This is a genomic window from Cupriavidus sp. PB-02 (assembly GCF_058252315.1).
This window is the reverse complement of record NZ_CM177695.1, coordinates 1-114068: the sequence shown is the minus strand read 5'-3', so window position 1 is coordinate 114068 and position 114068 is coordinate 1. Positions and strand designations below refer to the sequence as shown.

Annotated in this window: 102 protein-coding genes and 1 pseudogene (1 of these 103 running past the window's edge); 49 read left to right on the top strand and 54 right to left on the bottom strand. The window is 68.3% G+C overall.

The window, feature by feature from the left end; genetic code table 11:
• The 3 genes in view from AC10V3_RS21215 to AC10V3_RS21205 are tightly spaced (at most 36 nt apart) and all read right to left on the bottom strand, a layout consistent with a single transcriptional unit that may run on beyond the window.
• Positions 1-46, bottom strand: the start of a protein-coding gene (locus AC10V3_RS21215) for an acetate--CoA ligase family protein (RefSeq protein WP_022537347.1). 2048 nt of this gene lie to the left of the window's left edge; 46 of the gene's 2094 nt are visible here — the first part of the coding sequence; its start codon is at positions 44-46; its stop codon lies off the left edge, out of view.
• Positions 47-50: 4 nt separating this feature from the next.
• A complete protein-coding gene (locus AC10V3_RS21210; protein ID WP_022537346.1) occupies positions 51-845 on the bottom strand; it encodes an enoyl-CoA hydratase/isomerase family protein in 795 nt (264 codons plus the stop codon).
• Between the two features lie 36 nt (positions 846-881).
• Positions 882-1877 (bottom strand): tripartite tricarboxylate transporter substrate binding protein, encoded by a 996-nt coding sequence (locus AC10V3_RS21205; protein ID WP_022537345.1) that lies wholly within the window; start codon positions 1875-1877, stop codon positions 882-884.
• 545 nt (positions 1878-2422) lie between these two features.
• Between AC10V3_RS21205 and AC10V3_RS21200 the strand changes: the two genes are divergently transcribed.
• Positions 2423-3724 (top strand): sensor histidine kinase, encoded by a 1302-nt coding sequence (locus tag AC10V3_RS21200; RefSeq protein ID WP_022537344.1) that lies wholly within the window; start codon positions 2423-2425, stop codon positions 3722-3724.
• Between the two features lie 239 nt (positions 3725-3963).
• Here AC10V3_RS21200 and AC10V3_RS21195 read toward each other — a convergent pair whose 3' ends face one another.
• The gene (locus tag AC10V3_RS21195; RefSeq protein WP_051369934.1) at positions 3964-5223 is read right to left on the bottom strand and encodes an MFS transporter; all 1260 of its coding nucleotides are present in this window, start codon (positions 5221-5223) and stop codon (positions 3964-3966) included.
• Between the two features lie 198 nt (positions 5224-5421).
• Between AC10V3_RS21195 and AC10V3_RS21190 the strand changes: the two genes are divergently transcribed.
• On the top strand, positions 5422-6309 hold the full coding sequence (locus AC10V3_RS21190; protein ID WP_022537342.1) for a LysR family transcriptional regulator: 888 nt from the start codon (positions 5422-5424) through the stop codon (positions 6307-6309).
• A gap of 44 nt (positions 6310-6353) precedes the next feature.
• Here the strand turns inward: AC10V3_RS21190 and AC10V3_RS21185 are convergent, their stop codons facing one another.
• From AC10V3_RS21185 to AC10V3_RS21175, 3 genes are all read right to left on the bottom strand, one after another.
• On the bottom strand, positions 6354-7064 hold the full coding sequence (locus AC10V3_RS21185; protein ID WP_022537341.1) for an SDR family NAD(P)-dependent oxidoreductase: 711 nt from the start codon (positions 7062-7064) through the stop codon (positions 6354-6356).
• Between the two features lie 261 nt (positions 7065-7325).
• Complete coding sequence (locus AC10V3_RS21180; protein ID WP_022537340.1) at positions 7326-8075, bottom strand: creatininase family protein; 750 nt, start codon at positions 8073-8075, stop codon at positions 7326-7328.
• A gap of 44 nt (positions 8076-8119) precedes the next feature.
• The gene (locus AC10V3_RS21175; protein ID WP_022537339.1) at positions 8120-9406 is read right to left on the bottom strand and encodes an MFS transporter; all 1287 of its coding nucleotides are present in this window, start codon (positions 9404-9406) and stop codon (positions 8120-8122) included.
• A 187-nt stretch (positions 9407-9593) separates the two neighbouring features.
• Between AC10V3_RS21175 and AC10V3_RS21170 the strand changes: the two genes are divergently transcribed.
• The 3 genes from AC10V3_RS21170 to AC10V3_RS21160 all read left to right on the top strand — a co-directional run bounded on the left by AC10V3_RS21170 (position 9594) and on the right by AC10V3_RS21160 (position 11836).
• Complete coding sequence (locus AC10V3_RS21170) at positions 9594-10523, top strand: LysR family transcriptional regulator (RefSeq protein ID WP_022537338.1); 930 nt, start codon at positions 9594-9596, stop codon at positions 10521-10523.
• Between the two features lie 488 nt (positions 10524-11011).
• Positions 11012-11494: a ferric iron uptake transcriptional regulator gene (gene fur, locus AC10V3_RS21165; protein WP_041681656.1), complete on the top strand. Its 483-nt coding sequence runs from the start codon at positions 11012-11014 to the stop codon at positions 11492-11494.
• Positions 11495-11557: 63 nt separating this feature from the next.
• On the top strand, positions 11558-11836 hold the full coding sequence (locus AC10V3_RS21160) for a hypothetical protein (RefSeq protein ID WP_022537336.1): 279 nt from the start codon (positions 11558-11560) through the stop codon (positions 11834-11836).
• Between the two features lie 58 nt (positions 11837-11894).
• Here AC10V3_RS21160 and AC10V3_RS21155 read toward each other — a convergent pair whose 3' ends face one another.
• Positions 11895-12818, bottom strand: a complete 924-nt coding sequence (locus tag AC10V3_RS21155) for a DMT family transporter (protein ID WP_022537335.1) — start codon at positions 12816-12818, stop codon at positions 11895-11897.
• 539 nt (positions 12819-13357) lie between these two features.
• Here AC10V3_RS21155 and AC10V3_RS21150 point away from each other — a divergent pair.
• Entirely contained in the window at positions 13358-13681 is a 324-nt protein-coding gene (locus tag AC10V3_RS21150) for a PadR family transcriptional regulator (protein ID WP_022537334.1), read from the top strand.
• A 239-nt stretch (positions 13682-13920) separates the two neighbouring features.
• Here the strand turns inward: AC10V3_RS21150 and AC10V3_RS21145 are convergent, their stop codons facing one another.
• Positions 13921-17154 carry a bifunctional diguanylate cyclase/phosphodiesterase gene (locus AC10V3_RS21145; protein ID WP_022537333.1) on the bottom strand — a complete coding sequence of 1078 codons (3234 nt, stop codon included), beginning with the start codon at positions 17152-17154 and terminating at the stop codon, positions 13921-13923.
• A 466-nt stretch (positions 17155-17620) separates the two neighbouring features.
• On the opposite strand from AC10V3_RS21145, the gene AC10V3_RS21140 reads away from it, so the two are divergent.
• A complete protein-coding gene (locus AC10V3_RS21140; protein ID WP_022537332.1) occupies positions 17621-19612 on the top strand; it encodes a sensor domain-containing diguanylate cyclase in 1992 nt (663 codons plus the stop codon).
• Between the two features lie 19 nt (positions 19613-19631).
• Here the strand turns inward: AC10V3_RS21140 and AC10V3_RS21135 are convergent, their stop codons facing one another.
• Complete coding sequence (locus AC10V3_RS21135) at positions 19632-20018, bottom strand: hypothetical protein (RefSeq protein ID WP_022537331.1); 387 nt, start codon at positions 20016-20018, stop codon at positions 19632-19634.
• 395 nt (positions 20019-20413) lie between these two features.
• Here AC10V3_RS21135 and AC10V3_RS21130 point away from each other — a divergent pair, with 395 nt between their 5' ends.
• The 3 genes from AC10V3_RS21130 (at position 20414) to AC10V3_RS21120 (ending at position 23317) form a co-directional block, all read left to right on the top strand.
• On the top strand, positions 20414-20764 hold the full coding sequence (locus AC10V3_RS21130; protein ID WP_022537330.1) for a four-helix bundle copper-binding protein: 351 nt from the start codon (positions 20414-20416) through the stop codon (positions 20762-20764).
• Positions 20765-21022: 258 nt separating this feature from the next.
• Positions 21023-22429 carry a class II fumarate hydratase gene (gene fumC, locus AC10V3_RS21125; RefSeq protein ID WP_022537329.1) on the top strand — a complete coding sequence of 469 codons (1407 nt, stop codon included), beginning with the start codon at positions 21023-21025 and terminating at the stop codon, positions 22427-22429.
• Between the two features lie 123 nt (positions 22430-22552).
• Complete coding sequence (locus tag AC10V3_RS21120; RefSeq protein ID WP_022537328.1) at positions 22553-23317, top strand: SDR family oxidoreductase; 765 nt, start codon at positions 22553-22555, stop codon at positions 23315-23317.
• Between the two features lie 15 nt (positions 23318-23332).
• Here the strand turns inward: AC10V3_RS21120 and AC10V3_RS21115 are convergent, their stop codons facing one another.
• On the bottom strand, positions 23333-23749 hold the full coding sequence (locus tag AC10V3_RS21115; RefSeq protein ID WP_349605187.1) for a hypothetical protein: 417 nt from the start codon (positions 23747-23749) through the stop codon (positions 23333-23335).
• A 414-nt stretch (positions 23750-24163) separates the two neighbouring features.
• On the opposite strand from AC10V3_RS21115, the gene AC10V3_RS21110 reads away from it, so the two are divergent.
• The 3 genes from AC10V3_RS21110 (at position 24164) to AC10V3_RS21100 (ending at position 27105) form a co-directional block, all read left to right on the top strand.
• The gene (locus AC10V3_RS21110; protein WP_022537326.1) at positions 24164-25477 is read left to right on the top strand and encodes an MFS family transporter; all 1314 of its coding nucleotides are present in this window, start codon (positions 24164-24166) and stop codon (positions 25475-25477) included.
• Positions 25478-25594: 117 nt separating this feature from the next.
• Positions 25595-26530: a LysR family transcriptional regulator gene (locus tag AC10V3_RS21105; protein ID WP_041681892.1), complete on the top strand. Its 936-nt coding sequence runs from the start codon at positions 25595-25597 to the stop codon at positions 26528-26530.
• 101 nt (positions 26531-26631) lie between these two features.
• Entirely contained in the window at positions 26632-27105 is a 474-nt protein-coding gene (locus AC10V3_RS21100) for an aminoacyl-tRNA deacylase (protein ID WP_022537324.1), read from the top strand.
• Between the two features lie 109 nt (positions 27106-27214).
• Here AC10V3_RS21100 and csgH read toward each other — a convergent pair whose 3' ends face one another.
• From csgH to AC10V3_RS21085, 3 genes are read right to left on the bottom strand one after another with little or no spacing between them, the layout of a single operon-like run.
• Positions 27215-27529: a curli-like amyloid fiber formation chaperone CsgH gene (csgH, locus tag AC10V3_RS21095; RefSeq protein ID WP_022537323.1), complete on the bottom strand. Its 315-nt coding sequence runs from the start codon at positions 27527-27529 to the stop codon at positions 27215-27217.
• Between the two features lie 30 nt (positions 27530-27559).
• Positions 27560-28339 carry an ethanolamine ammonia-lyase subunit EutC gene (eutC, locus tag AC10V3_RS21090; RefSeq protein WP_041681891.1) on the bottom strand — a complete coding sequence of 260 codons (780 nt, stop codon included), beginning with the start codon at positions 28337-28339 and terminating at the stop codon, positions 27560-27562.
• 48 nt (positions 28340-28387) lie between these two features.
• The gene (locus tag AC10V3_RS21085; RefSeq protein WP_022537321.1) at positions 28388-29770 is read right to left on the bottom strand and encodes an ethanolamine ammonia-lyase subunit EutB; all 1383 of its coding nucleotides are present in this window, start codon (positions 29768-29770) and stop codon (positions 28388-28390) included.
• Positions 29771-30173: 403 nt separating this feature from the next.
• Here AC10V3_RS21085 and AC10V3_RS21080 point away from each other — a divergent pair, with 403 nt between their 5' ends.
• Positions 30174-31211, top strand: coding sequence for an AI-2E family transporter (locus AC10V3_RS21080; protein WP_022537320.1), 1038 nt, complete (start codon positions 30174-30176; stop codon positions 31209-31211).
• 63 nt (positions 31212-31274) lie between these two features.
• On the opposite strand, the gene AC10V3_RS21075 is transcribed toward AC10V3_RS21080, so the two are convergent.
• The gene (locus AC10V3_RS21075) at positions 31275-31949 is read right to left on the bottom strand and encodes a FadR/GntR family transcriptional regulator (RefSeq protein ID WP_051369933.1); all 675 of its coding nucleotides are present in this window, start codon (positions 31947-31949) and stop codon (positions 31275-31277) included.
• 170 nt (positions 31950-32119) lie between these two features.
• Here AC10V3_RS21075 and AC10V3_RS21070 point away from each other — a divergent pair, with 170 nt between their 5' ends.
• The 4 genes from AC10V3_RS21070 to AC10V3_RS21055 all read left to right on the top strand — a co-directional run bounded on the left by AC10V3_RS21070 (position 32120) and on the right by AC10V3_RS21055 (position 36875).
• Positions 32120-32902, top strand: a complete 783-nt coding sequence (locus AC10V3_RS21070) for a (Fe-S)-binding protein (protein ID WP_022537318.1) — start codon at positions 32120-32122, stop codon at positions 32900-32902.
• On the top strand, positions 32899-33606 hold the full coding sequence (locus AC10V3_RS21065) for a LutC/YkgG family protein (RefSeq protein ID WP_022537317.1): 708 nt from the start codon (positions 32899-32901) through the stop codon (positions 33604-33606). The genes AC10V3_RS21070 and AC10V3_RS21065 overlap by 4 nt, the downstream gene beginning before the upstream one ends.
• Complete coding sequence (locus AC10V3_RS21060) at positions 33603-35048, top strand: LutB/LldF family L-lactate oxidation iron-sulfur protein (protein WP_022537316.1); 1446 nt, start codon at positions 33603-33605, stop codon at positions 35046-35048. Before AC10V3_RS21065 ends, AC10V3_RS21060 begins: the two co-directional genes overlap by 4 nt.
• Before the next feature lie 126 nt (positions 35049-35174).
• Positions 35175-36875: a lactate permease LctP family transporter gene (locus AC10V3_RS21055; RefSeq protein ID WP_022537315.1), complete on the top strand. Its 1701-nt coding sequence runs from the start codon at positions 35175-35177 to the stop codon at positions 36873-36875.
• A 79-nt stretch (positions 36876-36954) separates the two neighbouring features.
• Here the strand turns inward: AC10V3_RS21055 and AC10V3_RS21050 are convergent, their stop codons facing one another.
• From AC10V3_RS21050 to AC10V3_RS21040, 3 genes are all read right to left on the bottom strand, one after another.
• Positions 36955-38076, bottom strand: a complete 1122-nt coding sequence (locus tag AC10V3_RS21050; protein WP_022537314.1) for a CaiB/BaiF CoA transferase family protein — start codon at positions 38074-38076, stop codon at positions 36955-36957.
• Between the two features lie 17 nt (positions 38077-38093).
• Positions 38094-39068: a Bug family tripartite tricarboxylate transporter substrate binding protein gene (locus AC10V3_RS21045; RefSeq protein ID WP_022537313.1), complete on the bottom strand. Its 975-nt coding sequence runs from the start codon at positions 39066-39068 to the stop codon at positions 38094-38096.
• 174 nt (positions 39069-39242) lie between these two features.
• A complete protein-coding gene (locus tag AC10V3_RS21040; RefSeq protein WP_454752609.1) occupies positions 39243-41042 on the bottom strand; it encodes an acyl-CoA dehydrogenase family protein in 1800 nt (599 codons plus the stop codon).
• Positions 41043-41163: 121 nt separating this feature from the next.
• Here AC10V3_RS21040 and AC10V3_RS21035 point away from each other — a divergent pair, with 121 nt between their 5' ends.
• The 4 genes from AC10V3_RS21035 to AC10V3_RS21020 all read left to right on the top strand — a co-directional run bounded on the left by AC10V3_RS21035 (position 41164) and on the right by AC10V3_RS21020 (position 45044).
• The gene (locus AC10V3_RS21035; protein ID WP_022537311.1) at positions 41164-42099 is read left to right on the top strand and encodes a LysR family transcriptional regulator; all 936 of its coding nucleotides are present in this window, start codon (positions 41164-41166) and stop codon (positions 42097-42099) included.
• 413 nt (positions 42100-42512) lie between these two features.
• Entirely contained in the window at positions 42513-42827 is a 315-nt protein-coding gene (locus AC10V3_RS21030; protein ID WP_041681655.1) for a FeoA family protein, read from the top strand.
• 14 nt (positions 42828-42841) lie between these two features.
• Positions 42842-44701, top strand: coding sequence for a ferrous iron transport protein B (gene feoB, locus AC10V3_RS21025; protein ID WP_490923990.1), 1860 nt, complete (start codon positions 42842-42844; stop codon positions 44699-44701).
• Between the two features lie 25 nt (positions 44702-44726).
• Positions 44727-45044: a DUF6587 family protein gene (locus AC10V3_RS21020; RefSeq protein ID WP_022537308.1), complete on the top strand. Its 318-nt coding sequence runs from the start codon at positions 44727-44729 to the stop codon at positions 45042-45044.
• A 431-nt stretch (positions 45045-45475) separates the two neighbouring features.
• Here AC10V3_RS21020 and AC10V3_RS21015 read toward each other — a convergent pair whose 3' ends face one another.
• Positions 45476-46783 (bottom strand): hypothetical protein, encoded by a 1308-nt coding sequence (locus AC10V3_RS21015; protein ID WP_041681654.1) that lies wholly within the window; start codon positions 46781-46783, stop codon positions 45476-45478.
• Between the two features lie 409 nt (positions 46784-47192).
• Between AC10V3_RS21015 and AC10V3_RS21010 the strand changes: the two are divergent.
• Together AC10V3_RS21010 and AC10V3_RS21005 are read left to right on the top strand one after the other, a co-directional pair.
• Positions 47193-47915: pseudogene (locus tag AC10V3_RS21010) on the top strand (hydroxymethylglutaryl-CoA lyase-like TIM-barrel protein); the annotation flags it as partial.
• Positions 47916-48304: 389 nt separating this feature from the next.
• Positions 48305-48952, top strand: coding sequence for an OmpW/AlkL family protein (locus tag AC10V3_RS21005; RefSeq protein WP_022537304.1), 648 nt, complete (start codon positions 48305-48307; stop codon positions 48950-48952).
• A 79-nt stretch (positions 48953-49031) separates the two neighbouring features.
• On the opposite strand, the gene AC10V3_RS21000 is transcribed toward AC10V3_RS21005, so the two are convergent.
• Entirely contained in the window at positions 49032-50510 is a 1479-nt protein-coding gene (locus AC10V3_RS21000; RefSeq protein ID WP_022537303.1) for an AMP nucleosidase, read from the bottom strand.
• 195 nt (positions 50511-50705) lie between these two features.
• Here AC10V3_RS21000 and AC10V3_RS20995 point away from each other — a divergent pair, with 195 nt between their 5' ends.
• Positions 50706-51095 (top strand): GNAT family N-acetyltransferase, encoded by a 390-nt coding sequence (locus AC10V3_RS20995; protein WP_022537302.1) that lies wholly within the window; start codon positions 50706-50708, stop codon positions 51093-51095.
• A gap of 42 nt (positions 51096-51137) precedes the next feature.
• On the opposite strand, the gene AC10V3_RS20990 is transcribed toward AC10V3_RS20995, so the two are convergent.
• From AC10V3_RS20990 to AC10V3_RS20970, 5 genes are all read right to left on the bottom strand, one after another.
• Complete coding sequence (locus AC10V3_RS20990) at positions 51138-51899, bottom strand: NADPH-dependent F420 reductase (RefSeq protein ID WP_490923989.1); 762 nt, start codon at positions 51897-51899, stop codon at positions 51138-51140.
• 192 nt (positions 51900-52091) lie between these two features.
• Positions 52092-53138 carry an MBL fold metallo-hydrolase gene (locus AC10V3_RS20985; RefSeq protein WP_022537300.1) on the bottom strand — a complete coding sequence of 349 codons (1047 nt, stop codon included), beginning with the start codon at positions 53136-53138 and terminating at the stop codon, positions 52092-52094.
• 207 nt (positions 53139-53345) lie between these two features.
• Positions 53346-54314 carry a Bug family tripartite tricarboxylate transporter substrate binding protein gene (locus AC10V3_RS20980; protein ID WP_022537299.1) on the bottom strand — a complete coding sequence of 323 codons (969 nt, stop codon included), beginning with the start codon at positions 54312-54314 and terminating at the stop codon, positions 53346-53348.
• A 43-nt stretch (positions 54315-54357) separates the two neighbouring features.
• On the bottom strand, positions 54358-54699 hold the full coding sequence (locus AC10V3_RS20975) for an AtuA-related protein (protein WP_022537298.1): 342 nt from the start codon (positions 54697-54699) through the stop codon (positions 54358-54360).
• Positions 54700-54712: 13 nt separating this feature from the next.
• The gene (locus AC10V3_RS20970; protein ID WP_022537297.1) at positions 54713-56074 is read right to left on the bottom strand and encodes an acyclic terpene utilization AtuA family protein; all 1362 of its coding nucleotides are present in this window, start codon (positions 56072-56074) and stop codon (positions 54713-54715) included.
• Positions 56075-56188: 114 nt separating this feature from the next.
• Between AC10V3_RS20970 and AC10V3_RS20965 the strand changes: the two genes are divergently transcribed.
• Positions 56189-57094 carry a LysR family transcriptional regulator gene (locus AC10V3_RS20965; RefSeq protein ID WP_022537296.1) on the top strand — a complete coding sequence of 302 codons (906 nt, stop codon included), beginning with the start codon at positions 56189-56191 and terminating at the stop codon, positions 57092-57094.
• 125 nt (positions 57095-57219) lie between these two features.
• On the opposite strand, the gene AC10V3_RS20960 is transcribed toward AC10V3_RS20965, so the two are convergent.
• The 8 genes from AC10V3_RS20960 to AC10V3_RS20925 form a co-directional block, all read right to left on the bottom strand.
• A complete protein-coding gene (locus tag AC10V3_RS20960; RefSeq protein ID WP_454752608.1) occupies positions 57220-58032 on the bottom strand; it encodes an SDR family oxidoreductase in 813 nt (270 codons plus the stop codon).
• Positions 58033-58102: 70 nt separating this feature from the next.
• Entirely contained in the window at positions 58103-59239 is a 1137-nt protein-coding gene (locus AC10V3_RS20955; protein WP_022537294.1) for an ABC transporter substrate-binding protein, read from the bottom strand.
• A gap of 263 nt (positions 59240-59502) precedes the next feature.
• A complete protein-coding gene (locus AC10V3_RS20950; RefSeq protein ID WP_022537293.1) occupies positions 59503-60015 on the bottom strand; it encodes a hypothetical protein in 513 nt (170 codons plus the stop codon).
• 228 nt (positions 60016-60243) lie between these two features.
• Positions 60244-61683: an acetate kinase gene (locus tag AC10V3_RS20945; RefSeq protein WP_022537292.1), complete on the bottom strand. Its 1440-nt coding sequence runs from the start codon at positions 61681-61683 to the stop codon at positions 60244-60246.
• Between the two features lie 75 nt (positions 61684-61758).
• Positions 61759-62676 (bottom strand): hypothetical protein, encoded by a 918-nt coding sequence (locus tag AC10V3_RS20940; protein ID WP_041681652.1) that lies wholly within the window; start codon positions 62674-62676, stop codon positions 61759-61761.
• Between the two features lie 10 nt (positions 62677-62686).
• Positions 62687-63385 carry a C39 family peptidase gene (locus tag AC10V3_RS20935; RefSeq protein WP_041681651.1) on the bottom strand — a complete coding sequence of 233 codons (699 nt, stop codon included), beginning with the start codon at positions 63383-63385 and terminating at the stop codon, positions 62687-62689.
• On the bottom strand, positions 63385-63819 hold the full coding sequence (locus AC10V3_RS20930; RefSeq protein WP_022537289.1) for a hypothetical protein: 435 nt from the start codon (positions 63817-63819) through the stop codon (positions 63385-63387). The genes AC10V3_RS20935 and AC10V3_RS20930 overlap by 1 nt, the downstream gene beginning before the upstream one ends.
• Positions 63820-64005: 186 nt before the next feature.
• The gene (locus AC10V3_RS20925; RefSeq protein ID WP_022537288.1) at positions 64006-65544 is read right to left on the bottom strand and encodes a hypothetical protein; all 1539 of its coding nucleotides are present in this window, start codon (positions 65542-65544) and stop codon (positions 64006-64008) included.
• A 707-nt stretch (positions 65545-66251) separates the two neighbouring features.
• Here AC10V3_RS20925 and AC10V3_RS20920 point away from each other — a divergent pair.
• From AC10V3_RS20920 to AC10V3_RS20905, 4 genes are all read left to right on the top strand, one after another.
• Entirely contained in the window at positions 66252-67034 is a 783-nt protein-coding gene (locus tag AC10V3_RS20920) for a GntR family transcriptional regulator (protein WP_022537286.1), read from the top strand.
• Between the two features lie 100 nt (positions 67035-67134).
• A complete protein-coding gene (locus AC10V3_RS20915; RefSeq protein WP_022537285.1) occupies positions 67135-68187 on the top strand; it encodes a tripartite tricarboxylate transporter substrate binding protein in 1053 nt (350 codons plus the stop codon).
• Entirely contained in the window at positions 68184-69497 is a 1314-nt protein-coding gene (locus tag AC10V3_RS20910; RefSeq protein ID WP_022537284.1) for a 3-isopropylmalate dehydratase large subunit, read from the top strand. Before AC10V3_RS20915 ends, AC10V3_RS20910 begins: the two co-directional genes overlap by 4 nt.
• Before the next feature lie 51 nt (positions 69498-69548).
• Entirely contained in the window at positions 69549-70067 is a 519-nt protein-coding gene (locus AC10V3_RS20905) for a LeuD/DmdB family oxidoreductase small subunit (protein ID WP_022537283.1), read from the top strand.
• A 36-nt stretch (positions 70068-70103) separates the two neighbouring features.
• Here AC10V3_RS20905 and AC10V3_RS20900 read toward each other — a convergent pair whose 3' ends face one another.
• A complete protein-coding gene (locus AC10V3_RS20900; protein WP_041681889.1) occupies positions 70104-70799 on the bottom strand; it encodes a phosphoribosyltransferase in 696 nt (231 codons plus the stop codon).
• 329 nt (positions 70800-71128) lie between these two features.
• On the opposite strand from AC10V3_RS20900, the gene AC10V3_RS20895 reads away from it, so the two are divergent.
• Positions 71129-71323 carry a hypothetical protein gene (locus AC10V3_RS20895; protein WP_022537281.1) on the top strand — a complete coding sequence of 65 codons (195 nt, stop codon included), beginning with the start codon at positions 71129-71131 and terminating at the stop codon, positions 71321-71323.
• On the opposite strand, the gene AC10V3_RS20890 is transcribed toward AC10V3_RS20895, so the two are convergent.
• Positions 71302-72234: a LysR family transcriptional regulator gene (locus AC10V3_RS20890; RefSeq protein WP_022537280.1), complete on the bottom strand. Its 933-nt coding sequence runs from the start codon at positions 72232-72234 to the stop codon at positions 71302-71304. The two genes, AC10V3_RS20895 and AC10V3_RS20890, sit on opposite strands and share 22 nt — an antisense overlap.
• A 174-nt stretch (positions 72235-72408) precedes the next feature.
• Here AC10V3_RS20890 and AC10V3_RS20885 point away from each other — a divergent pair, with 174 nt between their 5' ends.
• Both AC10V3_RS20885 and AC10V3_RS20880 read left to right on the top strand, forming a co-directional pair.
• On the top strand, positions 72409-72867 hold the full coding sequence (locus AC10V3_RS20885; RefSeq protein WP_490923986.1) for a nucleoside deaminase: 459 nt from the start codon (positions 72409-72411) through the stop codon (positions 72865-72867).
• Complete coding sequence (locus AC10V3_RS20880) at positions 72860-74092, top strand: cyanate transporter (RefSeq protein ID WP_022537278.1); 1233 nt, start codon at positions 72860-72862, stop codon at positions 74090-74092. The genes AC10V3_RS20885 and AC10V3_RS20880 overlap by 8 nt, the downstream gene beginning before the upstream one ends.
• 18 nt (positions 74093-74110) lie before the next feature.
• Here the strand turns inward: AC10V3_RS20880 and cynS are convergent, their stop codons facing one another.
• Positions 74111-74554, bottom strand: a complete 444-nt coding sequence (gene cynS, locus AC10V3_RS20875; protein WP_022537277.1) for a cyanase — start codon at positions 74552-74554, stop codon at positions 74111-74113.
• A gap of 78 nt (positions 74555-74632) precedes the next feature.
• Complete coding sequence (locus AC10V3_RS20870) at positions 74633-74770, bottom strand: hypothetical protein (RefSeq protein ID WP_349605179.1); 138 nt, start codon at positions 74768-74770, stop codon at positions 74633-74635.
• A gap of 509 nt (positions 74771-75279) precedes the next feature.
• On the opposite strand from AC10V3_RS20870, the gene AC10V3_RS20865 reads away from it, so the two are divergent.
• The 4 genes from AC10V3_RS20865 to AC10V3_RS20850 all read left to right on the top strand — a co-directional run bounded on the left by AC10V3_RS20865 (position 75280) and on the right by AC10V3_RS20850 (position 78574).
• Positions 75280-75402: a hypothetical protein gene (locus AC10V3_RS20865; protein ID WP_022537275.1), complete on the top strand. Its 123-nt coding sequence runs from the start codon at positions 75280-75282 to the stop codon at positions 75400-75402.
• A gap of 61 nt (positions 75403-75463) precedes the next feature.
• Positions 75464-75781 (top strand): YXWGXW repeat-containing protein, encoded by a 318-nt coding sequence (locus AC10V3_RS20860; RefSeq protein ID WP_022537274.1) that lies wholly within the window; start codon positions 75464-75466, stop codon positions 75779-75781.
• 747 nt (positions 75782-76528) lie between these two features.
• The gene (locus AC10V3_RS20855; protein ID WP_022537273.1) at positions 76529-77509 is read left to right on the top strand and encodes a response regulator transcription factor; all 981 of its coding nucleotides are present in this window, start codon (positions 76529-76531) and stop codon (positions 77507-77509) included.
• 117 nt (positions 77510-77626) lie between these two features.
• Positions 77627-78574, top strand: a complete 948-nt coding sequence (locus tag AC10V3_RS20850; RefSeq protein ID WP_022537272.1) for a glycosyltransferase family 2 protein — start codon at positions 77627-77629, stop codon at positions 78572-78574.
• Positions 78575-78712: 138 nt separating this feature from the next.
• On the opposite strand, the gene AC10V3_RS20845 is transcribed toward AC10V3_RS20850, so the two are convergent.
• Genes AC10V3_RS20845 through AC10V3_RS20825 form a run of 5 tightly spaced genes read right to left on the bottom strand, consistent with a single transcriptional unit; the run spans position 78713 to position 83374 of the window.
• The gene (locus tag AC10V3_RS20845; protein ID WP_490923985.1) at positions 78713-79738 is read right to left on the bottom strand and encodes a GNAT family N-acetyltransferase; all 1026 of its coding nucleotides are present in this window, start codon (positions 79736-79738) and stop codon (positions 78713-78715) included.
• Positions 79735-80769 (bottom strand): hypothetical protein, encoded by a 1035-nt coding sequence (locus AC10V3_RS20840; protein WP_022537270.1) that lies wholly within the window; start codon positions 80767-80769, stop codon positions 79735-79737. The genes AC10V3_RS20845 and AC10V3_RS20840 overlap by 4 nt, the downstream gene beginning before the upstream one ends.
• A 49-nt stretch (positions 80770-80818) precedes the next feature.
• The gene (locus tag AC10V3_RS20835; protein WP_022537269.1) at positions 80819-81511 is read right to left on the bottom strand and encodes a phosphatase PAP2 family protein; all 693 of its coding nucleotides are present in this window, start codon (positions 81509-81511) and stop codon (positions 80819-80821) included.
• Entirely contained in the window at positions 81508-82731 is a 1224-nt protein-coding gene (locus AC10V3_RS20830) for a DegT/DnrJ/EryC1/StrS family aminotransferase (RefSeq protein ID WP_022537268.1), read from the bottom strand. The genes AC10V3_RS20835 and AC10V3_RS20830 overlap by 4 nt, the downstream gene beginning before the upstream one ends.
• Positions 82732-82780: 49 nt before the next feature.
• Complete coding sequence (locus AC10V3_RS20825) at positions 82781-83374, bottom strand: sugar transferase (RefSeq protein WP_022537267.1); 594 nt, start codon at positions 83372-83374, stop codon at positions 82781-82783.
• 444 nt (positions 83375-83818) lie between these two features.
• On the opposite strand from AC10V3_RS20825, the gene AC10V3_RS20820 reads away from it, so the two are divergent.
• From AC10V3_RS20820 to AC10V3_RS20790, 7 genes are all read left to right on the top strand, one after another.
• On the top strand, positions 83819-85909 hold the full coding sequence (locus AC10V3_RS20820) for a polysaccharide biosynthesis protein (protein ID WP_022537266.1): 2091 nt from the start codon (positions 83819-83821) through the stop codon (positions 85907-85909).
• A 188-nt stretch (positions 85910-86097) separates the two neighbouring features.
• Positions 86098-86337: an acyl carrier protein gene (locus AC10V3_RS20815; RefSeq protein ID WP_022537265.1), complete on the top strand. Its 240-nt coding sequence runs from the start codon at positions 86098-86100 to the stop codon at positions 86335-86337.
• A gap of 8 nt (positions 86338-86345) precedes the next feature.
• Positions 86346-87092, top strand: coding sequence for an SDR family NAD(P)-dependent oxidoreductase (locus tag AC10V3_RS20810; protein ID WP_022537264.1), 747 nt, complete (start codon positions 86346-86348; stop codon positions 87090-87092).
• Positions 87089-88480: an AMP-binding protein gene (locus AC10V3_RS20805; RefSeq protein WP_022537263.1), complete on the top strand. Its 1392-nt coding sequence runs from the start codon at positions 87089-87091 to the stop codon at positions 88478-88480. The genes AC10V3_RS20810 and AC10V3_RS20805 overlap by 4 nt, the downstream gene beginning before the upstream one ends.
• A gap of 46 nt (positions 88481-88526) precedes the next feature.
• Positions 88527-89660, top strand: coding sequence for a LuxE/PaaK family acyltransferase (locus AC10V3_RS20800; RefSeq protein WP_022537262.1), 1134 nt, complete (start codon positions 88527-88529; stop codon positions 89658-89660).
• The gene (locus tag AC10V3_RS20795; protein WP_022537261.1) at positions 89657-90895 is read left to right on the top strand and encodes an acyl-CoA reductase; all 1239 of its coding nucleotides are present in this window, start codon (positions 89657-89659) and stop codon (positions 90893-90895) included. The genes AC10V3_RS20800 and AC10V3_RS20795 overlap by 4 nt, the downstream gene beginning before the upstream one ends.
• Before the next feature lie 34 nt (positions 90896-90929).
• Entirely contained in the window at positions 90930-91598 is a 669-nt protein-coding gene (locus tag AC10V3_RS20790) for an acetyltransferase (protein WP_022537260.1), read from the top strand.
• Positions 91599-91677: 79 nt separating this feature from the next.
• Here AC10V3_RS20790 and AC10V3_RS20785 read toward each other — a convergent pair whose 3' ends face one another.
• Entirely contained in the window at positions 91678-91812 is a 135-nt protein-coding gene (locus AC10V3_RS20785) for a hypothetical protein (protein ID WP_349605176.1), read from the bottom strand.
• 303 nt (positions 91813-92115) lie between these two features.
• Here AC10V3_RS20785 and AC10V3_RS20780 point away from each other — a divergent pair, with 303 nt between their 5' ends.
• The 3 genes from AC10V3_RS20780 to AC10V3_RS20770 are packed head-to-tail and all read left to right on the top strand — an operon-like array spanning position 92116 to position 96033.
• The gene (locus AC10V3_RS20780; protein WP_490923982.1) at positions 92116-93300 is read left to right on the top strand and encodes a polysaccharide biosynthesis/export family protein; all 1185 of its coding nucleotides are present in this window, start codon (positions 92116-92118) and stop codon (positions 93298-93300) included.
• Between the two features lie 37 nt (positions 93301-93337).
• Positions 93338-93802, top strand: coding sequence for a low molecular weight protein-tyrosine-phosphatase (locus AC10V3_RS20775; RefSeq protein WP_022537257.1), 465 nt, complete (start codon positions 93338-93340; stop codon positions 93800-93802).
• Entirely contained in the window at positions 93799-96033 is a 2235-nt protein-coding gene (locus tag AC10V3_RS20770) for a polysaccharide biosynthesis tyrosine autokinase (protein ID WP_490923981.1), read from the top strand. Before AC10V3_RS20775 ends, AC10V3_RS20770 begins: the two co-directional genes overlap by 4 nt.
• Positions 96034-96485: 452 nt before the next feature.
• On the opposite strand, the gene AC10V3_RS20765 is transcribed toward AC10V3_RS20770, so the two are convergent.
• The 8 genes from AC10V3_RS20765 to AC10V3_RS20730 form a co-directional block, all read right to left on the bottom strand.
• On the bottom strand, positions 96486-97511 hold the full coding sequence (locus AC10V3_RS20765; RefSeq protein WP_490923980.1) for an IS110 family RNA-guided transposase: 1026 nt from the start codon (positions 97509-97511) through the stop codon (positions 96486-96488).
• A 482-nt stretch (positions 97512-97993) separates the two neighbouring features.
• Positions 97994-100429, bottom strand: coding sequence for a polysaccharide biosynthesis tyrosine autokinase (locus AC10V3_RS20760; protein WP_022537254.1), 2436 nt, complete (start codon positions 100427-100429; stop codon positions 97994-97996).
• A 107-nt stretch (positions 100430-100536) separates the two neighbouring features.
• Positions 100537-101259 carry a Crp/Fnr family transcriptional regulator gene (locus tag AC10V3_RS20755; RefSeq protein WP_022537253.1) on the bottom strand — a complete coding sequence of 241 codons (723 nt, stop codon included), beginning with the start codon at positions 101257-101259 and terminating at the stop codon, positions 100537-100539.
• A 357-nt stretch (positions 101260-101616) separates the two neighbouring features.
• A complete protein-coding gene (locus tag AC10V3_RS20750) occupies positions 101617-103896 on the bottom strand; it encodes a glycoside hydrolase family 2 protein (protein WP_490923979.1) in 2280 nt (759 codons plus the stop codon).
• On the bottom strand, positions 103893-104876 hold the full coding sequence (locus AC10V3_RS20745) for a DUF1839 family protein (protein WP_490923978.1): 984 nt from the start codon (positions 104874-104876) through the stop codon (positions 103893-103895). The genes AC10V3_RS20750 and AC10V3_RS20745 overlap by 4 nt, the downstream gene beginning before the upstream one ends.
• Positions 104877-105627: 751 nt before the next feature.
• A complete protein-coding gene (locus AC10V3_RS20740; protein WP_022537250.1) occupies positions 105628-105906 on the bottom strand; it encodes a hypothetical protein in 279 nt (92 codons plus the stop codon).
• Positions 105907-106173: 267 nt separating this feature from the next.
• Positions 106174-106653, bottom strand: a complete 480-nt coding sequence (locus AC10V3_RS20735; protein ID WP_022537249.1) for a response regulator transcription factor — start codon at positions 106651-106653, stop codon at positions 106174-106176.
• Between the two features lie 409 nt (positions 106654-107062).
• Complete coding sequence (locus AC10V3_RS20730) at positions 107063-107872, bottom strand: helix-turn-helix transcriptional regulator (RefSeq protein WP_022537248.1); 810 nt, start codon at positions 107870-107872, stop codon at positions 107063-107065.
• Positions 107873-108558: 686 nt separating this feature from the next.
• Between AC10V3_RS20730 and AC10V3_RS20725 the strand changes: the two genes are divergently transcribed.
• Positions 108559-110223, top strand: a complete 1665-nt coding sequence (locus AC10V3_RS20725; RefSeq protein WP_490923977.1) for a phage integrase family protein — start codon at positions 108559-108561, stop codon at positions 110221-110223.
• 266 nt (positions 110224-110489) lie between these two features.
• On the opposite strand, the gene AC10V3_RS20720 is transcribed toward AC10V3_RS20725, so the two are convergent.
• Entirely contained in the window at positions 110490-111506 is a 1017-nt protein-coding gene (locus tag AC10V3_RS20720; RefSeq protein WP_022537246.1) for a ParB/RepB/Spo0J family partition protein, read from the bottom strand.
• Positions 111507-111508: 2 nt separating this feature from the next.
• Complete coding sequence (locus tag AC10V3_RS20715) at positions 111509-112168, bottom strand: AAA family ATPase (RefSeq protein WP_022537245.1); 660 nt, start codon at positions 112166-112168, stop codon at positions 111509-111511.
• Positions 112169-112548: 380 nt separating this feature from the next.
• On the opposite strand from AC10V3_RS20715, the gene AC10V3_RS20710 reads away from it, so the two are divergent.
• Positions 112549-112752: a cold-shock protein gene (locus AC10V3_RS20710; RefSeq protein ID WP_006159056.1), complete on the top strand. Its 204-nt coding sequence runs from the start codon at positions 112549-112551 to the stop codon at positions 112750-112752.
• Positions 112753-112973: 221 nt separating this feature from the next.
• On the opposite strand, the gene AC10V3_RS20705 is transcribed toward AC10V3_RS20710, so the two are convergent.
• Positions 112974-114068 carry a replication protein RepA gene (locus tag AC10V3_RS20705; protein WP_022537244.1) on the bottom strand — a complete coding sequence of 365 codons (1095 nt, stop codon included), beginning with the start codon at positions 114066-114068 and terminating at the stop codon, positions 112974-112976.

The following is a 114068-nucleotide window of genomic DNA, read 5'->3' as shown; positions in this document are numbered from 1 at the left end:
TCACGGCGACGCTGCGCGGCGCGACTAGACGTTGGATGGCGTTCATGATCTCAGCCCTTGCTGGCGGTCTTGTTCAGGAAGGCCAGCACGGATTCGCGATGCTCGGTGCTGGTGTAGCAGATGCCCTGGGCCTGGCTGCCCTGCGCGAACACCTGGTCGGCGGGCAGCTCGAAAGACTGGTTCATGATGCTCTTGCCCAGCGCGATCGCGGTGGCCGAGCCCTGGCTCAGTTCGGCGGCCCAGGACAGCGCGTCGTCGATCAGGGCTTCGGGCTGGCTCAGGCGATCGGCGATGCCAAGCACCCTGGCTTCCTGCGCCTCCACCTTGCGGCCGGTGAAGACGAGTTCCTTTGCGGCCGACAAGCCCACGCGGCGCGGCAGGAAATACATGCCTCCGCCGTCAGGGATCAGGCCCCGGTTGATGTAGGACCAGGAGAACGACGCCGATTCGGAGGCGATCACGAAGTCGCAGCACAGCGCGGTATCGGCACCGAGCCCGGCCGCTGCGCCGTTGACCGCGGCGATGGTGGGCTTGGGCATGGTGTGGAGCAGCTTCACGGTATGGTGGACCCGCTGCTGGCGGCTCCACCCATTGAAGCCCACTTGGCCCGGGGGTGCCTCCATGCGGCGCTGCATGCCGGCCACGTCGCCGCCCGCGCAGAAGCCCTTGCCGTTGCCGGTGATCACCAGCGCGCGGATGGCCTTGTCGGCAGCTACATGTTCCAGCGCGTGGATAAACTCCGAACGCATGTCGTCGCTCATCGCGTTGCGCTTGTCGGGGCGGTTGAAGGCGAGCAGCGCGATGCCCGAGACGACGTTCAGTTCAATCAGTGAATAGCTGTTCATGGTTCGTATCCAGTCTGTCTGTTGCGGTGGCCGCGCTTAGTCGGCGGTGATGTTGGCTTCCTTGATGACCTTGCTCCAGCGCTGGCTTTCGGCCTTGACGTAGCGGCCGAACTCATCCGGCGAGCCGGCGCTGACGGCCAGCCCTTCTTGCTCCGCGCGCTTGCGGAAGGCATCGGTCTGCACGGCCTTCTTCGCCGCGGCGTTCAGGCGCGCGATCACGGGTGCAGGGGTGCCGGCGGGTACGAACAGGCCGTACCAGCTGTCGGCGGCGTAGCTCGGCACGCCGCTCTCGGCGATGGTCGGAACCTTGCTCAGGGCGGGTGCCTGCGAGCGCTGCGCGGTCGTGACCGCGACGGCACGCAACTTGCCGCTCTCCAGGTGCGGTGCCACCGCGGCGGCCGTCGCAAACATCATGTCGACCTGCCCGCCGAGCAGGTCGGTGATGGCCGGGCCGGCGCCGCGATAGGGGATGTGGTTGAGCTCGACCTTGGCCATCTTCTTGAACAACTCGCCCGCCAGGTGTGCCGAGGTGCCGGCACCTTGCGAGGCGTAGTTGAGCTTGCCCGGTTTGGCCTTGGCCGTGGCGATCAGGTCCTGCACGGTCTTGATGGGGCTGTCCGGGCGCACCACCAGCACGTTGGGCGAGCGGCCGACCAGCATGACCGGCGCGAATGCCTTGTCCGTGTCGAAGGGCAGTTTCTTGTGCAGGCTCGGATTGACGGCGTGGGCCATCGTCGCCATCACCAGCGTGTAGCCGTCTGGCGCGCTCTTGGCGACTGTGTCGGTGCCGATGATGGTGCTGCCGCCGGGCTTGTTGTCGACGATGACCGGCTGGCCGAGGTCCTCGCCCATGGTGATGCCCATGGCGCGCGAGAGGAGGTCGGTGCCGCCGCCTGGGGCGAAGGGCACGACCAGGCGGATCGGCTTTTCCGGGAAGGCTGCCAGGGCGGTCAGCGGTGCCGTGGCGGCGAGAACGAAGGGGATGGTCGCCTTCGCCAGGCGGCGAAGAAATCTGGTGCGGATCCGGTGCATGTTGTTGTCTCCAGTAACGACTCTGTGCGCTGCGGTTATCAGGCTGCCTGTTCCGGGCGCGTTTGATTGTTGAAGACAGATTAGTGCTTGCATGGGGATTCCACAGCCCCTCAATTCCACTGTATGGAATTATGGAAGGGGGGGCAGGCTTGATGAACATGTTGTTGTTCGACGGCTCTCGAGGCTGGTGACATGTTGGCCCAGCAGAGTTTGCGCGCTCTGCCTAGCAATTTTTTCCATTCCACGCGACAGCACTCCCACCGGTCTTGCGTTCGCTCGGGGTTCCGGAAGTGCAGGCGTGAGCGGCTACACCGCAGCCCCCGCATTCACCTTCATCTTTGTACCACCATGTATGCCCAGCACATCCAGATACACGGCAATACAAGACCCCACCCTAGCCCGCTGCTCCAGATACAAAACCGCCAGCCAGCGACACATCCCCCCTCCCACCGCCTCCTAGAATCCCTCTCACCTACCCAGGCAGCGCGGACTGCATCGGCGTATTTGCGCCGGTACTGCTCAGTCAAATGCAAAGAGAGCGACGAATGAATAAGCACGGATGGCGCTGGTCCCGCACCATGGGGGCACGCCTGTTCCTGATCCTGCTTGCCGGCCTGACCATCGCACATGGCCTGTCGTTCGGCGTGCTGTTTTCCGAACGCTACGAGAGCGCGAACCGGGTGATGCTGGGCACGCTGGAAACCGACGTGGCCACGTCGATTGCCATCCTGGACCGCCTGCCGGCTGCTGAACGCCCGCAGTGGCTGCCGCGCCTGAACCGCAGCAACTACCAGTACCTCCTCGGTCCCGGCGCACCTGGCGTGCCAGAGATGCATGAGCACGGCCAGGACATCGCCGCGCGCATCGCCGAGGCGAGCGGTGGCCGCTTTCCGGTCAGGGTGGAGTCGATTCCCGGCGACAGCAAGCGGCTGCAGGCGCATCTGACGCTGAGCGACGGCAACCCGCTGACCATCGACGTGCATCCGCGCATGACGCCGATCGCGCAATGGTTGCCGTATGTGCTGGTGACCCAGTTGCTGCTGCTGATCCTGTGCTGCTGGTTCGCGGTCAGGCTGTCAATCCGCCCGCTGGTGGCGCTGGCCGACGCGGCCGATGCGCTCGACCCGAACGCAAAGACTCCGCCGCTCGACGAGAAAGGCCCCACCGAGCTCGCCCGTGCCGCGCACGCGTTCAATGCCATGCAGCAACGCATCGCCCGCTTCGTCGAAGAGCGCGTCCAGATCCTGGCGGCCATCTCCCACGATTTGCAGACGCCGATCACACGCATGAAGCTGCGTGCCGAGATGGCCGAGGACTCGGAGGAAAAGCGCAAGCTGGCGCATGACCTCGGCGAGATCGAACGGCTGGTGCACGAAGGCCTGGCGTATGCGCGCAGCGCGCATGGCGGCGGCGAGAAGCCATCGCGCATCGATCTCGGTTCGTTCGTAGAGAGCCTCGCCTACGACTACCAGGACACCGACAGGACGGTCAGCATCCTCGAGAACATCGGCGGGGCCATCGAGACTCGCCCGCACGCGCTGCGCCGGATCCTGACCAATCTGATCGACAACGCCATCAAGTTCGGCGGCGCGGCGGAACTGAAACTGCGCCGCGAGCGTGGCGCCGTGCTGATCGAAGTCCTCGATCGCGGTAGCGGCATTCCTGACGCGATGCTCGATGCCGTGCTGGAGCCGTTCGTGCGCCTGGAACACTCCCGCAGCCGCGAGACCGGCGGTACGGGCCTGGGCCTGGCGATTGCCAACCAGCTAGCGATGGCCATCGGCGGCTCGCTCAAGCTGCGCAACCGCGAAGGCGGCGGGCTGGTGGCCTGCGTCACGCTTGGTTAAGCCCACACGTCACGGGCCGGGTGTGGCGGTGCCTGGCGCGCGAGTCCCTCATGCACCGCCCGCCACTGTTGAGGTTGTTCCATGAAACGCATCCTGATTGTCGCCGGCATGCTCATTGCCGGCATCGCCGGAGAACTCCGCGCCGCCACCGTGTGCCGCTGGGTCCCGTCATCGTCTTGCCGGGTGGAGCCGCGACGCGAACCTCCGTCGCACGGGGACCGTTGAAACGGTCTGGAGCTTCAGCGCCCCTTGGCCCATCGGTCCAGCGCGGCACAGCCCAGCAACAGGGCGCTGGTCACGAAAAACACCGAACGAATGCCCACATGCACGCCAATCTGCCCGCCGATCAGCGGCCCGGCCACCTGCCCGGCGTACTGCGCGGACTGCAGGTAGCCCAGCATCCTGCCCGACTCATGCTCGGCCACGGCCTGGCGCACGAGCTTGGCGATGGCGGGCAGCAAGCCGGCGAGCGTCATGCCCATCAGGCCGCGCAGAATGGCCAGCGTCCACCAGTTGGTAACGAAAGCCTGCGGAATCATCACCAGCGCGGTGGCAACCAGGCAGCCGATAATCACTTGCCATGCGCCGATCCGGTCGGCCAGCGCGCCCAGGCGCGCAGCCGTCAGCATGCTGCCGAAGGCCGAACAGGCCATGACGATGCCGGCAACCGTCGCCAGGCGCTCGTGTGGCACGCCGAGCTGCGCGATGTACACGGTGATGATCGGTTCGATCGACATATTGGCCAGCAGCACCATGGTGGCCGTCACCAGCAGGGCCGCGATGGCCACGCGCGGCATCTTGCGATGGGTGCCGGCCGCGCCGGGCTTCGGGCTCGCCAGGGGTTGCCTGGCCAGGCCAGAGAAGTCTTCCCGGACGAAGGCGATGGTCAGGATGGCCGCAACGGCGATCATCCCGGCGGCTGCCGCGAAGGCGCCGCGGATGCCGATCAGGTTGGGCAGCAGGCCGCCGACGAGCGGGCCGATCAGGTTGCCGGCCAGGGCCCCGGTGGAGAGTACGCCGAGTGCCCAGCCCGATCGCTCTGGCGGCGCCTGGGTGCCGATCATCACGATCGAGGCCGAGGCATAGCCACCGATCAGCCCGGCGGCGAAACGTAGTGCTACCAGCTCGTAGACGTTGTGGGCCATGCCGATCATCGACATCACCACGGCCATGCCGATGGCGGCGCGGATCAGCATCGGCTTGCGGCCGAAGCGGTCGGCCATGCGGCCCCACAGCGGCGCGGTCAATGCGGTGCCAAGGAAGGTCACGCCAAAGGCCACGCCGGACCATTGCACGATCTCGTTGGAAGACGTGACGCCAAGCTGCTCGACGTAGAGCGGCAGGAACGGCAGCAACATGCTCAGGCTTACCAGCGTGGTGAATGAACCGAACACGCAGATGACGAGATTGCGACGCCAGTACGAGGCATTGCGGACCGCATAACTGTCGTCCGTAGCGGGCGACGACGGCATCGGGAGAACGGCTGGGCACTTGCTCATGGCATACCACTCGGGGACAACAGACGGGTTGATCGGAATGCTAGCAACGCAGGCGGCGACGCATACGCGGTTTATCGAGATAGCGGTATCACCGCAGCAGATTGCTGCCTGTTTTCGCGTGTGCCGGGCGTGTGCAGGGCATGCGGCCGTGGCGTACACTCCGTGCAGGCGAACAGAGCGGCAGGCAAGGAGCCGGACATGGATGTAGCGGACCTGAAGTTCTTTGAAGCCGTCGCGCGCCTGGGCAGCATGAACAAGGCGGCGACGTCACTGCATACGGTGCAGTCCAATGTGACGGCGCGCATCCGGGCGCTCGAGCAGGAGATCGGCGTGCCGCTGTTCCAGCGCCATGCGCGCGGGGTCAGCCTGACCCCGGCCGGGGAACGCATGCTGCCCTATGCGGCACGCATCGCCAAGCTGGTGTCAGACGCGCGCCAGGCCGCGCTCGATGACGGCCCGCCGTGCGGCCCGGTGGTGCTGGGCACGCTGGAAACCACGGCCGCCATGCGCCTGGCACCGCTGCTCAGCGGCTTTGCCCGCCAGTATCCGCAAGTCCGGTTGTCGCTGGTCACGGGGACCAGTTGCAGCCTGACTGCCGATGTGGTCGAAGGACGGCTCGATGCGGCGTTCGTGGCCGGTCCGCTCGATCACCCGGATCTCGATGCCGAGGCGATCTTCCATGAAGAGCTGGTGCTGGTGACGCCGCGGACCATGCGCTCGCTTGGCGCGCTGAAGTCGGCCGAGTACCTGAAGACCATCGTGTTCCGCCTGGGCTGCTCGTACCGGCAGCGCCTGGAGACGCTGCTGGGCGAGATGGGCATACGGACTGCCACACCGCTTGAGTTCGGCTCGCTCGACACCATCATTGCGTGCGTGGCCGGCGGCATCGGCATTACGCTGCTGCCACGCAGCGTGGTAGCAGCCGCGGCACAGCAGGGCATGGTTTCGATCCATGAGATCGCGCCGGAGCAGGCGCATGTCGAGACGCTGTTCATCCGGCGCCGCGACGCTTACCTGTCGAGCGCCATGCTGGCGTTCGTGACCGCGGCGCGGGCCCGCTTCGGCGCGCTGATGGAGGCTGCCTGAGGCGGCGCACGGAGTACGCCGCCCCATCTCTCGCTTCCCGCCGCTTAGTGGCCGGCGCTCTGGCCGCCGTCCACGTGCAGGATTTCCCCGGTCACGAACGATGCCGATTCCAGGTACAGCACCGCGTCGGCGATGTCGCGCATTTCGCCCATATGGCCCACAGGATGCAGGGCGCCGAGCGCGGCATGGGTCTCGGGCGGATGCATCGGCGACTTGATTACGCCGGGCGAGACGGCGTTCACGCGGATACCGGTCTTGGCGTACTCGATGGCCAGCGACTTGGTCGCGGCGTTCAGGCCGCCCTTGGTCAGCGAGGCCAGCACCGACGGCACGCCGCTGATCGCATGGTCGACCAGGCTGGTGGTGATGCTGACCACATGGCCGCTGCGCTGCTTTTCCATCTCGGCGATGGCGAGCTGCGTGATGAAGTAGAAGCCCGACAGGTTCACGCCCGTGACCGCGGCGTAGTCCGCCGCCGTATAGGTGGTAAAGGGCTTGGCGACGAAGATGCCGGCGTTGTTGACCAGCGTATCGATGCGGCCGAAATTTTCCAGCGCCGCGCTGATCACGCGCTGCGCGGTTTCCGGCTCGGCGATGTCGCCCTGCACCGTCACGATATCGCGATCATCGGACGGCTTGACGTTGCGGGCCGTGGCCACGACGCGGTAGCCGCGTTCGCGATAGGCCTTGACCAGTTCTGCACCGATGCCTTGGGATGCGCCGGTAATCACGGCGACTTTCTGGGAAGCACTCATTTCACACCTCTAGGTAGTTTGTTGGATCTGGCTTGTTGGCCAATCGGATCGACGGGACCGATGGATCCAAATCTAGGGCATGCGCCCGTGCTGAAAAATATGGGTCGCGCACAAACACTTGTACGCGCGGGGAACAAGTCGAAATGGCTCGGCACAGCCAGCGTACGAGGGTGGAACAAGAGTTATTACATCAAGGTAAAAGGGGGCCGGATGCCGCGCGACGCCCCCGTCGCATCGACATCCGGCGCGACAGTGGCGAACTCAGTCGGGCTGCGGCTCGCTGCCGAATGCCTCCAGTTCGTGCACCAGGCTTTGCGCGGCCAGTTCCACCAGCGCGCGGCCTTTTTCAGGTGTGGCCAGGCCCGGATTCGAGCCGATGCGTCCGTCCGGATAGCGCGCGCGGAAGTCGAGCGCTTCGCGGATCGGGCCGCTAGGTGCGATTGGCGGCGCGTAGTCGGCCGACTTGATGGCGTCCGGAAACGCCCACTGCGTGATCGCGATCTCCGACGGCGTGGCGTGCGCGCCGTGGCCGGTGGGGAACTGGTCGCGCGCCAGTTCGCCCACGCCTTCCAGGTCCCACCAGTTGCAGAGCTTGAGCGCGACGCCGGCCCGGCGCGCGGCGAAGCTCGATTCGGCGTAGATCTCGGAGAACGCCGCCTCGATCGACGCGACATTGCCGCCATGGCCGTTGAGGAACAGGATCTTCTCGAAGCCGTGCCCGGCCAGCGAACGGACCCAGTCGGAGATGGCGGCGATAAACGTCGACGGACGCAGCGAGATGGTGCCGGCAAAGGCCAGGTGATGCTGGGCCATGCCGATATTGAAGGTCGGCGCGACCAGGATGTCCGCGCTCTTCTCCGCCTCGCGGGCGATGATCTCCGGACACAGCCAGTCGGTGCCGAGCAAACCCGTGGGCCCGTGCTGCTCGTTGGAGCCGATCGGCACGACGATGACGCGGCTGCGTTGCAGGAACTGTTCGACTTCAGCCCAGGTGGACAGGTGTAAAAGCATGAGGGACTCCTTTGCTCGGTTTGGCTTGCAGGCTGGCGGCGCAACTAGCGGCGTGCTGGCAGCTTGTTGGTGAGAATGATCAGCGCGGCGATCAGCGGCAATGCGGCCAGGACCAGCATGCCGGCATGCAAGGTACCCGTGGCTGTCTTGGCCCAGCCGATGATGGCGGGCCCCCAGAAGCCACCGGACAGGCCGATGGTGTTGATCAGCGCAATGCCGCCGGCGGCGGCCGGGCCCTTGATGTACTCGGCGGGCATGGCCCAGAACACCGTGTAGGTCATCCACAGCGACGTCGTGCCGAGCGTGAGCAGCACCAGCGTCAGCCCCAGGTGGCCATCGGCAAGGGTCGAGCCGGCCAGCAACAGGGCGCCGCACAGCGCGGGCACCGAGGCGTGGTAGCGGCGCTCGCCCTTGCGGTCCGAGCGGCGGCCCATGTAGTACATGCCGAAGGCGGCGCCGATATAGGGCACGGCGGCGTACCAGCCGAGCTGCACGGTGTCGGTGACGCCTTGCGCCTTGATCAGGCTCGGCAGCCAGAAGCTGATGGCGTAGATGGCGGCGATGACGCAGAAGTAGGCTAGCGCCAGCACATAAACCTTGGGATCCTTGGCCACGGCCTTGAACGAGTGCTTGTGCGCCGCGCCGACGCCGAGTTCGGCTTCGAGCATGCGCCGCTCCTGGTCCGTCAGCCACTTCGCATCGGCCGGGCGGTCCGGCACCAGCGACAGCGCGAGGACGCCGAGCAGCACGCAGGGCAGCCCTTCGACCAGGAACATCCATTGCCAGCCGGCCATGCCGGCGGTGCCGGCCAGTTGCGTCATCAGCCACGCCGACGCAGGAGCGCCGACGATGCCGCCGATCGGGCCCGCCAGAAAGACAATGGCGATGGCGCGCGCCATGCGCTGCGGCCCGTACCAGCACGACAGGTAGTAGATCATGCCCGGCGCGAAGCCCGCCTCGAAGATGCCGAGCAGGAAGCGCATGGCGTAGAAGGTCGGCACATCGCGCACGAACAGCATGCAGGCCGACGTGATGCCCCACAGCACCATGATGCGGCTGAAGGTCTTGCGCGCGCCGACGCGCGGCAGCATCAGGTTGCTCGGAATCTCGAACAGCACATAGCCGATAAAGAAGATCCCCGCGCCGACGCCGTAGGCCGCGTCGGAGAAGCCGAGGTCGCTTTGCATCTGCAGCTTGGCAAAGCCGATATTGACCCGGTCCAGGTAGGCAAAGAGGTAGCAGACCAGGAGGAACGGCAGCAGCCGCAGGTTGATCTTGTTGTAAAGGGCCGAAGTGTCGTCGACGGCGCCTGCATTCGAAATCACTAACATGCCTGTCTCCAAAAGCGTTGTGTGATCTTTTTTTCAGCGAGCTGGAGGGATTATTGGCAGTGCAGGGCTTGCGACCAACAGCAACTAAATTCACACTTCGTTGTTCCGTGAGCAACACAACTGCGGCCGTGCCGGTCGGGGTACGGTTGCGCTCTCTTCCACACAGCGGTTCAGGCAGATTCCAGGCATGCGTGAGATCAATCAGCAGCGGTTGCGTTACTTCCGTGAGGTGATGGCGCACGGGACCATCCGCGGGGCGGCGGAGAGCCTCAATACCTCGCCTTCGGTGATCACCCGGCAGATCAGGCTGCTGGAGGAAGAGCTGGGCACGACGCTGTTCGAACGCCAGGCGCGCGGCGTCAGGCCGACCGAAGCGGCCGGGCACCTGCTGGAGTTCTGGCGCGGCTACCGGTCGCACCAGGAAAAGCTCGAAGACCAGTTGCACGCGCTCAAGGGATTGCAGCAAGGCAACGTCCGGCTGGTCCTGAGCGAGGGGTATGTCGATGCGCTGGTCAACGAGGTCATCGCGCCGTTCTGCACGCAGTTCCCGCTGGTCGATATCCGGCTCGAGATCCTGCCGGTCGACGATGTGCTCAATGAAGTGGCGGAAAGCCGCGCCCATATCGGCCTGGCGTTCAACCCGCCGCTGCACCCGCGCATCGAATACCGGGCCAGTTCCCCGCAGCCGATCGTGCTGCTGGCGCGGCACGATCATCCGCTGGCATTGCGCGGCGGCGAGGCCGGCATCGAAGACCTGCTCGCCTATCCGCTCGCGCTGATGCCGGAGTCCTATGGCATCGGCCATGCAGCCAAGATGCTGGAATTCGCCGAGAACATCACGATCCGGCCCACGCTGGTCACCAACTCGCTGTCGGCGCTGAAGCAGCTGGTCGCCTACGACAACTTCATCACGCTGGTCGGCGAATTCGCGGCGTACCGCGAGATCAGCGCCGGCAGCCTGGTGGCCGTGCCGATCCGGCACCCGCTGTTCCGGGGCACCCAGGCGCGCTTGCTGGTGAAGGCGGGACGGCCGTTGCCTGCGGCGGCGCTGGAGGTGCTTGAACATATCTCGCAGCGCATGTCGATGTTCGCCGCGTCGCCTCGACAATCAACGTGACGGTTCTAGTAGAAAATTTCTCTTGTAATGAGATCGATTCCCATTTACCATTCGATCACTGCCTGACGCACGGTGCTTCACCAGCCAGCCAGGCAGTCCGGCCAGATCCATGGCCGCCGCGGTACGCGGCACCGCCGGGGCGCTGGCAGGGACAAGAGAATTTCCGGATGCCGCAGCGCGGCGTTCGACACCGACTTTTGTGGGGACCGCTCCGTCACGCGGAGCGTTTGGCAGTAGCCAGTCTTCGGAAGATCGGGAAAGCAACCAGACCCCGCTTTCCCGATCGCGTCTTCCGCAGGCAAGCCAAGCCGCCTTTTTATTCCGCGCGCCGTGCAGGCACGGCGCGCCGCCAGGGACGACGGGCGCAACTGCTTTGCCGGCCCTGGCGCTTCCAGCCTGAAATCCCGCCAAGCCACAGACGCCGTCCCGCGCGCGGCGCCAGGCAGGGCGCCGCCCTGCCCCGGCGGGGCAACAGCCGGAGCAAGCCCATGTCATCCGCCATGCCATTCGAGAGGCCCGACCCGATCCACCTGAAGCGCGCCGGCCTGAAGGCCACCTCGCCGCGCATGCGGATCCTTGAAGTGTTTCGCACCAGCGCCCGGCGCCACCTGAGCGCGGAAGACGTCTATCGCATCCTGCTGACGCAGGACGAGGACGCGGGGCTGTCGACGGTGTACCGCGTGCTCAACCAACTGGTGCAGGCCGACATCCTGCTGCGCCACAGCTTCGAGTCCGACCACGCCGTATTCGAACTCAACGAAGGCGGCCACCATGACCACCTGATCTGCGTCGCCTGCGGCCGCGTGGAAGAATTCCGCGACGAAAGCATCGAGCAGCGCCAGCGCCAGGTGGCGGCCGACAACGCCTTTGTCTTGCGCGAGCACATGCTGGTGCTTTACGGCATTTGCCCTGCATGCCGTGCCAGTGCCACCGAAGACGAACGCATGCCGGCCTTGCCAGCCGGGGCCTGAGCGCCCTGCGCAAGCGCTCCGGCGAGACCGCCGCCGCATACCGCGCACCTGACGGAGCCATCCATGGCGCGCCTGACCAAGCCGCTGTCCGAACTCAAACGCCTGCTCAGCCTGTGCCTGCGGCAGGAACCCGGCTGCCACGACTGCCAGCTGCGCGCCGTATGCGTGCACCGGCCGGACCATACCGGCTGCAACTGGAGCGCCGAAGTCGATTTCCCCGAACGCACGGAGGCCGATGCCGTGCGTCACCTGCGCCAGGCGCGGCGTGTGGTGATGATGGTGCGCGAGCAGTACAACGTGGCCGCCGGGGCGGCGGTGGGATCGCGGGCGGCGCACACATAGACATCCTGGCGACGCCTTGCGGCGAGAAACGGAAAATCAGTATGGGCAGTTCAGTGCATCAACGACCAGGCACCGCCTGTCCCTGCGCCGTCGCCTTAGCCCCCGCCACCGGCCGCAACACCAGCCACACTGCCACCCCGATCAGCACACCGCCCACCGCATACGCCCACGACAGCGCCTCGCCCAGGAACAGCGCGCCCCAGACGATGCCGAATGGCGGGATCAGGAAGGTGACGGTCAGCGAGCGCACCGGGCCGAGATCGGCAATCAGCCGGTAGTAGAGGATGTAGGCGAGCGCCGTGCACACGACGCCCAGCCCGAGCATGGCCGCCCACACGCCGGCGCCGGCTGCGGGCAGCGTGTTATGGCGCCAGAGCGCCGCAACGCAGAACGGCAGCAGGAACAGCGTCGCACCCACCATGCTGCCGGCGGCCACCAGGCGGCTGTCGAGCCCGCCGCGCTCGGTGATCCAGCGCCGGGCCAGGAAGCCGGCCAGGCCGTAGCAGGCGGTGGCCACCAGGCACGCCAGCGCGCCCAGCAGCACGTCCAGCGAGAATGCCACCGGCCCGGTGCGCGTCAGCACCGCTACCCCGGCCACGCCCAGCAGCACGCCCAGCGCCTTGGCGCGCGTGAGCCGTTCGGAGAAGGCCACCGCGCCGATCAACACGCCCATCAGCGGTGTCATGGCGTTGAACACCGCCGAATAGCCCGCCGGCAGCCACAGCGCCGCGATCGCGTACATCACGAACGGGATGCCGGAATTGACCACCCCCAGCACCAGCACCGCGCGCCATTTGCCGCGCATGTCCCAGCGCAGCCGCAGCAGCGGCAGGCAGGCGGCCAGCGTGACGGCGCCGATCAGGACCCGTACGAAGGCCGTCGGCATCGGTCCCAGCACCGGCGCGCCGATGCGGATAAACAGGAAACTGGCGCCCCAGATGGCAGCCAGGGCAAGCAGTCGGGCGAGATCGGCGAGTTTCATGGCGGTGAAAGTAGCGCTGGACAGGCCAGGGCGGTGAGGGGGTTGGCGCGATTTGACCCCTGTCCGGGGCGTGCCGCAAGCTGGTTTCGGACCTGTGCCTCGGCCGGTTATTGCACCGGCATCGCCAGCTGAGCAGGTTTTTTTATTCGCCGTTGACTGATCTACAACGGTGTTAGGCGACGTTTTCAGCACAATGTCACACAAAAACAACTCGATTTCTACAAAGTGCCTGCACTCATACCCCCCGCAGGAGGGGGAGTTGATACGGATACGTGACAAGCCGCATTCGATTAAATTAAACTCTGGTCTGCGCCAGAGTTAATTGACCCCTCCGACGCATTCCCGACAAGCCGCCAGGACTCTGGCGGCTTCTTTTTTTGTACGGCCGGTAAAATGCGTACCTTCCGGCGCCGCCCGTTACCGCTGCGCCGTGGCGAACCTTCCGCCCACGTGCTCCCAGTCGCACAACGTCTGCAATCCCAAACATCCGAAACGCCACCCGCGTCAACCATCGCCGCGGCTGCCGCGTTGCCAGCCACATGAAACGACAGTTCCTTGGCCTGCTAGCCCGCGTCTACGTCCTCCAATTCGCCCTCGAAGTCCCGGCCACAGTGGCGATGCTCGCCGACATGCTGCTGGAGTACGGCTTCCAGGTCGATATCGGCACCGTGCGCCCGTTGCTGCGCGCGCTGCAGATGGAAGGCTACCTGGAAAGCGTGCTCCGCGACGGCATCGGCCGCGTCTACCAGCTGACCGAGCGCGGCCGAGAAGAACTGCAGTCCAGCCGCCAGCGCATCGACGACCTGTACCGCCGCCTGCACGCCGACGGGCCGGACACAGCCGAAGCGCCGCGCGAGGTCTGAACCCGACCAGGGCGACAAGGACAACGGCAATGACAGCACGCAACCGTACCCGTTTCTGCGGAGCCCGCCCGCGCCATCCGTTGCGCGGATTCGCCCCGCTGACCCCTCCTCAGCCCTCCCTTCGTAGCACTTGCGCCGTTCGGCCGGAATGCGGTCGCGGTTGGCGCTGGCCGAGTCAAAGTCGTTCCTGATCGGGCCCTTCCAGTAGCCGGCAAGTTGCTGGCAGATCGCCCGGGGGCTTACGGCTCGCGCAACTCGGCGCCGTTCACCGGCACCGGCACCGGGATCCGCTCGTCAAACCCGGCTTCCAGCAGTTCCCTCAGCGCCTGCGGTGGCACCGCCTGGCAGAACAGGAACCCCTGCGCCCCATCGCACCCCTGCTCCCGCAGGAAGGCAAACTGCGCCGCGGTTTCCACGCCTTCGGCGATCACCTTGAGGTGCAGCTGGTGGCCCAGCGCGATGATCGCCGCTGCCACCGCCTGGTCGTGGCCGGGCGCGTCGACGTCGTCGACAAAGGACTTGTCGATCTTCAGCCGGCTGATCGGCAGCCGCGTCAGGTAGTTCAGCCCGGAGTAGCCGGTGCCGAAGTCGTCGATCGACAGCCCCACGCCCAGCTCGCGCAGGCGGCGGAAGGTCTCGATGGTGGTCTCGCCGCCGTCGACCAGGATGCCTTCGGTGACCTCGATCACCAGCCCCTGCGGCGGCAGGCCGGCCTCCCGCAGGCAGCGCGCCACGGTGTCGGGGAAGTTGGCCTGGCGCAGCTGCAGCGGCGAGATATTGACCGCCACCTCGATGTCGCGGCCGAGCGCCTGGCGCAGGGCCTGGATCTCGCGGCAGGCAGTGGCCAGGGTCCATTCGCCAAGCGGCGCGACCAGGCCGCTCTGCTCCGCGATGGGGATGAACTCTGACGGCTGCATCGGGCCCCGTTCCGGGGTGTCCCAGGCAATCAGCGCTTCCACGCCCGTGATCGCAAGCGTGGCGGTATCGACGATGGGCTGGTAGCGCAGGCGGAACTCATTGCCGGCCAGCGCGCGGCGCAGCAGCCCTTCGATGGTGAAGCGCGCCAGCGAGGCCTCGGCCATTTCGCTGGCAAAGCGGCGCAGCTGCGCGCGCCCGCCCTGCTTGGCGGCGTAGACGGCCGCATCGGCGCACTTGAGCAGCTCGGTCAGGGTATCGCCGTCGTCCGGGAACACCGCCATGCCGATCGACGCCGTCCCGCGCAAGCGCTGGCCGCCGGCCTGCAGTTCTTCATTGATGCGCGCCTGGATCTTGGCGGCGATCAGCTCGGCTTCGCTGTCATGGCGCAGGCCGCCCAGCACCACGCCGAATTCATCGCCGCCCATGCGCGCCACCAGGTCGCCCTGGCGCACCGCACCCTTGAGGCGGTCGGCCATGGTGCGCAGCACGTCGTCGCCGACCGGATGCCCCAGCGAATCGTTGATGTGCTTGAAGTGGTCCAGGTCGAGCAGCAGCAGCGCCACGCGCTCGCCGTGGCGGCGCGCGTGCAGCAGCAGCGGCTGTGCGCGCTCGTTCAGTTCTGCGCGATTGGGCAGGCCGGTGAGGGGGTCGTGCAGCGCGAGATGGCGGATGTATTCGTCCACGCGGCGGCGTTCGGTCAGGTCGTAGGCGATGGCCTGGTAGCCCGCCGACGGCGCGGGCGGCACGGTCGCGTCCTCCGTGGGCAACGCGGCCGGATCCGCAGGCGCCGGCAACGCGGCCACCGTCATCTGCACCGGCATGCGCGAGCCGCCCTTGCGCACCCAGGTCCACTCGCGTTCGTCGCGCAGGCCCAGCCGCGCCTTGGCCACCAGCGCGGGCAGGCCGCCGGGGACCGGCTCGCCCAGTTCGTGCGCGAGGGCTCGCGCATGGGCTGCCAGTTCGTCGGCTACGTGTAGCCCGGTCATGCGCATGCGGCCCACCAGCTCGGCCGCGGTGTACCAGAGCATGCGCTCGCCCGCGGGGTTGATGCCGGTGATCAGGCCGTCTTCGTCGAACGTGATTACGCAGAACGCGGCATGCTCGAGCAGCCCGGTGTAGCGCGCTGCCTGCAACGCGCGGTCTTGCTGTGCCTGGCGCTCGGGCTGCAGGTCCGTGACCGCCCACAGCCGGTGCGCGGCGCCGCCTTCGGCGCCCGGCAGCCGGGCCGCGCCGGCGCGCAGCGCGAAGCGGCCGCCGTCGTCGCGCACGCCGGTCAGTTCGCGGTGCGCGGCGGGCAACGCCGCCGCGCCACTGGGGACCACGCCGGCGGCGCCGGGTACGAGGGTGTCGAGGCTGCGCCCGGCAAGCGCGCCGGGAGCGGTGCCGAACAGTTGCCCGGCGCGCTCGCTGGCACGCACCACCACGCCCTGCGCATCGGTCAGGATAAAACCGTCCGCGGCTTGCGCCATGCAGGCCTGCAGCATCGCGCTGTCGTCCTCCCAGGCATGGACGGCCTGCGCTTCGCGTTGCCGCGCGGTGCGGCGCTGGCGGGCCAGCGCGTAAGTGAGCCAGGCCAGCAGCACGGTGACCAGCGAGCCCGCAGCCAGCGTCAGGCGGGCCTGCCGCTGGCCGTACCCGGCTTCGAAGGCGGGGCGGGTGGCGCCGCGCAGCGTCCAGGTGCCGCCGCCGTACTGGATCAAGCGTTCGCCGCGCAGCCACGGGGCGCTGCCGTCGTCGCGGCGCTCGCCCTCGGTCGGTTCGCCGGACAGCAGCGCACCGGGCACGCCGGGGCTGCCTTCATGCAGCGACAGCTCCAGTTCGGCAGCCGCCGGCCCACTGACCGCGCGCATCAGGTCGCCCAGGCGCAGCGACACGTAGACATAGCCCACCACCGCCTGGCGCCGCTGCGCCACCGTGCTGACCGCCACGCCGCCGCCATAGACCGGCAGGAATACCAGGGCGCCGTGCTGCTGTACCGAGGCTTCGGATTCGCGGATCAGTTCGAGCCGGCGCGTGAGCCGCGGTTCGCCGCTGTCGCGGGCGGCCTCCAGCGCGGCGCGCCGGGTCGGCTCGGAAAGCATGTCGAAGCCCACGGCGCGGGCGTTCCTGCCCGCCAGCGGTTCGATATAGAGGATCGGCGCATACAGGTCGCGCGGACCGGGGGGATGGATCTCGTAGCTGGCCAGTCCGTCGGCGCGCGCGGCCTGCACCAGCCGCACGGAATGCTGCGGCGTCGTCAGCGGGGCGTAGCCGATCGCCTGGGTGCCGGCGGGCAGTTCGTCGAGCTGGGCGGTATAGAGGTAGTTGCGCCACTGCGCACGCGAGGTGGCGGGATTGGCCGTGATCAGGCCGGCCACGCCGCGCAGCAGGCGTTCGTTGTCCAGCATGCGCTCGCGCAGCGCGCTGCCGGCCTGCCCCAGCAGCACGTCGAAACGCTGCTGCGCCAGCTGGTGCTCCAGCTGCTGCGCCTGGCGCCATGCTCCCGCCGTCAGCAACGCACCGCCGGCCGCGACCAGCAGCGACAGCAAGGCAGGGGAAAGCGCAGTCAGTCTCATGGTCGATCGGTTACGGCGTGCGCGGAGGTCGCGCCTGCCGCGAGTTTGCACGCGGGCCTGGGGCTCGATAGTGCGGGCCGGGTAGTGCGCGCCGCCGCGCGCATGCCTGAGCCGCGCATCACCACGTGCCTGCGCCGCATGCCCCGTATTCACGCGGCACTATACCGTGGCCCGCCTTGCCAGCACACCCCCCACCCGGCTAGCTGGACACCGGCCGCCTTGCACGCCCTTGACACCGCTCGGGGGATCACAACACCAGGGGGCTACTGTCAAACCCGCCTTGTCAAACCCGGTTTGCCCGCCTGCCCCGTCGCGGCGCGGTATGGTAGGGTTGCATCGGAGGCGCCCCCCCGAGACGCGCGTCTGCAGTCACCGACTGGCCGCTGCATCGCACCGCCCCCCACCGCGCCCGCCCGGGCCACGCCATACCGGTTTGCGCTCAACCTGCGCCCACCCTCGCGCCCACATGCCTGTCTACACGCCCACGCTGAAAGCGCGCATTGCGATCATTACCACCGTGCTCGCCGCGGTGTTCGGCACCGGCATTATCCTGGCCGCCCTGTACGATGCGCACCGCGACCTGCATGCTGCACTGCAGGACCAGCAGGATTCCGTCGTCAAGCTGACCGCCGACCAGCTCGACACCGCCATGCACGACCGCATCATGCTGTTGTCGCACCAGGCCGACCAGCTCGGCGGTATCCTCGCGCAAGCGCACGGGACCCAGGCCGCCGCGGTACGGCAGCGCGCCCTGGATACGCTGGCGGCGGCGATCCCCGTGCCTGCCGCGTTCAACGCGCTGCTGGTCGCCGACACGCAAGGCAACATCGTCAGCAGCACTGGCCCGCCCACGGAGGTGAGCGACCGCGGCTACTTCCGCGAGGCCGCGCGCACGCTGGCGCCGGTGGTCTCAGCGCCGATCCGCTCGCGCACCACCGGCCAGCTCGGGGTGATTGTGACCGTGCCGGTGCTGTCGCCGCAGAAGACCTTCACCGGCCTGGTGGGCGGGTGGCTGGACATGTCCAGCAGCAATTTCCTGGTCGAGATCCTGCACAACCGGCTGGGCACCACCGGCTACTACTGCCTCGTGTCAGCCGGGCGCGAGCCGGTCTATATCCGCCACCCAGACCCGGCGCAGGCGCGCCAGCCGGCGCTGCCCGTGAACGACACCTGCGGCGAGGACGACAGCCCTGCGCCGCTGGAATTCCTCACGCCGGCGCGGCCGGTGATCGCGCGCTACCTGATGTCGACCACGGGCTGGGAACTGGTGGCGCTGCTGCCCGCGCGCGAAGCCTACGCGCCGCTGCACCAGATGCAGCAGCGCTTCCTCGGCCTGGCCGGGCTGGCCATGGCCGCGGTGGCCGTGCTGATCTGGCTGGCGATACGCCGCCAGCTGGCACCGCTCACGCGGCTGCACAAGGTGGTACTGGCCAGCGCCAACGACCTGTCGGCGTTCGAGCGGCTGCCCACGCGCCAGCAGCGCGACGAGATCGGCGACCTGTCGCGCGCCTTCATCAAGCTGATGCGCGACGTACGCGACCGCCGCCAGGCGCTGGACCGCAGCGAGAGGCGCCTGCGCGCGGTGACCGACACGCTGCCGTCGCTGCTGGCCTTTATCGATACCGAGGAGCGCTATGTCTTCAACAACGTGGCCTACGAGCATGTCTTTGGCCTGAAGCTCGAGGAGCTGCGCGGCAAGCCGATGCGCGAGGTGCTGGGCGAGGTCCGCTACGCGCGCGCGCAGCCGTTCCTGGAACGCGCGCTGGCGGGCGCGGCCGTGATCTTCGAGTCCGAGGACAACGATCCCGAATACCACTGCATGGAAACCAGCTTCCGGCCGGAATGGAGCGCGGACGGCAGCGAGGTGGTGGGCGTGCACATCCACGTGCAGGACATCACCCAGCGCAAACTGGAGACGCAGCGCCTGGCGCGCATGTCCCGCACCGATCACCTGACGCAGCTGATGAACCGCAGCGCGTTCGAAGGCCAGCTGCAGGCGGCCATGGCGCGCAGCCGCGAGCACGGCACGCTGATGGCGCTGCTGTACCTCGACATGGACCGCTTCAAGGCCGTCAACGACATCCACGGGCATGCCGCGGGCGACCTGCTGCTGCAGGCGTTTGCGCAACGTGTGCGCGCCTGCGTGCGCGAGGCCGACTCCGTCGCCCGGTTGGGGGGCGACGAGTTCGCAGTGGTGCTGGAGGCGATCGTGCAGCCCGGCGTGGCCCGCCGCGTGGCCGAGGCCATCCTGCAGACGATGGACGAGCCATTCCACTTCGACGGTGCGACAGCCGACGTCGACGTGAGCATTGGCGTGGCCCTCTACAACGGCGGGCCGGTGCAGGACCGCGAACTGATGCGCCTGGCGGACGTGCTGCTGTACCGCGCCAAGGGCGCGGGCCGCGGCCGCTTCGAGATCGGCCCGCCGGAACTGGCCGGCGAGCTCAACCCGCACTAAGCAGTGCCCCAGTTAGCCCTCAGTGGATGGTGCCACCCGGCTTGCCCGGCGCCGGGCCTGAACCTGCCTCGCCCGCCCCTTCCGGCTCGAACGGCACGTGGCGTCCGTCGCTGGACTGGTAGCCGAGCTGCGCATCCGCGCCCAGCATCTTCTCCCACGCGATCATGGCCTGGGCCACCGCGTCGGGCGCGCCCTTGAACACCACCACGTCGTTGCCGCAGTTGGGGCATTCGCCGCCGAACACGGCATCGATGCCGGGCAAGCCCGGCACGTCGAGCGCGTCGAAGGTGCCGAACGCGGTCTTGCAATGCCCGCAGACCAGCTGCGCGGGGCGCAAGGCCTCGATCTTTGCGCGTGCCTGTGCCGCACGCTCCTCGGGAGTACCCCGTCGTTTCGCCTCGCCCATGATTGCCTTCCCTCCCCGTTGCTGCCGGTGTCTGTGTATGCGTCGGCCCGGCCAGTGCGGCCGTGCCGAGCGGATGCCTGTTAGATGCGATGGCAGGGGTGGTGGTGCCCGGCCATTGCGTTGGGTGACGTCCGCGCGGCACGCGGCCCGCCTTCCCGAACGCTTCGCGCTGGCCGCATTGTAACCAGCGCGGCGCTGCAATTACCGGGCCGACAGGATCCTTTCTCGCCTGCTATTGTGGATAACGATGCCCCGAGCGGGCGCGGATGCGCCGCGCCCGGCACCGCGGGCATGCCAGGCCGCACCGCCCGTGCCTGCGCCGTCCCGGCGCGGGCATGCCGCCGCCGGTGCCGGTTTTCACGGTTCCAGCCACCTACCCCCAAGGAGGACGCTTCATGATCCGACCCACCGTGCAGGAAAACGCCGCCCGCTACGCCGACTGCATCGCCGCCTGCAATGCCGCCGCCGCCGCCGCGCTCAAGTGCGCGGCCGCCTGCCTGGAAGAACAGGACGTGCGCAAGATGGCGCGCTGCATCGCGCTGGACATGGATTGCGCCGGCATCGCCCAGCTGGCCGCGTCCTACATGCTGCGCAACAGCGAGTTCGCGCCGCTGGTCTGCGAGGATTGCGCAGAGGTCTGCAAGTGGTGCAAGGAGGAATGCGAGCGCCATGACGCCGAGCATTGCCAGGATTGCGCGCGCGCCTGCGCGGTCTGCATGGAGCAGTGCCTGAAGGCGACCGCGTAGCGCCGCCGCTCAGGCCGGGGCCTGCGCTGCGGGCCCAGCCTGCGCATCCGGCGCGCGTCTGCGCCAGCATCGCTTCGGAGGCGATGCGCATGCGGCCGGAAGGTGATTCGAAGGCAAGGCGGAGGATCCGGCCGGTGCCCGCGCACTGGCCGCGGTGAAGCAGTATCCTAATAGACTGCCCGCACGACCCGGCCCTGGCGCCGGTTCCTGCATCGACGTCGCACAAGCCGCCGCGCTTCCTTGCCAAGGAGTCTGTCCATGTCCGACCCGTCCCCCTCCAACACCCGCATCGAGAAAGACAGCCTTGGCGATGTGCCGGTGCCCGCCGACCACCTGTGGGGCGCGCAGACCGAGCGCTCGCGCCAGAACTTCCGCATCGGCGATGAAAAGATGCCGCCGGCGCTGATCGAGGCCTTTGCCATCCTCAAGCTGTGTGCGGCGCGCGCCAACCGCGAGCTGGGCGTGCTCAAGCCCGAGCTGGCGCAGGCGATCGAACAGGCCGCCGCCGAGGTCATCGAAGGCCGCTGGCCGCAGGAGTTCCCGCTGTCGGTCTGGCAGACGGGCTCCGGCACGCAGACCAACATGAACCTGAACGAGGTCATCGCGAATCGCGCCATTCAATTGCTGGGCGGCGAGGTCGGCAGCAAGAAGCCGGTGCATCCCAACGACCACGTCAACGCCAGCCAGTCCTCCAACGACAGCTTCCCGACCGCGATGCACATCGCCGCCGCGCGCGCGATCCAGCAACAGCTGCTGCCGGCGCTGGAACAGCTGCAGCAGACCTTCGCGCGCAAGGTGGAAGCCTTTGCCGATATCGTCAAGGTCGGCCGCACCCACCTGCAGGACGCGGTGCCGCTGACGCTGGGGCAGGAATTCTCGGGCTACATGACGCAGGTGGCCGATGCGCAGTCGCGCCTGCAGCAGGCCATGTTGCGCGCGATGCCGGTGGCACAGGGCGGCACCGCGGTCGGCACCGGCCTGAACGCGCCGCACGGCTTTGCCGCGGCGTTTGCGCGCGCGCTGGCCGACTACACCGGGCTGCCGTTCGAGCCCGCGCCCAACCGCTATGCCCTGCAGGCTTCGCACGACGCGCTGGCCGACCTGTCGGGAGCGCTCAACACCACGGCCTCGTCGTTCCTGAAGATCGCACGCGACTTCATGCTGCTGGGATCCGGCCCGCGCGCGGGCTTTGCCGAGCTGGTGCTGCCCGCCAACGAGCCGGGCTCGTCGATCATGCCGGGCAAGGTCAACCCGACCCAGGCCGAGGCGCTGGCGATGGTGTGCTGCCGTGTGATCGGCAACCACACCACGGTGACGCTCGCCAACGGGCTGGGCACGCTGGAACTGAATGCCTACAAGCCGGTGATCATCTACAGCCTGCTGCAGTCGGTGTCACTGCTGGCGGGCGCAGCCTCGAGCTTTGCCGAGCATATGGTGGAAGGCGTGGAGGCCGACCGCGAGCGTATCGCCGAGCTGCTGGAGCGCTCGCTGATGCCGGTGACCGCGCTCAATCCGCATATCGGCTACGACAAGGCCGCGGAGATCGCCAAGCTGGCGGTCAAGCGCAACCTGTCGCTGCGCGAGGCGGCGATCGCCTCGGGGCATGTGACCGAGGAACAGTTCGAGCAGTGGATCGACCTGAAGGGGATGACACGGGAAGTGTAGGTTGCGGCATGCGCGGGCGGCGATTGTTAATGAATACTGTCTAATCCGTTCAAACGCCGCCCATTTATCCAAGGGCAACCACCGTCCATGATAGTGGCCATACCTTCTGACAAGGAGCCTGACATGGCCGCTACCCAATCCCACGCAAAAGCTTCCACCCAACGCCGCGCCGCCCTGGTGACCGGCGCCTCCCGCGGCATCGGCCGCGCCATCGCGCTGCGGCTGGCCGCCGACGGCTTCGACGTCGCCATCGGCTATGCCGGCAGCGCCGCGCGGGCCGAAGAGACCGTGGCCGCGGCGCGCGCGGCCGGCGTCAATGCCATCGCCGTCCAGGGCGACGTGGCGCAGGCGCCAGACGTGGCGCGCCTGTTCGACGCCGCGCAGCAGGCCTTCGGCCGGCTCGACGTGGTGGTCAACAGTGCCGGCATCATGCCGCTGGCCCCGGTCGCGCCCGGCAGCCTCGAAGCCTTCGACCAGACTATCGCCACCAACCTGCGCGGCGCCTTCCTGGTGCTGGGTGAAGCCGCGGCGCGCCTGGGCGAAGGCGGGCGCATCGTCGCGCTGTCGACCAGCGTGATCGCGCGCTCGTTCCCGGGCTACGGGGCGTATATCGCCGCCAAGGCGGGCGTGGAAGGACTGGTGCGGGTACTGGCCAACGAGCTGCGCGGGCGCGGCATCACCGTCAACGCGGTGGCTCCGGGGCCGGTGGCCACCGAGCTGTTCCTCGAGGGCAAGTCGGAAGAGCAGGTGGCGCAGCTTTCGAAGGTGGCGCCGCTGGAGCGGCTGGGCACGCCCGAGGACATTGCCGCGGCAGTGTCGTTCCTGGCTGGTCCGGACGGTGGCTGGGTCAATGCGCAGGTACTGCGCGCCAATGGCGGCTTTGCCTGAGATCGCGAGGTCAGCCTAGCCCGGGGGCGGGCTTGAAAAGTCGCAGCGCTGGCGCGCCAGCGACTCCCTCGAATACCCATGGCGCACCCGAAGCTGGTGCTCCACGGCGTCGGCCTGGTCAAGGCAGGCGAATACCAGGTCGTCCTTCACGCGCTGCGACACGCCCTTCAGGCGCGGGGCCTCGTACGCGACCTGGCGCGCGCGGCAGCGCAGGAACAGCAGCGTTTCCTGCGTGGCGGCGACCAGTTGGTCGTGTTCGATCCGCTTGCATTCGACCAGGTCCTGGGCAAGGGCGCTGGCGCCGGCAAAGAGCAATGGCAGGCACGGCCATCGGCGCAACAAGCGGTGCATGGCAAACGGGGGCGCGGTAGGCCAGTTGAGGGTACGGATCGCATCATTGCCCAGACCCGCGCACAGTGCAAGCCACAGCACGCGCAATGACCTGTTGCATCACTCGTTGCATCCCCCGTTACAGCCCCGGCTCGGCCCGGCGCGCGGGCCGCAGGCCGGATACAGTTTCCAGCCAGATGGACAATCGCCCGCCAGCCCTGATGCCACCGTGGCACCGGTCCGGGCTTGCTGCGCCGCAACATATCCAAGGGGTGGGCAGGCCTGTACGATCACGCTACGCTTTGCCGGCAAATGCGCCGCAGTGCGCGCCAGTTCACGCCCCAGACCGACGGGCTCCCCGCTCGGCCTTCCCCGTGTTCCCCTTGCCGCCCCACCGCTCAGGTGGCCATGCGGCGGCCTGTCCAATGGCCATCCTTCCGGCGTGCGCCGCCAGCTACTGCGAAGCGGGACCTGACCCGCGGTTGCCCCGCACCGCCCTGACTGCAAGACAACAACATGACCGATCTCACCGCTAACCCCGCCCAGACGGCCGGCCCGAGCCCCGATGAAGTGCGCAAGCGCGTCTACGCCATCGTCGCCGCCTCCTCGGGCAACCTGGTCGAATGGTTCGACTTCTACGTCTATGCCTTCTGCGCGATCTATTTCGCGCCGTCGTTCTTCCCCAAGTCCGATCCCACCGCGCAGCTGCTGAACACCGCGGGCGTGTTTGCAGCCGGCTTCCTGATGCGGCCCATCGGCGGCTGGCTGTTCGGCACCATCGCCGACCGCCACGGGCGCAAGAACTCGATGCTGATCTCGGTGATCATGATGTGCGCGGGCTCGCTGCTGATCGCCTGCCTGCCCACCTATCACAGCATTGGCAACTGGGCGCCGGCGCTGCTGCTGCTCGCGCGCCTGATCCAGGGCTTGTCGGTCGGCGGTGAATACGGCACCACCGCCACTTATATGAGCGAGGTGGCGCTGCGCGGCCGGCGCGGCTTCTTCTCGTCGTTCCAGTATGTGACGCTGATCGGCGGCCAGTTGCTGGCGGTGCTGGTGGTGGTGATCCTGCAGCAGCTGCTGGACGAGTCCGAACTCAAGACGTGGGGCTGGCGCATCCCGTTCGTGGTCGGCGCGATCACCGCGGTAGTGGCGCTGTTCCTGCGCCGCACGCTGCATGAGACCTCGTCGGCGGCCAGCCGTGGCAGCAAGGAGGCCGGCAGCGTGGCCGAGCTGTTCCGCAACCACAAGGCGGCCTTCTTCACGGTGCTGGGCTATACCGCGGGTGGTTCGCTGATTTTCTACACCTTCACCACGTACATGCAGAAGTACCTGGTCAACACCGCCGGCATGTCGATCAAAACCGCCAGCTATGTGATGACGGCGTGCCTGTTCCTGTACATGTGCATGCAGCCGGTGTTCGGTGCACTGTCCGATCGTATCGGCCGGCGCAACAACATGCTGATGTTCGGCGCGCTGGGCACGCTTTGCACGGTGCCGATCCTGACCGCGCTGGGCACGGTCAGCAGCCCGGAACTGGCCTTCGTGCTGATCGCCGTGGCGCTGGCCATCGTCAGCTTCTACACCTCGATCAGCGGCATCGTGAAGGCGGAGATGTTCCCGCCCGAGGTGCGCGCGCTGGGCGTGGGCCTGGCCTACGCGATCGCCAACGCGATCTTCGGCGGCTCGGCCGAGTATGTGGCGCTGGGCATGAAGACGCTCGGCCACGAGACCGCGTTCTACTGGTACGTGACCGCGATGATGGTGATCGCCTTCTTCGTCAGCCTGCGCCTGCCGCGCCAGGCGAAGTACCTGCACCACGAGCACTGAGCCAGGTGCGGCGCAATGCTGCGCAACGCCGGCGCCGGACCCTCACGCCGGCATGGCAATATACGGGGCGGCAACCGCCAGGCGCCGCCGCCCGCCCTGTATCCCATCACCCAAGCCATGGATCTCAACGCCCTGCGCCTGTTCGTCGATATCGTCGACGCGGGCAACCTGAGCGCGGCCGCGCGCAAGCTCAAGATGACGCGCGCCAATGTCAGCTACCGGCTGAAGGCGCTCGAAGAAGAGCTTGGCGTGCAGCTGCTGCGGCGGACCACCCGCCATGTCGAGCCGACCCCGATCGGCGCCGGGCTGTACGAGCACGGCCGCAATATCCTGGGTGAAGTGGCGGCGGCCAATGCGCTGATCAGCAATATGGGCAAGAGCCTGCAGGGCCATGTGAGGCTCTCGGTGCCCACAGGGCTGGGGCATACGCTGCTGTCGCCGCTGCTGGTGCTGTTCAAGCAGCGCTATCCCGACATCACGCTTGACGTCATGTTCGACAACCGCGTGCACAACCTGGTGTCCGAGGATGTAGACGTGGCGCTGCGCATTATCTCCACACCGCCCGATTCGGTGATCGCCACGGAAATTGGCGAAGTCGACTGGATCGTGTGCGCGTCGCCGGGGTATCTCGCCGCGCATCCCGCGCCGAAGGCACTCACCGGGCTGCAAGGACATGCGATCGTCTGCGCGTCGCCGGAGGGCCAGAAGCTCAAGGCATCGGGCACGCGGCTGGATGGCGATGAAGGCCATGACGCGAAAGAAGCCCGCGAGCAGGTAGTGCTCGAACCGACGCTCACCTCGGAAAACTTTGCCTTCCTGAAGGAATCGGTGCTGGCAGACCTGGGGATCGGCATTCTCCCGATCTATGCGATCGGCGCCGAACTGGAAAGTGGCGCACTGGTGTCGCTGCTGTCCGACTACCGCATCAGCGTGTTCGGCAGCCGGCTCTATATGCTGACCATGCCCAACCGCTACCAGACGCTGGCCACGCGCTACCTGCTCAACTTCCTCAAGACCGAGCTGCAGGCGGTGTGGCCGCGGCTGCACCGGTAGCCAGGGCGTTGCCGTGTCGCCACGTTGGGCGTGCTGACAGGCACTATATTAAGAGCACAAGGATAATCGTAGACGCATCCGACTGAATCTGAGGAGCTACCATGGCCCTGGCTAGCACGCTCGCAAACTGCCTGAGCAGCAAGAATACCCAGTACGACATCATTCGCCATCCCTACACCCTCAGCAGCATGGCCACTGCCGAGGCTGCGCACGTTCCCGGAGACCGACTGGCCAAGACGCTGTTGCTCGAGGATGACCGCGGCTATGTCGCCGCCGTGATCCCGTCGAGCCACCACCTGCAGATGGCCGCCATCTGCGAACAGACCGGACGCAACCTGGTACTGGCACACGAGGACGAGATCCGCGAGATCTTCAAGGACTGCGACCTCGGCGCGATCCCGCCGGTGGCAATGGCCTACGGCATGCAGACCTATGTGGACGACAGCCTGATGAAGCAGCCCGAAGTCTATTTCGAGGGCGGCGACCACCAGGAACTGGTCCACATGAGCGGGGAGCAATTCTCGCAGCTGATGTCGGATGCCAGTCACGGGCAGTTCTCGCGCCGCATGATGTAGCGATAGCGGCGCACTGTCGCCACGGACCACTGTCCGCGTGCGGCACGCGGCCACCATGGCGGGCTGAGCGCCCGCGTGGTGGCCGTTTTTCATTCTGCCGACAGGCTTGCTATTTGCGCCCGCTGCAGTCGAGCTTGTACCGGCCCAGCACGGCCATGCCCTGCCGCAGCACCAGTCCGACTTCACACTCGCTGCCGGGCGGTTGCGAGACCGTCAGCGACGACACGCGCGTGGGCTGCCCGGGCACCACGTGCAGCGTGCCGGCCTGCGCCAGCGATGACGCCGCATTGCCGCTGCGCGCGCGCAGCTTGAGCTCGTACTGCAGGTCCGCCTCCTGCGCCGAAGCGACATAAGGCACGACCTGCGCCATGCCGTTGGCCGACTGGATATCCAGCCATACCTGCAAATTCATGTCGGCTTGCATGGTTGCTCCCTTGGCAGAGGCGTTGCCCCGTCAGCGGTCCGGCAGCGCCGGCGCGCTGTCGTCCTTCAGATCCACGCCCGAACGCCCCAGCGCCGCCGCGCCGCGCAGCAGGAAGGCGAGCCGGTCGGCCGCCTGCGCGTACGCGAGGCCTTCCGGCCGCACATTGGAAATGCAGTTGCGCTCGGCATCGGTGCGGCCCACGCGCGGCGCATAGGTCAGGTAGATGCCGAGACTGTCCGGCGAACTCAGCCCCGGCCGTTCGCCGATCAGCATCACCACCTGGCGCGCGCCGAGCAATTCGCCGATCTCGTCGCCCAGTGCCACGCGCGACTGCTCGGCAACCACCACCGGTCCGATGCGCCACGAAGGCGGCAGGCGCTGGCGCGTGGCGTCGAGCAGCGGCAGCGCGTGTGTCTGCGTGGCAAGTGCGGAGAGGCCGTCGGCGATGACGAAGACTACGTCAGGGGCTTCGGCCGCCTGCAACGCGGCCAGCCTGTCGCGGCTGGCATCGTCAAGGCGCCGGCCCAGGTCCGGGCGCCGCAGGTAGTGCGTGCGGTCCGGCGCCGCGCTGTGCACGGCGACATGCTGCAGCCTGGTGGTGTCCAGCGCCGCGGTGACCGCGCCCACGTCCAGCGGCAGGTGCACCGCATCGCGCGCCTGCGCATGCGCCAGGCCGAAGGCCAGCACGGCATCGGTGGTCTGGCTGTGGCCGGTGCGGCCCAGCGCGACGCGCGCGCGCGTGAACTGGCGCAGGCGCTGCCATGGGTCGGTATCCGAGGTGGCGGTGGTGGCGGGCGTGTGCCCGGACATGGCGTCGCGGGAAGGAGGATGGCGTTTGGCCGGCATGGCGCTGGATATTCAGAGACTGTGCGCCATCTGCAGCAGCGGCTGGCGGGCGGCGGGCTCGAGCAGCCGGCCGCTGGCATCGGCAATGCCCATGCGCTGCAGCCACACCTCGAACTCCGGTGCGGGGCGCAGCCCCAGCACCTCGCGCAGGTACAGCGCATCGTGGAACGAGGTGCTCTGGTAGTTCAGCATGATGTCGTCCGCACCTGGCACCCCCATGATGAAGTTGATGCCGGCCACGCCGAACAGCGTCAGCAGCGTATCCATATCGTCCTGGTCGGCCTCGGCATGGTTGGTGTAGCAGACGTCGCAGCCCATCGGCACGCCCATCAGCTTGCCGCAGAAGTGGTCCTCCAGTCCGGCGCGGATGATCTGCTTGCCGTCGTACAGGTACTCAGGCCCGATAAAGCCGACCACCGTATTGACCAGCAGCGGCGAGAACGCGCGCGCCACCGCGTAGGCGCGCGCCTCCATGGTCTGCTGGTCGACGCCATGGTGCGCGTTGGCCGACAGGGCGCTGCCCTGGCCGGTTTCGAAGTACATCAGGTTGTCGCCCACGGTGCCACGCGCCAGCGCCTGCGCGGCATCGTGCGCCTGCGCCAGCAGCGACAGGCTGATGCCGAAGGCCGCATTGGCACGCTCGCTGCCGGCCACCGACTGGAACACCAGGTCCACCGGCGCGCCCTGGTCCAGCGCGCGCAGCGTGTTGGTGACATGGGTCAGCACGCAGGACTGCGTGGGGATGTCATAGCGGCTGCGCAGCTCGTCGATCATGCGCAGCAGCGAGACGATGGCGCCGAGGTTGTCCGAGGCCGGATTGACGCCGATGGTGGCATCGCCGCAGCCATACAGCAGCCCGTCGATGATCGACGCGGCGATGCCCTTGGGATCGTCGGTCGGGTGGTTGGGCTGCAGCCGCACCGACAATCGGCCAGGCAACCCGACGGTGCTGCGAAAGCGCGTCACCACCTGGCACTTGCGCGCCACCGCCACCAGGTCCTGGTTGCGCATCAGCTTGCTGACCGCCGCGGCCATCTCCGGGGTGATGCCCGGCGCCACGCGCGCCAGCGTTGCGCTGTCGGTCTCGTGCAGCAGCAGCCAGTTGCGCAGGTCGCCCACGGTGCTGGCGCCGATCGCCGCAAAGGCCGTGGCATCGTGGCGGTCCATGATCAGCCGCGTGATCTCGTCGTCCTCGTACGGCACCAGCGCCTCATTGAGGAACTGCGCGAGCGGCACCTCGGCCAGCGCCAAGCGGGCGGCCATCCGCTCCTGTTCGCTCTCGGCGGCGATGCCGGCCAGCGCGTCGCCGGAACGCGCCGGGCTGGCCTTGGCCAGCAGCGTGCGCAGGTCGGCAAAGACATGGCGATGGGTGCCGATGGTGTGGGTGTAGGCCATGCGTCGGGTTCCGTGCTGGGACTGCGACTTGAAGGGCTTGGTGGGGCCGGGCCTTGCGGGTGCCGGTCTTCCAAATATAGTCACTCTTTGCGCACGTGGCCCGCTTGGGGTCGGCGGCGCGCCGGTGGCGACGCTTGACGGTCAGCAAATCCCGTGCCTGTGGCGCAAGACAGACGGCGTCGAGCGAACAGCGGTCGCATTTCTATGCTATGTCGTGCAGCGGGCATCGCTGATGTTGCTTCTGTTCGAAGCACTTCAATGATGGCCACTTCCAGCGATAAGCTCCCCACCGGCAATGGAGCGCCTGACAGCCCTCATAATAAGCGTCGGGTTCAACCATAGCCCGCCAGCCATAACCGCCACACGCGGCGAAGCGACTTAAACACCCAGCCGGAGACCTTAAATGAAAGACCCCGACCCGCCCACCGTCCCGCGCCTGCTGCCAGCCGCGTGGTACAGCGTCGGCGCCGTCGCCTACCTGCTGACCGCCCTGGCGCTCTGGACCGTGCTCCAGGCCAACCTGGTGGCCGCGCTGCTCTCCGGCCTGCTGCTGTATTCGTTGGTCGACGTCCTCGCACCGCGGCTGATGCGGTTGCACCAGCGGCACGACGCGCTCGCGGTGTTGATATTGTCGGCGTTGATCCTGCTCGGGCTGTCGCTGGCGGGCTGGCTGCTGGTGCGCTTTGTCAGCGGTGAGGGCAATACGCTGGACGGGCTGCTGAACCATGTGGCGGATATCATCGACCAGTCGCGCGGTCGCTTGCCGCCCTGGGTGAGCGATGCGCTGCCCAATGGCGTGGACGAGCTGGCCAACACGCTGATCGAGACGCTGCGTGCGCATGCCGCCATGGCCCAGAAGCTCGGGGCCGAGGTACTGCGCACCTTGGTGCATATCCTGATCGGACTGGTGATCGGTGCAATGGTGGCGCTGTACCGAGCGGTGGCGCGTCCCAACCGCCGGCCGCTGGCGACGGCGCTGGTGGCGCGGGCACGTACGCTGCAGCAGGCGTTCTCTCAGTTTATCTTTGCGCAGATCCAGATCTCGACGATCAACACGGTGCTGACCTCGATCTACCTGCTGCTGGTGCTGCCGCTGTTTGACGTGCACCTGCCGCTGACGAAGACGCTGGTGGTGATCACCTTTATTGCCGGCCTGCTGCCGGTGCTGGGGAACCTGATCTCGAATACCGCCATCGTGGTGGCGTCGCTGTCGGTGTCGCTGCCGATCGCGGTGGGATCGCTGGTGTTCCTGGTGGTGATCCACAAGCTGGAGTACTTCCTGAACGCGCGCATCATCGGCGCGCGCATCCAGGCGGCAGCGTGGGAGCTGTTGATAGTGATGCTGCTGATGGAGACGCTGTTCGGCATCCCGGGCGTGATTGCCGGGCCGATTTTCTATGCCTACCTGAAGCGGGAACTGGCGGGCGCCGGATTGGTGTAAATGCCGCGCCCGGCACGCCAGGCTCGTGGTTGGACCACTATCGGCTCGGAACTCTCTGGCGACCTAGGCGCCGTCGTCCTGCTCGACCCGGCTGCGTACGAAATCGATGTGCGTCTGCATCGCCGTGCGCGCCTCTTCCGGCCGGCGCGCGCAGATGGCGTCGCACAGGGTGCGGTGCTGCAATAGCAGCAGGTCCGAAGCGCTGTCGTCCTGTTCGCGCAGGCCGGTGCCGTTGATGGTGATGTGTTCGCGCAGCATGCCGATCACGCTGGTATGCAGGTGCAGGAACATGGTGTTGTGCGACGCCAGCGCGATGGCGTCGTGCAGGCGGGCGTCGGCATTGGCTTCGGCCTCTTTGTGGTCGGCGGCGCGCGCGCGTTCGAGCTCGGCCATCAGCGCGCGGATGCGCTTGACGTCGGCCGCGTCGGCGCGCAGCGCGGCGAAGTAGGCGGTGGCACCTTCCAGCACCCGGCGGAATTCCAGGATGTCATCGCGCAGCGCAGGGTGGTCGGCCACCAGTTGCCCCCAGGGCGAGGCAATCCCGGCACGCAGCTGGTCGGTGGCGTAGACGCCGGCGCCGCGCCGGCTCTGCAGCAGGCCCCGCGCGGCCAGGCGCTGGATGGCCTCGCGCACGGTGTTGCGGGCCACGTCGTATTGCCCGGCGAGCACGCGCTCCGCCGGCAGCCGCGTGCCGGGCGGCCAGGTGCCATCAAGCAGCGCGGTTTCCATCTGGCGCATGACCGACTCCACGCGCCCGCGCGTTGCGCCGTGCCTCTGTGCCGCTGCCGTCATGCCGTCGCCCCTCGCTCCCGTGCCTTCCCGCGGACTGGTCCAACCAATTTGAACTGCCGCCCGGAAGCGGGAATTATGCGCCGAAACGTGCGACCCCAGCACGTCCGGAGCGAGACATGAAGGATCGTCAGTACCCCACCGGCCCTGCGCCCACGCAGTGCTACCTGTTTGCCACTTGCCTGGTCGACCTGTTCGTCCCCCAGGCCGGGCTCGACGCCGTGCGGCTGCTCGAGCGCGAAGGCCTCACCGTTCACTTCCCGCGCGCGCAGAGTTGTTGCGGCCAGCCGGCCTACAGCAGCGGTAATCCCGAGGCGGCCCGTGCCGTGGCGCGCGCGCAGCTCGACCTGTTCAGCCAGCCATGGCCGGTGATCGTGCCGTCCGGCTCGTGCGCGGGGATGATGCGGCACCACTGGCCGCAACTGTTCGCCGATGATCCGGTGGCCGGGCCCAAGGCGCGCGCGCTGGCCGAGCGCATCTACGAGCTCAGCGAGTTCCTGCTGCACGTGCTGAAGGTGGACTTCGGCGACGCACTGCCCGCGGGCCAGGCGCAGGAGCGCATTGTGCTGCATACCTCGTGCGGCGCCCGTCGAGAAATGGGTACGCGCGGGCACGGCGTGGCGTTGGTCGATGCACTGCCGGGCGTGACGCGCGTGGAGCATGAACGCGAGTCGGAGTGCTGCGGCTTTGGCGGCACTTTCTCGCTCAAGCACGCCGATATCTCCGGCGCCATGGTGCGCGACAAGGTCGCCTCCGCCTGCGCCACCGGCTGCGATTGGCTGGTGTCGGCGGACTGCGGCTGCCTGCTCAATATCGGCCACACCGCGGCGCATGACGGCGCGCCGCTGCAGGTGGAACACCTGGCGAGCTTCCTGTGGCGCCGTACCGGAGGTGAAGCATGAACCCGCTCAGTGCCCGCGAGCGCATGCTCGGCCGGCTGCGCGCCGCCGCGCCCGCCCCGTCGCCCTCCACCGCTGAACTCGACAGCCGTATCGACAGCCATTTCGAGGCGCGCCGCCGGGGCCCCGCGGATATCGATGCCCGGGTGACCGCGATGCGCCTGGCGCTCGAAGCCTCGCACGCAGAAGTCTGGTGCGCGGGGGAGGATGCATGGCCGGCGCTGCTGGCTGCTGCGCTTTCCGACGCAGGCGTCCGGCGCCTGCTGCTCGATCCATCCAGCCGCGCCGGCGCGGCGCTGGCAGGCGCGTTGCCGGCGCAAATCGAGGCCATTGGTTACGACCGCCCCATCGAGCAGTGGAAGGCCGAGTTGTTCGACACCGTCGACGCCGGCTTTACCGTGGCCCGTTCCGGCATCGCCGCAACCGGCACGCTGATCGTCGCGCCGGATGCGGGTTCGCCGCGCACGGTGTCGCTGGTGCCGCCGCTGCATATCGCGCTGGTGCGGGCTTCCACGCTGCATGAAGACCTGCACATGGCCGCGCGCGCCGAACGCTGGCGCGACGGCATGCCGACCAACCTGGTGATGATCTCGGGCCCGTCCAAGACCTCGGACATCCAGCAGACGCTGGCCTACGGCGCGCACGGGCCGCGCCGTCTGTGGGTCGTCATCGTGATGGACACCGAAGCGACGGAGGGCCGGGCATGAGCCAGAGCACGCTGCATTTCATTCCCGCGCAGGACTTCAAGGCGCGCGCGCGCGAGGCGCTGGACGATCCCAAGCTGCGCCAGAGCTTTCGCGGGGCGATGGATTTCCTGCAGGGCAAGCGCCTGGCGCAATTCCCCGATGCCGACGAACTGGAACGCCTGCGCGACCTTGGCGAAGCGGTGCGCCAGCACGCGCTGGCCAACCTGCCCGACCTGCTGACGCAGCTCGAGGCCAGGCTCATGGCCGCCGGCGTGCAGGTGCACTGGGCCGAGACCGCCGACGAAGCGAACCGGATCATCCACGGCATCGCCGCCGCGAAGCAGGCGAAGCGCGTGATCAAGGGCAAGTCGATGGCCAGCGAGGAGATCGAGCTGAACCATTACCTGGCCGAGCGCGGCGTGGACTGCATCGAATCCGATATGGGCGAGTACATCGTGCAGCTCGCGGGCGAAAAGCCTTCGCATATCGTGATGCCGGCGATCCACAAGACCAAGGGCGATATCGCCACCTTGTTCGAGCAGCACATCCCCGACACGCCCTATACGGAGGACGTCGACACGCTGATCCAGACCGGCCGGCGCGCGTTGCGGCAAGCCTTTGTCGAAGCCGACATCGGCCTGTCCGGCGTGAACTTCGCAGCGGCGGATACCGGCACGCTGTGGCTGGTGGAGAACGAAGGCAACGGCCGCCTCTCCACCACCGTGCCTGACGTGCATATCGCCATCATGGGCATGGAAAAGGTGGTGGCCAAGCTCGAGCACATCGTGCCGCTGTCCAGCCTGCTGACGCGCTCCGCCACCGGGCAGGCCATCACCACCTACTTCAACCTGATCTCTGGCCCGCGTCGCGAGGGCGAGCGCGACGGCCCGCGCGAGGTGCACCTGGTGCTGCTCGATAACGGCCGCACCCAGGCCTATGCCGACGCGCAGCTGCGCGCGACGCTGCAATGCATCCGCTGCGGCGCGTGCATGAACCACTGCCCGGTCTATACGCGCATTGGCGGGCACGCCTATGGCACGACTTATCCGGGCCCGATCGGCAAGATCATCTCGCCGCACCTGCTGGGGCTGGAGGCCACCGCCGACCTGCCGACCGCGTCGAGCCTGTGCGGCGCCTGCGGCGAGGTGTGCCCGGTGCGCATCCCGATCCCGCAATTGCTGGTGCGACTGCGCACGGAATCCAATCGCGATCCGGAAGAGCAGGTTGCCAATCCGCTGCGCGGACAAGGCGCGAAGTACAGCCGCGGCGAACACCTGGTGTGGCGCTTCTGGAGCGGGGCGTATTCGCATCCCACCACCTACCGTTTGTTCCGCTGGGCGGCTACGCGGCTGCGTGCGCTGGCGCCGGCCAAGCAGATGGGGTGGACGCAGCACCGGACGCCGCTGCAACCGGCGGCGCGAAGTCTGGCGGATCTGCTGAAGGAACGAGGACAGCCGGAGTAGGCGGCGGTTTTCTCCCTCTCCCGCTCGCGGGAGAGGGCAGCCAACCATCGGGCAGCGAAAAGCCCGATGCGTCGGCCACGACAACAAAACATCCCCTGAAACACCACTGAAGTAGGAGACTGAGCAGTGCAACCCTGGACCCAACTCTATACGCCGCTGGGCAGCCTGTGGCTGTCGGCGCTGGCGGCGGCCATCCCTATCCTGTTCTTCTTCATGGCGCTGGCGGTCTGGCGCATGAAAGGCCATATGGCCGCGGCGCTGACACTGCTGCTGGCGCTTGGCGTGGCGATCTTCGCCTATGGCATGCCGGCGCAGCAGGCGTTCGCTGCGGCGGGTTTCGGCTTTGCCTACGGGCTGTGGCCGATCGCCTGGATCATCGTGACCGCGGTGTTCCTATACAAGATCGTGGTCAAGACCGGCCAGTTCGACGTTATCCGCGCCTCGGTGCTGTCCATCACCGACGACCAGCGCCTGCAGATGCTGTTGATCGGCTTTGCCTTCGGCGCTTTCCTGGAAGGCGCGGCGGGCTTTGGCGCCCCAGTGGCGATCACCGCGGCGCTGCTGGTCGGTCTGGGCTTCAACCCGCTGTATGCCGCGGGCCTGTGCCTGATCGCCAATACCGCGCCGGTTGCGTTCGGCGCGATGGGCATCCCCATCATCGTGGCCGGACAGGTCACTGGGCTGGACCCCTTCCATATCGGTGCCATGGCCGGCCGCCAGCTGCCGCTGCTGTCGCTGCTGGTGCCGTTCTGGCTGGTGTTCATGATGGACGGCGCCAAGGGCGTGCGCGAGACGTGGCCGGCGGCGCTGGTCTGCGGCGGCAGCTTTGCCGTGACGCAGTACTTCACGTCAAACCATATCGGGCCCGAGCTGCCGGATATCACCTCGGCGCTGGTCAGCCTGGTGTCGCTGGCCGCGTTCCTGAAGGTGTGGCAGCCGCGCAGCGCGTCGCAACGCGCGGGCGGCGCCGTCGGGGGCGGCACCATGGCGCTGTCGGGCTTCGGCGGCGGCTTTGGCGGTGCGCCGGTGAGCCGCAAGGCCTCGCCCTACACCATGGCGCAAACACTGCGTGCGTGGGCGCCGTTCGGCATCCTGACCGCGATTGTCACGGTGTGGAGCCTGCAACCGTTCAAGGCGCTGTTTGCCGCCAATGGCGCGCTGGCCGGCACGGTGCTGAAGTTCAAGGTCCCGGGCCTGGACCAGATGGTGATCAAGGCTGCGCCGATCGTCGCCACGCCCAAGGCGTATGACGCGGTGCTGAAGCTCGACCTGCTGTCCGCCGTGGGCACTGCGATCCTGCTGACCGCGCTGATTTCGGCGGTGCTGCTGCGCATGAAGCCGCGCGATCTGGTGGCGACGTTCGGCCAGACGCTGGTGGAACTGGCGCGCCCGGTGCTGTCGATCGGCCTGGTGCTGGGCTTTGCCTTTGTTGCCAACTACTCGGGGATGTCGTCGACGCTGGCGCTGCTGCTCGCCGGCACGGGTGCGGCGTTCCCGTTCTTCTCACCATTCCTGGGCTGGCTGGGCGTGTTCCTGACCGGTTCGGATACGTCGTCCAATGCGCTGTTCTGCTCGCTGCAGAACACTACTGCGCACCAGATCGGCGTGTCCGATACGCTGATGGTGGCGGCCAACACCACCGGCGGCGTGACCGCCAAGATGATCTCGCCGCAATCGATCGCGGTGGCCTGCGCGGCGACCGGGCTGGTGGGCAAGGAATCGGAGTTGTTCCGATTTACCGTGAAGCACAGCCTGCTGTTTGCAGTGATCATCGGCATCATCACGATGGTGCAGGCGTATCTGTTGCCGGGGATGATTCCCGGTTGATGGGGCGGTGCCCTGATGGCAAGAAAGGCGGCCAGTGGGCCACCTTTCTGCATTTGGACAGGACCGAGGGCGCTGGTGCCTAGTCGAGGAACTCGTTCCCTTCGCTCAGCGGCGCGTGCCGATATGTTGCCGGCGTCCGGCTCAGCTTGACCGGCGCCCCCAGCCCCTTGTAGCCGCCCGGCATCTCCACCACCATCTCGCGGTGCATCGTATGCGGATGCTGCAGGGCGTCGGCCACGGACAACACCGGCGCACAAGGCACCCCTGCCGCCACCAGCGTGTCGGCCAGCACCTTGCCATCGAGCTCGCGCAGCTTCGCTTCCAGCTCCGCCTTCAGCGCCACGCGATTCACCGAGCGCGCGCCGGCGGTGGCATAGCGCTCATCCTCGGCGAGGGCAGGCAGCTGCAGGTGCTCGCAAAGAATCCGGAACTGCCGGTCATTGCCGACCGCGAGGAAGATCGGGTCCGTTGCCGTGGCAACGGTGTCGTAGGGATAGATGTTCGGGTGCGCGTTGCCGGTGCGCTGCGGCGTCTTGCCGCTCATGAACCAGTTGGCCGCATGCGGATGCAACAGCGACAATCCGGAGTCATAGAGCGCCGCTTCGACGAACTGCCCGCGGCCGCTGCGCGAGCGTTCCTGCAACGCGAGCAGCACGCCGATTGCCGCGTTAAGGCCGGTCACCATGTCGACCACCGGCAAACCCACGCGCAACGGATCGCCGTCGGCTTCGCCGTTGATGCTCATGATGCCCGACATGGCCTGGATCGCGGCGTCGTAGCCGGGCAGGCCGCCGAGCGGGCCGTCGGCACCGAAGCCGGAGACGCGGCAATGCACCAGCCGCGGGAAGCGCGCCGACAGCGTGTCGTAGCCCAGCCCCCACTTCTCCATGGTGCCGGTCTTGAAGTTCTCGACCAGCACGTCGGCATCGGCGAGCAAGGCCAGCAGCACCTCGCGATCCGGCTCCTTAGCCAGGTCGAGACGCATCACGCGCTTGTTGCGGTTCAGGCCGAAGTAGTACGAGGCCACGCCGTCCCTGAACGGCGGCCCCCAGGTGCGGGTGTCGTCGCCCTGCGGCGGTTCGATCTTGAGCACGTCGGCGCCGTGGTCGCCGAGGATCTGGCCGCAATACGGGCCGCCCAGGATGCGCGACAGGTCGACCACGCGGATGCCGGCGAGCGCGCCGGGGCTGGATTGGGTCATGGCGGGTTCCTCTTTACTTAGTCGAGCTGCGCGCCCGACTTCTGCACCACGGCGCGCCACTTGCCGACCTCGGCCTTGACGAAGCCACCGAGCTGCTCCGGCGTGGTCGAGGGTGCGAACTCCAGGCCCTGCGCCTGCAGGGTCTTGCGCACCTCGGGCTGCTTGAGCGCATCGGCAAAGGCGCGGTTGAGCTTGCCGATCACTTCCGGCGGCGTGCCCGCGGGCGCGACCACGCCAAAGAACACCGAGACATCAAACCCGGGCACGCCCTGCTCCGCAACGGTCGGCACATCCGGCAGCGCCTGCGAGCGCGCCTTGGTGGTGACGCCCAGCGCGCGCACCTTGCCGCTCTTGATAAAGGGCATCGCGGTCAGCACGTCGGTGAAGGTCATGCTGACCTGGCCGCCCAGCAGGTCGTTCAGCGCTGGGCCGGTGCCTTTGTACGGGATGTGCTGGAAGTCGGTGCCGGTGACGTTGTTGAAGAGCACGCCCGCGAGGTGCGACGAGGCGCCGTTGCCGGACGAGGCGTAGGTCAGCTTGCCCGGATGCGCCTTGCCGTAGGCGATCAGTTCGGTGACATTCTTCGCCGGCACGGACGGGTTGACCACCAGCACGTTGGGCAGCTGGCCGATCTGGATCACCGGGGCGAAGCTCTTGACCGGGTCGTAGTTGATCTTGCGGTAGAGGCTGACGTTGATCGCCAGCGGCGCGGAGGTGCCGAACATCAGCGTGTAGCCATCCGGCTCGGCGCGCGCGACCACTTCGGCGCCGATATTGCCGCCGGCGCCGGCGCGGTTCTCCACCACCACGGGCTGGCCCAGGCTGGACTTGAGCGCGGCGGCGAGCGTGCGCGCCATGGCGTCGGTGGGCCCGCCCGGCGGATAGGTGACGACCATCATGATCGGCTTGGTCGGGAAATCCTTCTGGGCGAAGGCGGGGGCGATGCAGAGCGTGCAGGCGGCAATGGCCGCGAGGCGGTGCCAGAGTTTCATGGCGTTGTCTCCTGGTGTTGGACGTCTCCCGCGTGGGGCGGGATGGGGTTGCGGGGGCTTTGGGGAGAGGGGTGGTTCAGCGAGGGGCTACGCATCTGGAGGCGCGTGCCCTCTCCCCCGGCCCCTCTCCCGCAGGCGGGAGAGGGGCGCAAACAAGCGGTGGGGGTTTTTTGGTCAGAACACGTTGACCTCGTCGACCGCGCCGGCGGCGCGCACCACGCCATCGGCGGGCGGTGCCACGGTGTCGGCCAGCCATTCGGGCTCCACCTGCGCGGCGAGCGGGTCCTGCGGCAACACGCGATGCCGCAGCACCAGCTGCGCCAGCCGCATGCGGCGCACCGAGCCGATGCGGCCGGCTTCCCACGCCATCGCCACGGCGCTGGTCACGTGGTACAGCGCGGAGGCCGCCTGGCGTGCCAGCAGGTCGCCGTCGGCACCGGCCTCCGCGGCGTGCGCAGCGAGCTTCGCGGCGGCGGCGATGGCGCCTTCGAACACCACGCGCGCCTGCGCATGCATCGGCGTATCCGCCAGCAGCCCGGCCAAGTGCGCCTGCAGCACCGGCAACGCGCCTTCACGGCGAATCGCCCGCAGTACGTCCAGCGCCACGATATTGCTGGTGCCTTCCCAGATCGAGCCCAGGTGGGCGTCGCGCACCAGGCGCGGATCGCTCCATTCCTCGATATAGCCGCAGCCGCCGCGGATCTCCATGGCGTCGCCGGTGACCTTGCGCGCGTCGCGGCAGGCGCGGAACTTGATCAGCGGAGTCAGAATGCGCATCAGCGGGTAGGCATCGGCCTCGCCGGCGTCGGCGCGGCGCAGCGCTTCGGCGGTCTGGAACACCATGGTGCGCGCCTGCTCGGTGGGCAGTGTCAGCTTGAGCAGCTGGCGGCGCATCAGCGGCATGTCCTGCAGCCGTTTGCCGAAGGCCTGGCGCTCGCGGGCGATGAACAGCCCCTCGGTCAGCGCCCGGCGCATCAGGCCGGCGGCGCGCACGCCGTTGGACAGGCGCGAGTTGTTGATCATGTCGGCCATCTGCACGAAGCCGCGGCCGAGCTCGCCGACCAGGTGCGCATGCGCGCCTTCGAGCCGGATCTCGCCGCTGGCCATCGAGCGCGTGCCGAGCTTGTCCTTCAGGCGAATGATGCGGTAGTGGTTGTCGCCGCCGTCGGTCAGCTTGCGCGGCAGCAGGAACAGCGACACGCCCTTGATGCCGGGCATGGCGTTGCCGGCTTCGTCCTCGACGCGCGCCAGCACCATCGCCAGCGCGGCGTCGGGGTTGGAGCAGAACCACTTGTCGCCGGACAGGCGCCAGCCACCCTCGGCGCCCGCGTCGCGCACCGCGCGGGTGGCGGTGGCGGCCACGTCGGAGCCGGCGCCCTGCTCGGTCATGAACATCGCGCCCTGGTACAGGTCTTCGAACACCTGCGTGGTCAGGTTGGGCAGGAAGCGATTGACCAGCGCCGGATCGCCGAACTTGCGCAGCGTGCGCGTCAGCGAGTCCGTCATCGACAGCGGGCAGCACAGCCCGAACTCGGCCTGCACGAAAAGATAGGTGAGTGCATACTTCGCCGCTGGCGGCATGGGCTTGTCCCAGCCGAGCACGCCGCCGCGGTGCGACGCCGCTGCCAGCCCGAACTCGGCAAAGGCCACGCGCTCCAGCTCGACATAGGCCGGATGCTTGTCGATGTGCTGCGCGTCTACGCCGGCGCGGGTGCGGTAGCTCAGCGTGGGCGCGTTGTGGTCGGCCACGCTGGCCAGCTCGTCGAGCACGCCGCCGGCCAGCGCGCCCATGCGCTCAAGGTGCGGCAGCAGGTGGTTGAACAGGTCTGCCGGCAGGTAGAGCGGCAGCAGCGCGCGCAGCTCGGGATCGGCGCTGAACAGGCTGCCGCCGTGGCGATCGGGTACCGGATGGGCGGTGGCCGGGGTTCCGGCATGGGCTTTGGGTGCGGTATCGCGCACAGCGTTGGTTGGCATGGCTGGGTCTCCTCGAGGCGGGCGGGTCGCTGCGGCCGACCCTCTGACCTCAATTATTGGAACCCCAAGGATTTGCGTCTAATTCTAAAATTGGCTTGATCCATATAATTTTTGTATCGCCATGGAATTCCGCCACCTGCGTTACTTCCTCGTGCTGGCCGAGGAACTGCACTTCGGCCGGGCCGCCCGCCGGCTGGCCATCTCGCAGCCGCCGCTGTCGCTCAATATCCAGCAGCTCGAGGCATCGCTCGGGGCGCGGCTGTTCGACCGCGATAGCCGCGGCGTGCGCCTGACCGCGGCCGGGCGGGCCTTCCGCGAATCGGCCACGGCGCTGCTGGCGCAGGCCGAAGCCGCGCGGGTGCTGGCGCGCGAGATCGAGGCCGGCGCGGTCGGCAGGCTGCGGGTGGGCTTTGTCGGGTCGATGCTGTACCGCGGGCTGCCGCAGTTCCTGCGCGATTTCGAGGCGGCGTATCCGGGCATCCAGGTGGCGCTGACCGAGCTGAACTCGCAGGAACAGATCGACGCGCTGCTGCACGACGAACTGGATGCCGCCTTTATCCATACCGGCCGCGTGCCCGAACCGCTGCAGGCAACGCTGGTGCATAGCGAGCCCTTTGTCTGCTGCCTGCCCGCCGACCATCCGATGGCCAGGCGCGACGAATTGCCGCTGGCCGAGCTGCGCGACGAGCCGTTCGTACTGTTCTCGCGCAAGGCGTCGCCGGACTACTACAGCCGCATCTTCGACATGTGCGCGGCGCAGGGCTTCTATCCGCAGATCCGGCACGAGGTGCGCCACTGGCTGTCGGTGGTGTCGCTGGTATCGCAGGGGATGGGAGTGGCGGTGGTGCCCGCGGCGCTTGCGCGCTCGGGCATGGCCGGCGCTGCGTTCCTGCCGCTGGCGGGCACCGCGGTTCGCTCGGAGGTCTATTGCGTGTGGAAGGCGGCGCCGGATCATCCGGCCCGCGACAACTTTGTCGCCATGATCCGTACAACGACAGGCCAAGCCCAGGCAAGCGCCCAAGAAAAAGCCACCGGCCCAACGGCCGATGGCTTGTGAAGTACGCGTGGAACGGGGTGTTCAGCGTGCTTGCAGCTTAACGCCACGGGCTGACGGCATCCAATAACGCAAATGTAGTAATTGCATCGCTTTGCATGAAGCCGGCAGCATTCGGCTTCGCACAGCCGAATGCTGGTGCGCCAGGCTGAATCGCCGGCACCCCAGGCCCATGCTGGAATGGCGCGCGGGAACTCCCTGGGCTGTACCAACACTCCCATCGCAAGCGGTTATCATTCGCCTCCTGCCGCGCGCCTGGGCGCGGGCAGCCGCCGGCATGCCCGCCCCCTGTGGGGCATCGCCGCGCCCCATTTGCGATACAATGAAAACGATTTTCATTTACGTACCCCGGCGGGGTCCTGCCGGCCGCATGGCGGCCCCCTGGCGGCAGACCGCGCCAACGGACTGGAAGCATGATGCGCTTGTCTGAACTTCCACGGCGCACGCCCGCCGTTGTGCAATCGGTGGACGACGCCACGCCGGGGGATCCGGTCGCGCGCCGCCTGCGGGAGCTGGGCTTCGTGCCCGGCGAAGCGGTGCAGATCATCGCCTACGGCCCCTTCGGCATGGATCCGCTGGTGGCGCAGGTGGGCTTCACCCGCTTTGCGCTGCGCCGCTCGGAAGCGGCGCGCATCGGCGTCGAGATCGCGAGCGCCACGGTCACCAGCATCGCCCCCGCCACGCAGGCGGACGACCAGCCCGGCACCACGACGGCCAAACGGACCGCCTGATCCTCCCCCGGAATATGTCTGCAGCAGCTCCCTCTACTTCTGCCCTGCGCATCGCGCTGGTCGGCAATCCCAATTGCGGCAAGACCGCGCTGTTCAACCGCCTGACCGGCAGCCGCCAGAAGGTGGCCAACTACGCCGGCGTGACCGTCGAGCGCAAGGAAGGCTATTTCGTGTCGCCGGCGGGGCGCCAGGTACGCATCCTGGACCTGCCCGGCGCCTACAGCCTGCACGCGGCCAGCCTCGATGAAGCCATCACGCGCGACGTCTGCCTGGGCGTGCGCGCGGGCGAGCAGCGCCCCGACCTGCTGGTCTCGGTGGTCGATGCGACCAACCTGCGCCTGCACCTGCGCTTCGTGCTGGAACTACGCCGCCTGGGCCTGCCGATGGTGGTGGTGCTCAATATGAGCGACGCCGCCGCGCGGCGCGGCATCCAGATCGACCGCGACAAGCTGGCGGCGGCGCTCGGCGTACCGGTGGTGAGTACCGTGGCGGTCAGGCGCGACGGCGCCGCGGCGCTGATCCAGTTGCTCGACGACACGCTGCCGCCAGCCCCGCCGTCCAGCCCGGAGCCGGCCAGCGACGTCGACGTGCATGCCGAGGTCAACCGGCTGCTCGCCGCCGCGGTCAGCATGCCGGCGCGCACCGCAGCACTGGATGACCGGCTCGACCGCATCGTGCTGCACCCGGTGTTAGGCCTGCTGCTGCTGGCCGTGCTGCTGTTCCTGATGTTCCAGGCGGTGTTCTCCTGGGCCGAGCCACTGATGGACGGCATCGAGGGCGGCGTGCACTGGGCCGGCGAGCTGCTTGGCGCCTACCTGCCCGACGGCATGCTCAAGAGCCTGCTGGTCGACGGCCTGGTGGCGGGGCTGGGCAGCGTGGTGGTGTTCCTGCCGCAGATCCTGATCCTGTTCCTGTTTATCCTGACGCTGGAAGAATCCGGCTACCTGCCGCGCGCGGCCTTCCTGCTGGATCGGCTGATGATGGGCGCGGGGCTGTCGGGGCGTTCCTTCATCCCGCTGCTGTCGAGCTTTGCCTGCGCCATCCCCGGCATCATGGCCACGCGCACGATCCAGGATCCGCGCGACCGGCTCACCACCATCCTGGTGGCGCCGCTGATGACGTGCTCGGCGCGGCTGCCGGTCTATGCGCTGCTGATCGGCGCCTTCATCCCCCAGCGCACGGTGCTGGGCCTGTTCAACCTGCAGGGGCTGGTGCTGTTCGCGCTGTACGTGGCGGGCATCGTCAGCGCGCTGGTGGTGGCCTACGCGCTCAAGTTCTTCCGCCGCGACCGTACCGATCATCCGCTGCTGATGGAGCTGCCCTCGTACCGCATCCCTAACCCGCGCGATGTGGCCATCGGCCTGTGGGAGCGTGCCCGTATCTTCCTGTCGCGCGTGGGCAAGGTGATCCTGGCGCTGACGGTGCTGCTGTGGTTCCTGTCGACCTTCCCGGCGCCGCCCGCAGGCGCGACCGGTCCCGCGATCGACTACAGCTTTGCCGGCATGATCGGCCACGCGCTGCAGAAGGTGTTCGCGCCGGTGGGCTTCAACTGGCAGATCTGCATTGCACTGGTGCCGGGCCTGGCCGCGCGCGAGGTGGCGGTGGGTGCGCTGGCGACGGTCTATGCGCTGTCGGGCAGCGAAGACACCGTCGCCACGCAGCTGGCGCCGATGATCGCGGCGCAATGGTCGCTGGCCACCGCGCTGTCGCTGCTGGCGTGGTTCGTGTTCGCGCCGCAGTGCATCTCCACACTGGCGGTGATCCGGCGCGAGACCAACTCGTGGAAGGTGATGGCGGTGTCGGCCGCCTACCTGACCGGGCTGGCCTACCTGGCGTCGTTCCTGACCTACCGCATCGCGCTGCTGTTCAGCTGACGCTGCTACGTCTTCATTTGCTGCCATGACTCCCTACCACGCCATCGAAACGCTGCTGGTCCCGCTGATCGTGCTGGCGTGCGCGCTGTCGGTGCTCGCGCGCTACGCGCCGCGCACGCGCGAGCGGGTCAAGGCGGCGCTGGCGGCGCGCCTGGGCGGGGCTGCCGCCACCGGCCTGCGTGGCCGGCTGGTGCGCTGGCTGGCGCCGCAGGCGGCCGCGGGCTGCGCCAGCGGCTGCGACGATGGCGGCTGCAATACCTGCGGCTCCAATACCGCGAACACCACCGAGACGCAGCAGGGCAAGCCTGCCGAGCAGGTGGTGCGCTTCGTGCGCAAGCGCTGAATCGCGCGCTTTTCTTCCCTCACGCTTTCACGCAGAAACGGGTACGCCCGCTGCTTCCGCCCGGCGCGGAAGCAGCGGTTTGCACTCGCTTGTACGAGCCATGGTGGCTGTCCGGCGTCGCCCGGGTGCGCGTGCGAAGGCTTATGCCGACGCACGCAGAAATGGGTACGCATGGCATGTCGCGCGTGTGGTGCCATGAGATTGCAGGGGCCGGCAAAGGTCGGCGCATGCCTGTCTTGTCGGCTTGTATCGGGCTGCGCCCGGCATCGGAAATGCGCTTCGTGGCGTCACGCAGAAATGGGTACGCTTTGCCCTCATCCCTCTCCCGCAAGCGAGAGAGACGGGAGCAAAACCGCGCAGCGAGAGTCCGGCCCCAAACGCAAACGCCCTCCATCCGGAGGGCGTTTTGCATGGCGCGGGAGACCTGATGCTTACTTGACGGTGCCGAAATAAACCAGCTTCAGCGCCGTGTTGTCCGCCACCGCGTTACAGGTCACGGTGATGGTGAAAGCGCCGGGCGCCGTGCCAGAAACGTAGTTCTGGTTCGGCGTAAAGCCCGGCGTCAGCTGCACAGGGCCGGTGCTGGCCCACGCCCAGTTGGCGCACGCGGTGTACTGCGCGTCGTTGCCCAGGTTCTTCATGCGTGCCGTCACGGGGATGCTCATCGGCGGCATCAGCAGCAGTGCCATCGGCTGCTGGTTGTCGCCGACCAGCGCCCACTTGGGATGCTCGGTCACTGACAGGCCGGCGCTCGGACGAGCGGCAAGCTTGGTGCTCACCGCAGTCACTGTCAGTGTGCTCTGCACCGGGCCGGTGTCCTTGGCAAGGCTGGTCTGGACCGTCGCGTCATGCGTGCCGGCCGCTTCCGACGCGGACAGCGTGGGCGACGTGGCGGTGTAGGTCCAGGTGCCGTCAAACTCCGCTGTCACGTCCTGGCCGTCATTGCGCAGCACGCGCGAGGTGATGGTCGCCGGGCGGTCGTTGAACACCTGCAGCGCGTCCACGGGCTGGCCATTCTGCGTGGTCACCACGCGATACGTGGCCGTACCGTTCTTCTGCACCGTCACCGCGATCACCCCGCCGAGCGCGCGGCCATCGGGCGCCGTGACCGACACCGTGACGTTGGCCGTGGCCGCGGTGGTGGTCGAGCTGTTGCTCGCCTGCAGCGTGGCGCTGTTCTGGTTGGCCGTGACCTGGACCGCGGCGCCGCTGCTGGCCCATGCCCAGCTGTTGACGCTCGCCGAAACGTCGCTGCCGTTGCTGTCGATCAGCGATACCTTGACCGGCAGGGTCTGCCCGTCGCTCATCGACAGGCTGGTATTCGGGATCGACAGGCTGTACGACAGCGCAGACGCCGGCACCACCGTGATGGTGGCAGATTGCGCGGGCAGCTGCACGGTCGTGTTGTCGGCCTTCTTGACGGTCGCCACCACCTGCACGGTGGTCGAGCCGGTGGCAACGCCCCGGACCACGGCGCTGCCAGGTGTGGCGGCGCTTGACTCCACGCTGGCAACGGCGCTGTCAGTGCTGGTCCAGGTAAAGGTGGTGTTGCCGCTCACGTCGACGCCGTTGTTGTCCACCGCCAGCGCGCTGATGGTGAGCGTGCGGCCCACGCCAACCGAGCCGGAGGTCACGCTCATGCTCATGGTATAGGTCAGCGGCGTGGTGCCGCCTGCGTTTGGCGTGGCGGGCGCGCTCGAACCGCCACCGCCACCGCAAGCCGCCAGAAGAAATGTCATGGCAGTGCCTGTCAGCCAGGATGCCCACGTTCTCAGTCTCATGATGTTCCCCCCAGTCATGTGTTTTTTCCCGCGCTACCAGCCTAGGCGCAATGGCGCCAGCGCTGTACCGGCCAGACGACTGAGCGGCGGCGCACGGATGGTGAGGCGCTCTCATCCTTTCAGCGCAGGGGCCACCGCCATACGGGCGAGACTCCCGCCCCCGGCGCGGCCGCGCTGGAAGCGCGCCACCACCGTTTGGCGCAGGCGCGCCTCCCGCTTCCAGCGCAGCTCCCCCGATCGGGCCACGCCGCCATCGACCGCCCTCGCTGCCCGCGCGCGCGTGCTGGCGGCCCTGGCATCGGCCCGCGCCCTGCGCGCTTCCTCGCTACTGCTAAGCCTGCCGACCGGTTGCCGGGCCTAGGGCCCCGTGGCAGTTCGGCAGCCTTTCGCCACCCCTTTTCCGTTTTTCGTTTTCTGCGTCAAGTACCAGCCCGCCGCCACCGTCGACATTCCCGACCGCACCTGGCCCAGCCAGCGCATCACGCGCGCACCGCTGTGGATGAGCACCGACCTGCGCGATGGCAACCAGGCGCTGATCGAGCCGATGAGCCCGGCGCGCAAGCTGTGCTTCTTTGAACAGCTGGTAAAGATCGGCCTGAAGGAAATCGAAGTGGCATTCGCCGCGGCGTCGCAGACTGACTTCGATTTCGTGCGCATGCTGATCGAAGAGGGGCGCATTCCCGACGACGTCAGCATCGTGGTGCTGACGCAATCGCGTGAAGACCTGATCCGCCGCACCGTCGAGTCCGTGCGCGGCGCGGCGCGCGCCACGGTGCACCTGTAGAACCCGATCGCGCCGGCGTGGCGGCGCATCGTCTTCAATGCTTCGCGCGAAGAGATCAGGGAGGTGGCGGTGTCGGGCACGCGCCTGATCAAAGCACTGACCGATGCCATGCCCGAGGCGGTATGAACCTATGAGTATTCGCCCGAGACCTTCAGCCTCGCCGAACTCGACTTCTCGCTGGAAGTGAGCGACGCCGTCTCCGCGGCCTGGCAGGCCGGCCCGAGCCGCCCGATGATCCTTAACCTGCCGACCACGGTGGAATGCAGCACGCCTAACGTGTTTGCCGACCAGGTCGAATGGATGCACGCGATCGAGGCCTGACGCATCGAACGCCGCAAGGAAAGCTGCAAGAAAACCGGTGTGCCCCGCCCCCACGGGGCACACCCGGAAAGACGCCCTTGCGGACGCCCACGACATGCCCGGTGCCAAGGCGCCCGCCGCTTGCTGCGTGCACGCGGGCGCCGATCTCCTGCACAGCGTAAGGGCCCGCGCCGCGCCGCGCCACGAATAAATCCGCATGTGTTTAGAAGCGCCACGGCAGCGGCACTACGGGCTGCGCGCGCACTAGGCACGCGCTGTGGCGCCATCGCGACGCCGCGACGCCCTGCCATGAGACTTGTTCTGCATCAAGACCGGCCCAAGGCCCCTCGGCCACACTGGGCCCGGATTTCTTACCAGACCAAGTCAGAAACATCATGAAGAAGCTCTCTCTCCGCACCCGGGTCACCTGTTCCGCCATCGCCGCCGGCGCCCTGCTCGGCGCCTTCGCCACGCCGGCCATCGCCGCCGGCGATGAAGCCCAGGGCAACTGGATGGTGCGTCTGCGCGGCACCTACCTCGACATGGCCAACAGCTCCGATCCCGTGGGCGGCGTGGGCGCGTCGGACCGCATCACGGTCAACAACAAGTGGATTCCCGAGTTCGACGTCACCTACTTCTTCACACCCAACATCGCCGCCGAACTGGTGCTGACCGTGCAGCAGAAGCAGAACGTCTACCTCGACGGGAACAAGGTCGGCACCTTCAAGCACCTGCCGCCGACGCTGCTGGTCCAGTACCACTTCATCCCTAACGGCACCTTCCGTCCGTATATCGGCGCCGGCCTGAACTTCACCCGCATCTGGGGCGAGAACATCGCCAACAACTCGCTGCAGCTGGACAGCTGGAGCGTGGGCCCGGCGCTGCAGATCGGCATGGACTACAAGCTGACCAAGAACTGGTTCCTGAACGCCGACGTCAAGAAGATCTGGCTGTCGAGCGACGTCAAGGCGGGCGACGTCAAGGTGTCCAAGGTGAGCCTGGACCCGTGGCTGTTCAGCATGGGCGTGGGCTACCGCTTCTGATCCTGAAGTCCCATGCAAAAGGCCGGCGCCATTCGGGCGCCGGCCTTTTGCTTTTGCCGGGACGCAGAACTGCGCAGGCCTAACGGAACGCCGGCTCGTCAAAGCTGCGCAGCTTGCGCGAGTGCAGCTGCTCGACACCGTTCTCGCGCAGGATGCGGATCGCTTCCAGGCCGATGGTCATATGCTGGCTGACGCGCTGGCGGTAGAAGGCATTGGCCATGCCGCGCAGCTTCAGCTCGCCGTGCAGCGGCTTGTCCGAGACGCACAGCAGCGTGCCATAGGGCACCCGCAACCGGAAGCCGTTGGCGGCCACCGCCGCGCTTTCCATGTCGATGGCGATCGCGCGCGACTGGTTGAAGCGCGCGTACAGCGACTTGGACTTGAGCTCCCAGTTGCGGTCGTCGGTGGAGACCACGGTGCCGGTGCGCATGCGGGTCTTCATCTCGTTGCCGGACAGCCCGGTCACCCGCGCCACCGCCTCCTGCAGCGCTACCTGGATCTCGGCGATCGGCGGCACCGGCACCCATGGCGGCAGGTCGTGGTCGAGCACGTGGTCGTCGCGCACATAGGCGTGCGCCAGCACGTAGTCGCCCAGCTGCTGCGAGCGGCGCAGGCCGCCGCAGTGGCCCACCATCAGCCAGCAATGCGGGCGCAGCACAGCGAGGTGGTCGGTCATGGTCTTGGCGTTGGACGGACCCACGCCGATATTGACCAGCGTCACGCCCAGCTTGTCTTCGCGCACCAGGTGGTAGGCCGGCATCTGCGGCAGCGCGCGCGGGCGCGTGGCGTCCTCAGGCTCCACGCCCCCCAGCTCCTGCACCACGTCGCCGGGCTCGACAAAGTGGGTGTAGCCGCCGCCATCGCTGCTGGCCATCAGCCCGCGTCCGAGCGCGACGAACTCGTCGACATAACGCTGGTAGTTGGTGAACAGCACGAAGCGCTGGAAATGCTGCGGCGCCGTGCCGGTGTAGTGGTACAGCCGCTGCAGCGCCAGGTCCACGCGCTCGGCGGGGAACAGCGACAGCGGCCAGGCCTCGCCCGGGATCGGCTCATAGGTGCCGTTGGCGATGCCGTCGTCGATCCGGCTCAGTTCGGGCAGCACGAACGAGGCTTCGAGCTCGCGCGCCTGGGTGTAGCTGATGTCGGTGGTCGAGGCCTCGATCACGAATGGCAGCGGGATCGGCCGCCGGCTCAGCCCCACCACCACCGGCACGCGGTGGTAGCGCATCAGCCGCTCGATCTGGTCGCGGTAGTAGTCCGCCAGCAGGTCGGGGCGCGTGACCGTGGTGCCGTACACCCCAGGGTAGGCCACCGTGCCCCATGACGGGCGGCTGTCGGTGACCATGGTTTCGATATTGACCGAGATGCCCAGGTACGGATAGCACGCGTGCGCGGCCGAGGGCAGCGGCTTGCCGCTGGCGAACGCGTCAAAGCGCGCGCGCACGGCCCCGACCGAGGCCTCGTAGATCTCGCGGATGCGCGCCAGCGCGGCGTCGGCGTCGGCGAACTCGGCCAACTGGTCGGCCGGATGGGCGGAGGAAAAGACGGGGGCGTTCATGGAGCCATGATACCGCGCCGGCGCGCGGGCGGGAGGCGCGTCCCACCCCACCACAGGCCAAATTGACGCGCCCGCGCCCGCTCGCTACACTCCGCCAATTGTGCGGCACGGGTTCCCGTGCCGTTCTCGACTCGCGGCGCCCCTGGTGGCAAGGGGCGGCGAGGGGCCGTACATGCTTTACTGGGAGAGCCGCCAATGGAAATCCGTAACCTGTTGCCCGAGGACATCGAGGCAGCCAGACAACTACTGATCGCCAACGGCTGGGCTCAACGGGTGGGCGGCCCGGACAAATTCGCGCGGCTGGTCGCCAATTCCCAGCGCGTAGCCGTTGCGGTGGAGAACGGCGAGATCGTCGGCTTCGCCCGCGCACTGTGCGACGACGTCTCTGACGGCTTCCTGTCGATGGTTGCGGTGGCACCCAGCCATCGCCGGCGCGGCATCGGCCGCGCCCTCGTGCGGCACATCATGGGCAACGACCCCGACATCACCTGGATGCTGCGCGCCGCGCGCTCCTCCGAAGCCGCGTTTTTCGGCCAGCTCGGCTTCACGCCGTCGATGGTCGCGATGGAGCGGCGCCGGCCCTGAATCGCCCCTGAAATCGCCCCTGAGCGGCCCTCCGGCGGACCGTCAGCGTCCGCCCATCTTGCGCCGGAATTCCTCGGCCGTCCCGACCTGCCGGAACAGCGGCCCACCCGGCGCAAAGCGGTCCGCGCTCGCCAGCGGCCCCACCACCACCGGTTCGAAACCCGCAGCGCGCACCAGTTGCGCGGCCACGTCGAGCGCGGCCTTGTCGTCGCCCGCGATGGGCACCGCCACCAGCCCGCCCCTGCGGTGGTGCTCGCTGGCAAACTGCGCCGCCCCCATGAAGTTGAAGGCCCGCACCACGCGCGCGCCGCGCAGGTAGCGCGCGGTGGTGAGGCCGATGCCGTCGCGCTTCGCATCCTCGGTGATCGGGCCATCGCGGTGCTCATAGGCGTTGGTGGCATCGAGCACGATCTTGCCTTTCCAGGCATCGGCATGGTCGCGGCTGAGCTGCGGCAGCGCGCCGTAGGGCGTGGCCAGGAACAGCACGTCGGAAAACGCGATGGCCTCGGCCACCGTGCCCGCGCGCGCAAGCGGACCCAGTTCTTCCACCAGTGGCTTGAGTGCCTCAGGGTGCCGCGAAGAGAACAGGACCGGGTGCCCGGCCTTGACCCACAGCCCGCCAATGGTGCCGCCGATCCGGCCCGAGCCGATCACGCCGATGCGCTGCGCGGCGGCGCCGTCGCGGCCCGCGGCCGGGCTGCCCTGCGCGCAGGCAGCCCGCGGCAGGACGAGTACAAAGGCGGCCGCGGCGGCGCCGAGCAGCCGGCGGCGAGCGGAATTGAGCCCAGATGCGCTGGTGTGCATGGCAAATCCTCCGGCAGTGGACAGGTGATCCGCACGCCGTACGCGCCGCGCGGGGGCCACTGGATGACTCTAGGCGAAAAAGGCGGCAAGGCGAGGGAGAAGGCAACGACTAGGCAACAACAAGGCGGCCAGCACGCGTACCCGCAAACGGCAACGGCTGCGCATGCGGCCGTTGCCTTGGTCGACCGGCCGTTATCGGTCCGTACGGATCGGTCCGTACTCGGCCGGCACCCAGGTGTACCCGGCCGCGTCGCGACGCACATGGCCCAGCCCCGGGAACGGCAGGTGCGCGCCGCCCACCCACAACCGGCCCTTGGCCGCATCGGCCAGGATGCGCTTGCGCGTGATCACCGCCGCGTGGCTGTCCGTGTCGAACTCGATGGCCACCTGCGGGCGCCGGAACTGCACCGCATGGCTGTGGATGATGTCGCCCCACAGCAGCAGGCTGTCCTTGCCCGAGGTGAACACGTAGCCGCTGTGGCCGGGCGTATGGCCGTAGGCCGGCACCGCACGCACGCCCGGGATCGGCTCGGCGCCCGCGCCGCCGTTGAAGGAGCGGAAGCGGTTCGCCGCCTGGTATGGGGCGACCGCCGCACGCGCCATCGCAAACAGGCCCTGCGCGTCCTTCGGCGCGGCCGCCGCGGTGGCCTCGTTCAGCCAGTAATCGGCATCGGCCTTGTCGACATAGACCGTGGCATTGGGGAACGCCGGCTGGCCGTTGGCGGCCAGGCCGCAGGCGTGGTCGCCGTGCAGGTGAGTCAGCAGCACGGTGTCGACCTGCTCGGGCGCATATCCCGCGGCGCGCAGGTTCTCGCCGATGCGGCCCAGCGTCGGCCCGAAGCAGCCGGCCGCGCCGGTGTCGACCAGCACCAGGTTGCGGCCGGTGTTGATCAGGTACGCATTGACCGCGGTCTGCATGCCCGGCGTCGATTCGACGAACATCCGCGCCAGCAGGCTCTGTACCTCGCGCGCGCTGGTGTACTTGAGGATCTTCGGGTCCAGGTCGATGTAGCCGTCGTAGAGCGCGGTGACTTCGAGCTGGCCGACCATCATGCGGTAGTAGCCGGGCACCTGGGTCTTCTGCTGCGCGGGGGGCGTCGCCTGGGCCCTCGCCTCGCCGGCAGGCAGCACGGTGGCACCCACGGCAACAGCGATTGCGGCGCCCAGCACGGCCACCGCCGGCAGGCGGCGCTTCGCCGGGCAGGAGGTTGCGTGGCGCACGTTAGACTGCAGCTTCATTCCTGTTCCTGTTCTGGTTGGTGTTGTCGAGGAGACGGCCGATGCCACAAGGCGCGCGACGCAGCGATGCCGCGAGCGCACGGCCAGGACGTATCTTATCCGGGCCGCGCGAACAGGGTTGGAGAGCCAAAGCGTACCTACTTCTGCGTAAAAAGCGGGGCCACATGGCCCCGTTTTCCATGCATGCGAGCTTGCGCTGGCCTGCGTTCACTCCGGCTGGATATTCGCCGCCTTGATGATGCGGCCCCACTTGCCCGACTCCTGCTGCTGGAATTTCGCCAGCTCGGCAGGCGTGCTGGTAAACACCTCGGTACCCGTCGACTGGTAGAAGTTGGCCGCGGTATCGCTGCGCGCGGCCTTGACCATCATCGCGTTGAGCTTGGCCACGACCGGCTGCGGCGTGCCGGCCGGCGCGTAGGCCGCGAACCAGTAGCTCATCTCGTAGCCCTTGACCCCGGCTTCGTCGATGGTCGGCACGTCCGGTGCCAGCGGCGAGCGCGACTTGCCCGACACGCCCAGCGCGCGCAGCTTGCCGCTCTTGACCTGCGGCAGGCCGGTGGCGGTGTCGGTGATCATCATCTGGATCTGGTTGCCGAGCAGGTCGGTGATCGCCAGCGGGTTGCTCTTGTACGGCACGTGCAGCAGTTCCACGTGCGCCATCTGCTGGAACAGCTCGCCGGCGATGCGCGACGACGAGCTGCCGCTGCCGAAGCTGAGCTTGCCCGGCTGCTTCCTGGCCAGCGCGATGAACTCGCCCACGGTCTTGGCCGGCACCTGGGGGTTGACCACCATGATCTGGCCGCCGCGGCCGAGCGCGGTGACCGGCACGAAGTCCTTGATCGGGTCGTACGGCAGCTTCTTGAACAGGTGCTCGTTGGCGGCGTGCGTGGTGTTGGTGCTGATCAGCACGGTGTAGCCGTCGGGCGCGGCCTTGGCCACGTCGGACGCGGCGATAAAGCCATTGGCGCCAGGCTTGTTGTCGACCACCACGGTGGTCTTGCTATCCACGGTGATGGCCTGGCCGATGGCGCGCGCGAGCTGGTCGGTTGCGCTGCCCGCGGCGAATGGCACCACGAAGCGGATGGGCTTGTCCGGGTACTCGGCCCAGGCCTGCCCCGCGGGCAGGATCAGCGCGCACAGCGCGGCGGCGGCCAGTGGCTTGAGGAATCGGTACATCGTTGTCTCCTGTTGAAATCGTTGTCGGTGTTCGAACGGTATGTCAGGCGCCGCCGGCGAGCCGCGGCGGCAGCGGTATCTGCAGTTGCAGCAGGCGGAACGACAGCGCCTTGCCGTGCGTGTCGAGGTTGAGCGCGTCGTTGACGCCGCCATCGAGCACGCCGTCGAGGACGAAGTTCATCGCCTGCAGCGACGGCACCAGGTAGCGCGTGACGGCAGTGGGCTGGCGTTCGCGGAACAGCGCGCGCACGGCGTCTTCGGTGACATGGGCGACCAGGTGGTCGAAGTCGCGCGCGTCGTAGGCGATCACGCTGATGTTGGAACGGTCGCCCTTGTCGCCGGTGCGGCCGTGGGCAAACTGGTAGAGCGCGGCGGTAGCGGTCATCTCGTCGTCCTCCTTATGCGATGAAGCTGTGCGCGGCGGTCACGGCCTCGCGCGGTACCAGGCAAGACACGGCGTTCAGGCGGGCGCGCTGCACGGTGCGCACGCCGCCGCCGCCGGCCGGGCCGCAGGTGTAGAGCGCATTGACCTCGCGCAGCAGCGCCTGCGCCACCGCAAGCTCGTCATGCGCCAGCGCCGCGCGCAGGCGCACGTCCTGCGCTTCGGCCTCATGCGGCTGGGGCTGCGCCACCATCGTGCCGGCGTCGTCGGCCAGCACGCTGAGCACGCCGATCAGGTCGAAGCGGATCGGCACGTCATGGCCCAGCAGGCGCATGCGCTGGCGCAGGATGTCGGCGGCCAGGCGCGCGCGGGCGGCGGCGTTCGGGCCGGCGTAGGAGATCTCGCCCTCGGCGAGCCAGCCGCCGTGGCTGAACACATTAGCCTTGAGCTGCGCCGGGCGCGGGTGGCCGCGCACATTGCGCACCGCCACGCGGTCGGGGGCCAGTTGAGCGACCGTGACCGTACCAATATCTGCGACCACGTCGGGCGTCAGGTACGCGGCCGGATCGTGGACCTCGTACAGCAGCTGCTCCTTGACCGTGCGCAGGTCGACGCAGCCGCCGGTGCCGGCGGCCTTGAAGATCTCGATGCCGCCGTCGTCGTCGAGCTGGGCGATCGGGAAGCCCACCGCATGCACATCGGGTACGTCCTTCATGCCGGGATCGGCAAAGTACCCGCCGGTGACCTGCGCCCCGCATTCGAGCAGGTGCCCGGTCATGGTCGCGGCGGCCAGCCGGTCCCAGTCGTCCCAGGACCAGCCGAAGTGCGCCATCGCCGGCCCCACGGCCAGCGCCGGGTCGGCCACGCGGCCGCACACCACCACCTGCGCGCCATCCGCCAGCGCCGCGGCGATGCCTTGTGCGCCAATGTAGGCGTTGGCGCAGACGAAGCGGTCGGTGTCGAAGGCCGCGCCAAGGATGCCTTGCAGCAGCGTGCGCCCGGCCTCGTGCGAGAGATCATCGCCCTCCACCACCGCCACGCGCGGCGCCGGCAGGCCCAGTTCGCCGGCCAGCTGCAGCACGCGCCGCGCCGCCGCGCGCGGATTGGCCGCGCCGAAATTGCCGACGATGGGAATGCCGTGTTGCAGGCACAAAGCCAGCACCGGCGTCAGCAGCGCGTCGAGCAGGGGCTCGTAGCCCTGCGCGGGATCGTTGCGCCGCGCCAGCTGCGCCAGCGCCAGCGTGCGTTCGGCCAGCGTCTCGAAAATCAGCGCAGCGGGCTGGCCGGCGGCGATCAGCGTGCGCACCACCGGCAGCGCGGCGTCGGTGCGGTCACCGGAGAAGCCGGCGCCGGATCCGATCAGCAAGGGAGCAGTCATGGTCGGGGGCAGGTTGGTAGCAGGGGTAGAAGCCATTCTAGGGCGGCGACGTCCAGCCAAAAAATGGATTATTTGGATTAATCTATCGACTTGCTGGATAAGTGCATTTTGCCCATGAACCTGTCGGTCAAGCACCTGCGCGCCTTTGTGGCGCTGGCTACCTACCGCAACTTCACCCGCGCGGCGCGCGCCTGCCATCTGTCGCAGTCGGCGTTCAGCGCGCTGGTGCAGACGCTGGAGGAGCAGGCCGGCAGCCGGCTGTTCGAGCGCACCACGCGGCACGTGGAGCTGAGCAGCGACGGGGTGCGCTTCGAGCAAACCGCGCGCCGGTTGCTGGCCGACTTCGAGACCGCGTTCGAAGACTTGCGTGCGCACGCCGAGCGGCGCAAGGGCCGCGTGTCGATCGCGGCATTGCCGTCGCTGGCGGGCGGCGACCTGCCGCCGCTGCTGGCGCAGTTCCACGCGCAGTATCCGGGCATCGTGCTGGAGCTGTTTGACCAGCTTGCCGACGGCTGCATCGAGCTGGTCCGACAGGGCCGCGCCGACTTTGCGCTGACCCCGGCGCCGGCACAGGACGACGACCTGCGCGTGGAACCGCTGGTGCGAGACACCTTCCACTTGGTATGCCCGGCGGACCATCCGCTGGCGCGCAAGCGACGCATCGAGCCCCAGGCGCTGGCGGGCGTGCCGTTTATCCAGCTGTCGCGCACGACCAGCGTGCGCCAGCACCTGGATGCGGCGCTGCACCCGTTGCGCCTGAACAGCGTGATGGAGGTAGAGCACCTGGCGACCGTGGCGGCGCTGGTGCAGGCCGGCCTGGGCGTCAGTGCCGTGCCCTCGCTGGCGCTGTTCCAGTTCCGGCGCGAAGGGCTGGCGATCCGGCCGCTGCAGCTGCCGTCACTGGTGCGCGATATCTGCCTGGTACGGATGAAGGACCGCGGCGACTCTGCCGCCGCGGCTGCGATGATCGAGTGCCTGCAAGCGTTCTATAGCGGCGGCAAGCCATCGGCGCGGCGCTGACAGCCCTCGGATCGGGTACGCAGAATTGGGTACGCTTTTGTTTTTTCGCCTCGTCATCGCAGGCGCCCGCCCTCTCCCCCGGCCCCTCCCGCACGCGGTAGAAGGGGGGAAAAACCGGCTGCGCTTCAGAAGTGCCCGAGGTAGCCGCCATCAACGGCCAGCACATGCCCAGTGATATAGGACGCCGCCGGCGAAGCCAGGAACACCGCTGCACCCGCCACTTCATCGGGCTGGCCCCAGCGGCCCAGCGAGGTGCGCTGGCGCAGCCATTCGGCCACGCTCTCGTCCTCGACCATCGGCTGGTTGGGCTCGGTGGCGAAGTAGCCCGGCGCGATCGCGTTGACGGTGACGCCGTAGCGGCCGAGGTCGGCGGCCATCGCGCGTGTCAGTGCGTCCAGGCCGCCCTTGGTGGCGGGATAGAGCACATCGCCGGCGCGCGCGACCTGGCCCGCGATCGAGCTGACGTTGACGATGCGGCCGTACTGCCCGCGGCGCATGCGCTGCGCGGCAAGGCGGCACAGCGTATAGGGTGCGACCAGGTTGGTCTCGAGCATGGCGCGCAGGTCGCCGGCATCCAGGTCGGCCATGGTGCTGCGATTGCGCGCGCCGGCGTTGTTGACCAGGATGTCGAGCCGGCCGTGGGTGGTGTCGATGCGCTCGAACGCGGCCGCGACCGCGACCTCGTCGGTGATGTCGAGCACCAGCGCCTCGGCGCTGCCGCCGCGCGCGGCCAGCTTGGCGACGGCATCCTGCACGCGCTGCGCATTGCGCGCCACGACCAGCACATGCGCGCCGGCATCGGCCAGCCCGGCGGCGATCGCCAGGCCCAGGCCCTGCGCGCCGCCGGTCACCAGCGCGACGCGGCCATGCAGCGAGAATTGGGTACGCGCGGCGCGGTCGGGCACGCCGGCATCGGGGGATGGAGTAGAGGTAGCCATGCGGGCGAATATACCGCAGCAGTCCGGGCAGCGCAGCGCCGCCCGGACTGCCTGCAATCGCCCCGCCGTTTCAGCGGATCAGCTTGCCGGTGGACGAGACGATCGACATCTCGACAAACGACGAGCCGGTGTGCCGCGTCGGGCTGTAGCTGATCAGGATGCCGCCGAGATCGTAGTCGCGCATGCCTTCGAGCGCATTGACCAGCCGCTCGCGCGTCAGGTCGGGACCGGCGCGGCGCAGCCCTTCGACCAGCACCTTGGCCGACATGAAGCCCTCCATGCCGGCGTTGGATGGCTCCACGCCCTGCTGCTTGGCCAGGCTGCGGTATTCGCTGGCCAGCGTCATCTGGCTGGAGTTGGTGCCCGGCACCACCTGCGTGATGATCAGCCCGCGCGCATCCGCGCCCAGTTCGCGGATAAACGAATCGGCGGCATTGTTGGACAGCGTGACGAACTGCGCCTCGCTGCCGGCACCGCGCAGCTCGCGGATGATGCGCGCCGCCTCGGAGCCCGAGCCGATCACCAGCACCGCCTGCGGGTTGGCCTTGTGGATGGCGGCCACGCCCTGGCTGATGTCGCCCATCGGCCGCGCGAAGGTTGCGGTGGCCGCCGGCTGCACGCCACGCGCCTGCAGCGCGCTGTTGAAGCCTTCGAGCACGTCCTTGCCGAAGCCGTCGCCGGCGTAGAAGATGCCAATGCGGCTCATGCCCGACGTGGCCAGGTGGTTGATCGCGCGCGCGACCTCGTCCTGGTATTTGGCGCGCACGTTGAAGACGTAGCGGTTCACCGGCCGGTGCAGCGTGATGGCGCCGGTGAGCGGCGCCACCAGCGGCACCTTGTGCTCGGCGATGATGGGCAGGATGCTTTCGTTCTGCGGCGTGCCGCGCACCATGAAGAGGGCGAACACCTTGTCCTCGTCGATCAGCTTGCGCACGTTGTCGGGGGTGCGCTTGGCATCGAAGCCGTCGTCGTAGGTCACCAGTTCAATGCGCCGGCCCGCCACGCCGCCGCTGGCGTTGACGGTGCGCAGGTAAACCTGCGCGCCGGCGATTTGCTCCTTGACCGAACCGGCCACCGGACCGGTAACGCCCGCGGACTGTCCGATGCGGATAGTGGAGCGTGTCACGCCCGGTTCCGCCAGCGCCGCCTGCGCAGCCCATCCCAGCGTGGCGGCCAGCATGCCGCACGCGATCCATTTCGCCTTCATTGTCTTGACCCCTCCGCCCTTGTGGGCTGATCTCATAGTTGTGTCGCGGCGCGCGAAGCACAGCGGTGCGCCGTCATGCAAATTACCGCATGCGCTACGTCGGGGCAAACCTGAGAAGGGGGGCTGTTGCAGCAGCATCACACCGGAACCGCCTGACGGTTCCGGCGTGAGCAGGGGCGCGCTATAGGATGCGCGTCAGAACGCGCCGCACGGGCGCGCGGAAAGACATGCAGGACAGCAAGAACAAAGCAAACCAGCGCCGATCAGGGGAAAGCCGGCACCGCCGGATCCAGCCCGGCAAAGCGTGCTTCCGGATGGGCATTCTGCAGCAGCGTTTCGACCTCCTCGACACGGCTGCGCGGCACATCCAACATCAGCAGGATCTTGCCTGCCTCGATGTCCTTCTCGAACGCGCGCAGCCGGCTGTTGGGCGCCGAGCTGCCGATCATGCTCGCGGCCCATGCGCCGAACACCGCGCCGAGCACCGCCAGCACGCCGACCAGGCCCCACTGCGGGGTGTCGCTGACAATCGGGAACATTGCCACCACGGCACCTGCCACGACGCCGACGCCGCCACCCACCACCAGGCCCATCTCGGCGGCATGCACGATGTCAGAGGTCTGGAACAGGTTGGCTTCGTGCAGGCCCGTCATATCCGCACCGTCCCGCGCCACGAAGTGTATGTGGCGGTTCTCGATGCGGGCGAGCAGCAGGTCGTCCATGGTGCGGCGGGCACTCGCCAGGTCGGGCAACAACCAGAAGATGCGTTTGCGCATGTCTCTCTCCTTTTTCAGGCCGCGGCCGCTGGTGTGGGTGAACCTGGGTCCGGAATGTACCGCTGGCGGCGCGGGGTTATTTCTTTGTACGCCGTTCATGGGGCAAGCGCAAGGCGACTCTCCGCGTGCACACACGCTGCGCGCGGATGTGACGCGCACGTGTGCCCCGCGCAGGCGGGGCACACGTCACGTCGTCTAGCCAAGGAAGGGAATTGCGGCGCCTGCGCCTCAGAAAGTGATCGGCAGGCGGAGGTTGACTTGCAGGTCTGGCGTGTCGCGGGTCAGGCCAGCACCCACCGACAGGTTCAGCGTATAGCGGTTGTTGAAGCGGTACGAATACCCCACCAGCAAGGTGCCCTGGGTTACGCGCACCGAACCCGGCACGGTCTGGCCGTTCTGCTTGGTCGGCCAGATGATGGCCTGGTCATAGCCGATACTGAACGAGGCCTTCTCGTTGAGCGACAGGCCCATGCCGAAGCTGAACTCGAAGATATCCCCCGGCGCGATCTTGCCCAGCGGTTCCTTCTCGCCGTTGAGCACGGTGCGGCTCACGTTGTCGCGCGCAAAGTTGTGCAGGTAGCTGAAGGTGCCGAAGAACACCGCCGGGTCGGTCGGCAGCAGCCAGGTGATGCCGGGCTGGATCGCCTGGAAGCCGGTGCCGGTAGGCAGCCCCAGCGGCAGGCCGGTGCCAGTGGCATTGCCCACGCAGCGCGTCACGCAATCGGTCACGACCTCGAACGGGTCCTTGCCGGTCGCGGACTTGTAGCGCAGCCAGCCGACGAAGTATGGAATCTTCTCATTGCCGTAGTTGAGCTGGTAGCGCACCGTCGCTTCGACGTCGCCGATGCCGCTGCCGCTCGCATTGAACACGCGGTCGACGGCCGTGCCGGTGAATACCTCGCGGCTGACGGTCTGGCCCGATGAATGCACGTAAGGCACCTTGGCTTCGATTTCCAGCCGCTTGGTCAAGCCGTAGCGAAACGCGACCGACGGGATGTAGGTCGAGGTCTTGACCTCGCGCACATCGATCAGGCCGATCAGGATGGCCGGGATGACCGTGTAGCCGACCAGCGCGACGCGGTTATTGGAGGAATAGCCGTACTGGAAGCCGGGCTCGATCACCAGCTTGCCCTGGGCGGTCAGCACGCCAGGCTGGTCGATGATCGGTGCGATCTCGGGCGGACGGCGGTCTTCCTCCGGCGGGCGGCCCACGGGTTCTTCCAGGGCCACGGTCTGCCCGTCGGCGGACTCGCCCGCCTGCGGACCCTGGGCCATGTCCTGCGGTGGCTGGAGAATGATCTGCTGCGGGTTGTTGACCGCGTTGGGCGCTGACTGCGTGGCGCTGGCAGCGGCCGCCGCGGTGGCGGCGTTGGTGGCATTGTCGGACGGCGACACGCCGGGCCCCGCGCGCTGGCCGCCGCGCTTGTTGGCCAGCACCTCGGTGCCGATCACGTTGCGCAGCTCGCGGATCACCGCCTCCTGTTCGGCCAGCGCCCGCTTCATGGCGTCGAGCTGGGTGGCCTGGTCGGCGAGTTCCTTCTGCAGCGCTTCCAGTCCGGCTGCGGCTGGTCCCGCATCCGGCGGCGTCTGGGCCTGCGCCAGACCGCCGAGCAACAGTAACGTCGAGCATCCCGCATTGCGAATGCCCTGCATCGACCGCTTCTTCATGACGTCTTCCTCCCCCGGGACGGCAAACTGTTGTGCAGGAGTCTGCGACCTGTACTGCCTCATGCCTCGCTACGACTACCTCATGCTTGCGGCCCGCATCAGCGCACTGTTCAGCGCGGTGTTGGCCAATTGCGACCGGAATGCCTGCAGCGTATTCACGCTTGCGTCGATTGTCATCAGGCTCCGGATGCTCTGGTTGTTCAATGTGTTCTGGATCACCGTCGTGGGCGTACCCGCCAGCGATCCGACCGCTGCCGCATTGCCCGGGCCGTTCTGGATCACGTTCAGGAGCCCGTTGGTAAGCACCTGGCCCGTGGCCGTGGTTACGGTCGTGCCCGGCAAGCCGGCCGCACCGCTGGCGCTCGAACTGGCCCCGGCCGCGCCGGCGCTGGCCGCGGCACCGCCATTGGCCGCCACCGACGCGGCGCCACTGGCGCCCGCTGCGCCGCTTGCCGACGCCGCGGCGCCTGCACTGCCCGCGCTCGCGCCATCCGCGCCCAACTGAACCCCAGCCGTCACCGGATTGGCCGCCATCGCGCTATTGACCGCGGCATTGGTGCTGGCAACGATAGCGGGCCCGAGCGCCGTGGCAAGCTGCGCGGCCTGGTCGGCGGTAATGCGGCCGACATCGGGGATGTTAATGGTGGTTGCGACGACCAGGGCCCCGTTCAGGTACACCGCGCGTTCGATACCGAACGAAACCTGCAGGCCCGGCACCTCGAAGCCGCCCCGCATCTCGTCGAGCTTCTCCTTTGCAACCGGTTTCCAGCCGGCCATGCTGCCGCGCGCGGCAGCCAGAGGGTTTTGGTCCGGGTCACGGGCGGAACTGGCCGCCTGCGACGGCAGCGCCGACGCGTCGAGGGCGTCGGGCTGTGGCAGATCGCTGGCCTGCGCCGCGCCGGCACAGACCATACCGGCGCCCAGCAGCATGGCAACGGCCGCTGAAACGGCGCTGCGAGGGGCTGCTGGGGCCGGGAAGGAAGTCTGCAACATGATGCGTTCCTCAGAAATCGCTAACGCCATGCTTGGGCATGACGGTGAAGAACAGGCTATCCCGGTTGACTCCCATCCAGTAAGGGCCGCTTGGCGCGACGCGCCAGTCGGCAGCCAGGTTGAACCGCGCCTTCTCCGTGCGGTTATGGATCACGAACAGCAGCTGGCTGTCCCAGATCGTCTCGAAATGCTCGCGTGACATGGCGCGTGTGCCGCGCGCGGGATCGCCGACCAGCACGCGATTGCCTTTCACGCCCTTGACCACCACGAAATGGTGATAGCCGTTTTCCACGATCAGCACGATGGCGGGCACCTGCGTTTCTTCCAGCTTGGACAGCGGCAGTTCATAGCCGTCGGCCTCGTAGCCGAGCGCGGCCAGGAAGCGCTTCATGTCCAGCAGCGAGAACCCCTCGGCGCGAATCTTCTGCTGGTCGCCGTTGAGGTACATGTTCTGGAACACGGTGGCCTCGTTCATCGGATGGCCGTACTGGTAAGTCAACAGCGTGGCCACCGCGGCCGAGCCGCAACTGAAATCGTATTGCTGGCGGATCGTGGACTTGAAGCGCGCCTCGCGAACACTGGTGACCCTGACGCTGTAGGGTTCGCCGACCGGGCCGTAGAGCACGGTGTCGGCCGCCTGCGCGCAAGGGATAGCCCCCGCGGCCAGCAGAAACGATACAGACGTCAACAACCTTCGCAGCGGCATCATCATTTGAACTGGACGTTGACGATGGTGGCGTTCTGGATCAGCACGTTCGAGCCCGAGTTCTGGATCGCGGTTGGAATCCCCGCCGCGTTCGCGAAAGCCCCGTCCGTGATGTTGTTCGCGCCGGACAAAATATTGACCGCGGCGTTGTCGGCCACGGTACCGTGCAGGCGCATGTCGTTCACCGTGACCTCGGCGCCACCACGGATGTCATCCAGTTTAGACGCAGGTACAGCTTTCGCCACCCTTCCGAACAAGGTGGTCTCGGCCGCTGGTGTCTGCGCGTCCGTGGCTGCCGTTACCTGGGCACTGCCCGAGGCGGTGCGCGCGGCTGCCATGGCGGCTTCCAGCCCTGGCGGCTCAGCGTGAGCCTGCAGCACTGGCCAGGCGAGTAAGACCGTCGCGAATGTCCCGACGGCGAAGCGGACCGATTGCATGGTGTCGTCTCCCTTTGCCCGCGAGCCGCTCCCATCCGGGCGGCTGCAAGGCAATTAGGCTTGCATAGGCATGACAGGGCCCGGGCGCCCGCACACAGGATGCGGGCGCCGGTCCTGCCGGCTTGACGTTGAAGCTTCAGGCCCGTCCCTTGCCCGAAGGCTCAGGACGGGCCAGGGCTGCGCGTCTTACCTGCCCGCGTTGACGTTGGCCTGCACGTTGACGCCTTGCTGCACCAGCGACGAGGCTCCGCTGTTCTGGACCGCCATCATGATGCCCGCCGCCGTCTGACCGACGCTGGTCATGGTGTTGGACATGTCGAAGGTGCCTGCGGTCACGTAGTTGTAGCCGCCAGCGCCACCAGTACCGCCCGCGCCGCCGTTGCCGACGCCGCCAGCACCACCAGTACCGCCGGTCGCCGCACCGCCGGCTCCGCCGGCACCGCCGGCGCCGCCGCTGCCCGTGGTGGCGCTGCCGTTCGAGGCTGCCGTGGTGGCCGAACCTGCGGTGGCCGAACCGCCAGCGCCACCGGCGCCGCCCGATGCGGTCTGCGTTCCGCCGGCACCGCCAGTCGCCGTGCCTGAGCCGGCCGTTGCCGACGAGCCTGCCGTGCTGCCGCCACCGGCACCGCCAGTGCCGCTGCCGGCACCGCCGGTTGCGCTCGCGCTGGAGGTTCCGGCACCGCCCGCACCGCCGCTGGCGCCCGCTGCGCCGCCCGTGCCAGTGCCTGCGCCCGCCGTGCCGGCTGCGCTCGAGGACCCTGCGCTGCCACCCGCGCCGCCATTGCCAGTGCTGTCGGCACCGCGACCGTCGGCACTGCCGCTGCTACCGCCCCCACCACCGGCCGTACCGGCAAGACCGCCCAAGGCACCGCTGGCGCCCAGGCCGCCACCGCCGATCGCACCGGCACCGCCACCCTTGCCGCCCGCGCCAAGCGAAGCGCTCAGAGCGCCGCCGCCCTTGCCAGAGGCGTCACCGCCGCTGCCGCCCTTGCTGCCCGCCGCGCTAAGCGCGCTGCCGCCCTTGCCATAGGCGTCGCCGCCATTGGCGCCCCAGTTAGAGGCCTTGCCACCGTTGCCGCCATCGCCGGCCTTGGCCCAGCCGCTCTTGGCATCACCAGCGCTGGCGCTGCCGTTGGTTGCCGTGGCGCTTCCACCGACTGCGCCGGTAGCGCCGTTTCCGCCCTCGCCGCCGTTGCCAGTGCCGCCGTTGCCACCCTCGCCACCCTTCCCGCCGAAGCCGGTCCCACCGTTGGCGTTACCGTGGTTCGAGGCATAGTTGCCGATGTTGTGGACGTAGTTGTTGGCCACCGTGCCACTCAGCTTGCTGAGGGCAATTGCCGTGGTCTTGTTGAAGGAGCTGGCGATGCTGGACGATGCGGAACCGCCCACCGCAGCGGCGGTCCCGATACCGTCAGCCGAAGCCTTCAGGCGGTTGTCGGAATTGGTCTTGGTCTTGTTGTTCGAGCTGGTCTGCGACTTGTCGACAGCAATCCCGACCGTGGTGGTCTTTGTGCTCGTCTTGGTGGTCGTGCTGCTGTCATTCTTCTGGACAGCGGTCGAATACTCGTTCGCTGCCGCGCCGCTGCCACCCTGCGACGAGGTCGCCGTAGCGGTTTGGTTGTTGTCCCCACCGCCTCTCACTTCCTTGTTGTTATTGGTCGGATTTGCCCATGCCGTTCCCGCAAATGCCATGGCGATTGCCGACGCCAGTAAGGTCTTTTTCATTCCTAACTCCCAGGAGAATGTCACAGTGTCACAGCGGCTCAGCCTCCGGCCGGCGCTCCGCGGAACGACGGCTGGAGGTTCAGGTCCGGCACCTGCCAAACCAGCCTGCCCTTGCGCATAATCGGTGCCAGCTTCGCCACCTGCGGCGGCAATCCCTTGTAATACAAGGACTGGCCGGCGACACGCGGGGAACTTTCGGGCGCCTGGCACGATCTATTGGGCCCTCGCTGCTGTGCACGGCAGACGACATGTCACACCGCTGTGACACGGCCACCCCCGCCACATCGGGGGTACGCCCGGATCACCTGAAAAAGGCCTTAGATTTCAGTGCCTTACAGCAATACTCAGGATTTGCCCGAGCCCTGCGGCCGCGTATCGACGCTGAAACATCGCTCCCGGGTGCCGTCGCCGCCGCCCATGTGAGGCGCCCCACATTGCCCGCATGTCCGTTTTGCGCCGCCCGGCGCCCAGCCCTTGCGGCGCCCCGGCAAATTCACACCCCGGGCCGACGCAGTGGCACAAGCGTTACCTCGCCCGTACCTGGCCTGTCTGTCGTTTAACCCACGAACGCAGGGATGCACCGCTGCAACACCGCGACGCACGCGTTGTGTCGGAAGGGCCTCAGCGTCTATCCTTGCTAGGCTCTATGTCTGATTTAAAGTACATTAGAGGCATTGCAGACTTGTCATCTCTCCACAAGGGAAACCATGAGTGAAGCCGTCGTTCCCCTGTATCACCAGATTTACGTGGTACTGCGCCAGCAGATCGTAGAGGGCCGCTTCGGCCAGGGTCCCTTGCCGGGCGAGATCGACCTGGCCAAGCAGTTCCACGCCTCGCGCGTGACCATGCGGCGCGTGTTCGACCGCCTGGTGCAGGAGGGCCTGGTGCGCCGCCACCGCGGGCTTGGCACCTTCGTCAACCCGCACCCGGTGCGGCCCGCGGGAGCGAGCGAGGACCGCAGCACCAGCCTGCTCGACAACATCATCGACATGGGCCAGAAGACGTCGGTGAAGGTGATCTCGATCGACGAAGTCCATGCCACGCCGGACGTCGCCGAGTCGCTGCAGATCGAGGCAGGCGACCCGGTGGTCAAGATCGTGCGCGTGCGCCACTACCGCAACCGGCCGCTGTCGCATATCACGGTCTACCTGCCGGCGGAACTGGGCCGCCCGATCACGCGCAAGGCCCTGGAAGAGACGCCGGTGCTGCGCCTGCTGGAAGCCGGCGGCGTCAAGCTGGGCCGCGCCAGCCAGGTGCTGTCGGCGCGCCTGGCCGACGTGGTGGTGGCGCCGCTGCTGGACGTGCCGGTCGGCGGCGCGCTGCTGGCGGTGCGCCGCGTGGTCAAGGACCAGGCCGGCCGCCCGGTGCAGTTGCTGCTGGGCCAGTATCGCCCCGACCGCTACGAGTACCGCATGGAACTGTCGCCGGCCGGCGTGGACAGCGCCAACGTCTGGGTGGAGAGCGAAACCCGCCCCGGCCTGCGCGACTGACATGCCCGCCCCCGGGCAGTGCCGGCGCCGGATGCGCCAGACCTCGCTGATCCGGGCGATACTGCGCATTCCTGATCACATCAAGCGAGGAGCCGCCGTCATGCCAGTGTTCCGCCTGGTCCTGTCCAATCCGACCTCCGACCCGACCGGGTTGTCATCGAGCCACCGCCGCGCCGCGGTGCGCCGCCTTGCCGGCATGGCCGGCGCTGCCGTGTGCGCGCTGGCGCTGCCGCTGCCGGCCGCGGCACAGGGCACGCAGATCGCCGGCGGCAAGCCGATCCGGATCCTGGTGGGCGCGCCGGCCGGCGGCACCACCGACACACTGGCGCGCACCATCGCCCAGGAAATGACCCAGGAACTCGGGCAACCGGTGGTGGTGGAGAACCGCCCCGGCGCCGGCGGCAATATCGCCGCCGACCTGGTCGCCAAGAGCGCGCCGGATGGCAGCACGCTGCTGATGAGCTTCACCAGCCATACCATCAACGCCACGCTGTACAAGAAGCTGCCGTTCGACCCGGTGCAGGACTTCACCCCGGTCACGCTGGTAGCGACCGTACCCAGCGTGCTGGTGGCCACACCGCGGCTGGCCGCCAACAACGTGCCCGAGCTGATCCGCCTGGCGCGCTCGCAGCCGGGCAAGCTGAACTTCGCCATCGGCTCGGTCGGCTCGTCGCTGCATATGGCCGGTGACATGTTCAAGATGATGACTGGCACCTACATCGTCAACATCCCGTACAAGGGCACGTCGCCCGCGCTCACCGACGTGCTGGCCGGCCAGTGCGACCTGATGTTCGCCAGCACCATCAACGTGCTGCCGCATGTGCGGGCCGGCAAGCTCAAGGTGCTGGGCGTGACCAGCCCCGCGCCGCTGCCGCAGTTCCCGGGCGCGGCGCCGATCGGCGCCACCGTCAAGGGCTTCGAGTCGAGCGCGTGGTTCGGCCTGTTCGGGCCCGCCGGCATGCCGGCCGAGGTCACGCAGGCGCTGTACCAGGCCGCGCGCAAGGGGCTGGAAGCGCCCGCGGTGCGCAAGCGCCTGGAGAACGACGGCGCGCAGCCGATCGGCATGCCGCCCGAGGCCTTCGCCGCGTTCGTGAAGCAGGACGTCAAGCGCTGGGCCACCGTCGTCAAGTACTCGGGGGCATCGCCGGAATGAGCGTTACCCCTGCGGCCTCACCCGAGGCCATACTCCCGGCCACGCTGGCACAGAAACTGGTGGCGCGCGCCGCCGGGTTGCCCTACGCGCAGGTCGGCACCGTGGTGATCTGCCGCGTCGACCTGGCGATGTCGCACGACTCCAGCGGCCCGCGCCGCGTGGCGCCGCTGCTGGAGGAGCTGGATGTCGGCGTCTGGGACCCGTCGCGCTACGTGGTGGTGACTGACCACTTCGTCCCCGGCGGCGATGCCCAGGCCGAATCGATCCTGCGCTTCACGCGCGACTGGACGCGGCAGTCGGGCGCGCACTTTATCGACGCCGAGGGCATCTGCCACGTAGTGCTGCCCGAGCGCGGGCATGTGCTGCCTGGCCGCCTGATCGTCGGCGGCGACAGCCACAGCCCCACCGGCGGCGCCTTCGGCGCCTACATGTTCGGCGTGGGCGCGACCGAGATGGCCGGCGTACTGGCCACCGGCGAGATCTGGCTGCGCGTGCCGGATACCATCCGGCTGCAGTGGGACGGCCAGCTCGCGCCCGGCGTCTGCGCCAAGGACATCATGCTGTTCCTGTGCGCCAGTCTGGGCCTCGGCGGCGGGCGCTACGAAGCACTCGAATTCACCGGCAGTGCCGTGGCCGCACTGCCGATGCAGGAGCGCATGACCCTGACCAACATGAGCGCCGAACTGGGCGCGCAGACCGGGCTGGTAGCGCCCGACGCCGTGACACTCGACTGGCTGGCGCAGGCCGGCGTGCCAGCGCAGACGCTGGCGGACATCGATCTCGCGCACTGGCGCAGCGACGCGGATGCGCCGGTGCTCGCCACCCACCGTTTCGACGCCGGCGCGCTGGCGCCGCAGGTCGCCGCGCCGCACTCACCCGCCAACAGCGCGCCGGTGGATGAGGCCGCCGGCGAGCCGGTGCAGATCGCCTACCTGGGCGCCTGCACCGGAGCCAAGCTGGAAGACCTGCGCATGGCCGCGCGCGTGCTGCGCGGGCGCCGCGTGGCGCCTGGCGTGACGCTGCAGGTGGCACCGGCGTCGCGCCGCGACCAGCTGCAGGCCGAGCGCGAAGGCACGCTCGGCATCCTCACCCAAGCCGGCGCCACGCTGCTGCCCAACGCCTGCGGCGCCTGCGCCGGCTATGGCGCATCGCGTTTTCCCGCGGGCAGCCGCGCCATCGCCTCAACGGCGCGCAACTTCTCCGGCCGCATGGGCGACGCCGGCAGCGCCGTCTGGCTGGGCTCGCCGATGACGGTGGCCGCCAGCGCCGTCACCGGCCGCATCACCGACCCGCGCATCCTGCTGGAGTAACGCCGCGGGCCTGAATTCGTGCCCGCCGTGCGCGGGCCAGACCTTTCTTGCATGACTTCCCCCATCGCCCCCGCTCCCGCTCCCATCGCCGCCGGCCGCATCTGGCGTTTCGGCAACAATGTCGACACCGATGCCATGGCCCCCGGCGTGCTGATGAAATCGCCCCTGGCCGTGCTGGCCCGGCATTGCCTGGCCTCGCTGCGTCCGGAATTCCCCGCGGACGTGCGCGCCGGGGATGTGCTGGTAGCGGGCACCAACTTCGGCATCGGCTCGTCGCGCGAGCAGGCGCCGCAGGCGCTGCGCGAACTGGGGGTGGGCGCGGTGGTGGCGCAGTCCTTCGGCGGGCTGTTCTATCGCAATGCCATCAACCTTGGCCTGCCGGTGCTGGTGTGCGCCGACACCGGCAGGCTGGCCGACGGCGCGCACGTCGTGCTGGACCTGGACGCGGCCCGGCTGCGCCTGGACGACGGCAGCGAGGTCGCGTGCGAGCCCATTCCCGCCTTCCTGCGCGAGATCCTGGCCGCGGGCGGGCTGGTGCCGCACCTCAAGCGGCGTCTGGGCAAGGCCTGAGCACATGCCTGAGCACCTCGCCCGCAGGCGCGCGCCTCAGCCGGTGCGCGGCATGGCGGCCTGGCGCAACAGGCTGAGCGCCTCGTCGTCGCTGGTCTGGGAGAAATCCAGGTAGAAGGCGCCGACCGCGCCGAAGTTCGGCGGCGTGTTCAGGCAGATGATCTCGTCGGCGGCCGGCTGCAGGCTGGCGAGCCCGTCCTGCGAACCCACCGGCGTGGCCGCCACCACGCGCGCGGCCCCGGCCATGCGCACGCCCTCGAGCGCGGCGCGCATGGTGGCGCCGGTGGCCACGCCGTCATCGACCACGATCACGGTACGCCCGCCGCGCGCCGGCACCGGTGCCCCCCCGCGGTAGCGCTGCTGGCGCCGTGCGATCTCATCGAGCTGGCGCCCGCGTTCGGCATCGAAACTGCCGCTTTCCACCGCGCGCCGCGCCCAGGGATCGTCGTTGACCACGGTATGCGGGCCGCCGCCCGCGGCATCGCCCTCCACCACCGCGCCGAGTGCCAGTTCCGGGTAGCCCGCCGCGCCGATCTTGCGCACCAGCAGCACGTCCAGCTGGGCATCGATCGCACGCGCGACTTCAAAGGCCACTGGCACGCCACCGCGCGGCAGTGCCAGCACCAGCGCGGGCTGCCCGAGCTGCGCGGCGCCGAAGCCAAGTTCGGCCAGCCGGCGGCCCAGATAGCGGCCAGCCTCGCGGCGATCGGCAAAGCACGGTGGCAATGTCAACATGGCGCGCTCCCGGAAGTCCGGCGCCGTGACGCCGGCTAAGTGGCTGTCGAGGCCCGCACCGCCACGGCGGCGGCGCGGCGCAGGCGGCCCTTTGCCAATATAGACCTTGCCGGAGAAGGCGTAGGCGCAACCTGACGGTATGCCGCATCCGCGTGCAATAGCGCGCAAGTCACTTAGATTGAACGCGATTTCGCAACAGTGTGTTTTGCCGGGGCCGGCTGATCTTCCTGCGCTGCAGCATTAAGATTGCCCCATGCGATTCCCCCGGGAACGCCGCCCATCCGCTGTTCGCCGGGCATGATACCCGGCCCCTGAATGAGCCCGACATGACTTCGCAAGCCAACGCACGCGCGCACCTGGCGCACCCCGATCACAACACCGCCACGGAAGGCAACCCCGGCGCCCTGACCATGCCCGACATCCCGTTCGGCTCGCTCGAAGCCGCCGCGATGGCCGAGCTGCCGTACACCTTCCGCCCGGCCGGCACCTGCACCCGCTACTACAACGAGTTCTTCGGCTGAGCCTCGCGCCGGACCTGGTGCGGGATCTCATGCGCTGATTCGCCCGCGGGCGCCATCACGCGCTCGCACAGCGCGGCCAGCCGCGCCGCCATGTCGCGCGCCGGGGCCGGCAGGTCCGGTTGCGCGTGCAGGCTCAGCTCGATCTCCGGCACCGCGGCCGGCCAGCCGTCGTCCTCCAGCACCCGGTGATGGGCGCTGGCCAGGCGCCGTGGCAGCAGCGTGATGCCGAGCCCGTCGGCCACCGCCGCCAGGATGCTGGCCAGGCTCGCACTGACGAAGGCCACGCGCCAGCGCCGCCCGCCGGCGTCGAGCGCGTGCGTCATCTCGCCGCGGTAGAGCCCGCCCACCGGAAACGCCACCAACGGTACCGGGTCGCGCGCCACCGCCGGGCGCTGGCGGCTATCGATCCAGCACAGCGGCTCCGGCCAGCTGGCCAGGCCGGTGGCATGCCCGACGCGCTGCTTGACCAGCACCAGGTCCAGCTCGCGGTCCTGGAAGCGCTGCCACAGCTCGTGGCTCATGCCGCTGGTCACCTCCAGCCGCACCCCCGGCCAGTCGTCGGCAAACCCGGCCAGCACCGGTGTCAGCGGCCGCGCGGCAAAGTCCTCCGGCACGCCGATGCGGATCTCGCCCTGGCCCGCGCTCTGGCGCAGTTGCCCGACCGCTTCGGCCATCAGTTGCTGCAGGCGGCGCGCGTAGCCGAGCAGGCGCTCGCCCTCCGGCGTGGTGGTGACATAGCGCCCGCCGCGGTCCAGCAGTACGCAGCCGAGCTGCTCTTCCAGCCGGCGCACCTGCTGGCTGACGGTCGACTGCGTCAGGTGCACGCGCTGCGCGGCGCGGGTAAAGCTGCCGCTTTCCGCCACGGCGACAAAGCTCTGCAGCAGCACGGGATCGAGGTGAGGGTCCTGCATCGGCGATCCATTGGGTTTTCCACTGCCGGCGATTTCATCATTTAATTTCCCAATTACCAAGCCCCGGCGTACAGTGGGCTGCCCTCGCGCGACGTTCGACCGCCTGCGGGACCTACCTGCCAAAGCCATGCCGCGCGCCCGCGCTGCGAGCATGCACTCACTTTTGTCCGGATCATGACCACTCACCAGGAATTCATGCGCGAGGCAGTCCGCCTTGCCGAAGCCAACCGTGACCGTGGCGGCCGCCCCTTCGGCGCCGTGCTGGCGCTCGACGGCAAGGCCGTCGCCACCGGTGTCAACGACATCGTCCACAGCCACGACCCGACCACCCATGCCGAGATGGAGGCCGTGCGCGCCGCCGCGCGCAAGCTCGGCCGCCCGGACCTGCGCGGCAGCGTGGTCTACGCCAGCGGCCATCCGTGCCCGATGTGCCTGACGGCGATGACCATGGCCGGCGTGCAAGCGGTCTACTACGCCTTCGACAACGACGACGCCGCGCCCTACGGCATGTCCAGCGAGGCCACCTACCAGGCGCTGCGCCTGCCGCTCGACCCGCCCCCGCTGCCGCTCACGCGCGTGCCGGTCGATCTTTCCGCCGCGCAGCTCTACGGCACGCGCGCCCCCCGTGGCTGATGCCATCGCAAACGCCCCGGCGGTCCGGGCCACGCCGCGCTGGCTGGTGCTGGCCGCGGTGGCCGGCATCGGCCTGAACCTGCGGCCGTTCCTGACCGCCGTGGGCCCGCTGGCGCCCGCGATCCGCGCCGGCACCGGTCTCAGTTACCAGGGCATGGCCTGGCTGACGCTGCTGCCGATGCTGCTGATGGGGGTGGGCGCGTTCTTCGGGCCCGCCATCCGTGCCCGGCTGGGTGCGCGTGCCGCGGTGCTCGGCGCGCTGGCGCTGCTGGGCGCGGGCTGTGCGCTGCGCCTGGGGGTGGCCGACGGCACGCTGCTGATCGCCTCGGCGGCGCTGTGCGGGCTGGGCGTGGCGGTGGTGCAGGCGGCGTGCCCGGGGCTGGTCAAGCAGGAATTCCCGGAGCGCGTGGCGCCGGTGATGGGGCTGTACTCGGCCGCGCTGATGGGCGGCGGCGCGCTGGGCGCGCAGCTCTCGCCCTGGGTCAGCACGCAGGCCGGAAGCTGGCGCGAGGCGCTGGCCTTGTGGGCCGTGCCGGTGCTCGCTGCGCTGGCGCTGGCGTGGGTGGCACTGCCGCGGGCCCTGCCAGCCCGGGGCGCATCGCCGCTGCGCCCGCCAAGTGCTGCGCGCGCCCTGCTGCGGCGCCCGCGCACCTGGCTGCTGATGCTGTGCTTCGGCGTGATGAACGGTGGCTATGCCTCGCTGGTGGCGTGGCTGGCGCCCTTCTACCAGGGCCACGGCTGGAGCGCCCCGGCCAGCGGCGCACTGGTGGCGCTAATGGCGCTGGCGCAGGCCGCCGCGGCGTTGCTGCTGCCGGCACTGGCGGCGCGCCGCGCCGACCGCCGGGCGTGGATGGCCCTGGCGCTGGCCATGCAGGTGGCCGGCTTCGGCGGGCTGGCGCTGTGGCCCGATGCCGCCCCGCACGCCTGGGCAGTGATCGGCGGCGCGGGCCTGGGCGGCTGCTTTGCGCTGTACCTTGTGGTGGCGCTGGACCATTTGCCGGATCCGGACAGCGCCGGCGCGCTGAGCGCGCTGATGCAGGGCGGCGGCTTCCTGCTCGCTTCGCTGGCACCTTGGATCACCGCCATGCTGCAGGCGCGCACCGGCGGCTTTGCCGCCGGCTGGTGGTACCACCTGGGCTGCGCCGCGCTGGTGGGCGTGCTGACGCTGCGCCTGGATCCGGCGCGCTACGGCAGCGCCTATGCGATGCCGCGGGCCGCGGGATAAGCCGCGCCCGCCCCGGCTTCAGTAGGTCTTGTAGGGCAGGAACTTGCCCGACATCTCGATGCGCACCCGGTCGCCGTTGGGATCGGCTTCGCGCTGCAGGTCCATGCGGAAGTCGATCGCGCTCATGATGCCGTCGCCGAACTCCTCGTGGATCAGCGCCTTGAAGGTGGTGCCGTAGACACTGATGAGTTCATAGAAACGGTAGATCAGCGGGTCCGCGGGCACCTGCGTCGGCAACGAGCCCTTGTAGGGGACCTCGCGCAGCCACGGCTCGGCCTCGGGCGGCAGCCCGAACACCTCCATCACCGCGCGCGCCCCCGCTTCATCGAATGCCATCTGGCCCAGGCACGCGGCCGTCGTCCATTCCTTGCTGCGGCCGACGCGTTCGGCCACCTGGGCCCAGGTAATGCCGCGTGTGACCTTGGCTTCGATGATAAGGTCGGTGACGTCGCTGCGGTTCATGCTGCCTCCGTGACAATGGGGTGGTTGGGTTGAGCCACTCGGATTGCCGCGGCGGCGGGCCGCGCGAACCTCCCGACATCAGCGTGTCAGCGCTGTCTCGACGACGGCCGCGGCATCCGCGGGCGGCATCTCCTGCGGCAGCGCGAACAACGCCGCGGCGGGCGGCGACAGGCCCTGCAAAAACTGCAAGGCAAGCACGATGAGCATGACCGGCATGGCGCCTCCTTCAAGCACACGTGGCAACTTCCCGATTGGCACAGCCGGCAGCGCAAGCTTCATGCCATTGACGCGGGCGTTCCAGCGCTCGCACTCGCACCGAACACGCACCGCACCCGCACCGCACCCGCACCGTTTCCAGCGCAGCGCGAGCCATGCCGATGCAAGCCGCACCGTTATAGCGTACCCGTTTCTGCGTGCTATTTGCAGGCGCCCGCTACAGGTGCAACGCGGCGCGGGCCGGCCCGCGGAAGCGGCGCTGCCTTGCGAGAACTATTTCCGATGTAACGTCACATTACCTTCCGCCCGCCGCGTCGCAGCCGCGCCCCGGCGCCGCCACCTTACCCGCAATGCCTTGTGGCACAAGGGTTCCCGGCCGATGCCCCGGGCCGCCCCGCGCTCGCGGGCGCCCTGGGTCCATGTGAGACAGCCTTACAAGTGCAAGCACCCGGTGCCGGGTCCGCTCGCTACATTGAAGCCGTGTCCAACGCGAACCCGCAGGAGCCCGAATGAAACGCACCCTCTCCCTGATCGTGCTGCTGTCCACCACGGCCGCGCTGCTTTCCGCCTGCATCGTGGTGCCGCCGCGCGGCGGCCCGCCGCCCCGCTACCACCACTACGACCGCTACTGATTCACCACGGCTTGAACCTGCCGAGCGCAGACCCGAACCACGCCCCCCAAGGAGAACCCAAATGAAACGCCAGCTTCTGCTTGCCGCAGCCGTCCTCGCCACGGGCGGCGCCTTCGGACTGATCGCCCCCGCCGACGCGCAACCCGTGATGGTCGCGCACGGCTACGGCCCGCCACCCCCGCCGCCGCGCTACGAGCCGCACCCGGCCGCGCGCCGCGGCCAGGTCTGGGTGCCCGGCCACTGGGTCGCCAGCGACGGTCGCTATGACTGGCGCCGCGGCTACTGGCAGGCGCAGCGCCCCGGCTACCGCTATGTGCCCGAGCGCTGGGTGCGCGGCCAGCGCGGCTGGGTCATGCGCCCGGGCTACTGGGCCCGCTGAAGCGGCCCAGCGAGGCTTGCGCGGCAAGCGCGCAGGAAGCGCAACAGGGGCAGGTCAGGGCTTGCCGCCCCTGCCCCGCCGACAGTTGGTGGCAAGCCCCGCGCCGGCCAGTGCGGCCGGCGCCGCAAGGCTCATCCCGTGGTTGGAGACGCCTCTCATCCAGAAGCACTAGGCCATGCGCCCGAACTGCCGCAAAATCAGGCAGATTCATTTCGAGACCTTGTATCAGGCCCGAGTTTCATAATTGCGCCACCCGCATGCCAGATATATTACGTACACCCCACGATGGGGTTAGAAACCTCGCTAACCGGGGGCTCTGATAATGCGATCTGTTTCAATGCTGCAACCGTTCAAAATCGATGTGTCACATCGATGAAACCACCGCAACCCCGCCTCAGAGCGTCGTTTGCGGAACTTTGCATGGCGCATTCGGGTGATTTCTTAAAGGATTATGACCATCCTGTCATTTCAACCCTGTCTCGTCCAAAATCCGCTCGCTTGCATTCCATTCCACCAGCCCATAAGATGAATTTAAGCCGATTTGGGAGCGAGAATCTTTCGGGTTCGGGTTCGGGTCAACCTTCCAGCCGCCGACAAGTTCCATCCAGAAGAACGGGACTGCCGGAGCATGGAAGCATGGGGGTCATCACACGCAGACAGCCACCACCGGTGGCTGCTGTTCGGTAGTGCACTCCCATACGCAAAAAGCACCCCGCGTCCGCCCCCGAGTAAACGGGGAGTGAAGTCATGAACGCGTTGCTGATCGAGGAGCATCCATTGCTCCGGCTTGGGCTGTTGCAGATGCTCGAGAACATCCAGGAATCCGCCCAGGTTGCGGCCATTGCGCCCGCGGACATCGCCAGGCTGGAGGCCCGGCACCACAATGCAGACCTGCTTGTGTTCGGCATGCCCGCCGACACGGCGCCCGGCTGGGAGCAGCTGGAACGCGCCCGTGCAGCGCTGTCACCGCAGCGCATCCTGATCCTGGCTGACGTGCTGCCCTTGCACGTGCCCAACCCTGACAGCGCGCGCGGTGTCTGCGGCTGCCTGCCCAAGTCCGCCTCGCTGGCGGTGATCGAGGCCGCCATCCGGCTGGCGGTGTCGGGCGTGCAGGGACTGCTGTTCTCGGCCGAGACCGGCGCCATGCCCTCGGCCTCGCGCTCGGCCATGCCGGCGGTGCAGTCGCTGGCGTCGGCCGCGCCGCTGCCGCTCAGCGCATCGCTCCCCACTGCCCTGCAGTCCGAACCGCTCTCGCTGGTGGCCTGCGCCGGCACGCCGCGCGGCGCGGCCCGCGCCGCGGTGGCCGTGCGCGACCTGACCGGCCTGCGCCCGGGCCAGCCGCTGTCGGCGCCGGCCGCAGCGCCAGCATCCGCTGCCAACGCCGCGCCGCTGGTCGAGGAAGAGCCCAGCTACGACGAAGCCGAGATGCTGAAGATCACGCCGCGCCAGTATGAGGTGCTGGTGCTGCTGGCGCGCGGCTACCCGATCAAGACGGTCAGCCGCATGCTCAATATCTCGGTGGCCACGGTCAAGAGCCACGCCTGCACGCTGTACCAGCGCCTGAAGGTGCGCAACAAGGGCGAGGCCGTCTACGCCGCCCTGCAGCGCGGCGCGACGCTGGAGTGGGTGAGCGGCGACGAACGCTCCACGCGCGACAGCAGTGCGCGCCCGGTGGTGGCGCCGCGCACCGGCGAGACCGCCTTCCAGGCCGCGAGCCAGGGCCTGTAACGGACAGGGCCGGCCACGACCGGCACCTGCCATTGCATCACCGTGCCGTGCCGTACCGCGCAACAGACGCGGCCGGCTCGGCACGACCGGTGAAACCAATCCGGAAGGGGGTCAACCATGCCGGCCAGTACGTTCCTGCCCACGTTCTCGGTGTGCATCTGCACGCGCGACCATCCGCAAGGGTTACACCGCACGCTGCGCTCGGTCGCCGCATCGACCATGCCGCCGCACCAGCTCATCGTGGTCGACGACAGCAGCAACTATCAGACGCGCGAGATGGTGCGCCACGGCTTTCCCGATATCCCCGACATCCCTGACGTGCTCTACCTGGAAGGCCCGCGCCGCGGCGGCGCGGCCAGCCGCAACCGCGCCCTGCGCGGGGCCACCGGCTCGCACGTGCTGTTCCTGGACGACCGCACACTGCTGGGGGCGACCTTCCTGCAGCAGATGACCGACCGCATTGCCGACGACTACGTGCACCGCGCCACCTCGGGCTGCGCCGCGCCGCTGATCCTGACCGGCACTGACGTCTGCCAGGGCCAGCGCGGCAAGCCGCGCAAGGCGGCGTTCCTGGGCTATCCGTCGCAGGACTACCGCTACGGCGAGCGGCTGTGCTCGGTGGTACTGCACAGCACCGTGTTCCCGCGCGCGTTGTTCGACCAGGTCACGTTCGACGAGCAGCTGGCGGCCGGCTATGAGATCTGCGAACTGGCCAGCCGCGCGGTGTTCGAGTTCGGGCACCGGATCGAGCTGATGCCGAGTGCGGTCAACCAGCATGCGGCGGTGCCCGCGGTGGAAGAGGCCGCGCCGGCGTGCGAGGCCTCGCGGCTCTATGTCACCTATCGACGCTACGGGCGCAGCCAGCGCCGGCATGTCAAGGCGGCGCTGTACCTGATGGTGGCGTTGCCGCATGTGCTGGCGCGCAATGTGCGCGGCGCGGGCTGGCACGGGACGGTGCCGGCCTGGGCGACCGCGCGCCAGCTGTGGGAGATGCTGCGCGCACGGGATGGGCGGTATGAGGGTGGAGGCGAACACGGCAGCCGCTTGCCCGGGTCGATGGCCTGAGCTGCCGCAGCCGTGCCGCGGCCCGGGAGCGTACCCGTTTCTGCGTGGCTCGCCGGTGGCAGGGCGTGCTTTGACGGGCGTCGGCTGAGGAGGGCGCGCTGCCGCAGGCCCATGGCAGCCACGCCTGACAGCTACCCCCTACCGCCGGTACGCCGGGAAATACCCTCTCAGATCCTCCAGCTCCCGCCCCTTCCCACCCCTGCACAACGCCGCATATCGTCGCGGATCCACGATCAACCGCTGCGTGCGGAACACGTGGGTATCCGGGGAGAACCCCCGCTTGAAGCGGAACAGCGAGTCCTGCACCTGTCCGCCGCGCCCGCCACCAAGGTTCAGCACCCGGTAGCCCTGCTCCCGCCCCCAGGCGCGCTGCGCATCGATCAGCAGCTTCAGCGGCTGCCGGTGCAGGCAGCGTTCGTCCGCGCCGTACAGGTGCCCTTGCAGGATGCCGACCGACGGCGCCACCGTCAGCAGCGCCGCGCCGATCACCGCGCCCGCCTCCTCGGCCACGAACAGCCGCAGGCACGGACCCATTTCACGGCACAGGGTCTGGTAATAGCGCTCGTCGAAGTGGTAGTACGCCGGCGCCTCGAGCCGGTGCATCGACTGGGTGTACAGCGCGACAAAGCGGCCCAGCGCGACGAACGACTCGTCAATGCGCACCGTGACCCCCGCGCGCTGTGCCTTGTTGATGTCGCTGCGGTGGCCGTGCGCGGTGTCACGCCAGTGCTCGGCCTCGCTACGGGTCAGGTCGACCGATACCGTCAGCCCCTGCTCCACTACCTCGCCCACGGCGCTGCGCCAGCCGGCATTCAGCAGCGGGTGCAGCCGGATAAACCACGACACGCAGCCGGCCCTACGCAGCATTCCCACCGCCTGGCGCAGCGCCGCATCGGCAAAGTCCTGGGTCGCACTTGCGCTGAGGATCGGGCCGCCGTAGCCGTAGGGCGAGACCGCGTCCCAGCTGCCGCCGTCGAGTTCGCGCCGCACCAGCGGCACCAGCAACTCCGCATCGCCCTCGGACGCGTACAGGCCCCAGGCCGTGCCGCGGTCGCCATACTCGGCCGCGCGCAGCCAGCCGGGCGTGTGGTAGCAGTCGTGCGCGCAGCGGCGCAGCACTGCTGGCCAGGCCGGATCGGATGTCGCCAGCAGCCGGACCTTCATGCCGGGGCGTCCTGCATGCACAGGCCGGCGACCGTCTGCGCCACGCACGCGATGGCCTGCACGCCATAGCGGTAGTCGACATGGAGCGCCAGCAGCTCGCCGGACAACGCGCGGTGCGCGGCCGGCACGCCGTCGCGCTCCACCGGCCACAGCACCGCCGGATAGATGCGCGCGGCGATCAGCGCGGCGCGGCAGGCCTCGCGCGCGGCGCGCGTGGCGAAGCGCAGCATGGGGTAGGCCGGTGTGCGCAACAGCGTCACGGGGCGGTCGGGTCCGCACAGTGCGGCGAGGCGTGCGCTGAAGATGGCGCCGTTCTCCAGCCGGCGGCGCCGCAGATGGTGCAGGTCGATCGCCGGCGCCAGCGCCCGCGTGAGTGCGCACGGCCCGGAGACCTCGCCCGCGCGGCCGAGCGCGGCCTCCACGTCGCGCGCCAGCGCCAGGTAGCGCGCCTTCTCCAGCGGCGCGCCGCGCAGCCACGCTTCTTTCATCGCCATGGCCGCGGCCAGACGCGCGGCCAGCGCCACGTGGGTGTCGGTCGGGCCGGGTTGCGGCAGGCGCTGCCCACCGGCCGCGCACGCAATACCGCCGTCGGGCAGCGGCAGCGTCTTGCGCAGCGAGGCAAACACATAGTCGGGCGTGCGCGCGTAGGTCCATGGCGCCAGCCAGTCATGGGTGCGGTCCAGCACCACCGCGCCGCCGCTGACCTGCACCGTGCACGGCATGCCGAAGTACTCGACCACCACCGCGGCCTCGTCCTCGCCCAGCCGCAGCGCGGTACCGGGCTCGAACGGCGCATGCGGGTACATGCGCACGTCGATATCCTGCGCGCTGACGTCGGTCACGTCATGGCAGTAGTACGTCGGCAGGTACAGGCGCCGCCAGCCGCGGGCCTTGCCGTGCGCCACGACCGCGCGCAGCGCGTCGCGGCCGCAGCCGTAGAGCGCGGCGTCGGGCGGCACCCAGGGCGGCCCGCCCGTGGGTACGGCCGAGTCCAGCGCGAAAAATGAGCCGAATTCCGGGGCACAGTCCATATCTGTCTACCTCTCTCGTCCTCCCCGCCGGGAAGCCGCCGCGGCTTGTTCAGGTGGCGTGCCGCGACGCCTGCCGCCCCCGCGTCGACAGGCACGACCGCTTGCGCACGGTGACGCGGGTCTGGCCCGTCACCGGATCGGCATCGATCTGCCGGTAATGCCGCACCGTGCCATCCTGCCAGCGTGCCGCGTGCTCCCACATCGCGGCCTTGACCGGGTACAGCAGCCCGTGCGCATTGACAAAGACGAAGGCGCCGATGCCAAGCACCGCCACCAGCACGACCTGCGGCGCCGGCCCGCGGATACGGATACCAGCGTTCAGCCACGCCACCGCCAACCCCACCGCGCCGCCCAGCAAGGTCTCGGACAGCGTGTGGTAGTGGCCGGACACCAGTTTCAGCGCCATCGCCAGCGCCAGCGCCAGTCCCGCGAACCAGCCGATGCGTGCCACGCGCGGGCTCAGCGCCGAACCCAGCAGCATCAGCAGCACCGGGTACACCGCCGTGGTCAGCATGGCGTGGCCGCTGACGTCGTACAGGTCCAGCGCCGGCAGGTACCAGCCGCCAAAGTCAAAGGCCAGCTTGGCGCTACCCACCAGCGCCGCGCCGCAGCCGAACGACGCCAGCCACACCAGCGCGCGCCGCCATGCGCCAGCCGCCGCCAGCGCCAGCGCGATCGCCAACCCTACCGGCACCAGCCACGTGCTCTCTCCGAGCAGGATGAATGGCGGCCACTGCGTCATCGTTGCAGTGCGGCCGCTTCATCCAGCTCGACTTCGGTCGCGTGCTGCAGGGTCGCGCGGCGCATCACGTCGCACACGACCTGCGCCGTCTTGCCGATCTCCGCTTCAGTCAGCGTAGGGTGTACCAGAAACATCAGGCTGGTCTCGCCCAGCTGCCGCGCGGCCGGGAGGCGCACCGTCGGGCGCCAGCCGGTGCCGTCGAACGCCTTCTCGAGGTAGCACTCGGCGCAGCCGCCCGCATAGCAGGGCACGCCGGCGGCGTTGATCTCGGCCATGATGCGGTCGCGGCTCCAGCCTTCGGCCAGCCGCTCGGGGCGCACGAAGGCGTAGAACTTGTACCAGGCATGCTCGGCATGCGCCGGCGCCAGCGGCACGCGCAGCGCCTCGCATGCGGACAGCGCCTCGGCCAGCGCGGCGGCATGCTGTGCCCGCTGCCGGCTCCATGCCGGCAGGCGCGCCAGCTGGATGCGGCCGATCACGGCCTGCATCTCCAGCATGCGCCAGTTGGTGCCGAAGCTGTCGTGCAGCCAGCGAAAGCCGGGCGGATGCTCGCGCTCATAGACCGCCTCCCAGCTCTTGCCGTGGTCCTTGTATGACCACATGCGCAGCCACAGCTCGCGGTCGGCGGTGGTGACCATGCCGCCCTCGCCGCCGGTGGTCATGATCTTGTCCTGGCAGAACGACCAGCACCCGATATCGCCGATCGAGCCCACCGTGCGGCCGCGGTAGCGCGCGCCGTGCGCCTGCGCGCAGTCCTCGATCACCTTGAACCCGTGACGCCGCGCCAGCGCCATGATCGGGTCCATCTCGCACGGCAGGCCGCCCAGGTGCACGCAGATCACCGCGCGCGTGCGCGGGCTCAGCACGCGCTCGATGGTGGCGGCGCTCAGGTTGCCGCTGTCCGGGTCGACATCGGCGAACACCGGCACCGCGCCGGCATTGGCCACGCACGAAATGCTGGCGACAAAGGTGCGTGGCGTGACCACCACCTCATCGCCGGGTCCGATGCCCAGCGCCTTGAGCGCGACGTCCAGCGCGAGCGTGCCGTTGGCCAGCGCCACCGCATGCGGCACGCCGCACCAGGCGGCGAACTCCTGCTCGAATTCGCGGCATTGCGAACCGGTCCAGTAGTTCACGCGGTTGGACAGCAGCAGCCGGTGCACGGCATCGGCCTCTTCGGCGGTGAAGCTCGGCCAGGGCGAGAACGGGGTGTCTAGCATGGGCGTGATCGTTACCTTGGGATGAATGCAACGCGAGGGCGGGGCAGGCTCAGTTGCGGCTGCCGGTGAAAACGGTGGCTGACACTTCGCCGGCGGCGCTGATGCCATCGCGCTGCAGCACCGTGCGTACGGTCAGCCACAGGATGCGCAGGTCGAGCCATACCGACTGATGGTCGACATACCAGACGTCGAGCGCGAACTTGTCTTCCCAGCTGAGCGAGTTGCGGCCGTTGACCTGGGCCCAGCCGGTGATGCCGCTGGGCACGTCATGGCGGCGCGCCTGCTCGGGCGAATACAGCGGCAGGTATTCCATCATCAGCGGACGCGGTCCCACCAGGCTCATGTCGCCCTTGAGCACGCACCACAGCTCGGGCAGTTCATCGAGGCTGGTGCGGCGCAGGAGCCAGCCGAAGGGGGTGATGCGTTCATGGTCGGAGAGCAGCTCGCCATCCGGGCCGCGCGCGTCGGTCATGGTGCGGAACTTGAGCAGCTCGAACGGCTTGCCGTGCAGGCCTGGGCGTGTCTGGCGAAAGATGACGGGACCGCCCAGCTTGATGCGGACCATCACGGCGAGGACCAGCAGCGGCACGGCGAGCAACAGCAGCGCCAGCGACGCGAGGACAATATCGAGGATGCGCTTCATGATGTGATGGTTATGTGGCGGCAGGGACTTGCCGGGGGCCGCGAACGGGCCGGCATGGCGCGCTGCGCCTGGCTGGAAACGCCTTCATCTAATCAAAGTTCATCAGGCAAGTGAAGGCAGCCATGTGGCCTAGACCACCAGCAGGAAGGTGCGCGCAGTTGCCGGGCGAGGGCTTCCGTTTGCGTACGGCAGCGCACGCTGGCCAATTGCGCGCGCCAGGCAGAAAACAATAATGGCTGGCATGGAACACTATCTCGGAACATCGCGCCGTCACCGTGGCGCAGGCCTCCCACGGCGCCTGCACCTGGCGCGGCAAGGCATGCGCCGCGGCCATCCGCGCGCGCCGCTGGCAGGCATGGTTCGGGCAACGCTGTACGCTGGAACGGGGTCGCTGGCGGCGTCCGTCGCACCGCCGTCGCGCAGGCACGCAGGAGGGCCACGGCCATGAGCACCCCGCTGTTCCCGCTGTCGCAATGGCTGGTGTCGCTGCCGCGCCGGCGCAAGGTGGCGCTGATGGTGCTGGCCGACCTGGTGGCGCTGCCGCTGTGCTTCACGCTGGCGCTGTTTCTGCGCTCCGGCAACTTCGACCTGGTCACGCACTACGGCGTGACGCCCGCGGCGGTGATCGCGATCTGCACGATCCCGGTGTTCTCCTTCAGCGGGCTGTACCGCACCGTGGTGCGCTACTTCGACCTGAAGGTACTGTGGATCACAGGCACCAGCCTGGCCTGCCTGATCGGGCTGACCTACGGGCTGTCGTTCCTGGTCAACCTGGACCGGTTGCCGCGCACGGGCGTGCTGATCTACTGGTTTATCGCCTTCGCCTACGTGGTGGTGTCGCGCTTCGTGGCGCGCGCGCTGCTCAACCGCACGCAACAGCGGCGGCTGCCCGCGGACAGCCGCCCGGCGCTGCGCGTGGCGATCTTCGGCGCGGGCGATGCGGGCTTCCAGCTGGCCATCGCCATGCGGGCCAGCCTGAATCACAAGGCGGTGTGCTTCTTCGATGACGACATCACGCTCGACAAGAAGATCTTTGCCGACCTGCCGGTCTACCACAGCGACCAGATGCGCGAGCAGATCTACCAGCATGGCATCAACGAGGTGGTGCTGGCGATGCCCACGTTGTCGGTCGAGCGCCGGCGCATCATCGTCGACAAGCTGCACCGCTACGCGGTCAGCGTGCGCACGCTGCCGACGCTGCTGGAACTGGTGGACCGCAAGATCACCATGCAGTCGATCCGCGACATCAAGATCGAAGACCTGCTCGGGCGCGATATCGTGCCGCCGCGCGAGGAGCTGTTCGCCAAATGCACGCACCGCAAGGTGGTGCTGGTGACCGGCGCCGGCGGCTCGATCGGCAGCGAGCTGTGCCGTCAGATCGCAACGTGCGACCCGGCCCGCCTGATCCTGTTCGATCACTCCGAGTTTGCGCTCTACGTCGTGGAACAGGAACTGCGCCGCGGTTTCCCCGGGCTGGACCTGCAGGCGCGCATCGGCTCGGTGTGCGATGCGGAGGCCGTGGCCGCAGCCATGCGCGGGCAGCAGGTCGACACCATCTATCACGCGGCCGCCTACAAGCATGTGCCGCTGGTGGAAGGCAATATGTCCGAGGGCATCCGCAACAACGTGCTGGGCACGGTCAATATCGCCAACATGGCGGACCACTTCGGCGTGCGCACCTGCGTGCTGATCTCCACCGACAAGGCGGTGCGGCCCACCAACGTGATGGGCGCCAGCAAGCGCATCGCCGAGCTGGTGTTCCAGGCCGCCGCGGCGCGGTCCGGCACGCGCACCACCTTTGCCATGGTGCGCTTCGGCAACGTGCTGGGCTCGTCGGGATCGGTGGTGCCGTTGTTCCGCCGGCAGATCCGCGCGGGCGGCCCGATCACCATCACGCATCCGGACGTGATCCGCTTCTTCATGCTGATCCCCGAGGCGGCGCAGCTGGTGATCCAGGCCGGCGCGATGGCGCGCGGCGGCGAGGTGTTCGTGCTCGACATGGGCAAGCCGGTACGCATCGTCGACCTGGCGCGCTCCATGATCGAGATGTCGGGGCTGGTGGAGCGCACCCGCAAGAATCCCGCGGGCGATATCGAGATCAAGGTGGTGGGGCTGCGCCCCGGCGAGAAGCTGTACGAGGAGCTGCTGATCGGGGGCGACGTCACCCCCAGCGAGCATGAACGCATCATGTGTTCGCACGAGCCCTTCCTGGAGCAGACCGAGCTGGAACAGCGCCTGGCGCGCCTGTTTGCCGCGTGCGAGACGCGCGACGAGGTCAGCATCCAGACGCTGGTGCAGGCGGTCGTGCCGGAGTACGCGCCCTACACGTCGCTGGACAACCGCCCCGCCGCGCCCGCACGGGCGCAACCGGCAAGCCAGCAGCCCGCTGCGCAGCCCGAGAGCGTGCCGCCCGAAGGCGCGCGCCAGCCGCTGCAGGCCGCCATCCGCAAGATTGCTGGCGCGCCGCTGTTCCCGCCCGAAACCGACACCCAGCTGGAGCCGGCCAGCGCCGCGGCGCCCGGCAATTCGCCATGAGGACCTACGGCCTGCCGCACGGGCGCGCGCCGTGCACTTCAAACAGGCGTGCGAAACCGTACAGAGCACAACGCCGCACCGGCCTACGATGACGCGGTGCACACCAGAGGCGGGGCGGCGCGAGTCAGTCCCGCCTTTGCGTGGCGCCCGGCAACCGTCCCGTGCGTTCTCTACCTGAAGCCGACACCATGACCAACACTGCCAAACTGCACCGGGTTTTTGCCGACGTACTGTGCATCCAGGAAGACCGCGTGACCGACGACCTGACCTACAACACCATCCCCGAATGGGATTCGGTGGCGCACATGGCGCTGGTGGCCGAGATCGAGAACTTGTTCGAGATCATGATGGACACCGACGACATCGTCGACATGAGCTCGGTGGCCAAGGCCAAGGAAATTCTCGCGAAATACCGCGTCGTCCTGTGAGGTGCACCGTGCTGCTCGAAGACAAGATCGCACTGGTCACCGGCGCCACCCGCGGCATCGGCCTGGCCACCGCGAGGCTGTTCGCCGCCGAAGGCGCGCACGTATTCCTGTCGGGCCGCTCCGAGGAGCGCGTGGCGCAGCGCCGCGCGGAGCTGCTCGACGCCATGCCGGGCGCGAAGGTGACGCCGCTGGTGCTGGACGTCAGCCAGCCCGAGAGCGTGCGCAACGCGTTCCAGTCCGTGTTCCGGCAGGTCAAGCGCCTGGATGTGCTTGTGGCCAACGCCGGCGTGCTGGAGGACGCGCTGATCGGCATGGTGACCGAGCGCCAGATGCGCCATGTCTTCGACACCAATACCTTTGGCGTGCTGCATTGCGCGCAGTACGCCAGCCGCCTGATGGCGCGTGGCCAGGGTGGCAGCATCGTCAACCTGGCCTCGATCATGGGCACCAACGGCAATGCCGGCGAGGCGGTCTACGCCGCCAGCAAGGCCGCGGTGATCGGCATCACCAAGTCGCTGGCCAAAGAGCTGGCGCCGCAGAATATCCGCGTCAACGCGATCGCGCCCGGAGTGATAGACACCGACATGGCGCGTTCGGTCGGGCCCGAGTGCTTTGCGCGGGCCGTGGCCTCGGTCAAGATGGGCCGCGTGGGGCAGCCGCTGGACGTGGCGCGGGTCGCGGCGTTTCTCGCCTCGGACCTGTCGGCCTACGTCACCGGCCAGACCATCGGCGTGGATGGGGGGATGCTGGTTTGACCTTCGCTCATCGCCTGCAGGCATTCGGCAGCCAGACCGCGCTGGTGCTGCAAGACGGCACCCGGGTCAGCTATGCGGCACTGGCGCGCGAGGCCGATGTCACCTACACCGTCGCCGGCGCGCCGGCGCGGCGCCGCACGCTGGTTGCGATCGAATGCGCCAACAGCCTGCCGTCGCTGGCCGCCTACCTGGGCGCACTGCGTGCGGACATCCCGGCGCTGCTGGTGGATGCCGGACTCGACGTCGACCTGCGTGAAGCGCTCTACGCGCACTACGGCGTGGCGCATGTCCACACCGACGACGGCTGGCAGGCGCGCGCGCCCTCGTCGCCGCCGGTGCATCCGGACCTGGCGCTGCTGCTGTCGACCTCGGGCAGCACCGGCGCGCCCAAGCTGGTGCGGCTGAGCGCGCACAACCTGCAGGCCAACGCCAGCGCGATTGCCGGCTTCCTGGCGCTGGACGACAGCGAGCGCGCCATCACCTCGTTGCCGATGCACTATTCCTACGGCCTGTCGGTGATCAACAGCCACCTGCTGGTGGGCGCGACGCTGGTAATGACCGGCGCGCCCCTGACCGCGCGCGCATTCTGGGACCGCCTGCGCGAGCAGTCGGCCACCAGCCTGGCCGGGGTGCCGGCGCAATACGCGATCCTGCGCCAGCTGCGCTTCGAGCGCATGGCGCTGCCGTCGCTGCGCACGATGACGCAAGCCGGCGGGCGCCTGCCCGACGCGCTGCAGCGCTGGTTCGGCGAACTGGCGGCTGCGCGCGGCCAGCGCTTCTTCGTGATGTACGGACAGACCGAGGCCACCGCGCGCATCGCCTACGTGCCGCCCCACCGGCTGCTGGAGAAGATCGGCGCGATCGGCATCGCCATCCCCGGCGGCCGGCTGGAGCTGCGCCGCGAGGACGGCAGCCTCGCCAGCACGCCCGGCGAGAGCGGCGAGCTGTGCTACACCGGCCCCAACGTGATGCTGGGCTACGCTACCGAAGCCGCCGACCTGTGCGCGCCGGACCTGCAGCAGGGCTACCTGCGCACCGGCGACCTGGCGCGGCGCGACAGCGATGGCTACTTCCACGTGACCGGGCGGCTCAAGCGCTTTATCAAGGTATTCGGCAACCGCATCGGCATGGACGAGGTGGAGGCGCAGCTGCGCAACGAGCGCCATGACGTGGCCGTCACCGGGCGCGACGACCTGCTGGTGGTGGCGGTGCGCGGTGCCAACGCGGCCGCGCTGGACGAACTGGCCAACACCATCAGCAAGCGCTACCGGCTGCACCGCTCGGCCATCCGGGTGGTGGGCGTGCAGGCCTTCCCGATGTCCGGCGCGGGCAAGGTGCGCTATGCCGACCTACTGAGCGACGTGGTCCACGCACCAGCCGCAGGCTGACCCCAATCCAACGAGCCCGACGCTGCGCCCACAGGAGATCCACAGCATGGCAACCGAGCGCCCGTACTTCGACTGGCCGGTCTACGGCGTGCCGCACGCCGAGAAGTCAGCGCATCTGGGCATGCTGCTGAGCGCGCTGACCTGGCACCATGCCGAGCATTGCCCGCCCTACCGGCGCGTGCTGGAGGGGCGCGGCTACCACGGCGGCGAGCGCTTCGCGCTGGAGGAACTGCCGTTCCTGCCGGTGCGGCTGTTCAAGGAATATGAACTGCGCTCGGTCGGCGAAGCCGATGTGTTCAAGGTGCTGACTTCGTCGGGCACCACCTCGCAGCGCGTGTCGCGTATCGTGCTGGACCGCGCCACCGCCACCGCGCAGACGCGCGCGCTGGTGCTGATCGTGCAGCAGTTCCTGGGCAAGGCGCGCCTGCCGATGCTGGTGCTCGACCACCCCGCGGTGATCCGCAGCCGCGCCTCGTTCTCGGCGCGCGGCGCCGGCATCCTGGGCTTTTCCAGCTTTGGCCGCGACCACACCTATGCGCTGCGCGAGGCCGACATGGCGCCGGATCTCGGCGTGATCGCGGACTTCCTCGCACGCCACCGCGGCGAGCGCATCTTCCTGTTTGGCTTCACCTTCATGATCTGGCGGCACTTCCTGGCCGAGCTGGACCGGCAAGGCGCCGACCTGGACTTCGGCGAGGCGGTGCTGATCCACGGCGGCGGCTGGAAGAAGCTGCAGGACGAGGCGGTGGACGGCGCCACCTTCCGCCGGCGCCTGCGCGAGCGCTGCAATATCGGCGCGGTGCACGACTTCTACGGCATGGTCGAGCAGGTCGGCTCGATCTTCATGGAGTGCGAGCATGGCCGGCTGCATACGCCCGCCTTTGCCGACGTGCTGATCCGCAATGCGCGTGACTGGTCGGTGCAGCCGCCGGGCCGGCCCGGTGTGATCCAGGTGCTGTCGGCACTGCCGGGCAGCTATCCCGGCAACAGCCTGCTGACCGAGGATACCGGCACCTGCCTCGGCATCGACGACTGCCCGTGCGGGCGGCTGGGGCGCACCTTCCGCGTGCACGGCCGCATCCCGCGCGCCGAGCTGCGCGGCTGCAGCGACACCTATGCGGCCGGATTGCCGTCCATGGGCGCCAGCCATGGCGCCGTCACCGGGGGAGCCCGCGCATGAGCACCCTGGTCTTCCTCAATCCTGACGTCCCCGGCATCCCCGCGGCGGTCGCGCCCGAGGCGCTGGCCGGCGTGCCGGTGCTGCCGCCGTACAGCGACGCGGCGCTGGCGTTCGCCGCGGCCCTGTCCGAGGCGCTGCTGCATGCGCCGCAGGCGCGCGCGTATCCTGAGCTGACCGCGCTGGCCTTCTGGCTGCGCCGGGCCAACCTTACGCGGCTGCGCGACGACGTGCGCCAGCAGTGGCAGGCGCGCACCGATGCGCCGGTGATGGTGCCGCGCGGCACCGTGCTGCATATCGCGCCCGCCAATGTCGACACCATCTTCGTCTATTCATGGATGCTGGCGCTGCTCAGCGGCAACCGCAATATCGTGCGCGTGTCCACGCGCGAATCGCCGCAGGCGGCGCTCTTGGTCGACGCGGTGCGATGCCTGCTGGCCGAGCCCGCCCACCACGCCATCGCCCAGCGCACGCTGCTGGTGCGCTATGCCGCCGATGAGGCCGTGACCGCGCGGCTGTCGGCGGTGTGCGACGTGCGCGTGATCTGGGGCGGCGACGATACCGTGGCGGCGTTGCGCCGCATTGCGCTGCCGCCCACGGCCACGGAGATCTGCTTCCCGAACAAGTATTCGCTGGCGCTGGTGTCGGCCGCGGGCTGGCTGGCCGCGACGCCGGCGCGCCAGGACGAATTGGCGCACGCCTTCCACAATGACGCCTACTGGTTCGGCCAGATGGCGTGCTCTTCGCCGCGGCTGGTGCTGTGGATCGGCGAGCGCGGCGAGGCGCGCGAAGCCAGCCGCGACTTCTGGCAGCGGCTCGGCGACATCGTCGCGGCCAGGGCGCCGGCGCTGGGCGAAGCCGATTACGTCAACAAGCTGGTGGCGGCCGACGCGCTCGCGATCGAGACCCGTGCCGAAGCGCGCAACGAAGGCAGCAATGACCTGGTGCGCGTATGGCTGGACGAACCGGCGCTGCATGCCGCGCGCCATTGCGGCGCGGGGCTCTTCTTCGAATCGTCGATGCCGGCGCTGACGGACCTGCCCGCGCTGCTGGACCGCAGCGTGCAGACCGTCGCCTACGCCGGCTTCGATGCCGCCGAGCTGCGCCGCTTTATCGCGGCCAGCCTGCCTGGCGGCATCGACCGCATCGTGCCGTTCGGCAAGGCACTGGCGTTTGCGCCGGTGTGGGACGGCCTGGATCTGACCCGTGCATTCCTGCGCGAGGTCAGCGTGTACTGAAGTCGTCTCCAAGCGCCTCAGGCGCCAACCCATCATGCCGTTGCTGCATCCCGAACCCGTTTCTTCCGTCGTCATCGCCGGCGCCGGCGGCTTTGCGCTGGAGATCTTCGACTACCTGTACGAGGAGTCCCTGGCCGGCGGCCCCGCGGTGGCCGGCTTTATCGACGACGCCCCCGGCAAGGTGCCCGACGGCGTGCCGCTGCCGCACCTGTCGAGCGTGGCGGACTTTCGCGCGGCGCCCGGGCAGGTGGTGGTGGTGGCGATCGGCATGGTGCGCGCGCGGCGAGCGGTGAGCATGCGGCTGGCGGGCAACGGCGTGGCGCTGCCCGCGTATGTGCACGGCGCGGCCATCGTGTCGCGCCACGCGCGGCTGGGCACGGGCGTGCTGGTGTGCCCGCTCGGCATCATCAACCGCAACGCGATGATGGAAGACGGCACGCTTGCCGGCGTGCACTGCAGCGTCGGCCATGGCGCACGCGTGGGGGCGTACTCGATTCTTTCTCCGTTCGCGGCGCTCAACGGCGATGCTTCGGTCGGCGAGGGGTGCTTCCTCGGCACGCGCGCCACCATCTATCCGCGCATCCACATTGGCCGCGAGTGCGTGGTCGATTCGCATTGCGGCGTGCGCGCCAACGCACCGGAGCGGCAGATGATTTCCTCGCGCGGCACCTACCAGGTCAATCCGCTGCGCCTGCCCGCCTAGTGCCGGCGCGGCGTGCGTGGCAAGCGTGTGCATGCGGCGGGGCGCGCAGCCCCTCCCATGAACCGAACGCGATCGCAGTTCACTCGAGCCACCATGCAAACCAGAGTGCTGGCTCCGGTTCGATGACCTCATTGCAGCCATTGATGTCGGTGGCGACCACCGGCAGCCCCATCACGGCGCCCTGCAACTCGCGTCCCTGTTGGCGTGCGTGCACAGCCCCGCATGTTTGCGGCGTAGCGTCGGCAGCGCGGGCAGGGTCGTGTGGCCGCGTCATGGGGCCGTGCCATAGGGCCTCGCAGCACTCGGCCAGAAGGCCCTCATCCATCGGCGTGAGAGCAGGCTTTGCGCACCGCTGCGGCCCTGCGAGAGCTTGGCACAAGCGGGGTTTAAACCCATCCGATTGGGCCCGACGCAATGTGCGAGAGCGCACCGAAGCTAGACCTCCGGGTTCATACGATGAGCTCGGAAGGCATGGGCACGAGGCGCCATGTCGGCGTTGTCGACCGAGGAGACAGCCATGAGATCAGACCGGACAAGGGCCGCAAGCGGTCCGGAGGCAGCAGCACCGCAAGACAAGCACGGCGCCCGCGCGGCACGATCGCTCGGGGTGGCCGCCGCCACCCTGCTGCTTGCCGCCTGCGCCGCATCCCCCGGCATGTATTTCGAACCCAGCGGCAAGGTCAGCGCGGTGGGCGACGACGCGATCGCCACCACCACGCCGATCACGCTCGACCTGGTGCGCAAGCTGAAGGCCAAGCCAAAGGTGGATAACCTGGGCGTGGACGAACTGTACGCCAAGCCCCAGCCCTATCGCATCGGTCCGGGCGACATCATTTCGGTGGTGGTCTGGGACCACCCTGAGCTGGTGTTCCCCACGCAGACCTACAGCGTGGGCGCCACCTACGAGATCCCGCAGTCCACCGGCGGTTCCAACGTGCCGGGCTACGTGGTGAGCGCCTCGGGCGACATCCAGTTCCCGTATGCGGGCGTGATGAAGGTAGCGGGGAGCACCGCCAATGAAGTGCGCGACCGCATGGCCAAGGTGCTGTCGCGCGTGGTGCGCGATCCGCAGATGACGGTGCGCGTGCTGGGCTTCCGCAGCCAGCGCGTCTACGTCGACGGCGAAGTGAAGACGCCCGGCATGCAGGCCATCGACGATGCGCCGATGACGCTGGTCGAGGCGCTGAACCGCGCCGGCGGCGTGCTCAACACCACCGGCGACAACAGCCGCGTGCGCGTCACCCGCGGCGAGCGCTCCTGGCACGTGAACATGCCCGCGCTGCTGGCCAAGGGGGTCGATCCGTCACGCATCCTGCTGCGCTCGGGCGACATCGTGCGCGTCGAGCAGCGCGAGGACAACAAGATCTTCGTCACCGGCGAAGTGGTCAGGCCGACGTCGCTGCTGATGCGCAACGGCCGCATGACGCTGAACGAGGCGCTGGGCGATGCCGGCGGCGTGAACCCGAACTCGGCCAACGCCGAGCAGATCTTCGTGATCCGCAAGCAGCCCGACGGCGAGCCCAAGGTGTTCCACCTGGACGGCAATTCGCCGGTGGCGCTGGCGATCGCCGAAGGCTTCGAGCTCGAGCCCAAGGACGTGGTCTATGTCGATGCGCGCAACCTGGTGCGCTGGAGCCGGGTCATGAGCCTGCTGTTGCCGATCACGCAGCCCGCGATCAGCGCCGGCACGGGCTTCAGGTAAATCGAGCGGAAAAATCGAGCGAGTCACCGAGCCAAACATGGTCAAGACAATCCTGGTCGTCTGCGTGGGCAATATCTGCCGCAGCCCGATGGCGGCCCACCTGCTGCAACAGGCGGTGCCGTGGTGCACGGTCACTTCCGCCGGGCTCGCGCCGCCGGTGGGCGCGCCCGCCGACCCGCGCGCGGCACGCCTGCTGGCGGGTGCCGGCATCAGCCTGCGCGAGCACCGCGCACGCGCCATCACCGCCATCATGGTCAACGCGGCCGACCTGGTGCTGGTGATGGACAACGAACAGCGCGACGAACTCGAGTTCCTGTTCCCGCAGGCGCGCGGCAAGACTTTCCGCCTGTGCGAGTTCCTCAAGTCAGACGTGCCCGATCCGTACGGCTGCTCGATGAGCATGTTCACGATCGTGCTGGAGCTTATCAGGCAGGGCATTGCGTCATGGTCGGCACAGCTCGAGGCCACATCGCCGGTCAACACCCACGGAGAGGCATCATGAGAACGGTTGGAAACCGGGAAGACATCGCTCTTGGCCCGGAAGAGCGCGGCAAGTCGATCGATCTGACGGCATACCTGGACGTGCTGATGCGCTACCGATGGAGCTTCCTCGCCACGGTGGCGCTGGTGGTGGGCGTCGGGCTGGCCTATGCGTTCCTGGCCAGGCCTGTCTACCGCAGCGACGTGATGGTGCAGGTGGAGGAATCCAACAGCACGGGCAACACCAGCAAGCTGACGGCCGGTATCTCGCCGGTATTCGACCTCAAGCCCGCGGCCAGCGCCGAAGTGGAGCTGCTGCGCTCGCGCATGGTGGTGGGCAAGGCGGTGGACAGCCTGCGGCTCGATATCGAGGCGACGCCGCGCTATTTCCCGGTAGTGGGCGCCGCGCTGGCGAGCTTCAACCCGGAGCTGTCCAGCCCGGGCCTGTTCGGCTGGGGCGGCTTTGCGTGGGGGCATGAGTCGATCTCGGTGTCGCGGCTGCATGTGCCGGCCACGATGGAGGGCCGCCAGCTGTTCGTGACCTCCCTGGGCAATGGCAACTACCGGCTGCAGTTCGCCAGCGACAATGCCAGCGCCACCGGCAAGGTCGGCACGCCGCTGGCCGTGGCCACCGCCTCGGGCGAGGTCACGATGCTGGTCGACCGGATCGACGGCAAGGCCGGCGCGCGCTTCGTGGTGCGCCAGCTGCCGCGCAGCGCCGCCATCGCCAAGCTGCAGGACCGGCTGGTGATCAGCGAACGCGGCAAGCAGAGCGGCGTGATCGGGGTGGCGCTGGAAGGCGATTCGCCGCAGATGACCGCCGCGATCCTCAACGAGATCGGCAACGCCTACGTCGACCAGAACGTGCGTCGCAAGGCCGCCGAGGCCGAGAAGTCGCTGGCCTTCCTCGAGCAGCAGCTGCCGCAGCTGCGCCAGCAGGTGGAGACCGCTGAATCGCGCTATAACGCCATGCGGAACCAGCGTGGCACCATCGACCTGAGCGAGGAGTCGCGGCTGATCCTGGCGCAGTCGGTTCAGATCCAGACCCGCTTGCAGGAACTGAAGCAACGCCGCCAGGAACTGGCCTCGCGCTTCACGCCCAACCACCCGGCGATCACGCTGATCGACAACCAGATCGGCAGCCTGACGGGCCAGCTCAACGGCGTCTCCGGCCGCATCCAGAAGCTGCCGGATGTGGAGCAGAACGTGCTGCGGCTGATGCGCGACGTGAAGGTCAGCACGGAGATGCTGCAAGGCCTGCTCAACGACGTGCAGCAGCTGAAGCTGATGAAGGCGAGCAAGGTCGGCAACGCGCGCCTGGTCGATCTGGCGGAAGTGCCGGTGCGCCCGGTGAGGCCGAACCGCGAGATGATCGGTGCGATCGCCGTGCTGCTGGGGCTGATGGCCGGCGTGCTGCTGGTGATCCTGCGCCACTCGTTCGACGGCGGCGTGGCCGATGCCGACGAGATCGAGGAGAAGACCGGCATGACGGTCTACTCGACGATCCCGTTCAGCATGCAGCAGGCGCGGCTCGAGCCGGAGGGCAAGAGCCCGCAGGGACTGCTGGCGCGCGAACATCCGGACGACCCGGCTACCGAGAGCCTGCGCAGCTTCCGCACCGCGATGCAGTTCGCGCTCGCCGGCAGCGGCAACCGGGTGGTGGTGTTTACCGGGCCGGCGCCGGGGGTGGGCAAGTCCTTCGTCTGCTCCAACTTCGCAGCGATCGCCGCCAGCGGGCGCCGCGTGGTGCTGGTGGATGCCGACCTGCGCCGTGGCGAGTTGCATCAACGCTTCAATGACAAGCGCAGCCCGGGCCTGACTGAACTGCTGATGGGCGCGCCGCTGGACCGCGTGCTGCGCCGGCAGGTCGCTCCGGGGCTGGATTTCATCCCGACGGGCACGGAGCCGCCGCACGCGGCCGACATGCTGTCGAGCCCGGGGATGGATGCGCTGCTCAACGAATTGCGCTCGCGGTATGACCTGGTGTTGGTGGATACGCCGCCGGTGCTGGCGGCCTCGGATGCGGGCATCCTGGCCAGCAAGGCGGGGGCGGTGTTCCTGGTCGCGCGGGCGGACAGCACCACGGTGGACGAGTTGCTTGCCTCGCGGCGCGAGATCCAGAAGGCGGGGATCGATGTGAAGGGGGTGTTGTTTAATGGGTTGAAGGTGGAGGGGCGGTGGTATCGGTCTCACTATTACTTCGGGAAGTATCGGTATCTGAGCAAGTATGGGGCGCAGGCTAAGCGGGCCTGATGCCTCTGGTCGCTTTCTTGATGGATTCGCCGCCCCGTTGGGGCGGCGAATTGCATTTTTGGATGGGTGCGGGGCCGTGCCTGGCGGCGAACATCTGGTCGTTGGTCGACAGCACGCGAAGCTGGTGTCATGTTGTCGTCGGTCAACCGCTTGGTTCCGCCCTCCTGGGCGGCTCACTTATATGAACGCGCCCCGGTTTGCAAGGTATGACGACCATTCTGGCTCAAGCAGGACTGGTTGCGGACTTATATCCGGCCTTGCGGTGCAGGCGGAGCCTGCGGGCCCTCATGGATATCCGCCGGGAGCGCCCCTATCTTTTGGTCGTGCTTTGAGGCACCTGTGACTCGTTGGATTTACGCTCCCGCGGTCCGACCTGTCTTGCCATGATGCTCATCTCACCGTCGCAACCTGTGGACGGTCCTGCTTTCCTTCTTTGCCAGCCCGGCCTGCCATCAGGCAGGCCTGACCGAGACGTAGTCGCGGTCATAAGCCCGGTCATGCGCCAGGAGGGCCCAGACCGTGCGTGCCATCTTGTTGGCCATGGCGACGGCCACGACGTTGATGGGGCGTCGCTGCGCGAGCGTCAGAGGCCAGCCGGGCTGGTTCTTCCGGCGCAGATGGCTCAGCACAACGCGAGCGCCGTGAATGAGCAAGGTGCGCAGGTAGGGGTCGCCGCGTTTGCTGATGCCACCAAGCCAGACCTTGCCGCCGGTGCCGGTTTGTTTGGGCACCAAACCAAGATAGGCCGCCAGTTGCCGGCCGGACTTGAAGGTGTGGACATCGCCAATGGTGGCAACCATGGCCGTGGCGGTGTGCATGCCGATGCCCGGGATAGCGAGAATGGTCTGGCAAGCCTGGTTCTGCCGGCCCCAGGCGTTGATACGCTGGTCGAGGCGGGCAATCTCCTGATCGAGCCGTTCGATGCTTTGCAATTGTTCGTGCACGAACTCGAACAGCATGGGCGGCACGCTCTGCTCGATGTCGGCCATGTGCTCGACGATTTCATGCAGGCCGGTGCGCAGTCCGCGCGGGAAGTGGACGCCGAATTCGAACAGCGTGCCGCGCAACTGGTTGACCAGCATGGTGCGCATCTTCACGCGCAACTGGCGCAGTGCGTGCAGGCTGAGCACGCACTGCTGCGACTCGTTCTTGGGGGCAACGACAGGCATGCCGGGCAGCTGCGCCGCGGTCCAGATGGCCTTGGCGTCGGCAGCATCGGTCCTGTTGGTCTGCATGAACGGTCGCACGTAGTTGGCGTGCAGCAGCACCGGCTCGTGGCCGAGGCTGCGCAGCTGGCGCGCCCACCAGTGAGCGCTGCCGCAGGCTTCGAGCGCCACGCGTCCGGGCTGCCGCTTGGCGAGGAACTCAATCAACCTCTGCCGGCTGAAGCGACGATTGAAACACTTGCCGTCGGACTCGACCCAATAGAGTTGGAACACAGTTTTTGCAATGTCCAGGCCGTAGGTCGTAGTATTCATTTCGGGTCCCTCCATCCTGTGTGGATTGTGAGAACTTCCACTCTGGCACATCGATGCCGTTTCGCGATGGGGGGACCCGCCGCCTTTCTGTGATCACCCCCACCATGCTTGCCGAGTGCCGCGCCGTTGACGAGGGGGGGCCGGGGCGCGTTCATATAAGTGACCCGCCCAGGAGGGCGGAACCAAGCGGTTCAACAGCGAAAACATGTCACCAGCAGCGAAGCCCGTCGAGCATCGACCAGATGCCTGCCTCAGGCACAAGCACACAGACGCGGAGGGTACCGAGCGGTTCAACAGCGACAACATGTCACCAGCAGCGCATGCCGTCGAGCATTGGCCAGATGCCAGGCCGCAGGCACAAGCACACAGCTACAGCCCCAACACCCACCAAAACAAAAACGCCGCTGCCAGCGCAAAAATGCCCCGGCAACGGCGATTCCAATAGCAGTACCCCCTCCGCAGAAACGGGTACGCTTCCCCTCTCACCCCTGTTTTTTCTCCCCTTGTTCGAGCGCCGGCACCCGCACCACACTAGCCGGCAACGGCATCCCCAGATAAGGATTGATCGTATTGAAATCCGTCCGGTTGCTACGCCGTGGCATAACCCCATTGAGGATGCCGCCAGCCAGCCGCGCATTGGCATGCGCCAGCCGCTTGAGCGTCTCATCAACCTGCGCCGTAGCCGTGACATCCGCGCGCACCACTACCAGCGTAGATCCTGCCAGGTTGGCAACAAGCGTGGCATCGGCCACCGCCATCACCGGCGGTGTATCGACCAGCACCAGGTCAAACCGCCCCGCACACAACCGCAGCGTCTCAGCCAGCGCCGGCAGCATCAGCAGCTCCGACGGATTGGCCGGGGCCACGCCACGGGTCAGCAGGAACAGCCCGTTGACCACGCTGGGCTTGACCGCGTCAGCGATCGCGGTGCGGCCTGCCAGCACTTCGGCCAGTCCCGGTTCGACAGGCTGGTCGAACCAGTCGGCCACGCGCCCGCGCCGCAGGTCGGCGTCGACCAGCAGCACGCGCTGGCCGGCTTCGGCGAACAGCACCGCCAGGTTGACCGCCGCAAAGGTCTTGCCGGCTCCGGCAGCAGGACTGGTGACCGCCACCACGCAGTTGGGCGCATCGCGCAGCGTGAAATGCAGTGCCGCGCGCAACGTGCGCAGACCCTCCACCGCCAGCGAATGCGGCGCGCGGCGCGCCAGCAGGTAATGGTCGTGCAGGCCGTGGCGCAGCAGCCGTTCGGCGCGCGCGTGCTCGCTTTCCGGCTCCGCGGCGGTGGTCGCGTCGATCACGCTGGTGGTGGGCTCGGGCCAGCCCAGTCGCGCGTTCGGCGGCAAGGCGAAGCCCGCGGCGATACCCAGGCGGCGCTTGCCCTCGATCTGGCGCTCCAGATCGGTCTGCTCGTTGCTGAAGGCGATATCGCCCAGCATGGCCATGCCCAGGCGCTCCTCCGCGTCGGCGGCGCTGGCCACCGAGGGGCGCAGGCGCTGCCGCAGGTTGATGCCGGCCACGCCCACGCACAGCCCGAGCAACGCGCCCGCAAACGCGAACGGCCAGGTGCCAATCCCGCTCGGCGCGACCGGCGCAATCGCGGCATCGACCACGCGCAGCTGGCTGGAGCTGTCGGAAAGCATCAGCGAGAGCTGCTCGACCTTGTTGCGCAGGGTCATGTACATGTCCTCGGCCACCTTGACGTCGCGCGTGAGCGCCACCGATTCGCGCTCGGAAGCCGACAGGCTCTGCATGCGCGCGTCGATCTCGGCGCGTTCGCGGATCATCTGCTGGATCTGGCTGTCGACGGTGCGCACCTCGTTGGCCTCGGGCGTGAAGCGCTGCAGCAGGCGCGTGCGCTCGATGCGCAGCGCGGCGATCTGGCGCTGGTACTCCATGCTGTTGTTCAGGAAGGACTGCGCGTCGCGGCTGGGCTGCAGCGAGCCGGTGCGGGCGCGGTAGCGCGCGAGCGCTTCCTCGGCGCGGGTGAGTTCGGTCTGAACCCGCGGCAGTTCGCTCGACAGGAACGCGAGCGTGCCGGCCGCGTCCTCGCGCCGCTTGGTGGTCTGGCCGTCGATATAGGCGCGCGTGACACCGTTGACGAGGTGGGCAGCGAGCTGCCGGTCGGGATACTGCCAGCTCACGCGCACGGTGCCGCTGGGCAGTGCGGTTGCCGCGGCAGCGCCGCCAAGGCTGGCCGGGATCTCCGCACTTTCGCTCTCCACCGTGAGCCCGCGGCGCACGGCTTCGGCGGTTTGCGCCAGGTCATGCCGCGTGAGCGTGAAGCGCGTGCCGGGGCCGGCCTCGATCTTGTCCACGCGCAGCATGATGCCATTGCCGCTGGCGGTCTCCCCTACGCTGCCTTCGAGCAGCAGCGCGTCCTGCTGGAAGACGCGGTAGCGGCCCTCGCGGCGCACTTCGAACGTGAGCGGCTGGTCCACCAGCTGCTCGGGCACGGTCATGCTGTCGATGACAAGACGCTCGCCGCCCCAGGAGTAGCCCAGGCTCGCGGGCCAGGTGCCGCCCAGGTGCCCGGGCGTGGAGAAGCGGTCGAGCAGCGCGCCCACCAGCGGCGGGCGCAACGGCTGCGCGGTGATGTCAAGCCGCAGCCGCTCCACCACCGGCCCGACCACGGCGCGGCTCTTGAGCAGGCCCGCATCGAAGCCGGCGGCGCCCTGTGTCTGCGCGACGCTGCGCGCGCCGCCGTCACGGCTCTCCACCTGCACCAGCGCCTGCGCGCGGTACTGCGGCGGCGCCGACAGCGCCACCAGCGTGCCCACGGTCGCGCCGGCTACGCCCACGGCAACAATCCAGCCCATGTGGTCCATCAGTACGCGCGCCTGGCGCGTCCCGGCCGGCTGGGCTTCGCGGCGGGGGGCGACACCTTCGGCCGGTGCACCGGCATATGACAGTCTGCTCACGGGTACTGCTCCTGAAATGGGATCAGCGCGGCGCTTATCGCGCCGCGCGTCGTCAGCCGTGCCTTGCCGGCCTTGCCGGTCGGGCAGGCTGGTCCGGCAGGTGCCGCTCAGGCGGTGGCCAGTGCCGGCAGCAGGCGGTCATATTCGCGCTTGACCAGCTTGTAGCACTCGCATGAGTGCTTCTCCAGCCCGCAACGATCCAGCACGGTGATATGGCCGCGGCTGTGGTGGATCAGGCCCAGGTCCTCAAGTTTGCCGGCGGCTTCGGTCACGCCTTCGCGGCGCACGCCCAGCATGTTGGCAATGACCTGCTGGGTGATCACCAGCTCGTTGGAGGCGAGTCGGTCGATGGCCAGCAGCAGCCAGCGGCACAGCTGCTTGTTGAGCGAATGATGGCGGTTGCAGGCCGCCGTCTGCGCAATCTGCGTGAGCATGGCTTGCACGTACAGCAGCGTCACACGCTGCAGCGTGTGCATGCGCGGCAGTTCGTTGCGCAGCATGCGCGCCGGGATGCGGTAAGCCAGGCCCGGGCTGCGCACTTCCACGCGGCTGGGCATGGTGTCGCCGCCGGTAACCACCGGGATGCCGACCAGGCCCTCGTTGCCGACCGCGGCGATCTCCACCGTCGCGCCGTCTTCCAGCAGCGACAGCAGCGACACCACCGCCGTGGTCGGGAAGTAGACGTGGACGATGCGTTGGCCGGAGTCGGTGAGCAACTCTCCGGCGCGCAGCCGGACCAGCTCGAAGTGTTGTGCCAGCGTTTCCCACTCGCCGCGCGGCAATGCGCTGAGCAGGTAATTGACATGCAGATCCGATCGATGCGTAATCATTTTCGTACCCCCCTGTCCAAGCCCCGTGTTCGGGAACCACCTACTGCCGGCACGACGCGCCGCCACGGATGGAACCGGGCCTTTCCGCCTTGCCGCACAGCGCCGGCATGGGCCGGCATGTCTCCTGTCCGACTACTACCGCCCGCGGCGCCGCCGACCCTGGCTGCGGCGCTGAGTGCAAGCCAGTGACTCTATTTAGCGCCATGGCAATGCACTTCGACAGTAGGCGAACGGTTGGGAAGCGCTCATCCATCGGGAGGTTGGCCGGAAAGGCGATCACCGCGCGCGTGCACGCCTGCGGCCATGGGCCGGCAGCAGCTCGAGCATGGCTGCAGCGGGCAAGGAGGGGGGCGAGACTCAGCCGTAGCGCACGGGCGAGGGTTGATTCATGGCCTGAACCTCCCCTGTCGGCATGATCCCGGCGCCGGCGCGGGCCGGGCCATCATGCATAAGGCGGATATGGCGTGTGGCGCCCGGCGCGAGGTCAAACCAGTCCTGTGCCGCGCGCCAGGCGCGATCATCGATATGCACGCGGTGCGCGAAGCAGGTGGCGGAGACTTCCAGCGACCAGGCCTGCGGACCGCCGCGCAATACCGCGTGCAGGCCTGCCGTGGGCAACGTGGGCACGCTGCCGGGCGGCAACCACGTGGCCTCGGCCAGGCGCTCGCCGCTCTCGGCATCGGCAAGCGTGGCGAGCAGGATCGTGCCGGCCGCAGCAGGCAGTGCCAGCGTCGCCATCGCCACGCGTCGCATGCCGCGCGCCGGCAGCGACAGGCGCAGCGCGCGGCGTGCCGTCACGGCCTGGCCATTGCCCACGCAGCACAGGTCAAGCACCACGGCGAGGGCCGAACCGGTTTCATTGCGCAATGTCAGCGCGGGCGTGCCGGCTGCATCGGGCAAGAACACGGCCTGCACCGGTCCGCAATGCTGGCGCACCGCATGCCAGCCAGACTTGGGGCGCCCGCAGGCATCCACCAGCCCCGTGCCGCAGCCCGGCTGCGGATCGCGCAGGCGCGGCAGCAGCAGCAGTCGGGTGGCGGACTGGACGGCGGCCGCGGCGGCATCGGCGAGCACGTCGGCGGCGAGTGCGCGCGACAGCATCAGGTAGCGTTGCGGCGCCTCGCGGCGCAGCTGCGGTGGATCGACGCCGTAGCGCGCGCGCAGGCAGAGGTCGCGCAGGTCTTCCGCATCCCACGCATGGCCTGCCTGGCGCGGGATGCCGGCCTTCCAGCGTGCGTCGTGCGGCGAGGTCGCCGGACCTGCCTCGGCAAGCGTGCGCGGGCATGGCACCGCGGCGATCGGTGCGAGGGTCGACGCGATGGTTGACGAGCCAGCCGTCGGGACGGCCGACGCGACGCTCGAAGCAGCATCGGCCAGCGCCGCGGGCGCGCGCCAGACCAGCATGCCGAGCGCGTCGCAGGCGCGGTAGAAGCCCTCGCCAGGACGGCAGGCCGGATCGTCATCGACCACCACCAGGTTCAGGCCCGCATCGCGTGCGTGCGCGAGCCAGCGCCCGGCGGCCTGCATGTCCGCCACCTGCGGCAGGTCCTGCGCATCGAGCAGCACGCCGCGGCAGAACACCGGCACGCCGTTGACGCGCACGCCCTGCGCCGCCCCGGCACGTGACGGAGCGACGTGTTCGCACCAACCCGGGTGCCGCGCCGCGACCTTGGGAAAGGTCACCGCGCGAAAGCCGGCAAGCCCGCACTCGACGCTTTGTCCTGCCACATGGGCGCGTACCCGGTACAGGAACGGTTCGCCATGCGTATGCGGCCACCATCGCCGCGGGTCATTCACGCGCACGGTGCCGGCCAGCGTGCCGGGGCCCGCCGGCGTGAGCTGCCCAGACACGGGGCGCGCGCCACCAATGATTTCGAAGCGGCCCTGCGCGACAGCGCCTGCGGACACGCGCACGGTCAGCGTGAGCGAGCCGGTATCGCCGTCCAGCGCGGTGGCAATCGATGTGGTGATCGCTATCGTGTTCGATGGCGCAACGGCGGCGATGGCCGTGTCGGCGCACCGGGTATCGCCGGGCGGCGCGAATGCCAGCAGCTCGAGCGGCTGGCACGGTCCCACCGCATGCAGCGGCAACGCGTGCGCAACGTAGCCGATGACCTGTGTCGATGGCATCGATGGCGCCGGCCTGCCGCCGCGCCAGACCAGCGCGGCGCACCCGGCATGCATCCGCGGACGTGGCGCGCGAAAGCACAGGTCGAGCGTATTGGCGCCGCACAGTTCGATCTCCGCGTCGCAGATGTCCGGGGCGTGGCCCGCACCGATCACCAGGCGGCCGTTGAACCAGGCCTCGGCGGCGCGATCCAGTCCGCGCAGGCGCAGCAGGCGCCGGCCGTGGCCGGCAAAGCGCAGGCGGTACCAGTAGTCGTGCTGGTGCAGCGGACTGGGCGCGCCCTCGTCCCAGCGGCCCGCGGCGCGCATCGCCGCGGCCACGCTGCCGGGCACCGGCGCCGGCAGCCAGCCGGCCGTGTCGTCCAGCACCGCGGGGGAGTCGGCGGCGCCAGGCAGCGTCTGCAGCCAGCGCCACCGGCCACACAGCGGCGCCGGATCGCCCGCTGGCTGAGGCAACGCGGGCGCGGCGCGCGGCACCGGAAGGGGAGCGGCCGCGCCCGGCTCGTTCACCGTGCGTGCTCACCGAAATGCGCGGCCAGCACCGGCACGCTGGCCTGGTATGAGGCTTCGAGCTGGTCCAGGCAGTCTTCGCAGCGGTCGGGCTTGCGGCTGATCACCGCGCGCATCAGCCGAAACTGCATCACCATCGCTTCCGAGGCCATGGTGTAGCAGGCTTCGGCCGCCTTGTCGGGCACCTCCTGCCCCTGCATCATCAGCCAGCGCAGGTAGCGCGCCAGCAGCTCGAAGTTGGCGCCGAGCTGGCGCAGCACGCCGGACGCGTAATGGTGGAAGCCCGGTTCGCCGCGCGCCATCAGCCGCTCGAGCTGTTCGGGAAAGGCGGCGCGGAACAAGGTCAGGGGGTTGTCCAGCGGACGGTTGCCCAGGTGCAGGCGCAGCAGCGCCAGCGATGCATCGAGCAGGGCCTCGTCGGGGCGCGCGCGCACGCCGCGGCGGACCCTGTCGGCATGCGTGAAGGGCAGCGTCTCGGCGCCGCGCGCCCCGGGAGCAAGGCGAAAGATCGCGGCGTAATCTTCGCCGCTGGCGGTGTGGTAGCCGTCGGTATGGTAGTAGCCGACCGCGCCGGCCTCGGGGATCAGCACATCGATGGCGATGCAGGTCGGCGTGCGATGGCGCTGGTAGCCCGCGCCGGGCGGCGGCGGCAGTTGGCTGCTGTCGAGCTCCAGCACGACGATATGGCCGCGCGCGGTCTGCGCCGCCACGTGCGACTCGAGCGAATCGTATAGCGTGAGTGCATGCATGGTCAGGCCATACAGTCGCTCCAGGTCGGCCGCCGGAAAGCGGCACTGCGTGAAGTGGTCGGCCTCGAAATCCTGACGCACCGCGCAAGGCAGTGCGGCGACCGGTGGCATGTCGAGTCCGTGCAGCAACTCGATCCACAAGTCGACATGGCAGTTGACGTGCGCCCACACTGGGTTGCCGCCGCGCAACCCGGGTCCGCCACGTCCACGCATCTTGGTGTCGCCGTACACTAATGACCTCCGCGCCTGCCCTGCCGTTCCATTTGCGGGTGCGCACGGCAGGCGCCGGGCTGGTGCCCTTGCGCTTGCAATACGGCAGCCCGTGCACTGACTCCTGTCATGCTCGCCTCTCCGCCAAACACCGAGCCAGATACTTGCGCCATCGGTCGTGTTGGCGATCTTGGCGCGCACCATTCAGCGCAGTCTGTTAGACGGCGCACAAACTCATGAAAACCCCGCGGGGCAGGCATCGCAGCGCCGCGGGGCAGCCGCGGCGCATGCAGTGGCTATGCAGACGTGCAGCGGGATACAAGGCATCGCCGCGCGAAGTTCAGATGGTTCAGCCGGTTCAGATGCACTCAGCCGCATGCGTGGGGCGCATGGTGCTTCTGGTTGATGGAGGCGCGCGTGCCGATTGGATATCGTCAAGGGGACGTGTGGGCCGGCAGTATCGCCCGCACGTCTTCAAAGCCCGCATGGTCCCCCGGTCGGCGGGCTTCTTTTTTGGGTTTCGGCATTGACGGGGCGAGGTGTCCGCAAGCGTCGTGCGGGCGTTGCCGCTGCCGCTGTCGTTGCCGATCTTCGCCGCGCAGCGGGCCAGGGCGCGCAGCGTTCAGGTACGCACGCGCAGTGGGCTCACGCAAGTCACGACCAGTGCAAGCGCAAGCCCCGCGGCACGCCTTGCGCGTGTCGCGTTGCATAGGCGTTCAGGGAGCATGCGTGCTGCGTACGCAGCGTTCGCCGTTCGGGGTGCTCAGGGCATTCAGGGAAGAGATGCGCCCGGCAGGCGCAGACGATGCTGGGCGATGATCAGTGCCCTCAGGCTTTCCACGCGCAGCTCGGCTTCACGTTCGCCGGCCTCGCGCGCGGCTTCGGTGGCGGCGTGCTCGCAATCGAATCGCCGTCCATGCAGCTCGCCCCGATACAGCAGCGGCTGGTCGCCCACGCCCGCCAGCCGGATCTCGAAGCAGCAGGCCCACTTGCCACGGCCCTCGCGCACGGCGAAGCCATGCACGACCAGGCATTCCATACCGCCTTTCATACGACCCCCTTGCATCCCGGCACAGTGGGCCTCTTACGGTGGGGCCGCTTACGTGCCTGGCGCTTTCCAGCATAGCTCGCGCGCGGCGTGGGCGCCCTCATCCGCTGGCCGTAATCCTGTTGGTGCAGACAACCAGTGGCCTGCTCTGCAGGGGTTGTCGAACCCAGGGCACGCGCGTGGCGGCGTCAGCGTCGAAGCGATGGCAGCGACGAACTGGGACGCATGGCAGGCATCCCCGCCATGTCATGGCCGTTGCGCAACAGGACGCTAGGCGCTGGTCGCGGCAATGCTGTCCGATGGCGAGGCCGGCAGCAGCGACAGCGCCATGCGCGGGAAGCACTGTCCGCCGGCCCATACCAGCGCGGTCGCGGCGCAGACCAGTTCCGCAGGGGCGGGCACGGCCAGGCAGCCGCTCGCGCCCAGCAGCGCGGCATGCACGATCAGCGAGGCATCGAGGTGGTCTGACAGCACCAGCCAGCGGCGCGGCGCCAGGCGTACCTGCAGCTGATCAAGCAGCTTGCGTGGATCGCCCTCCATCCCGCTGCAATCGATCAGCGCGACGTCGGCGGGGTCGGTGTCTTCGCCCCCGTGCAGCGGGGTCGGATGGGCTGCGGCTGTCAACGGACCGGGCTCGTGCAGCCATTGCGGCGCGCGCCACCGGATTGGGCGCGGCAGGCCGAGCGCTTCCAGGCGCCGCACCAGGGTGCGGCACATCATTTCATTGCTGGCGATGAGGTAGGTCGGCATCGATTCGGCGTGGCATCCGGCTGCCGTTGCGCGCGCAGGTGCGGGCGTGAGCGCCGGATGGTCGAGAGGTCGGATGGTCGGAAGTACGGAGATTCAGACGGCGGCCAGGTCGATCCGGGCCCCGACGGCGGCCCGGCGACATCCGCGGCACCGGGCATAGCCAGGCGCAACGAGTGTCTCCCTGTCAACGTAGCAAGCGCGGACGGGCAGCGCCTCATGCTTTTGGATGAGGCTTGCTCATCAAACGGATGACACTGCGGCGGCTTGACCTCTGGTGGTGCCCTTCCATCCGCCCGCAGCGCTGCGGCGGCGGGGGGATGAGGCTGACGACCGGCCCGAAGGCCGACGATGGGGCGCGCCGTTGCTTCCCGTGCCGCCGCCCCGCCGCTCCCTCGCCGCATCCGATCCTTCAGGCAGCCTGGCAGGTCCCGGCGGGCCTGGCGGCGGCCGGCGGGCCGGCCCAGTCGAGCGTGGCACCGCGCTGCAGCGCTACGTAGACGGCTTCGCCCTTGTTGCGCACATGCAGCCGCTGGTAGAGCGTGCAGGCATGCGTCTTGGCCGTGGCAATCGAGATATTGAGCAGCCGGCTGACGGTCTTGATCGGATAGCCGCGTGCCAGCAGTGCCAGCACTTCGTACTGGCGCTCGGTGATATTGAGCAGGTGCGCGCCTGCCGAAGGCGTCTCGCTCGCCTGCTGAGCCGGCGCGGCGGGTACCGCTGGCCTGCCATCGCCGCGGACCGCATGCAGTGGGATCACCACCGGCGCCTGGGCCGTGGCATCGACCACCAGCGTCGGATGCGCGCCAGCGCCGCCGGGGGCTGTCTCGCACTGCAGCTGGGACGGAAAGCACTCGCCGCCGGCCAGCACCAGCCGTACCGCGGCATCGAGCGCCTCGGCACTGGCGGTCTTGTGCACGCAGCCGCGTACCGGCACGGGCAGCGCCGGGCCGGACAGCACCGCGTTGGGCTGGTCGGTCAGCAGCAGCACGCGCCGCGGCCGCAACTGCTGGCACAGCGCATCGAGCTGGGCCCAGCCGGCGGCAGAGTCGGCCGGAAGTCCGTAGACAAGCAGATCCGCGTCGATCAGCCAGAGGTCGGGGTCGATCGGCGCGAGCGGATCGAAATCGATAAGGTCGCCAGGGAGGTGTGCTTGTGCCAGGAGATGACGAAGCCCCAGGCGCAGTAGTGGATGGTGTTCGACCAAGAGGATGCTGGCCATGGCCGCTCTCCTTCTTATTGATTTCGGCAAGCACAGGCTCTGCGAAGACCTGCGTTTGCTGTTGGAACGGCTGCCGCTATCCTGCGATTGGCCTTTCCATACGATCCCGCCTGGCTCCTGGCCGGTCGCAGCTTCCCGTCGGTTGCCGCTGCCGCCCCTTCCCATGGAGGTGCCGGATCGCCCCGTTTGCGCCCGTTCGGACGTCCCCGCCTGGGCGACGATTCACCCTGGCGCTTATCGTTGACTGACGCTTTAGAAACTATTCAAGTCAGATTTAAACAAATCTAATTCTGGTGTTCAGCTTATGAAACAGGCTCTGCAAAAGCAAGGCTCTGTTGCATCGCGGCGGGTTTTCCCCGACCCCAGGGCCGGCCGACCCTGAGCCGGCCCATTGGGCTGAGCATACGCACGCAAAGAGACGTTTGGTGCCGCTGCGGGTGCCCCGACTGCACGTAAAGTCGCATAGAATTATCGGCATTGCGTTTTGCTGTGCATTTCGGGTCGGATGGATTTGCGGCAATTTCAGGTGCCTTATAAATCAATAAGTTACCTCAGGTACAGCGCCCAGCACCTGCCAGCCCGAAGTCAGCCAGATTTGCCCCGTTCGTTGCCCTGACCACTTCATTCCGACGCCCATGTTGCCTCGCATCGAGCCGATCAGCCTGACCCGTTCCGAGTTTGCGGCAGTGCGCGCCTACGTCCAGGGCATGCCCGCGCCGATGGTGGTGGGCCGCTACCTGTCCGACGACAGCGACGACGATGGCGGCGAATCCGCGCTGCGGGTTCTGCTCGGCCTGCGCGACCGCATGGTGCAGCTGGCCCATCTGCATGGGCGCCAGGATCTGGCCGAACTGCTTGTGGCCGGCCCCGGCCGTTCCAACCGCGGCATGGACCGGCGCGTGGACGCGCTGGCCGAACTCGAACGGCTTGGCACCGCGGCGCCGCGCCCGGCGCATGGCGTCGAACTGTGGTTCGGCCCGGCGCTGGCGCGCCGCCTTCGCAGCGGCCTTATTGTTACTCTTAAGTCACTTATTGAGCTGGTGAACCGGCGCGGCACCGCCTGGTGGCGCAGCGTGCCGCGGATCGGGGCCCTGGCCGGCCACGCCATCAACCGCTGGCTGGCCGAGCATCGGCAGGCTATCCGGGACGACAAAGGGCAGCCGTTGCTGGCGCAGCATGTCGGCAACCGCGAGCCGCTGGCGCACGGCCCGCTCTCCCCGGCCATGGCCCGGCTGCTGCCGCTCGAACTGATGGCGGCTGCAAGCGACGCGCCGCCGGACTGCCCGTTTGCGTCGGGCGTCGGGATGCTACGGCACTGGCTGCAGGCCAGCGGCGACGCCGGCAGCGCCACCTATGCCGCGTATCGCAGGGAAGGGGAACGCCTGCTGCTATGGGCCGCGATCGAGCGCCGCAAGGGCCTGGCCGTATTGGACGGGGACGATCGCCTGGCGTACCAGGCGTTTCTGGCCTCGCCTGAGCCGGCGTCGCGCTGGTGCGGCCCGCGTGCGTCGCGTCAGCTCGCGGCCTGGCGGCCTTTTACGGGTCCGCTGGGCGAGGCCAGTATCCGGCACAGCCTGCGGGTCCTGGCCGCGTTGTGGAGTTGGATGGAGCGCAGCGGTTATGAGGTCGCAGCGCGGTGGCAGCCACCGGCGGCGCGCGCGCTTGTGGTCGAGGATGTGGGCGCCATGCCAGGGAGCGCCGGTACAGGTGAACCGGGAGAAGGCGCCCCACCGCGCCTCGGTGCTGCTGAGTCGGTTGGTTCGGCCGGACTGGTCGATGCCGCTGCGGCGCTGGATCCCGCTGCTCCGACCGAGCCCGTCGGTCTGCTCGAACCCATCACCGTCCCGGGCTGCCGACGCGCTGACGATGCCGCGCTTGGCCGCTTTGTCGCATGGCTCGACGTGCAATCTCTGCATCCGGACGGCATGCGCTACCGGACGGCTGCGGCGGCGCTGGCGCTGATGCGTGAACTGCAGCCGAGGCTGGCGGAACTGGCCAGCCTGCGTGCGGTGCAATTGCTGCACGATTGCGGCCCGCGTGGCTCCCAGCCGCACAACGCCACCATGCGCGTCAGCGATGGCGCCCTCGCTACGCTGCGCCGGCACTGGCAGGACCGGCATCTGGATCTGGATGCGGCGCTTGCCCCGGACTCCGGGCTCGGGGATGTGCCCCTGCTGGGCCCACCCCGCTCGCCGCCTACCCGACGCGCCCAGCGCAAGCGCGAGGCGGACAAGCATCCGCCGTATTCGGTGCGAGGCCTGCACGCCCTGCTGACGGCCGCGATTGCGCATTACCGCGAGCAACAGGACGGGGCCTTTCCCGTGCGTTCGCCGCGGGATCTGATTGGGTGATACGGTGATCTGGCTGCAGGCGGAGTTGCCAATGGCGGGCTACCGTTGGGGGATACCGGTGAAGACCGTGGTTGATTCCGCCGTTGGGCGCTGTAGGTGAGGCGCGGCGCTCAGAGCTGGCGCTCCGCCCGGCCGGTAAGCTGCTGTCGGGCTCGCGGTAGTGCTTGGCCGCGCCCCGAATGAAAAACGCCGGCCTCCATGCCGGCGTTTTTCATTCGGGAGCGGTGGGCCGTTGCCAGCCACCCGCGCGGGTCATCCCCTACGATTCAAAGCAAGGTCTTGTCCAGCCCGAAGCGGGCTTTCAATGCTTCCACCAGCGCCTCGCGCGCGCTGCGGTCAGACAGCTGGACGTCGAGCATCACGCGGCCCGAGTCCCATTCCTTGATGGTCCCGAGCAACTGCCCGCTGTCAGTCCGGATCTTGTATTGCCGGCTGATTTCCTTGACCTTGCGCGCCTTGCCTTCCTGCGCGTGCTTGCGGATCGCTTCAACTTCCCGGCTCGATAGGCCGTCATTGATGATCCGCGCCGCCAAGTCCCGCGTACGTTCCTCGCCGACCAGCTTGCAGTACAGCGTCAGCTCATAGCCGGCCGCGATGCCGATGGCGCTCGGGCGTTCGCGCATCACGCCCAGTACGGAGTCCGGCAGGCGCAACAGGGCCAGTGTCTTGTTGACCGTGCCGGCCGACATGCCGGTCAGCTCGCAGATCTCCTCTTCCTTCTGGACCTTGCCTTCGTCCAGCAACTGGCGCCACGCGATCGCATTGTCGAGCGCCGACTGGTCCGAGCGCTGCTCGTTGAGCATGAACGACAGCCGGTAGAAATCCAGGTCGCTCAGATCATCTTCGACAAAACATTCCATCTCGAGCTTGCCGGCGGATGCCAGGGCTCGCTTGCGGTAATGGCCGTCGATCAGGATGTAGTGGCCGGGACGCGCCGGGTCGGGTGCGGCCAGGCCCGGGGTCTTCTGGCCGTGCGTGGCGATCGACGCCGCGCGCTCCTGTACCACGGCGGGGTCGTAGATGCGCCGCGCATTGAGCGGGTTGTCATGCAGCTGGGCCAGCGGAATCCGGACGAGCTGGCGGCCGGAGGCGGCGACATCGCTGAAACTTTCAGCGCTGAAAGCGGGCGAGCCGTCGGCCGCCCTACCCTGCAGCAAACCGTTCGGGTGCTGGGAAATAGCTGCTTCAGCGCGCGCGAAGCGGTCAAGCGTATCACTGCGGCTCTTCTCGGCCGCCATGCCGGCGAGCATGCCGGCCTTGAGGCTTTTCAGTTTTGTAGCCATGCCTATTGCTCTATCAAAGACAACACTTCGTCGACCATCATGTCGACCTCCTGCACCGACTCGCGCGCGCCGACGACGCCGTGCACGGTGCAGCCGATCGCCTGGCATTCGCGGAATGCCGAGCGCGATCCGATCATCGAGTTCATCAAGGGCACTTCGCCGTCGTCGCCAAGAATCTCAAGGGCCTGCCGCGCGATCGAAACGCGTCGCTGGACCATATTGGCCATCACGCGAATAAGCAGCGATTCATTTTGTACCTGCGCATGCTGCGCCAGCGTCTTGGCTGCCACGGCTGCCCACAGATCCGGCGGCGAAGGCACCACGGGAATGATTGCCAGATCCGAGATCAACAGCGCACTGGACGGCGCGGCGGAATGCACCGCCGGCGGGCAATCCACCACGATGTAGTCGTAATCCTGGACGAATTTGCGAACCTCGCGGTGCATGGCGCCGCCCGAGGGGGCCAGTCCGATCACCGACGCAGGGAATGGCCGTTCATCGCTGGCCTGGGCAGCCCAGCGCGTGGCCGTACCTTGTTCGTCCATGTCCACCAGCATCGAGCGTGCGCCGCGCAGCCCAAGGGTGCCGGCCAGGTGCATGCTGACCGTGGTCTTGCCGCAACCGCCTTTCTGGTTGAAGACCGTGATGATTTTGGCTGCCACTACGACCTCTCTTTCAGCGCTGAAAGCGCGGTTTTGACCTAATGCGCAACTTTAGCCAAAACCAAGTGACGCTTCAACCGTTTTCCAAATTAACAAAATAAATGTTGCTATATCGAAAATCGGCGAATCTGCGCCGCAATGTATCGCGTCACGCGAAGCACCGTAAAATTGCTTGAAATGCCCGCGGGAATGTGCCTAAAGTATCTGTAGTGCGCATTACGCCGCACATGACACCGCAATGCAAAGTGGTTATGATGCGCGCTACAGTCGAGTCAAGTCGTGTCAACCTCGTCGGCTTCCGTTCGGTATCTACGAGAACTCAACGTGCTTGAACGGTTGTTTGCGTTGTGTACAAGAACTTGCTTCGAAAGGAAATTCCTATGGCAACCGGTACGGTCAAGTGGTTCAACGAGACCAAGGGCTTTGGCTTCATTACCCCGGACGACGGTGGTGCAGACCTGTTCGCGCACTTCTCGGAAATCCAGGGCTCGGGCTTCAAGACCCTGAAGGATGGGCAGCGCGTGACGTTTGAAGTCAAGCAAGGTCCTAAGGGCCTGCAGGCTTCGGCAATCAAGCCGGCCTGATCCAGCCTCGGCTGACCCCCCGCCCGTTGCGGACTTGTCCGCGGTGGGCAAGCAAAAAAGGCAAGCGTTCATCGCTTGCCTTTTTTGCTATCTGCGGCCGCTGTTCACGTTGGCCGGCCACGGCGTGAAGGCCGGCTCGGTCTGGATCGCCCCGCTGGCCCGGCCGATATCGGCCGACCCTTTCCGCCCTGCAGCAACCGCGCAAGCGGTCGCCCGAACTCTCAGCCCAGCTTGCGTACGCTGGTACGCGACGGCTGCAGGATCAGCGCCTTGGACGAGTCCGCATCCACCTTCGCGCCCGGGTACACCACCAGCACGTCTTTCAGTGCCTTGCGGAACAGCGCGCGGAACTTGCGCTCGCTTTCGGTTTCGGTGCCGAACTGCATCTGGAGCGCTTCCCACGGGATTTCGGTGCGGCGCTGGATGGTGAAGAAGCGATACGTCAGCCACGAGTACACGTCCAGCGCGAACGGCGACTGCTTGAGCGCCTTCAGCGCGCGCATGTCGACCGGCACCGGCCGGTTGACCAGCTCGTTGAAGAACGGCTCGGACAGCACCACGAAGCTTTCGAACATCGAGCCCTGGCCGGGCTGCATCGGATCCCACCAGGTCGACAGCTGGTCGGCGAGCAGGTAGCCGACGCGGTCGATCGACAACGGCTCATGGTTGGGATTCTGGTTCTGGGTCGGCGTCGACTTGTTCTGCACGATGGCAATGGTCGCCGAGAACAGCCGGATCATCTGCTGGCGCACCAGCGTCATGGTGCCGCGCTTGCCGCCGGTGGCCATCGGGATGCCGAGGTTGTACATGAACTCGGACAGCGAATTGCCCAGCGAAATGCGCCGGTCCTCCACCGTGCCGGTGAATTCGCCGCGCTTTTTCTTCGCCATGATCTCCTTGCCGATCCAGGCGAGCATCAGCCGGGGATAGGAGCCGTAGGGATAGCCGAGCGAAACGGTTTCCGACACCAGCTTCTGGCGGCCGTTGGCGGCGCGCTCCGAGCGCTGTTGCGTGAAATAGCCCGGCTGGATCATCAGCGAGATATTGCCGCTGGTGCGTGTCCACACTGGCGGCGCGCCCTTGGGCGCGCGGTATGGCAGCGTGACCTGGACGCTGGCGCGGCTCAGGAAGCCCACCTCGCCGCTTTGCCAGGCGTCTTCACGCTCCATGGCCTGGGCCTCGTCGAACAGACGCTGGAATTTCTCGGACGGAATCAGGCTGTTCTCGTTGCCGGGAACAATGATGCGGGAGGACTCGGCGTCCAGGTCGAGGACACTTCGGTCCCCCGTGGCGGCCGGGGAGCGTTTGATGGGCAT

Coding starts and splice junctions, on each gene's coding strand:
- AC10V3_RS21050 (WP_022537314.1), bottom strand. CDS start 38,076: ATGACCCAATCCAGCCCCGGCGCGCTCGCCGGCATCCGCGTGGTCGAC.
- AC10V3_RS20780 (WP_490923982.1), top strand. CDS start 92,116: ATGAGATCAGACCGGACAAGGGCCGCAAGCGGTCCGGAGGCAGCAGCA.
- AC10V3_RS21035 (WP_022537311.1), top strand. CDS start 41,164: ATGGAATTCCGCCACCTGCGTTACTTCCTCGTGCTGGCCGAGGAACTG.
- AC10V3_RS21020 (WP_022537308.1), top strand. CDS start 44,727: ATGACTCCCTACCACGCCATCGAAACGCTGCTGGTCCCGCTGATCGTG.
- AC10V3_RS20975 (WP_022537298.1), bottom strand. CDS start 54,699: ATGACCGCTACCGCCGCGCTCTACCAGTTTGCCCACGGCCGCACCGGC.
- AC10V3_RS20835 (WP_022537269.1), bottom strand. CDS start 81,511: ATGACGCAGTGGCCGCCATTCATCCTGCTCGGAGAGAGCACGTGGCTG.
- AC10V3_RS20770 (WP_490923981.1), top strand. CDS start 93,799: ATGAGAACGGTTGGAAACCGGGAAGACATCGCTCTTGGCCCGGAAGAG.
- AC10V3_RS21105 (WP_041681892.1), top strand. CDS start 25,595: ATGGATCTCAACGCCCTGCGCCTGTTCGTCGATATCGTCGACGCGGGC.
- eutC (WP_041681891.1), bottom strand. CDS start 28,339: ATGTCCGGGCACACGCCCGCCACCACCGCCACCTCGGATACCGACCCA.
- AC10V3_RS20710 (WP_006159056.1), top strand. CDS start 112,549: ATGGCAACCGGTACGGTCAAGTGGTTCAACGAGACCAAGGGCTTTGGC.
- AC10V3_RS20945 (WP_022537292.1), bottom strand. CDS start 61,683: ATGAAGAAGCGGTCGATGCAGGGCATTCGCAATGCGGGATGCTCGACG.
- AC10V3_RS21190 (WP_022537342.1), top strand. CDS start 5,422: ATGGATGTAGCGGACCTGAAGTTCTTTGAAGCCGTCGCGCGCCTGGGC.
- AC10V3_RS21135 (WP_022537331.1), bottom strand. CDS start 20,018: ATGGGCGAGGCGAAACGACGGGGTACTCCCGAGGAGCGTGCGGCACAG.
- AC10V3_RS20935 (WP_041681651.1), bottom strand. CDS start 63,385: ATGATGCCGCTGCGAAGGTTGTTGACGTCTGTATCGTTTCTGCTGGCC.
- AC10V3_RS20720 (WP_022537246.1), bottom strand. CDS start 111,506: ATGGCTACAAAACTGAAAAGCCTCAAGGCCGGCATGCTCGCCGGCATG.
- AC10V3_RS20955 (WP_022537294.1), bottom strand. CDS start 59,239: ATGAAGGCGAAATGGATCGCGTGCGGCATGCTGGCCGCCACGCTGGGA.
- AC10V3_RS20765 (WP_490923980.1), bottom strand. CDS start 97,511: ATGAATACTACGACCTACGGCCTGGACATTGCAAAAACTGTGTTCCAA.
- AC10V3_RS21040 (WP_454752609.1), bottom strand. CDS start 41,042: ATGCCAACCAACGCTGTGCGCGATACCGCACCCAAAGCCCATGCCGGA.
- AC10V3_RS21070 (WP_022537318.1), top strand. CDS start 32,120: ATGAAGGATCGTCAGTACCCCACCGGCCCTGCGCCCACGCAGTGCTAC.
- AC10V3_RS20795 (WP_022537261.1), top strand. CDS start 89,657: ATGAGCACCCTGGTCTTCCTCAATCCTGACGTCCCCGGCATCCCCGCG.
- fumC (WP_022537329.1), top strand. CDS start 21,023: ATGTCCGACCCGTCCCCCTCCAACACCCGCATCGAGAAAGACAGCCTT.
- AC10V3_RS20735 (WP_022537249.1), bottom strand. CDS start 106,653: ATGCCGACCTACCTCATCGCCAGCAATGAAATGATGTGCCGCACCCTG.
- AC10V3_RS21030 (WP_041681655.1), top strand. CDS start 42,513: ATGCGCTTGTCTGAACTTCCACGGCGCACGCCCGCCGTTGTGCAATCG.
- AC10V3_RS20820 (WP_022537266.1), top strand. CDS start 83,819: ATGAGCACCCCGCTGTTCCCGCTGTCGCAATGGCTGGTGTCGCTGCCG.
- AC10V3_RS20865 (WP_022537275.1), top strand. CDS start 75,280: ATGAAACGCACCCTCTCCCTGATCGTGCTGCTGTCCACCACGGCCGCG.
- AC10V3_RS20905 (WP_022537283.1), top strand. CDS start 69,549: ATGACTTCCCCCATCGCCCCCGCTCCCGCTCCCATCGCCGCCGGCCGC.
- AC10V3_RS21145 (WP_022537333.1), bottom strand. CDS start 17,154: ATGAGACTGACTGCGCTTTCCCCTGCCTTGCTGTCGCTGCTGGTCGCG.
- AC10V3_RS21150 (WP_022537334.1), top strand. CDS start 13,358: ATGAAACGACAGTTCCTTGGCCTGCTAGCCCGCGTCTACGTCCTCCAA.
- AC10V3_RS20950 (WP_022537293.1), bottom strand. CDS start 60,015: ATGCGCAAACGCATCTTCTGGTTGTTGCCCGACCTGGCGAGTGCCCGC.
- AC10V3_RS20990 (WP_490923989.1), bottom strand. CDS start 51,899: ATGCACACCAGCGCATCTGGGCTCAATTCCGCTCGCCGCCGGCTGCTC.
- AC10V3_RS21155 (WP_022537335.1), bottom strand. CDS start 12,818: ATGAAACTCGCCGATCTCGCCCGACTGCTTGCCCTGGCTGCCATCTGG.
- AC10V3_RS20775 (WP_022537257.1), top strand. CDS start 93,338: ATGGTCAAGACAATCCTGGTCGTCTGCGTGGGCAATATCTGCCGCAGC.
- AC10V3_RS20740 (WP_022537250.1), bottom strand. CDS start 105,906: ATGAAAGGCGGTATGGAATGCCTGGTCGTGCATGGCTTCGCCGTGCGC.
- AC10V3_RS20845 (WP_490923985.1), bottom strand. CDS start 79,738: ATGAAGGTCCGGCTGCTGGCGACATCCGATCCGGCCTGGCCAGCAGTG.
- AC10V3_RS21140 (WP_022537332.1), top strand. CDS start 17,621: ATGCCTGTCTACACGCCCACGCTGAAAGCGCGCATTGCGATCATTACC.
- cynS (WP_022537277.1), bottom strand. CDS start 74,554: ATGAACCGCAGCGACGTCACCGACCTTATCATCGAAGCCAAGGTCACA.
- AC10V3_RS21110 (WP_022537326.1), top strand. CDS start 24,164: ATGACCGATCTCACCGCTAACCCCGCCCAGACGGCCGGCCCGAGCCCC.
- AC10V3_RS20830 (WP_022537268.1), bottom strand. CDS start 82,731: ATGCTAGACACCCCGTTCTCGCCCTGGCCGAGCTTCACCGCCGAAGAG.
- csgH (WP_022537323.1), bottom strand. CDS start 27,529: ATGCAAGCCGACATGAATTTGCAGGTATGGCTGGATATCCAGTCGGCC.
- AC10V3_RS21120 (WP_022537328.1), top strand. CDS start 22,553: ATGGCCGCTACCCAATCCCACGCAAAAGCTTCCACCCAACGCCGCGCC.
- AC10V3_RS21075 (WP_051369933.1), bottom strand. CDS start 31,949: ATGCGCCAGATGGAAACCGCGCTGCTTGATGGCACCTGGCCGCCCGGC.
- AC10V3_RS20960 (WP_454752608.1), bottom strand. CDS start 58,032: ATGGCTACCTCTACTCCATCCCCCGATGCCGGCGTGCCCGACCGCGCC.
- AC10V3_RS20790 (WP_022537260.1), top strand. CDS start 90,930: ATGCCGTTGCTGCATCCCGAACCCGTTTCTTCCGTCGTCATCGCCGGC.
- AC10V3_RS20815 (WP_022537265.1), top strand. CDS start 86,098: ATGACCAACACTGCCAAACTGCACCGGGTTTTTGCCGACGTACTGTGC.
- AC10V3_RS20755 (WP_022537253.1), bottom strand. CDS start 101,259: ATGATTACGCATCGATCGGATCTGCATGTCAATTACCTGCTCAGCGCA.
- AC10V3_RS20800 (WP_022537262.1), top strand. CDS start 88,527: ATGGCAACCGAGCGCCCGTACTTCGACTGGCCGGTCTACGGCGTGCCG.
- AC10V3_RS20970 (WP_022537297.1), bottom strand. CDS start 56,074: ATGACTGCTCCCTTGCTGATCGGATCCGGCGCCGGCTTCTCCGGTGAC.
- AC10V3_RS21045 (WP_022537313.1), bottom strand. CDS start 39,068: ATGAAACTCTGGCACCGCCTCGCGGCCATTGCCGCCTGCACGCTCTGC.
- AC10V3_RS20940 (WP_041681652.1), bottom strand. CDS start 62,676: ATGTTGCAGACTTCCTTCCCGGCCCCAGCAGCCCCTCGCAGCGCCGTT.
- AC10V3_RS20930 (WP_022537289.1), bottom strand. CDS start 63,819: ATGCAATCGGTCCGCTTCGCCGTCGGGACATTCGCGACGGTCTTACTC.
- AC10V3_RS20920 (WP_022537286.1), top strand. CDS start 66,252: ATGAGTGAAGCCGTCGTTCCCCTGTATCACCAGATTTACGTGGTACTG.
- AC10V3_RS20855 (WP_022537273.1), top strand. CDS start 76,529: ATGAACGCGTTGCTGATCGAGGAGCATCCATTGCTCCGGCTTGGGCTG.
- AC10V3_RS20840 (WP_022537270.1), bottom strand. CDS start 80,769: ATGGACTGTGCCCCGGAATTCGGCTCATTTTTCGCGCTGGACTCGGCC.
- AC10V3_RS20730 (WP_022537248.1), bottom strand. CDS start 107,872: ATGGCCAGCATCCTCTTGGTCGAACACCATCCACTACTGCGCCTGGGG.
- AC10V3_RS21185 (WP_022537341.1), bottom strand. CDS start 7,064: ATGAGTGCTTCCCAGAAAGTCGCCGTGATTACCGGCGCATCCCAAGGC.
- fur (WP_041681656.1), top strand. CDS start 11,012: ATGTCATCCGCCATGCCATTCGAGAGGCCCGACCCGATCCACCTGAAG.
- AC10V3_RS21000 (WP_022537303.1), bottom strand. CDS start 50,510: ATGAACGCCCCCGTCTTTTCCTCCGCCCATCCGGCCGACCAGTTGGCC.
- AC10V3_RS20995 (WP_022537302.1), top strand. CDS start 50,706: ATGGAAATCCGTAACCTGTTGCCCGAGGACATCGAGGCAGCCAGACAA.
- AC10V3_RS20825 (WP_022537267.1), bottom strand. CDS start 83,374: ATGAAGCGCATCCTCGATATTGTCCTCGCGTCGCTGGCGCTGCTGTTG.
- AC10V3_RS21100 (WP_022537324.1), top strand. CDS start 26,632: ATGGCCCTGGCTAGCACGCTCGCAAACTGCCTGAGCAGCAAGAATACC.
- AC10V3_RS20925 (WP_022537288.1), bottom strand. CDS start 65,544: ATGAAAAAGACCTTACTGGCGTCGGCAATCGCCATGGCATTTGCGGGA.
- AC10V3_RS20705 (WP_022537244.1), bottom strand. CDS start 114,068: ATGCCCATCAAACGCTCCCCGGCCGCCACGGGGGACCGAAGTGTCCTC.
- AC10V3_RS20985 (WP_022537300.1), bottom strand. CDS start 53,138: ATGAAGCTGCAGTCTAACGTGCGCCACGCAACCTCCTGCCCGGCGAAG.
- AC10V3_RS21160 (WP_022537336.1), top strand. CDS start 11,558: ATGGCGCGCCTGACCAAGCCGCTGTCCGAACTCAAACGCCTGCTCAGC.
- AC10V3_RS21005 (WP_022537304.1), top strand. CDS start 48,305: ATGAAGAAGCTCTCTCTCCGCACCCGGGTCACCTGTTCCGCCATCGCC.
- AC10V3_RS20860 (WP_022537274.1), top strand. CDS start 75,464: ATGAAACGCCAGCTTCTGCTTGCCGCAGCCGTCCTCGCCACGGGCGGC.
- AC10V3_RS20915 (WP_022537285.1), top strand. CDS start 67,135: ATGCCAGTGTTCCGCCTGGTCCTGTCCAATCCGACCTCCGACCCGACC.
- AC10V3_RS21195 (WP_051369934.1), bottom strand. CDS start 5,223: ATGAGCAAGTGCCCAGCCGTTCTCCCGATGCCGTCGTCGCCCGCTACG.
- AC10V3_RS20895 (WP_022537281.1), top strand. CDS start 71,129: ATGACTTCGCAAGCCAACGCACGCGCGCACCTGGCGCACCCCGATCAC.
- AC10V3_RS20910 (WP_022537284.1), top strand. CDS start 68,184: ATGAGCGTTACCCCTGCGGCCTCACCCGAGGCCATACTCCCGGCCACG.
- AC10V3_RS21065 (WP_022537317.1), top strand. CDS start 32,899: ATGAACCCGCTCAGTGCCCGCGAGCGCATGCTCGGCCGGCTGCGCGCC.
- AC10V3_RS20850 (WP_022537272.1), top strand. CDS start 77,627: ATGCCGGCCAGTACGTTCCTGCCCACGTTCTCGGTGTGCATCTGCACG.
- AC10V3_RS21175 (WP_022537339.1), bottom strand. CDS start 9,406: ATGTTAGTGATTTCGAATGCAGGCGCCGTCGACGACACTTCGGCCCTT.
- AC10V3_RS21205 (WP_022537345.1), bottom strand. CDS start 1,877: ATGCACCGGATCCGCACCAGATTTCTTCGCCGCCTGGCGAAGGCGACC.
- AC10V3_RS20870 (WP_349605179.1), bottom strand. CDS start 74,770: ATGCCGGTCATGCTCATCGTGCTTGCCTTGCAGTTTTTGCAGGGCCTG.
- AC10V3_RS21180 (WP_022537340.1), bottom strand. CDS start 8,075: ATGCTTTTACACCTGTCCACCTGGGCTGAAGTCGAACAGTTCCTGCAA.
- AC10V3_RS21170 (WP_022537338.1), top strand. CDS start 9,594: ATGCGTGAGATCAATCAGCAGCGGTTGCGTTACTTCCGTGAGGTGATG.
- AC10V3_RS20890 (WP_022537280.1), bottom strand. CDS start 72,234: ATGCAGGACCCTCACCTCGATCCCGTGCTGCTGCAGAGCTTTGTCGCC.
- AC10V3_RS21060 (WP_022537316.1), top strand. CDS start 33,603: ATGAGCCAGAGCACGCTGCATTTCATTCCCGCGCAGGACTTCAAGGCG.
- AC10V3_RS21085 (WP_022537321.1), bottom strand. CDS start 29,770: ATGGCCTACACCCACACCATCGGCACCCATCGCCATGTCTTTGCCGAC.
- AC10V3_RS21210 (WP_022537346.1), bottom strand. CDS start 845: ATGAACAGCTATTCACTGATTGAACTGAACGTCGTCTCGGGCATCGCG.
- AC10V3_RS20980 (WP_022537299.1), bottom strand. CDS start 54,314: ATGTACCGATTCCTCAAGCCACTGGCCGCCGCCGCGCTGTGCGCGCTG.
- AC10V3_RS21130 (WP_022537330.1), top strand. CDS start 20,414: ATGATCCGACCCACCGTGCAGGAAAACGCCGCCCGCTACGCCGACTGC.
- AC10V3_RS21200 (WP_022537344.1), top strand. CDS start 2,423: ATGAATAAGCACGGATGGCGCTGGTCCCGCACCATGGGGGCACGCCTG.
- AC10V3_RS21015 (WP_041681654.1), bottom strand. CDS start 46,783: ATGACATTTCTTCTGGCGGCTTGCGGTGGCGGTGGCGGTTCGAGCGCG.
- feoB (WP_490923990.1), top strand. CDS start 42,842: ATGTCTGCAGCAGCTCCCTCTACTTCTGCCCTGCGCATCGCGCTGGTC.
- AC10V3_RS20965 (WP_022537296.1), top strand. CDS start 56,189: ATGAACCTGTCGGTCAAGCACCTGCGCGCCTTTGTGGCGCTGGCTACC.
- AC10V3_RS21080 (WP_022537320.1), top strand. CDS start 30,174: ATGAAAGACCCCGACCCGCCCACCGTCCCGCGCCTGCTGCCAGCCGCG.
- AC10V3_RS20885 (WP_490923986.1), top strand. CDS start 72,409: ATGACCACTCACCAGGAATTCATGCGCGAGGCAGTCCGCCTTGCCGAA.